90 protein-coding genes (2 of these 90 cut by a window edge) are annotated in these 115,343 nt (G+C 58.4%); 49 read left to right on the top strand and 41 right to left on the bottom strand.

The window, feature by feature from the left end; genetic code table 11:
* The 11 genes from murF to lpxC form a co-directional block, all read left to right on the top strand.
* Positions 1-479: the end of a UDP-N-acetylmuramoyl-tripeptide--D-alanyl-D-alanine ligase gene (gene murF / locus AABC73_RS23780; RefSeq protein ID WP_341521221.1), read on the top strand. The gene continues 892 nt to the left of window position 1, outside the view; only the last 479 of its 1,371 coding nucleotides appear in the window; its start codon lies beyond the left edge, outside the window; it ends in the stop codon at positions 477-479.
* On the top strand, positions 479-1,561 hold the full coding sequence (mraY, locus tag AABC73_RS23775; protein ID WP_065832927.1) for a phospho-N-acetylmuramoyl-pentapeptide-transferase: 1,083 nt from the start codon (positions 479-481) through the stop codon (positions 1,559-1,561). The genes murF and mraY overlap by 1 nt, the downstream gene beginning before the upstream one ends.
* 5 nt (positions 1,562-1,566) lie before the next feature.
* Positions 1,567-2,913: a UDP-N-acetylmuramoyl-L-alanine--D-glutamate ligase gene (murD, locus tag AABC73_RS23770; RefSeq protein ID WP_341521220.1), complete on the top strand. Its 1,347-nt coding sequence runs from the start codon at positions 1,567-1,569 to the stop codon at positions 2,911-2,913.
* Positions 2,913-4,124 carry a putative lipid II flippase FtsW gene (ftsW, locus tag AABC73_RS23765; RefSeq protein ID WP_170826307.1) on the top strand — a complete coding sequence of 404 codons (1,212 nt, stop codon included), beginning with the start codon at positions 2,913-2,915 and terminating at the stop codon, positions 4,122-4,124. The genes murD and ftsW overlap by 1 nt, the downstream gene beginning before the upstream one ends.
* Positions 4,114-5,184 (top strand): undecaprenyldiphospho-muramoylpentapeptide beta-N-acetylglucosaminyltransferase, encoded by a 1,071-nt coding sequence (gene murG / locus AABC73_RS23760; RefSeq protein WP_331149144.1) that lies wholly within the window; start codon positions 4,114-4,116, stop codon positions 5,182-5,184. Before ftsW ends, murG begins: the two co-directional genes overlap by 11 nt.
* On the top strand, positions 5,177-6,637 hold the full coding sequence (gene murC / locus AABC73_RS23755) for a UDP-N-acetylmuramate--L-alanine ligase (protein ID WP_341521219.1): 1,461 nt from the start codon (positions 5,177-5,179) through the stop codon (positions 6,635-6,637). Before murG ends, murC begins: the two co-directional genes overlap by 8 nt.
* On the top strand, positions 6,634-7,593 hold the full coding sequence (locus AABC73_RS23750; RefSeq protein ID WP_341521218.1) for a D-alanine--D-alanine ligase: 960 nt from the start codon (positions 6,634-6,636) through the stop codon (positions 7,591-7,593). The genes murC and AABC73_RS23750 overlap by 4 nt, the downstream gene beginning before the upstream one ends.
* 3 nt (positions 7,594-7,596) lie before the next feature.
* Positions 7,597-8,460 carry a cell division protein FtsQ/DivIB gene (locus AABC73_RS23745; protein ID WP_341521217.1) on the top strand — a complete coding sequence of 288 codons (864 nt, stop codon included), beginning with the start codon at positions 7,597-7,599 and terminating at the stop codon, positions 8,458-8,460.
* Positions 8,461-8,474: 14 nt separating this feature from the next.
* Positions 8,475-9,734, top strand: coding sequence for a cell division protein FtsA (gene ftsA / locus AABC73_RS23740; RefSeq protein ID WP_065832933.1), 1,260 nt, complete (start codon positions 8,475-8,477; stop codon positions 9,732-9,734).
* A 68-nt stretch (positions 9,735-9,802) separates the two neighbouring features.
* Positions 9,803-10,990: a cell division protein FtsZ gene (gene ftsZ, locus AABC73_RS23735; RefSeq protein ID WP_020292971.1), complete on the top strand. Its 1,188-nt coding sequence runs from the start codon at positions 9,803-9,805 to the stop codon at positions 10,988-10,990.
* A 112-nt stretch (positions 10,991-11,102) separates the two neighbouring features.
* A complete protein-coding gene (lpxC, locus tag AABC73_RS23730) occupies positions 11,103-12,014 on the top strand; it encodes a UDP-3-O-acyl-N-acetylglucosamine deacetylase (protein WP_065832934.1) in 912 nt (303 codons plus the stop codon).
* 228 nt (positions 12,015-12,242) lie between these two features.
* Here lpxC and AABC73_RS23725 read toward each other — a convergent pair whose 3' ends face one another.
* Complete coding sequence (locus AABC73_RS23725) at positions 12,243-12,698, bottom strand: DciA family protein (RefSeq protein ID WP_341521216.1); 456 nt, start codon at positions 12,696-12,698, stop codon at positions 12,243-12,245.
* 319 nt (positions 12,699-13,017) lie between these two features.
* Here AABC73_RS23725 and secA point away from each other — a divergent pair, with 319 nt between their 5' ends.
* From secA to AABC73_RS23705, 4 genes are all read left to right on the top strand, one after another.
* The gene (gene secA, locus AABC73_RS23720) at positions 13,018-15,756 is read left to right on the top strand and encodes a preprotein translocase subunit SecA (protein WP_341521215.1); all 2,739 of its coding nucleotides are present in this window, start codon (positions 13,018-13,020) and stop codon (positions 15,754-15,756) included.
* A gap of 117 nt (positions 15,757-15,873) precedes the next feature.
* On the top strand, positions 15,874-17,091 hold the full coding sequence (gene argJ, locus AABC73_RS23715; protein WP_341521214.1) for a bifunctional glutamate N-acetyltransferase/amino-acid acetyltransferase ArgJ: 1,218 nt from the start codon (positions 15,874-15,876) through the stop codon (positions 17,089-17,091).
* Between the two features lie 191 nt (positions 17,092-17,282).
* Positions 17,283-17,915 (top strand): glutathione S-transferase family protein, encoded by a 633-nt coding sequence (locus AABC73_RS23710; protein WP_341521213.1) that lies wholly within the window; start codon positions 17,283-17,285, stop codon positions 17,913-17,915.
* Positions 17,912-18,856, top strand: a complete 945-nt coding sequence (locus tag AABC73_RS23705) for a Nudix family hydrolase (RefSeq protein ID WP_341521212.1) — start codon at positions 17,912-17,914, stop codon at positions 18,854-18,856. Before AABC73_RS23710 ends, AABC73_RS23705 begins: the two co-directional genes overlap by 4 nt.
* A 123-nt stretch (positions 18,857-18,979) precedes the next feature.
* Here the strand turns inward: AABC73_RS23705 and AABC73_RS23700 are convergent, their stop codons facing one another.
* From AABC73_RS23700 to AABC73_RS23690, 3 genes are all read right to left on the bottom strand, one after another.
* On the bottom strand, positions 18,980-19,555 hold the full coding sequence (locus tag AABC73_RS23700; protein ID WP_341521211.1) for a cob(I)yrinic acid a,c-diamide adenosyltransferase: 576 nt from the start codon (positions 19,553-19,555) through the stop codon (positions 18,980-18,982).
* A gap of 13 nt (positions 19,556-19,568) precedes the next feature.
* Complete coding sequence (locus AABC73_RS23695; RefSeq protein ID WP_341524318.1) at positions 19,569-21,605, bottom strand: ATP-binding protein; 2,037 nt, start codon at positions 21,603-21,605, stop codon at positions 19,569-19,571.
* Between the two features lie 67 nt (positions 21,606-21,672).
* Positions 21,673-22,593 carry a putative 2-dehydropantoate 2-reductase gene (locus AABC73_RS23690; protein WP_341521210.1) on the bottom strand — a complete coding sequence of 307 codons (921 nt, stop codon included), beginning with the start codon at positions 22,591-22,593 and terminating at the stop codon, positions 21,673-21,675.
* A gap of 154 nt (positions 22,594-22,747) precedes the next feature.
* On the opposite strand from AABC73_RS23690, the gene AABC73_RS23685 reads away from it, so the two are divergent.
* Positions 22,748-23,233 (top strand): YajQ family cyclic di-GMP-binding protein, encoded by a 486-nt coding sequence (locus AABC73_RS23685; protein ID WP_020292981.1) that lies wholly within the window; start codon positions 22,748-22,750, stop codon positions 23,231-23,233.
* Positions 23,234-23,319: 86 nt separating this feature from the next.
* Positions 23,320-24,165, top strand: coding sequence for a mechanosensitive ion channel family protein (locus AABC73_RS23680; protein ID WP_341521209.1), 846 nt, complete (start codon positions 23,320-23,322; stop codon positions 24,163-24,165).
* Positions 24,166-24,305: 140 nt separating this feature from the next.
* Here the strand turns inward: AABC73_RS23680 and AABC73_RS23675 are convergent, their stop codons facing one another.
* Together AABC73_RS23675 and AABC73_RS23670 are read right to left on the bottom strand one after the other, a co-directional pair.
* A complete protein-coding gene (locus AABC73_RS23675; RefSeq protein WP_341521208.1) occupies positions 24,306-25,865 on the bottom strand; it encodes an AmpG family muropeptide MFS transporter in 1,560 nt (519 codons plus the stop codon).
* Positions 25,866-25,907: 42 nt separating this feature from the next.
* A complete protein-coding gene (locus AABC73_RS23670) occupies positions 25,908-26,276 on the bottom strand; it encodes an MGMT family protein (RefSeq protein ID WP_341521207.1) in 369 nt (122 codons plus the stop codon).
* A gap of 157 nt (positions 26,277-26,433) precedes the next feature.
* On the opposite strand from AABC73_RS23670, the gene AABC73_RS23665 reads away from it, so the two are divergent.
* The 5 genes from AABC73_RS23665 (at position 26,434) to groL (ending at position 31,198) form a co-directional block, all read left to right on the top strand.
* Positions 26,434-27,441: a DUF481 domain-containing protein gene (locus AABC73_RS23665; protein WP_341521206.1), complete on the top strand. Its 1,008-nt coding sequence runs from the start codon at positions 26,434-26,436 to the stop codon at positions 27,439-27,441.
* Between the two features lie 225 nt (positions 27,442-27,666).
* On the top strand, positions 27,667-28,398 hold the full coding sequence (locus AABC73_RS23660; protein WP_341521205.1) for a HugZ family protein: 732 nt from the start codon (positions 27,667-27,669) through the stop codon (positions 28,396-28,398).
* A 66-nt stretch (positions 28,399-28,464) separates the two neighbouring features.
* Positions 28,465-28,947 (top strand): FxsA family protein, encoded by a 483-nt coding sequence (locus tag AABC73_RS23655; protein WP_341521204.1) that lies wholly within the window; start codon positions 28,465-28,467, stop codon positions 28,945-28,947.
* Between the two features lie 261 nt (positions 28,948-29,208).
* Positions 29,209-29,502, top strand: coding sequence for a co-chaperone GroES (locus AABC73_RS23650; protein ID WP_020292988.1), 294 nt, complete (start codon positions 29,209-29,211; stop codon positions 29,500-29,502).
* A gap of 49 nt (positions 29,503-29,551) precedes the next feature.
* The gene (gene groL / locus AABC73_RS23645) at positions 29,552-31,198 is read left to right on the top strand and encodes a chaperonin GroEL (protein WP_065832644.1); all 1,647 of its coding nucleotides are present in this window, start codon (positions 29,552-29,554) and stop codon (positions 31,196-31,198) included.
* Between the two features lie 164 nt (positions 31,199-31,362).
* Here the strand turns inward: groL and AABC73_RS23640 are convergent, their stop codons facing one another.
* Positions 31,363-32,106, bottom strand: coding sequence for a phosphatase PAP2 family protein (locus AABC73_RS23640; protein WP_341521203.1), 744 nt, complete (start codon positions 32,104-32,106; stop codon positions 31,363-31,365).
* A gap of 183 nt (positions 32,107-32,289) precedes the next feature.
* Here AABC73_RS23640 and colR point away from each other — a divergent pair, with 183 nt between their 5' ends.
* The 5 genes from colR (at position 32,290) to AABC73_RS23615 (ending at position 36,092) form a co-directional block, all read left to right on the top strand.
* On the top strand, positions 32,290-32,973 hold the full coding sequence (colR, locus tag AABC73_RS23635) for a two-component system response regulator ColR (protein WP_020292991.1): 684 nt from the start codon (positions 32,290-32,292) through the stop codon (positions 32,971-32,973).
* Positions 32,963-34,246, top strand: coding sequence for a HAMP domain-containing sensor histidine kinase (locus AABC73_RS23630; protein WP_341521202.1), 1,284 nt, complete (start codon positions 32,963-32,965; stop codon positions 34,244-34,246). Before colR ends, AABC73_RS23630 begins: the two co-directional genes overlap by 11 nt.
* Positions 34,247-34,463: 217 nt before the next feature.
* Entirely contained in the window at positions 34,464-35,144 is a 681-nt protein-coding gene (locus AABC73_RS23625) for a class I SAM-dependent methyltransferase (protein ID WP_331151535.1), read from the top strand.
* A gap of 4 nt (positions 35,145-35,148) precedes the next feature.
* Complete coding sequence (locus AABC73_RS23620; protein ID WP_065832640.1) at positions 35,149-35,865, top strand: lipopolysaccharide kinase InaA family protein; 717 nt, start codon at positions 35,149-35,151, stop codon at positions 35,863-35,865.
* Positions 35,865-36,092, top strand: coding sequence for a hypothetical protein (locus tag AABC73_RS23615; RefSeq protein ID WP_020292995.1), 228 nt, complete (start codon positions 35,865-35,867; stop codon positions 36,090-36,092). The genes AABC73_RS23620 and AABC73_RS23615 overlap by 1 nt, the downstream gene beginning before the upstream one ends.
* Before the next feature lie 640 nt (positions 36,093-36,732).
* Here the strand turns inward: AABC73_RS23615 and AABC73_RS23610 are convergent.
* The 12 genes from AABC73_RS23610 to AABC73_RS23555 form a co-directional block, all read right to left on the bottom strand.
* Complete coding sequence (locus AABC73_RS23610; protein ID WP_341521201.1) at positions 36,733-39,795, bottom strand: multidrug efflux RND transporter permease subunit; 3,063 nt, start codon at positions 39,793-39,795, stop codon at positions 36,733-36,735.
* 14 nt (positions 39,796-39,809) lie between these two features.
* Entirely contained in the window at positions 39,810-40,961 is a 1,152-nt protein-coding gene (locus AABC73_RS23605) for an efflux RND transporter periplasmic adaptor subunit (protein ID WP_331151532.1), read from the bottom strand.
* Between the two features lie 147 nt (positions 40,962-41,108).
* A complete protein-coding gene (locus tag AABC73_RS23600; protein WP_341524317.1) occupies positions 41,109-42,206 on the bottom strand; it encodes a DUF1513 domain-containing protein in 1,098 nt (365 codons plus the stop codon).
* A gap of 17 nt (positions 42,207-42,223) precedes the next feature.
* Positions 42,224-43,288, bottom strand: coding sequence for an imelysin family protein (locus tag AABC73_RS23595; protein WP_341521200.1), 1,065 nt, complete (start codon positions 43,286-43,288; stop codon positions 42,224-42,226).
* A gap of 30 nt (positions 43,289-43,318) precedes the next feature.
* The gene (locus AABC73_RS23590; RefSeq protein ID WP_341521199.1) at positions 43,319-44,746 is read right to left on the bottom strand and encodes a di-heme oxidoredictase family protein; all 1,428 of its coding nucleotides are present in this window, start codon (positions 44,744-44,746) and stop codon (positions 43,319-43,321) included.
* Between the two features lie 104 nt (positions 44,747-44,850).
* Positions 44,851-45,930, bottom strand: coding sequence for a hypothetical protein (locus AABC73_RS23585; RefSeq protein ID WP_341521198.1), 1,080 nt, complete (start codon positions 45,928-45,930; stop codon positions 44,851-44,853).
* Positions 45,917-49,390, bottom strand: coding sequence for a toxin VasX (locus AABC73_RS23580; protein WP_341521197.1), 3,474 nt, complete (start codon positions 49,388-49,390; stop codon positions 45,917-45,919). Before AABC73_RS23580 ends, AABC73_RS23585 begins: the two co-directional genes overlap by 14 nt.
* The gene (locus tag AABC73_RS23575) at positions 49,387-50,271 is read right to left on the bottom strand and encodes a DUF4123 domain-containing protein (RefSeq protein ID WP_341521196.1); all 885 of its coding nucleotides are present in this window, start codon (positions 50,269-50,271) and stop codon (positions 49,387-49,389) included. The genes AABC73_RS23580 and AABC73_RS23575 overlap by 4 nt, the downstream gene beginning before the upstream one ends.
* Positions 50,272-50,506: 235 nt before the next feature.
* Positions 50,507-51,877 (bottom strand): imelysin family protein, encoded by a 1,371-nt coding sequence (locus AABC73_RS23570; protein WP_341521195.1) that lies wholly within the window; start codon positions 51,875-51,877, stop codon positions 50,507-50,509.
* A 298-nt stretch (positions 51,878-52,175) separates the two neighbouring features.
* The gene (locus AABC73_RS23565) at positions 52,176-54,227 is read right to left on the bottom strand and encodes an EAL domain-containing protein (protein ID WP_341521194.1); all 2,052 of its coding nucleotides are present in this window, start codon (positions 54,225-54,227) and stop codon (positions 52,176-52,178) included.
* Between the two features lie 310 nt (positions 54,228-54,537).
* On the bottom strand, positions 54,538-55,134 hold the full coding sequence (gene sodB, locus AABC73_RS23560; RefSeq protein WP_341521193.1) for a superoxide dismutase [Fe]: 597 nt from the start codon (positions 55,132-55,134) through the stop codon (positions 54,538-54,540).
* A 203-nt stretch (positions 55,135-55,337) separates the two neighbouring features.
* Positions 55,338-55,940: a LysE/ArgO family amino acid transporter gene (locus AABC73_RS23555; RefSeq protein ID WP_341521192.1), complete on the bottom strand. Its 603-nt coding sequence runs from the start codon at positions 55,938-55,940 to the stop codon at positions 55,338-55,340.
* Positions 55,941-56,034: 94 nt separating this feature from the next.
* On the opposite strand from AABC73_RS23555, the gene AABC73_RS23550 reads away from it, so the two are divergent.
* The 3 genes from AABC73_RS23550 (at position 56,035) to AABC73_RS23540 (ending at position 59,020) form a co-directional block, all read left to right on the top strand.
* Positions 56,035-56,934 (top strand): LysR family transcriptional regulator ArgP, encoded by a 900-nt coding sequence (locus AABC73_RS23550; protein WP_341521191.1) that lies wholly within the window; start codon positions 56,035-56,037, stop codon positions 56,932-56,934.
* A gap of 161 nt (positions 56,935-57,095) precedes the next feature.
* On the top strand, positions 57,096-58,088 hold the full coding sequence (locus AABC73_RS23545; protein WP_341521190.1) for an NAD(P)-dependent oxidoreductase: 993 nt from the start codon (positions 57,096-57,098) through the stop codon (positions 58,086-58,088).
* Between the two features lie 77 nt (positions 58,089-58,165).
* Positions 58,166-59,020 carry an ATPase gene (locus AABC73_RS23540; RefSeq protein ID WP_341521189.1) on the top strand — a complete coding sequence of 285 codons (855 nt, stop codon included), beginning with the start codon at positions 58,166-58,168 and terminating at the stop codon, positions 59,018-59,020.
* Between the two features lie 1,212 nt (positions 59,021-60,232).
* Here the strand turns inward: AABC73_RS23540 and AABC73_RS23535 are convergent.
* Genes AABC73_RS23535 through AABC73_RS23525 form a run of 3 tightly spaced genes read right to left on the bottom strand, consistent with a single transcriptional unit; the run spans position 60,233 to position 62,829 of the window.
* Positions 60,233-61,282 carry an alkene reductase gene (locus tag AABC73_RS23535; RefSeq protein WP_341521188.1) on the bottom strand — a complete coding sequence of 350 codons (1,050 nt, stop codon included), beginning with the start codon at positions 61,280-61,282 and terminating at the stop codon, positions 60,233-60,235.
* Positions 61,283-61,310: 28 nt separating this feature from the next.
* On the bottom strand, positions 61,311-62,477 hold the full coding sequence (locus AABC73_RS23530) for an MFS transporter (protein WP_341521187.1): 1,167 nt from the start codon (positions 62,475-62,477) through the stop codon (positions 61,311-61,313).
* A 37-nt stretch (positions 62,478-62,514) separates the two neighbouring features.
* Complete coding sequence (locus AABC73_RS23525; RefSeq protein ID WP_341521186.1) at positions 62,515-62,829, bottom strand: helix-turn-helix transcriptional regulator; 315 nt, start codon at positions 62,827-62,829, stop codon at positions 62,515-62,517.
* Positions 62,830-62,991: 162 nt separating this feature from the next.
* Here AABC73_RS23525 and AABC73_RS23520 point away from each other — a divergent pair, with 162 nt between their 5' ends.
* The gene (locus AABC73_RS23520) at positions 62,992-63,588 is read left to right on the top strand and encodes an ACP phosphodiesterase (protein ID WP_341521185.1); all 597 of its coding nucleotides are present in this window, start codon (positions 62,992-62,994) and stop codon (positions 63,586-63,588) included.
* On the opposite strand, the gene AABC73_RS23515 is transcribed toward AABC73_RS23520, so the two are convergent.
* Together AABC73_RS23515 and olsB are read right to left on the bottom strand one after the other, a co-directional pair.
* Positions 63,549-64,337 carry a lysophospholipid acyltransferase family protein gene (locus tag AABC73_RS23515; RefSeq protein ID WP_331151515.1) on the bottom strand — a complete coding sequence of 263 codons (789 nt, stop codon included), beginning with the start codon at positions 64,335-64,337 and terminating at the stop codon, positions 63,549-63,551. The two genes, AABC73_RS23520 and AABC73_RS23515, sit on opposite strands and share 40 nt — an antisense overlap.
* Positions 64,337-65,092, bottom strand: coding sequence for an L-ornithine N(alpha)-acyltransferase (gene olsB, locus AABC73_RS23510; RefSeq protein ID WP_065832094.1), 756 nt, complete (start codon positions 65,090-65,092; stop codon positions 64,337-64,339). Before olsB ends, AABC73_RS23515 begins: the two co-directional genes overlap by 1 nt.
* Positions 65,093-65,389: 297 nt before the next feature.
* Between olsB and AABC73_RS23505 the strand changes: the two genes are divergently transcribed.
* The 5 genes from AABC73_RS23505 to AABC73_RS23485 all read left to right on the top strand — a co-directional run bounded on the left by AABC73_RS23505 (position 65,390) and on the right by AABC73_RS23485 (position 69,346).
* Positions 65,390-66,496 carry a serine hydrolase gene (locus tag AABC73_RS23505; protein WP_341521184.1) on the top strand — a complete coding sequence of 369 codons (1,107 nt, stop codon included), beginning with the start codon at positions 65,390-65,392 and terminating at the stop codon, positions 66,494-66,496.
* Complete coding sequence (locus AABC73_RS23500; RefSeq protein WP_341521183.1) at positions 66,493-66,831, top strand: amidase; 339 nt, start codon at positions 66,493-66,495, stop codon at positions 66,829-66,831. Before AABC73_RS23505 ends, AABC73_RS23500 begins: the two co-directional genes overlap by 4 nt.
* Positions 66,832-66,913: 82 nt before the next feature.
* Complete coding sequence (locus AABC73_RS23495; protein ID WP_341521182.1) at positions 66,914-67,495, top strand: YceI family protein; 582 nt, start codon at positions 66,914-66,916, stop codon at positions 67,493-67,495.
* Complete coding sequence (locus AABC73_RS23490; protein WP_341521181.1) at positions 67,495-68,652, top strand: phosphatidylserine/phosphatidylglycerophosphate/cardiolipin synthase family protein; 1,158 nt, start codon at positions 67,495-67,497, stop codon at positions 68,650-68,652. Before AABC73_RS23495 ends, AABC73_RS23490 begins: the two co-directional genes overlap by 1 nt.
* A 109-nt stretch (positions 68,653-68,761) precedes the next feature.
* On the top strand, positions 68,762-69,346 hold the full coding sequence (locus tag AABC73_RS23485) for a DJ-1/PfpI family protein (RefSeq protein ID WP_341521180.1): 585 nt from the start codon (positions 68,762-68,764) through the stop codon (positions 69,344-69,346).
* Between the two features lie 116 nt (positions 69,347-69,462).
* Here AABC73_RS23485 and AABC73_RS23480 read toward each other — a convergent pair whose 3' ends face one another.
* Positions 69,463-72,183, bottom strand: coding sequence for an RHS repeat-associated core domain-containing protein (locus tag AABC73_RS23480; RefSeq protein WP_341521179.1), 2,721 nt, complete (start codon positions 72,181-72,183; stop codon positions 69,463-69,465).
* Positions 72,180-76,496: a SpvB/TcaC N-terminal domain-containing protein gene (locus tag AABC73_RS23475; RefSeq protein WP_341521178.1), complete on the bottom strand. Its 4,317-nt coding sequence runs from the start codon at positions 76,494-76,496 to the stop codon at positions 72,180-72,182. Before AABC73_RS23475 ends, AABC73_RS23480 begins: the two co-directional genes overlap by 4 nt.
* A 350-nt stretch (positions 76,497-76,846) precedes the next feature.
* Here AABC73_RS23475 and AABC73_RS23470 point away from each other — a divergent pair, with 350 nt between their 5' ends.
* Both AABC73_RS23470 and AABC73_RS23465 read left to right on the top strand, forming a co-directional pair.
* A complete protein-coding gene (locus tag AABC73_RS23470; protein WP_341521177.1) occupies positions 76,847-81,712 on the top strand; it encodes a Tc toxin subunit A in 4,866 nt (1,621 codons plus the stop codon).
* Positions 81,713-81,737: 25 nt separating this feature from the next.
* Complete coding sequence (locus AABC73_RS23465) at positions 81,738-86,345, top strand: neuraminidase-like domain-containing protein (protein ID WP_341521176.1); 4,608 nt, start codon at positions 81,738-81,740, stop codon at positions 86,343-86,345.
* Between the two features lie 148 nt (positions 86,346-86,493).
* Here the strand turns inward: AABC73_RS23465 and AABC73_RS23460 are convergent, their stop codons facing one another.
* Positions 86,494-88,017: a fumarate hydratase gene (locus AABC73_RS23460; RefSeq protein ID WP_341521175.1), complete on the bottom strand. Its 1,524-nt coding sequence runs from the start codon at positions 88,015-88,017 to the stop codon at positions 86,494-86,496.
* Between the two features lie 432 nt (positions 88,018-88,449).
* On the opposite strand from AABC73_RS23460, the gene AABC73_RS23455 reads away from it, so the two are divergent.
* Together AABC73_RS23455 and AABC73_RS23450 are read left to right on the top strand one after the other, a co-directional pair.
* Positions 88,450-89,511, top strand: a complete 1,062-nt coding sequence (locus AABC73_RS23455; protein ID WP_341521174.1) for a GGDEF domain-containing protein — start codon at positions 88,450-88,452, stop codon at positions 89,509-89,511.
* Complete coding sequence (locus AABC73_RS23450) at positions 89,504-90,442, top strand: iron-sulfur-binding ferredoxin reductase (RefSeq protein WP_341521173.1); 939 nt, start codon at positions 89,504-89,506, stop codon at positions 90,440-90,442. The genes AABC73_RS23455 and AABC73_RS23450 overlap by 8 nt, the downstream gene beginning before the upstream one ends.
* A gap of 39 nt (positions 90,443-90,481) precedes the next feature.
* On the opposite strand, the gene AABC73_RS23445 is transcribed toward AABC73_RS23450, so the two are convergent.
* Positions 90,482-91,753 (bottom strand): hypothetical protein, encoded by a 1,272-nt coding sequence (locus AABC73_RS23445; RefSeq protein WP_341521172.1) that lies wholly within the window; start codon positions 91,751-91,753, stop codon positions 90,482-90,484.
* Positions 91,754-92,008: 255 nt separating this feature from the next.
* Positions 92,009-93,460 (bottom strand): pyruvate kinase, encoded by a 1,452-nt coding sequence (gene pyk / locus AABC73_RS23440; RefSeq protein ID WP_341521171.1) that lies wholly within the window; start codon positions 93,458-93,460, stop codon positions 92,009-92,011.
* Positions 93,461-93,636: 176 nt separating this feature from the next.
* Here pyk and AABC73_RS23435 point away from each other — a divergent pair, with 176 nt between their 5' ends.
* Both AABC73_RS23435 and AABC73_RS23430 read left to right on the top strand, forming a co-directional pair.
* Positions 93,637-94,011, top strand: a complete 375-nt coding sequence (locus tag AABC73_RS23435) for a tetratricopeptide repeat protein (protein ID WP_341521170.1) — start codon at positions 93,637-93,639, stop codon at positions 94,009-94,011.
* Positions 94,012-94,267: 256 nt separating this feature from the next.
* Positions 94,268-94,627 (top strand): PilZ domain-containing protein, encoded by a 360-nt coding sequence (locus tag AABC73_RS23430; protein WP_020293030.1) that lies wholly within the window; start codon positions 94,268-94,270, stop codon positions 94,625-94,627.
* A 53-nt stretch (positions 94,628-94,680) separates the two neighbouring features.
* On the opposite strand, the gene AABC73_RS23425 is transcribed toward AABC73_RS23430, so the two are convergent.
* The 6 genes from AABC73_RS23425 to AABC73_RS23400 are packed head-to-tail and all read right to left on the bottom strand — an operon-like array spanning position 94,681 to position 101,571.
* Positions 94,681-96,012 carry a DUF58 domain-containing protein gene (locus AABC73_RS23425; RefSeq protein ID WP_341524316.1) on the bottom strand — a complete coding sequence of 444 codons (1,332 nt, stop codon included), beginning with the start codon at positions 96,010-96,012 and terminating at the stop codon, positions 94,681-94,683.
* A gap of 8 nt (positions 96,013-96,020) precedes the next feature.
* Positions 96,021-97,082: a MoxR family ATPase gene (locus AABC73_RS23420; RefSeq protein WP_341521169.1), complete on the bottom strand. Its 1,062-nt coding sequence runs from the start codon at positions 97,080-97,082 to the stop codon at positions 96,021-96,023.
* On the bottom strand, positions 97,079-98,296 hold the full coding sequence (locus tag AABC73_RS23415; RefSeq protein ID WP_341521168.1) for a DUF4350 domain-containing protein: 1,218 nt from the start codon (positions 98,294-98,296) through the stop codon (positions 97,079-97,081). The genes AABC73_RS23420 and AABC73_RS23415 overlap by 4 nt, the downstream gene beginning before the upstream one ends.
* Positions 98,293-99,882: a DUF4129 domain-containing protein gene (locus AABC73_RS23410; protein ID WP_341521167.1), complete on the bottom strand. Its 1,590-nt coding sequence runs from the start codon at positions 99,880-99,882 to the stop codon at positions 98,293-98,295. Before AABC73_RS23410 ends, AABC73_RS23415 begins: the two co-directional genes overlap by 4 nt.
* Positions 99,869-100,849, bottom strand: a complete 981-nt coding sequence (locus AABC73_RS23405) for a stage II sporulation protein M (RefSeq protein ID WP_341521166.1) — start codon at positions 100,847-100,849, stop codon at positions 99,869-99,871. The genes AABC73_RS23410 and AABC73_RS23405 overlap by 14 nt, the downstream gene beginning before the upstream one ends.
* Entirely contained in the window at positions 100,846-101,571 is a 726-nt protein-coding gene (locus tag AABC73_RS23400) for an RDD family protein (protein WP_341521165.1), read from the bottom strand. Before AABC73_RS23400 ends, AABC73_RS23405 begins: the two co-directional genes overlap by 4 nt.
* Positions 101,572-101,785: 214 nt before the next feature.
* Between AABC73_RS23400 and sbcB the strand changes: the two genes are divergently transcribed.
* Entirely contained in the window at positions 101,786-103,216 is a 1,431-nt protein-coding gene (gene sbcB, locus AABC73_RS23395) for an exodeoxyribonuclease I (RefSeq protein ID WP_341521164.1), read from the top strand.
* An 89-nt stretch (positions 103,217-103,305) separates the two neighbouring features.
* On the opposite strand, the gene mvaT is transcribed toward sbcB, so the two are convergent.
* Positions 103,306-103,686 carry a histone-like nucleoid-structuring protein MvaT gene (gene mvaT, locus AABC73_RS23390; RefSeq protein ID WP_020293038.1) on the bottom strand — a complete coding sequence of 127 codons (381 nt, stop codon included), beginning with the start codon at positions 103,684-103,686 and terminating at the stop codon, positions 103,306-103,308.
* A gap of 355 nt (positions 103,687-104,041) precedes the next feature.
* Between mvaT and purU the strand changes: the two genes are divergently transcribed.
* Positions 104,042-104,893: a formyltetrahydrofolate deformylase gene (gene purU, locus AABC73_RS23385; RefSeq protein WP_341521163.1), complete on the top strand. Its 852-nt coding sequence runs from the start codon at positions 104,042-104,044 to the stop codon at positions 104,891-104,893.
* 83 nt (positions 104,894-104,976) lie between these two features.
* Positions 104,977-105,153, top strand: coding sequence for a hypothetical protein (locus AABC73_RS23380; protein WP_341521162.1), 177 nt, complete (start codon positions 104,977-104,979; stop codon positions 105,151-105,153).
* Position 105,154: 1 nt separating this feature from the next.
* On the opposite strand, the gene AABC73_RS23375 is transcribed toward AABC73_RS23380, so the two are convergent.
* The 3 genes from AABC73_RS23375 to AABC73_RS23365 are packed head-to-tail and all read right to left on the bottom strand — an operon-like array spanning position 105,155 to position 108,010.
* Positions 105,155-106,150 (bottom strand): lysylphosphatidylglycerol synthase transmembrane domain-containing protein, encoded by a 996-nt coding sequence (locus tag AABC73_RS23375; protein ID WP_341521161.1) that lies wholly within the window; start codon positions 106,148-106,150, stop codon positions 105,155-105,157.
* The gene (locus AABC73_RS23370; protein ID WP_341521160.1) at positions 106,147-106,926 is read right to left on the bottom strand and encodes a DUF2334 domain-containing protein; all 780 of its coding nucleotides are present in this window, start codon (positions 106,924-106,926) and stop codon (positions 106,147-106,149) included. The genes AABC73_RS23375 and AABC73_RS23370 overlap by 4 nt, the downstream gene beginning before the upstream one ends.
* Positions 106,919-108,010: a glycosyltransferase family 1 protein gene (locus tag AABC73_RS23365; RefSeq protein WP_341524315.1), complete on the bottom strand. Its 1,092-nt coding sequence runs from the start codon at positions 108,008-108,010 to the stop codon at positions 106,919-106,921. The genes AABC73_RS23370 and AABC73_RS23365 overlap by 8 nt, the downstream gene beginning before the upstream one ends.
* Positions 108,011-108,496: 486 nt before the next feature.
* On the opposite strand from AABC73_RS23365, the gene AABC73_RS23360 reads away from it, so the two are divergent.
* A complete protein-coding gene (locus AABC73_RS23360; protein WP_341521159.1) occupies positions 108,497-109,987 on the top strand; it encodes a helicase HerA-like domain-containing protein in 1,491 nt (496 codons plus the stop codon).
* Between the two features lie 78 nt (positions 109,988-110,065).
* Here AABC73_RS23360 and AABC73_RS23355 read toward each other — a convergent pair whose 3' ends face one another.
* Together AABC73_RS23355 and AABC73_RS23350 are read right to left on the bottom strand one after the other, a co-directional pair.
* A complete protein-coding gene (locus AABC73_RS23355) occupies positions 110,066-111,538 on the bottom strand; it encodes an inorganic phosphate transporter (RefSeq protein ID WP_341521158.1) in 1,473 nt (490 codons plus the stop codon).
* Positions 111,539-111,774: 236 nt separating this feature from the next.
* The gene (locus AABC73_RS23350) at positions 111,775-111,972 is read right to left on the bottom strand and encodes a hypothetical protein (protein WP_020293046.1); all 198 of its coding nucleotides are present in this window, start codon (positions 111,970-111,972) and stop codon (positions 111,775-111,777) included.
* A gap of 859 nt (positions 111,973-112,831) precedes the next feature.
* Here AABC73_RS23350 and pcaR point away from each other — a divergent pair.
* The 3 genes from pcaR to AABC73_RS23335 form a co-directional block, all read left to right on the top strand.
* Positions 112,832-113,674: a pca regulon transcriptional regulator PcaR gene (pcaR, locus tag AABC73_RS23345; RefSeq protein ID WP_331151490.1), complete on the top strand. Its 843-nt coding sequence runs from the start codon at positions 112,832-112,834 to the stop codon at positions 113,672-113,674.
* Positions 113,675-113,817: 143 nt separating this feature from the next.
* Positions 113,818-114,672, top strand: coding sequence for a CoA transferase subunit A (locus AABC73_RS23340; protein ID WP_341521157.1), 855 nt, complete (start codon positions 113,818-113,820; stop codon positions 114,670-114,672).
* Positions 114,669-115,343, top strand: partial view of a CoA-transferase subunit beta gene (locus AABC73_RS23335; protein ID WP_341524314.1) — the 5' portion only. It continues 108 nt past the right edge of the window; 675 of the gene's 783 nt are visible here — the first part of the coding sequence; the start codon lies at positions 114,669-114,671; the stop codon falls past the right edge of the window. The genes AABC73_RS23340 and AABC73_RS23335 overlap by 4 nt, the downstream gene beginning before the upstream one ends.

Raw genomic sequence — 115,343 nt, 5'->3', positions numbered from 1 at the left:
ATGCCCTGGGCGTCACTCTGGACGGGATCGTCATCGGTCTCAATACCGTGCAGCCAGTCAAAGGTCGGACCGTTGCGCAAATTGCTCCAAATGGCGTGCGGGTCATTGATGACACCTACAACGCCAACCCGACGTCGGTGAACGCCGCCGTAGACATCCTCACCGGTTTTACCGGCCGTACCGTGCTGGTGCTAGGCGACATCGGTGAGCTGGGCGATTGGGCCGAACAAGGTCATCGCGATGTCGGCGCTTACGCTGCAGGCAAAGTGTCAGCACTTTATGCCGTTGGTCCGTTGATGGTTCACGCCGTCAACGCGTTCGGCGAGCATGCGCGCCATTTTGCCAATCAGACCGACCTGATCGCTGCGCTGGGCGCCGAGCAGGACACTCAAACCACTATCTTGATCAAAGGCTCGCGTAGCGCGGCGATGGAAAACGTCGTTGCCGCGCTGTGCGGTTCTAGCCTGGAGAAACATTAATGCTGCTGCTGCTGGCCGAGTATCTGCAACAGTTCCACAAAGGCTTCGCGGTCTTTCAATACCTGACCCTGCGCGGGATCCTCGGCGTGCTCACTGCATTGTCGCTTTCCCTGTGCCTCGGCCCCTGGATGATCCGTACCTTGCAGATGCGGCAGATCGGCCAGTCCGTGCGCAATGACGGCCCGCAGTCGCACCTGTCCAAATCCGGCACGCCGACCATGGGTGGCGCGCTGATTCTGTCGTCCATCGCCATCAGTACGCTGCTCTGGGCCGACTTGGCCAATCGGTATGTCTGGGTGGTGTTGATCGTTACGCTGTTGTTCGGCGGCATTGGCTGGATCGACGATTACCGCAAAGTCATCGAGAAGAACTCCAAAGGCTTGCCGAGCCGCTGGAAGTATTTCTGGCAGTCGGTGTTCGGCCTGTGCGCGGCGATCTTTCTTTATATGACCGCGCCGTCGGCAGTGGAAACCACGCTGATCATCCCGATGTTCAAGGACGCGAGTATCGCGCTGGGCATCGGCTTCGTGGTCCTGACCTATTTCGTCATCGTCGGCTCCAGCAACGCGGTCAACCTGACCGATGGCCTGGATGGTCTGGCGATTCTGCCGACCGTGCTGGTTGGCGGCGCGCTGGGCATCTTCTGCTACCTGTCCGGTAACGTGAAATTCGCTGAATACCTGCTGATCCCGTACGTACCGGGCGCCGGTGAGCTGATCGTGTTCTGCGGCGCACTGATTGGCGCCGGGCTTGGCTTCCTCTGGTTCAACACCTATCCGGCCCAGGTGTTCATGGGCGACGTCGGCGCGCTGGCGCTGGGTGCGGCATTGGGCACCATCGCGGTCATCGTCCGTCAGGAAATCGTGCTGTTCATCATGGGCGGTGTGTTCGTGATGGAAACGCTTTCAGTCGTCATTCAGGTTGCGTCCTTTAAGTTGACCGGTCGTCGCGTGTTCCGCATGGCGCCGATCCACCACCACTTTGAACTCAAGGGCTGGCCCGAGCCGCGCGTGATCGTCCGTTTCTGGATCATCACCGTGATTCTCGTGTTGGTCGGCCTTGCCACACTGAAACTGAGGTAGAACGAGTGTCTCTAATCGCTTCCGACCACTTCCGCATCATTGTCGGCCTCGGCAAGAGCGGCATGTCCCTGGTTCGCTTCCTCGCGAACCGGGGCGTGTCGTTTGCCGTGGCTGACACGCGGGAGAATCCGCCGGAACTGGCGACCTTGCGTCGGGACTATCCTCAGGTCGAAGTGCGCTGTGGCGAGCTGGACGTTGAATTTCTGTGCCGCGCCGACGAGCTTTACGTGAGCCCCGGTCTGGCCCTGGCGACTCCGGCGTTGCAGCAAGCCGCTGCCCGTGGCGTGAAGCTGTCTGGCGATATCGAGCTGTTCGCGCGTCACGCGAAAGCACCGATCATCGCGATTACCGGTTCCAACGCGAAAAGCACCGTCACCACCCTGGTCGGCGAGATGGCTGTGGCAGCAGGCAAACGCGTCGCCGTCGGCGGCAATCTCGGTACGCCAGCGCTGGATCTGCTCAGTGACGATATCGAGTTGTATGTCCTCGAACTGTCGAGTTTCCAGCTGGAAACCACTGATCAGCTCGGCGCAGAAGTGGCGACCGTGTTGAACATCAGCGAAGACCACATGGACCGCTACAGCGGCCTGCCGGCTTATCACCTCGCCAAGCACCGGGTATTCCGTGGCGCTCGGCAAGTGGTGGTCAATCGTCAGGACGTGTTGACCCGTCCGTTGATTGGCGAAGGCTTGCCATGCTGGACCTTCGGCCTGAACACCCCTGATTTCCATGGTTTCGGTCTGCGCGAAGAGAATGGCGAGAAATACCTCGCGTTTCAGTTCGAGAGCCTGATGCCGGTACGCGAGCTGAAAATTCGTGGCGCTCACAACCAGTCCAACGCTTTGGCGGCCTTGGCGTTGGGCCATGCGGTCGGCTTGCCGATGGACGCGATGCTCGCCAGCCTGCGCAGCTTCGGCGGCCTGGAGCATCGCTGCCAATGGGTTCGCGAGCGTGAAGGCGTCAACTATTACGATGATTCCAAGGCGACCAACGTCGGCGCCGCGCTGGCTGCAATCGAAGGCCTGGGTGCGGATATCAGCGGCAAGCTGGTGCTGATCGCCGGTGGCGATGGCAAAGGTGCTGATTTCAGCGGCCTTGCTGCGCCGATAGCAGCCCATTGCCGCGCTGTTGTTTTGCTGGGCCGTGATGCCGAACTGATCGCCCACGTGCTGGGCGATTCGGTGCCGCTGATTCGTGCCCCGTCGCTGGATGAAGCCGTGCAGCGCTGCGCAGAAACCGCACAGCCCGGCGATGCCGTGTTGCTGTCGCCGGCCTGCGCCAGCTTTGACATGTTCAAAAATTACGAAGAGCGCGGTCAGCTGTTCGCGCAAGCCGTGAGGGACTTGTCATGATCTTTGGCGTAATCAAGCCGTATCCGTCGCCACTGATCAGTGGCCGTGGCATCGATGTCGACTTCCCGATGCTGGCCGGTTGTCTGGCACTGCTGGGCCTCGGTCTGGTGATGATCACTTCCGCGTCGTCCGAAGTCGCTGCGGTGCAGTCCGGCAATACCCTGTACATGATGACCCGCCACTTGATCTACATGATCATCGGCATCGGTGCCTGCGGCGTGACCATGATGATTCCGGTCGCCACCTGGCAACGTCTGGGCTGGTTGATGCTGCTTGGCGCATTTGGCTTGCTGGTGATGGTGCTGATCCCCGGGGTCGGACGCGAGGTGAACGGTTCGATGCGCTGGATCGGTTTCGGTGCGTTCAACGTGCAGCCATCGGAAATCGCCAAGCTGTTCGTGGTGATCTTCCTCGCGGGCTATCTGATTCGTCGTCAGACCGAAGTGCGCGAAAGCTGGATGGGCTTCTTCAAGCCCTTCATCGTATTGCTGCCAATGGCCGGCCTGTTACTGATGGAACCCGACTTCGGCGCCACCGTGGTGATGATGGGCGCTGCGGCCGCGATGTTGTTCCTCGGCGGCGTCGGCCTGTTCCGTTTCAGTTTGATGGTGGCGCTGGCGGTGGGTGCGGTGTTCGTGCTGGTCCAGGCGCAGCCGTATCGCATGGCGCGTCTGATTACCTTTACTGACCCGTGGTCCGATCAGTTCGGCTCCGGCTACCAGTTGACCCAGGCGCTGATTGCCTTTGGTCGCGGTGAGTGGCTGGGTGTGGGGCTGGGCAACAGCGTGCAGAAGCAGTTCTATCTGCCGGAAGCGCATACTGACTTCGTATTTTCCGTGCTGGCAGAAGAGTTGGGCGTGGTTGGCTCGCTGCTGACCGTCGGCCTCTTCCTGTTCGTCAGCATCCGGGCGATGTACATCGGCATGTGGGCTGAGCGCGCCAAGCAGTTCTTCGGCGCCTACGTGGCTTACGGCCTGGCCTTCCTGTGGATCGGCCAGATCCTGATCAACATCGGCGTGAACGTCGGTCTGCTGCCAACCAAAGGTCTGACCTTGCCCTTCCTCAGCTATGGCGGCAGCTCGCTGGTGATCTGCTGTGCGAGCCTGGGCTTGTTGCTGCGCATCGAGTGGGAGTCGCGCAACAACATGGGCAGCGAAGAAGCCGAGTTCAACGAAAGCGACTTCGCCGAGGAGCCGCCCCATGGACGCTAACGTGCTGATCATGGCTGGCGGCACCGGCGGACACGTGTTCCCGGCGCTGGCTTGCGCCCGCGAGTTTCAGGCGCGCGGCTACAAAGTGCACTGGCTCGGCACGCCGCGCGGTATCGAGAACGAACTCGTGCCGCAGGCCGGTTTCGCCCTGCACCTGATCAACGTGACCGGCCTGCGCGGCAAAGGTCGTTTGTCCTTGCTCAAGGCGCCACTGATGCTGATCAAGGCCTTGTTGCAGGCGCGCAAGATCGTGCGTCAGCTCAAGCCGGTGTGCGTGGTGGGTTTCGGCGGTTATGTCACCGGTCCCGGCGGCCTCGCAGCTGCGCTGGCCAAGGTGCCGTTGATCGTTCACGAACAGAACGCCGTGGCCGGTACCGCCAATCGCAGTCTGGCGTCGTTTGCCAGCCGTTTGTGCGAGGCCTTTCCGAATACCTTTCCTGCGTCCAGCAAACGTCGCACCACCGGCAATCCGGTGCGCGTCGAACTGTTCCTGGAAACCCCGCGTCAGGCCTTGGCCGGACGTCGCGCGCGTCTGTTGGTGCTGGGCGGCAGCCTGGGCGCCGAGCCGCTGAACAAATTGTTGCCGGAGGCGCTGTCGCAAGTGCCTGCGGACGTGCGGCCTGAAGTGTTTCATCAGGCTGGCAAGAATCACGATGAAATTACCGCAGAGCGCTATCGCACTGCCGGTGTCGAGGCGCAAGTGGCGCCTTTCATTCAGGACATGGCTCAAGCGTATAGCTGGGCCGACCTGGTGGTCTGTCGCGCAGGCGCGCTGACCATCAGTGAACTGGCGGCGGCCGGACTGCCGTCGCTGCTGGTGCCGTTGCCCCATGCGATCGACGACCACCAGTCCCGTAACGCCGACTATTTGGCCCTCGAAGGCGCTGCCTTCGTGATGCCACAAGCGACAACTGGTGTAGCCGAGATGGCGGCGCGCCTGAAAGAGGTTCTGATGCAACCCGAACAACTGAACAACATGGCGCGTACCGCTCGCCGACTGGCCAAGCCTGACGCAACCAATACCGTGGTCGATATCTGTCTGGAGGTGGCTCATGGTTGAAAATCAACGCGCGATGCCACAACCGGAAATGCGCCGCATCCGTCGCATCCACTTCGTCGGTATCGGCGGCGTGGGCATGTGCGGGATCGCCGAGGTGTTGCTGAACCTGGGTTATGACGTCTCCGGCTCCGACCTCAAATCGTCCCCGGTTACCGAACGCCTTGAATCGTTCGGCGCGCACATCTTTATTGGCCACCGTGCCGAAAACTCCGTGGGCGCTGACGTGCTGGTGGTCTCCAGTGCCGTCAACACTTCCAACCCGGAAGTGGCGACCGCGCTTGAGCGCCGCATTCCTGTGGTGCCGCGCGCCGAGATGCTCGCCGAGCTGATGCGCTATCGCCATGGCATCGCAGTCGCCGGTACCCACGGCAAGACCACCACCACCAGCCTGATCGCTTCGGTGTTCGCGGCCGGTGGCCTGGATCCGACGTTCGTGATCGGCGGCCGGCTGAACGCTGCTGGCACCAACGCGCAACTGGGCACCAGCCGTTACCTGATCGCCGAAGCCGACGAAAGCGATGCGAGCTTCCTGCATCTGCAGCCTCTGGTTGCGGTGGTTACCAACATCGACGCCGATCACATGGCGACCTACGAAGGCGACTTCAACAAACTGAAGAAGACCTTCGTCGAGTTCCTGCACAACCTGCCGTTCTACGGTCTGGCGGTGGTGTGCATCGATGATCCGGTGGTGCGCGAAATCCTGCCGCTGGTCAAGCGTCCGACCCTGACTTACGGCTTCAGCGAAACCGCCGACGTGCGCGCCATCAATGTGCGCCAGGACGGCATGCTGACGTTCTTCACTGTGCTGCGTCGCGATCATGAGCCGCTGGATGTTTCGGTCAACATGCCGGGCAATCACAACGTGCTCAACTCGCTGGCAACCATTGCCATCGCCACCGACGAAGGCGTCAGCGACGAGGCCATCGTTCAGGGTTTGTCAGGATTCCAGGGCGTTGGTCGGCGCTTCCAGGTGTACGGCGAACTGCCGGTCGAGGGCGGCAACGTCATGCTGGTCGATGACTACGGCCACCATCCACGCGAAGTCGCCGCAGTGATCAATGCTGTGCGCGGCGGCTGGCCGGATCGTCGTCTGGTCATGGTTTACCAGCCGCATCGCTTCAGCCGTACCCGCGACCTGTACGACGATTTCGTCCAGGTACTGACTGAGGCCAACGTGCTGTTGCTGATGGAAGTCTATCCGGCCGGCGAAGAGCCGATTCCGGGTGCGGACAGCCGCAACCTGTGTCACAGCATCCGTCAGCGCGGCCAGCTGGACCCGATCTACATTGAGCGTGGCGTTGAACTGGCGCCACTGGTCAAGCCGCTGCTGCGTCCGGGCGACATCCTGCTCTGCCAGGGCGCCGGTGACATTGGCGGCCTTGCTCCGCAATTGCTGCGCAGCCCGCTGTTTGTCGGTGCTGTCGTTGCGTCCACTGAAGGGAAGCTGAAATGACTGCCCTGACGCAATCGACACTCTTCAGCACGCTGGAGCCGCAAGCTTTCGGCCGTGTCGCCGTGCTGTTCGGTGGCAAGAGCGCTGAGCGTGAGGTTTCGCTGAAGTCCGGTCAGGCGGTGCTGCATGCCCTGCAAAGCGCAGGCGTCGATGCGTTCGGTATCGATGTCGGCGACGATTTCCTGCAGCGCCTGGTCAGCGAGAAGATTGATCGCGCCTTCATTGTCCTGCACGGCCGTGGCGGTGAAGACGGCACCATGCAAGGTCTGCTGGAGTGCCTGGAGATCCCTTATACCGGCAGCGGTGTACTGGCTTCGGCACTGGCGATGGACAAGCTGCGCACCAAGCAGGTCTGGCAGAGCCTGGGCCTGCCGACGCCGCTGCACGCAGTACTGGGCAGCGAAGCGGATTGTATTTCGGCCGCGACGGAACTGGGCCTGCCTTTGATCGTCAAACCGGCTCATGAAGGTTCCAGTATCGGTATGGCCAAGGTGACCAGCGTCGACGAATTGATCGCCGCATGGAAATCCGCCAGCACCTACGATTCGCAAGTTTTGGTCGAGCAATGGATTCAAGGTCCGGAGTTCACCATCGCTACGCTGCGTGGCCAGGTTTTACCGCCGATTGGTCTGGGCACTCCGCACACTTTCTATGACTACGATGCCAAGTACATCGCGGACGATACGCAGTATCGGATCCCGTGCGGTCTCGAAGAAAGCAAGGAACAGGAACTCAAGCAGCTGACAGCGCGTGCTTGCGAAGCCGTGGGCATTGCCGGCTGGGCGCGCACCGATGTCATGCAGGACGTGAATGGCAAGTTCTGGCTGCTGGAAGTCAATACCGTGCCGGGCATGACCGATCACAGTCTGGTGCCGATGGCTGCACGCGCGGCAGGTCTGGATTTCCAGCAACTGGTGTTGGCGATTCTCGCTGACAGCGTCCAGGCGCGAGGTTAAGCCATGAACGCGACGGCACGTCATCAACCTCCAGCTCCCGGCCGCAAGCCGGTGCCGCGTGGTGCCAGTCGCATGGTGGCCAAGGAACCGCTGTCGGTGCGTCTGCCGAAAGCGAATTTCGGTTTTCTCAAGGTGCTGTTCTGGCCGGTGATGCTGGTGGTTCTGGGCTTTGGTACGTATGAGGCAGCGCAACGCTTGCTGCCTTATGCCGACCGGCCGATTACCAAGATCAACGTCCAGGGCGACCTGAGCTACATCAGTCAGCAGGCGGTGCAGCAGCGAATCGCGCCTTACGTGGCGGCCAGCTTCTTCACCATCGATCTGGCCGGCATGCGTTCGGAACTGGAACAGATGCCCTGGATCGCCCACGCGGAAGTGCGTCGCGTCTGGCCGGATCAGGTGGTGATCCGCCTTGAAGAACAGCTGCCGGTGGCGCGCTGGGGTGATGAAGCCTTGCTCAATAACCAGGGCCAGGCCTTTACCCCGCGCGAGCTGGCTAATTACGAACACCTTCCGCAGTTGTTTGGCCCGCAGCGGGCTCAACAGCAGGTGATGCAGCAGTACCAGGTTTTGAGTCAGATGTTGCGCCCGATGGGTTTCTCCATCGTCAGGCTGGAATTACGTGAACGTGGCAGCTGGTTTTTGACCACGGGCGCGGGCAGTGCCGGTCCGGGTATCGAGTTGTTGCTGGGACGCGACCACCTGGTGGAAAAAATGCGCCGCTTTATCGCCATTTACGAAAAAACGCTCAAAGAGCAGATCACGAACATTGCGCGCATCGACCTGCGCTACTCCAACGGCCTCGCCGTCGGATGGCGCGAGCCGGTGGCGACTACGACGGACAAACCCGCCGTCGCGAAGAATTGATAAGAGGCAGGACCATGGCAAACGTGCAAAGCGGCAAAATGATCGTCGGCTTGGATATCGGTACCTCCAAGGTGGTGGCACTGGTAGGCGAAGTCGCGGCCGATGGCACGCTGGAAATCGTCGGTATCGGCACCCATCCATCCCGCGGCCTGAAGAAAGGCGTGGTGGTGAATATCGAATCCACCGTGCAGTCGATCCAGCGCGCAGTGGAAGAGGCCCAGCTGATGGCCGGCTGCCGTATTCACTCGGCATTCGTCGGCGTGGCCGGCAGTCACATCCGCAGCCTGAACTCCCACGGCATCGTGGCGATTCGCGACCGTGAAGTCAGCTCCGCGGATCTGGAGCGGGTGCTCGACGCTGCCCAGGCCGTGGCGATTCCTGCCGACCAGCGCGTGCTGCACACCTTGCCCCAGGATTACGTGATCGATAACCAGGAAGGCGTTCGTGAGCCACTGGGCATGTCGGGTGTACGTCTGGAAGCCAAGGTTCACGTGGTGACCTGCGCGGTGAACGCTGCACAGAACATCGAAAAATGCGTGCGTCGCTGCGGTCTGGAAATCGACGACATCATTCTGGAGCAACTGGCTTCGGCGTACTCGGTACTTACCGATGACGAGAAAGAGCTGGGCGTATGCCTGGTCGACATCGGCGGCGGTACTTCCGATGTCGCGATCTTTACCGAAGGCGCGATTCGTCACACCGCCGTGATCCCGATTGCCGGTGATCAGGTGACCAACGACATCGCCATGGCGCTGCGTACACCGACGCAATACGCCGAAGAAATCAAGATTCGCTATGCCTGCGCCCTGGCCAAACTGGCCGGCGCCGGCGAGACCATCAAAGTGCCAAGCGTGGGCGATCGTCCACCGCGCGAACTGTCGCGTCAGGCTCTGGCTGAAGTGGTCGAACCACGCTACGACGAGCTGTTCACCCTGATTCAGGCTGAGCTGCGTCGCAGTGGCTACGAAGATCTGATCCCGGCTGGCATCGTGCTGACCGGTGGTACCTCGAAGATGGAAGGTGCGGTCGAACTGGCCGAGGAAATCTTCCACATGCCGGTGCGCCTCGGCGTTCCGCATAGCGTCAAAGGGCTCGCCGATGTTGTGCGAAACCCCATTTATTCCACTGGTGTCGGGTTGTTGCTGTACGGGCTGCAAAAGCAGTCTGACGGTATTTCGCTTTCCGGCATCAGTAGTAGCAGTAATGGCTACGGAGATGAACCTAAGGCTCCAGTGCTTGAACGTATCAAGCGCTGGGTGCAGGGCAATTTCTAGGTTTCAAAAGTAGTAATGGCAGGCAGTGGGCACCAGGCACAAAACTAGAGAATGAAAGGAGAGGGAAAATGTTCGAACTCGTAGACAACGTCCCACAAAGCCCGGTAATCAAAGTTATCGGCGTCGGTGGTGGTGGCGGCAACGCTGTCAATCACATGGTCAAGAGCAACATCGAAGGCGTGGAATTCATTTGCGCCAACACCGATGCTCAGGCACTGAAAAACATCGGTGCGCGTACCATCCTGCAACTGGGGACGGGCGTGACCAAGGGGCTCGGCGCTGGCGCCAACCCTGAAGTCGGCCGTCAGGCTGCACTCGAAGATCGTGAGCGCATTGCAGAAGTTCTGCAGGGCACCAACATGGTCTTCATCACCACGGGCATGGGCGGCGGTACCGGTACCGGTGCAGCGCCGATCATCGCTGAAGTGGCCAAGGAAATGGGCATCCTGACCGTTGCGGTCGTGACGCGTCCATTCCCGTTCGAAGGCCGAAAGCGCATGCAGATTGCCGATGAAGGCATCCGCATGTTGTCCGAAAGCGTCGACTCGTTGATCACCATTCCCAACGAGAAGCTGCTGACCATCCTCGGTAAGGACGCCAGCCTGCTGTCGGCTTTCGCCAAGGCTGACGATGTACTGGCCGGTGCCGTTCGCGGTATCTCCGACATCATCAAGCGTCCGGGCATGATCAACGTCGACTTTGCCGACGTACGTACCGTGATGAGCGAAATGGGCATGGCGATGATGGGCACTGGCTGCGCCAGCGGTCCGAACCGTGCACGTGAAGCAACCGAGGCAGCCATTCGCAACCCGCTGCTCGAAGACGTGAACCTGCAAGGCGCACGCGGCATCCTGGTTAACATCACTGCCGGTCCTGACCTGTCTCTGGGTGAGTACTCGGACGTGGGTAGCATCATCGAAGCGTTCGCTTCCGAGCACGCCATGGTCAAGGTCGGTACTGTTATCGATCCGGACATGCGTGACGAGTTGCACGTGACTGTGGTTGCCACCGGCCTGGGCGCGAAAATCGAGAAACCGATGAAGGTGATCGACAACACCCTGCAGACCACTCAGCAAGCCTCGGCTCAGCCTTCTGCCCGTCAGGAGTTGCCGTCGGTGAACTACCGTGATCTGGACCGTCCTACCGTGATGCGCAATCAGGCTCACGCAGGCGCAACCGCAGCGGCGAAGATGAATCCGAACGATGATCTGGATTACCTGGACATCCCGGCTTTCCTGCGTCGTCAGGCTGATTGATGAAATGTATCAGGGGTATTAGGGTGATTGGTGTTCAGCAAAGGCCGGGTCTGCTATTATCGCCAGCCTTTGTTGATACCAGTTCGCAACTTGCGCTGAAGCGGCCAATGCCATGATTAAACAACGCACCCTGAAAAATATCATCCGTGCCACAGGCGTCGGCCTGCACTCGGGGGAAAAGGTTTACCTGACTCTCAAGCCTGCTCCTGTGAATACCGGTATCGTGTTTTGCCGTGCTGACCTAGATCCCGTCGTGCAGATTGCTGCGCGCGCGGAAAATGTCGGTGACACCACCCTGTCGACCACGTTGGTCAAGGGTGATGTCAAAGTCGACACGGTAGAACATTTGCTCTCGGCCATGGCTGGCCTGGGCATCGATAACGCCTACGTCGAACTCTCTGCCTCCGAAGTTCCAATCATGGACGGCAGCGCGGGACCCTTCGTATTCCTGATTCAATCGGCTGGCCTGGAAGAACAGGACGCGCCGAAGAAATTCATCCGGATCCTGCGTGAAGTGTCAGTGGAAGAGGGCGGTAAACGCGCTACTTTCGTGCCTTTTGAAGGGTTCAAGGTCAGTTTCGAGATCGATTTTGATCACCCCGTCTTTCGCGACCGCACCCAAAGTGCAAGCGTGGACTTTTCCAGCACTTCTTTCGTGAAAGAAGTCAGCCGTGCCCGGACCTTCGGGTTCATGAGTGATATCGAGTACCTGCGCAAGCACAACCTCGCACTCGGCGGCAGTGTGGAAAATGCCATCGTGGTCGACAAGGATGGCGTACTGAACGAAGACGGCCTGCGGTACGAGGACGAATTCGTCAAACACAAGATTCTTGATGCAATCGGCGATCTCTACCTGCTGGGCAATAGCCTGATTGGTGAGTTCCGCGGCTTCAAATCGGGGCATGCTCTGAACAATCGTCTTTTACGCACGTTGATCGAGCAAAAAGATGCCTGGGAAGTCGTGACTTTCGAAGATGCCAGCACTGCACCTATTTCTTACATGCGCCCCGTAGCGGCCGTGTAAGGTCAGCTTTACTCTCTTTCCTTTTATTTTTTAAAGGCTGCCTTCGGTTGGCCTTTTTTTATGACATGAAGCGCGCCCAAAGACCATCGGTAGGAGGGGACTTGTCCCCGAATGCGATTGGATGGTCAGCGAGATTATCCAGGCGTTACAGTTGTCTGAGGCTCTGCCTTCGGAGACAAGTCCCCTCCTACGAATTTCTTGTTCAAGGCGCGAAGCACCGTGTGGGCGTTACTCTTTCGGCTTGGCATGCGCCGCCAACCGCTCCAGCGCTGCGCGCAGTTTTGGATCGGCGATGCCGTCGGCGGTGGCCTGGATGCTTTCGGCGGCGACGGTGGACAAATCCATGGTATGCCCCGCAGCACCCTGAGGGACGGTCGGTGGCTGGACCTTGAACAAGATGCGCGTGAGACTGGCGAACTCTTCGAATGCGACCAGTTGTCGCTGCAGGCGTTTCTGTTGATAGCGCAGACGAGTGGCCCAATGACCGTCGGTGACGATCAATAACAGGCTGCCTTCACGCCACGACGCAACATGGCAATGCTCGCGCGCGGCCGGTTGCAGCTGGCTTTCCAGCAGCCGTTGCAGGTGACCAAGACGCTGAGCGTGATGAAAAATGGCTTTGAGCGGTTTCGCTTCGCGCAGCAAGACAGCCGGTGCCCGAGCCGTGAGGGGACGAAATGCCATGGTGATGCAACCTTGGGTGACAAGGTCGCCATGTTAGCAGAAATGCTTCTTCCCACCGTGTTCAGGGCGCATTCGCAGCTTTTATATGCAAAATCAATAAGTAACTTCTTCTTAACTTCTTCCATCGACGGGTTGAAGTCCGGGGAAAAGACCCTATCTAGAAACAGCCCCGTCACAGCGCTGTGCCAGCATCGTGGAATAACGCCACTTTCCTCACCACCGTTTCCGGGTAGAATGCTCGTTCGCATGCGGCCATAAGGGCTGCACGGGCGACTCACGGGGCCGCCCTCCATCCCTATGTGTGGAAGATCCTGTCGATATGTTTGCGCCTTTGTTAAAAAAACTTTTTGGAAGCAAGAACGAGCGTGAAGTAAAACGCATGCTCAAGACGGTGCAACTCGTCAATGCCTTCGAAGAGCAAATGGTGGCCCTTTCGGACGAGCAATTGCGTGCCAAGACCGAACAGTTCAAGGCCCGCTTAGCCAAAGGTGAGACCCTCGATAATCTCCTTCCTGAAGCTTTCGCAGTGGCTCGTGAAGCCGGCAAGCGCGTCATGGGCATGCGTCACTTCGATGTGCAGCTCATCGGTGGCATGACCCTGCACGAAGGCATGATTGCCGAAATGCGTACCGGTGAAGGCAAGACCCTGGTGGGTACGCTGGCGGTATACCTCAATGCGCTGTCCGGCAAGGGCGTGCACGTTGTAACCGTGAACGACTATCTGGCACGTCGAGATGCCAACTGGATGCGTCCGCTGTACGAATTCCTCGGTCTGAGCGTAGGCATCGTCACGCCTTTCCAGCCGCCTGAAGAGAAACGCGCCGCTTACGCCGCCGACATCACTTATGGCACCAACAACGAATTCGGTTTCGATTACCTGCGCGACAACATGGCTTTCAGCATGGAAGACAAGTTCCAGCGCGAGCTGAACTTCTCGGTCATCGACGAAGTGGACTCGATCCTCATCGACGAAGCCCGTACGCCGCTGATCATCTCCGGCCAGGCCGAAGACAGCTCCAAGCTGTACACCGAAATCAACCGCCTGATCCCGCAGCTCGAACAACACATCGAGGAAGTGGAAGGCGAAGTCACCAAAGCCGGGCACTTCACTGTTGACGAGAAAACCCGTCAGGTCGAGCTTAACGAAGCCGGTCACCAGTTCATCGAAGAAATGCTTACCGAAGTCGGCTTGCTGGCCGTCGGTGAAAGCCTGTACTCGTCGCACAACCTGGGTCTGCTGACTCACGTTTACGCCGGTCTTCGTGCACACAAACTGTTCCATCGCAACGTGGAATACATCGTCCAGGACGGTCAGATCCTGCTGGTCGACGAACACACCGGTCGTACCATGCCGGGTCGTCGTTTGTCCGAAGGCCTGCACCAGGCCATCGAAGCCAAGGAAAACCTGAACATTCAGGCCGAAAGCCAGACCCTGGCGTCGACCACGTTCCAGAACTACTTCCGTCTGTACAACAAACTGTCCGGCATGACCGGTACAGCCGACACCGAAGCGTTCGAATTCCACCAGATCTACACCTTGTCCGTTGTGGTCATCCCGCCGAACAAGCCGCTGGCACGTAAAGACTTCAACGACCTGGTCTACCTGACTGCGGAAGAGAAGTACGCCGCTATCGTTACCGACATCAAGGCCTGCATGGCCGAAAATCGTCCGGTACTGGTGGGTACCGCGACCATCGAAACTTCCGAGCACATGTCGAGCCTGCTCAACAAGGAAGGCATCGAGCACAAGGTTCTGAACGCCAAGTTCCACGAAAAAGAAGCCGAGATCATTGCGCAAGCCGGTCGTCCGGGCGCGCTGACCATCGCCACCAACATGGCCGGTCGCGGTACCGACATCCTGTTGGGCGGTAACTGGGAAGTGGAAGTCGCTGCCCTGGAAAATCCAAGCCCGGAGCAGATCGCGCAGATCAAGGCCGATTGGCAGAAACGCCATCAGCAAGTGATCGAAGCGGGCGGTCTGCACGTGATTGCCTCCGAGCGTCACGAATCGCGTCGTATCGACAACCAGTTGCGTGGCCGTGCCGGTCGCCAGGGTGACACCGGTTCCAGCCGTTTCTACCTGTCTCTGGAAGACAGCCTGATGCGCATCTTCGCCTCTGATCGGGTGAAGAACTTCATGAAAGCTTTGGGCATGCAGTCCGGCGAAGCGATCGAGCACCGCATGGTGACCAACGCTATCGAAAAGGCGCAGCGCAAGGTTGAAGGTCGCAACTTCGATATTCGTAAGCAACTGCTTGAATTCGACGACGTTTCCAACGAGCAGCGTAAAGTGATCTACCACATGCGTAACAGCCTGCTGGCTGCGACGAACATTGGTGACACCATCGCCGACTTCCGTCAGGACGTCCTCAGCAGTCTGGTCAGCCAGCACATTCCGCCGCAATCCCTGCCGGAACAGTGGGATGTCGCGGCTCTGGAAGCTGCACTGGACACCGATTTCGGCGTGAAGCTGCCGATTCAGCAATGGCTCGACGAAGACGATCACCTGCACGAAGAAACCCTGCGCGAGAAGCTGCTCGAAGAGTTGCTTTCTGCGTACAACGAGAAAGAAGAGCAGGCCAGTGCCGAAGCGCTGCGCTCCTTCGAGAAGCAGATTCTCCTGCGCGTTGTAGACGACTTGTGGAAAGACCACCTGTCGACCATGGATCACCTGCGTCACGGCATCCACTTGCGCGGCTACGCCCAGAAGAATCCGAAGCAGGAATACAAGCGCGAGTCGTTTACCCTGTTCCAGGAACTGCTGGACTCGATCAAGCGCGACACCATTCGTGTGCTGTCCCACGTCCAGGTTCGTCGCGAAGATCCGGAAGAAGAAGAAGCCCGCCTGCGTCGCGATGCCGAAGAACTGGCGCAACGCATGCAGTTCGAACACGCCGAGGCACCTGGGCTGGATCAGCCGGATGCACTGGCTGAAGAGGGCGCAGATGTGGCCGTCGCCACCGTGCCGGTTCGCAACGATCAGAAACAGGGTCGTAACGAGTTGTGCTGGTGTGGTTCGGGCAAGAAGTTCAAACACTGTCACGGCCAGATCAACTGATTCCAGTGATCTGAACCCGTAATGCCAACGCCGCGACCGGCTCAGCCGTCGCGGCGTTTTTCAATCGATTGCCGTACCGATGCGGGCGGCGCAGAACTCTTTCAAGGAGTGCACCTCATGGCTGTTGGTCTTGGTCCTTTGCCGACATTGCACCCGGTTCCCGGTTTTGAACTGGGTATTTCCTCGGCCGGCATCAAGCGTCCTGGGCGCAAGGATGTCGTGGTCATGCGCTGTGCTGAAGGCTCCAGCGTTGCAGGCGTTTTTACCCTCAATGCATTTTGTGCAGCCCCCGTCATTCTCGCCAAACAGCGCGCTCAGGGCACTGTCCGTTATCTGTTGACCAACACCGGCAACGCCAACGCTGGTACTGGCGAGCCAGGCCTGGTCAATGCGGCGCGCACCTGCGCCAAGCTTGCCGAGCTGACCGGCGTTGATGCCAGTGCAGTATTGCCGTTCTCCACCGGTGTCATCGGTGAGCCGTTGCCAGTGGAAAAAATCGAAGGCGCGCTGCAAGCCGCCCTCGATGACCTGTCTGTGGATAACTGGGCCGCTGCGGCGACCGGCATCATGACCACCGACACGCTGCCCAAGGGCGCGAGCCGTCAGTTCCAGATCGACGGCGTGACCATTACAGTGACCGGCATCAGCAAAGGCGCGGGCATGATTCGGCCGAACATGGCGACCATGCTGGGCTACATCGCCACTGACGCCAAGGTTGCGCAAAGCGTATTGCAGGACCTGATCCGCGACGGCGCCAACAAGTCGTTCAACCGCATCACCATCGATGGCGATACCTCGACCAACGACTGCTGCATGTTGATCGCCACCGGTCAGGCAGATTTGCCCGAAGTCACCGAAGCCAAGGGCCCGCTGTTCGATGCGCTGAAAAAAGCCGTCTTCGACGTGTGCATGGAAGTCGCCCAGGCCATCGTGCGTGACGGCGAAGGCGCGACCAAGTTCGTCACGGTCGAAGTCAACGGCGGCGGCAATCATCAGGAGTGTCTGGATGTCGGTTACGCAGTGGCGCATTCGCCGCTGATCAAGACCGCGCTGTTCGCTTCCGACCCGAACTGGGGCCGCATTCTGGCTGCAGTGGGCCGTGCCGGCGTGCCGGATCTGGATGTCAGCAAGATCGACGTGTTCCTCGGTTCGGTGTGCATCGCCAGCAAAGGCTGCCGCGCCACCACCTACACCGAAGAACAAGGTTCGGCGGTGATGGCTGAGGCGGAAATTACCATTCGCATCGAGCTGGGCCGCGGTGAGTGCAGCGAAACCATCTGGACCACCGACCTGTCCCACGAATACGTGAAAATCAACGCGGAATACCGCACCTGATCTGACAGATTGTGGGCGCAAATTGTGGGAGCGAATTCATTCGGGAATGGCCAGTACATTCCCTGGGTTTCTGTGGTCAGGAACGCCGTCTTCCCGGATAAATCCGGTCCTACAGTTCCGCGTTTGCAGTGCGACAACGGATTTTCTTACAGAAAACTGATCAGATCGCTCCCCTATGGAGAACTCCGAACATGACTTTGCACCTGATCATCGGCGACAAACGCATCTCCTCCTGGTCGCTGCGGCCGGCATTGGCGCTGTACATGACCGGCGCGCCTTACACTGAACAGGTCATTCGGCTCGATCAGCCGAATACCCGGCAACTCATCCTTGAGCATTCGCCCACCGGCAAAGTGCCAATCCTGAAAACCGAACACGGTTCTATCGTCGATTCCCTGGCGATCATCGAATACCTCGCTGAACAATTTCCTGCTGCCGGGCTGTGGCCCGCTGACACCGCCGCGCGTGCGCAGGCGCGTTCGGCCTGTGCGCAAATGCACAGCGGTTTCCCGGCGCTGCGCTCGACCATGCCGATGGATCTGCGCCGCGATGAGGCGCTGGAGGTCATTCCGGTTGATACCCAGGCCGATATCGAGCGCATGTGTGCGCTGTGGGCCGAGTGCCGTGCGGCGGCGGTCGAAAGCGGACCGTTCCTGTTCGGCAAGGCCAGCGCGGCCGACGCGTTCTTCGCGCCCGTGGTGATCCGCATGCGTACCTATCAGGTGCAATTGCCAGCGCAAGCTCAGGCCTACATCGAGACGATCTACCAGTGGCCGGTTTTCCAGCGCTGGCAGCAGGCCGCTCTGGAGGAAGTTGAACCGTGAAACGTGTACATGTGGCTGCGGCGGTCATTCGTGGCGCCGACGGCAAGATCCTCATCGCGCGCCGTGCGGACACTCAGCATCAGGGCGGTTTGTGGGAGTTTCCTGGCGGCAAGGTCGAGCCCGATGAAACGGTGGAAACTGCGCTGGCTCGCGAGCTGCAGGAAGAGCTGGGCATTGTCGTCACGCAGGCACGTCCGCTGATCAAGATCCAGCACGACTACCCGGACAAGCAGGTGTTGCTGGATGTCTGGGAGGTTTCCGCGTTCCGCGGCGAGCCGCAGGGTGTCGAAGGTCAGCCATTGGCCTGGGTGTCGAATCGCGAATTGGCCCAGTATGAATTTCCTGCGGCCAATCAACCTATCGTCGCCGCCGCGCGCCTGCCGGGTGAATACTTGATCACGCCGGGCGAGCTGGAAACACCGGAGCTGCTGCGCGGCCTGCGCAAGGCTATTGCTGGCGGCATCCAGCTGGTTCAACTGCGCGCACCCAACGGTTACGACCCGCAGTATCGCGATCTCGCCGTAGACGCCGTGGGTTTGTGTGCCGGCAAGGCGCAACTGATGCTCAAAGGGCCGCTGGAGTGGCTGGGCGACTTTCCCTCCGCCGGCTGGCACCTGACGTCGGCGCAACTGCGCAAACTGGCCAGTCGCGGTCGTCCGTTCCCCAAAGAGCGCTGGCTGGCGGCTTCCTGCCATAACGCCGAGGAATTGAGCCTGGCCGAGCAGATGGACGTCGACTTCGTCACCCTGTCGCCGGTTCAAGCAACGCAGACGCACCCGGATGCCGTGCCGCTGGGCTGGGAACAGGCCAGTCAGTTGATTGCCGGTTTCAGCAAGCCGGTTTACCTGCTGGGCGGCGTCGGTCCCGATGAGCGGCAACGTGCGTGGGAAAGCGGCGCGCAAGGGGTGGCGGGGATCAGAGCGTTCTGGCCGGAGGAATGATCTGCGGTTTACCGTAGGACCGGCTTTAGCCGGGAGCGGGGCGCAAGGGCCTGTGCATTGCCAGCGTCGGACATGCCGCACTCCCGGCTGAAGCCGGTCCTACAGGTTCCCACGCAGGTTAGATCAAGGCTTCTTCGCCGCTTCCCACAATATCTCCGCAATCCCCTGACGTTTGGCGATCATTCGTGCCGCGACGAACAGCAGGTCCGACAGTCGGTTGATATACGCCAGCCCAACCCCCGCCAATGGTTCCACGGCATTGAGATGCTGACAGCGGCGTTCGGCACTGCGCGCCACGCTGCGGCAGACGTGGGCCTGAGCGATGAGCGCCGAGCCGCCGGGCAGGATAAAGTTTTCCAGCGGGCCAAGTTCTTCGTTCCAGAGATCAATGGCCGCCTCCAGCTTGTCGATCTCTGCCTGATTCAGCGCCTGATAAGCCGGCATGGCCAATTCGCCGCCGAGGTCGAACAGTCGGTGCTGGCAAGGTGTCAGCACTTCGATCACTTCATTCAAGTCCGGCTTTACCCGCGCTTCTTCGATCAGCCAGGCCAGCAGCAAGCCCAACTGGCTGTTGAGCGTGTCGACCTCGCCGATGGCCTCGATCCGTGGATGATCCTTCGGCACACGGCGGCCGTCGCCCAAGCCGGTTTCGCCTGCGTCGCCGGTGCGTGTGTAAATCTTCGATAAACGAAAGCCCATGCTTGTTACTCCTTTATAGCGGCGAAATCACCGCTTCCGGCACGCTGACCTGACTGCCCTGCAAGGGCAGCCGCAGGGTAAAACACGTGCCGTTGCCGACCGAGGAATGCACCTCCATCTGGCCTTTGTGATTGTTGGTGATGATGAAATACGACACCGACAGTCCGAGCCCGGTGCCCTGACCGATCTCCTTGGTGGTGAAGAATGGTTCGAAAGTGCGCTTGCGCACGTTCTCGGACATGCCGACGCCGTTGTCTTCCACCTGGATTTCCGCCCACGGTGGATTGAGTTTCGTGCGCAGGATTATCCGCCCCGGTTCGGCATCGTCCGGGCGCTGATGAATCGCCTGTGCGGCGTTCTTCAGCAGATTGAGCAGGACTTGTTCCAGTTCGTTCGGGATGGCTGGCACCGGCCCCAGGTAGGGATCGAATTGGCGAATGATCGCCTGGCCCTTGAAGTCGAAGCCGATGGTCAGATCAAAGTCGTTGCTGGCGATTTCCAGCGCTTGATCGATCAACGCCGGTAAATCGCATGGCGTCATCTGTCGGTTGCTGAGGCGGCTGAAACTGAGCATGTGGCTGACGATCTTCGCCGCACGGGCGCCGGCCTGCTGGATACCGTCGAGCAGTTGCGGCACTTCCCGGCTGTCGAGGTAACGATTGACCTTGTCCAGCTCGATGCCCTCGGCTTCGGCCTGTTCGAGGTTTTTCGGCAAGTCCGGAGAAAGCCTGCGACGAATGTTCTGCACGTTATGCAGGATCGCGCCCAGCGGATTGTTGATCTCGTGGGCCATGCCCGCTGCCAGGCCGCCCACGGACAGCATCTTCTCGGACTGCACCATCATTTCCTCCAGCGACAGGCGCTGGGTGATGTCATCGATGCGGATCACCACCCCACGACCGGCACCGCCGGTCAGCGGGTAAAACGTCAGGGCGTAGTGGCGCCGTTCTTCGTCCTTGATCCAGGTCACGCGCTCGATCTTGGTGACACTGTGACGCTCGACGGTCAACTTGAGCTGCGGCAGAAACGCTTTCATGGGCGGGAAGGCGAGGAAGATCGGCTGATTCAGCGCTTCGTCCAGTGGCGTGCCGGACAAGGCGCTGGCCTCTTGATTCCACTGCGTGACGTACAGCTGCTCATCCAGCGCAATCAGCGCCGACGGCATCGAGTCGATAATGCTGTTGAGGTAATTCTGAAAACCGGTGAGCTTCTTCTCGATCTTGCTGCGCACCTGGACCTCGAGTTCCAGCTTGCGGTTGGTATGACGGGTTTCTTCGGCCAGCCCTTGCGCCTGATCGTAGGCTTCCTGTGAGTCGTCGCGGGCGCGTTTGAGCTGCTGCTCGCGAGCCTCGATACGCGACAGCATGGTGTTGAACGCTTCGGCCAGGCTGCCGATTTCGTCTTTGTTGCCGGGCTCGGCGCGCAGTGCGTAGTTTTCCTGGCGGGTAACCTGGCGTGACAATTCTTCGAGCTGGTAAATGGGTTCGGTGATCAGCCGGCGGATCTGCCGCGCGATGACCAGCCAGAGCAGGATGCTGAACGCCAGGATGCCAAGGCTGGCGGTGAGCGTGCCGGTATAAAACGCCGCTGGCAGTTCGCTGCTGGCCACCAGCAACAAATGGCCGGGCGCCTGACCGGTCTTGGGTACGGGAATCACCTGGGTGCTGCGAAACTCCGTTATCCGCCAGTTTTCAACGTGATCGAAGCGTTCAGGCAGCTTGAGCTGGTCGCCCTGCTGCAATTGACCCAGGCGCTCGCCATTGTTGTCGTACAGCGCCGCAGCACGCAGCGGGCCATAATTTTTCAGTTCCCGGAGCAAGGCTTGGGCGTTGTCCGGTGAGCTGAGCGCCTGTTGCGCCAGATTCGGGTTGCTGATCAGCCGACCGATGGTTTGCAGCGCCTGTGGCGCCATGGCTTCCTGGGAGATGTAATAGGCCGCGCTGATGAACGTCAGGTTGGCGACCAACAATACGGTGGTCAGCAGAACCAGCAAGGCTGCGAGGATCTTTTGACCTACCGGTAGATTTTCCAGGCGCTGGCGCAATGGCATGAGGCGAGTCACAGGCTGATGAGGAAAGGGCAGGGTAGCGCGGCGCTTGGCCATTGCAAACCCTGGCCTAGTCGGTGCGCAAACCTCGTGCCGCCAGATGCTGAACCAGGCGCTCCTGTAACTGGCTCAAATGCGGCACTGCGCAGCGATGGCGTGTCGCAGCGGCGCACGCGTAACCCAGCAGATAGCTGATCTCGGTACGTCGGCCTTGCGTCACGTCCTGATGCATCGACGAATAATTGGCCGCCGTGGCTCGGATCACGCGCTCGACTTCGCTGTGCAGGTCCAGCGCCGCCGCTGGCTGGCCGCAGCAGGCGAGCAACTCGTCGAGTTCGCTGCACAGCGTCGCGACCTCACAAGGATGTTGCTGCAGCCCGCCGTTGCGGCAATCGTGCAGCACGGTCAGCGGGTTGATTGCGCAATTGAGTGCCAGCTTGCGCCAAAGGCGGGTGAGGATATCCGGGGTCCACTCATGGGGAATGCCGCTGTCGTGCAGGTCCGGCAACCATGACGGCGGCGCTGCGTTGCGCGGATCGCCCAGCCAGGTGAAGCCGTGGCCAGCGAAGACCACCCGCCAGTCTTGTTCGCGAAAGGCGCCTTCGGTGCTGGAGGCGAAGACACAACGAGCGTGGGGCGCCTTGGCGGCCACGGCATCCTGGCTGCCCATGCCGTTTTGCAGCAGGATCAACTCGGCGTTCGGACTCAGCCGGGGCAACAGATTCGCGACTGCCTGCTCGGCGTCATAAGCCTTGCAGGCCACCAGCAGACGCTCGATCGGTTCAAGGCTTTCGGCAATCTGCGCACTGACCGGCACGCGCTGCTCGATGCCATGCTCGACCAGCGCGATGACGGCACCGTTGGCCTCATACGCCGCCAGCCGCTCGGCGTTGCGCAGGACCAGTTTTACCGGCAATCCGGCTCGCGCCAGGCGCGCCGCCCACAGACTGCCGAGGCTGCCCGCGCCCAGAACATGCCAGGTAACCGCCATCAGCGGATCACTGAAAAGCAAATGAAGCGGAGTAACCTGGGAAAAACGACAGTCGACATGGAAGGCTCGCAGTGAACGCGGGGAAAGTCTCGTTATAATGATCCTGCTTTCATAACGTCAATATTTAGATAACACCTATTTCTGGAGAAATTACATGCCCTCGTTCGACGTAGTGTCCGAACTGGATAAACACGAAGTCACTAATGCCGTCGACAACGCCATCAAAGAGCTGGACCGTCGCTACGACTTGAAAGGTAAAGGCGAATTCGAATTCAAGGAAAAGGACCTGACGGTCAATCTGACCGCCGAGGCGGAGTTCCAGCTTGAAGCGATGATCGAAATCCTCAAGCTATGCCTGGTCAAGCGCAAGATCGATGTCAAGTGCCTTGAAGTCAAAGACGCATTTGCGTCCGGTAAGTTGATGAAGCAGGACGCCGTCCTCAAGGAAGGCATCGACAAAGAGCTGGCGAAGAAGATCGTCGCGCATATCAAGGACGCCAAACTCAAGGTTCAAGCCGCCATTCAAGGCGAACAAGTGCGTGTCACCGGCAAGAAACGCGATGACCTGCAAGAAGCCATGGCCGTGCTGCGCGCTCACGAGTTCGGCATGCCGCTGCAATTCAATAACTTCCGCGATTGATCTTGTGGCTTCGGGTTTCCGGGAGCCTACAGGGTTTTCGGGCGTCCGACGCCTGAGTTTTTTTCGCGACAAGTAAGGAGCAATTGATGGATTTGAATACCGAAGTCGGCCACTTGGTCAAAGCGTCCCAGGCGTGGATTCCGATGATCATGGAGTACGGCAGCCGCGTACTGCTGGCCCTGGTTACGCTGGCCATTGGCTGGTGGCTGATCAGTCGGCTGGCTGCAAAAGTGGGGGCATTGTTGGCTTTGCGCCATGCTGATCTGGCGTTGCAGGGCTTCGTCAGCAGCCTGGCGAACATCATTCTGAAGATCCTGCTGGTCGTCAGCGTTGCTTCAATGATTGGCGTAGAAACCACCTCGTTCGTGGCTGCCATCGGTGCTGCGGGTCTGGCAATCGGTCTGGCCTTGCAGGGCAGTCTGGCGAACTTCGCAGGCGGCGTGCTGATTTTGCTGTTTCGTCCGTTTCGCATCGGCGACTGGATTGAAGCGCAAGGCGTGTCCGGCACGGTCGACACCATCCAGATTTTCCATACGGTGCTGCGTACCGGCGACAACAAGACCGTGATCCTGCCCAACGGCAATCTGTCCAACGGCATCATCACCAACACCAACCGTCAGCCAACCCGCAAGGTGACTTTTGAGGTGGGTGTCGATTACGAGGCGGATCTGAAGCAGGCCATGCAAGTGTTGCTGGAAATGGCTGACGATCCTCGCGTACTGCAGGACCCGGCCCCGCAGGCCGTGGTGGCTGCGCTGGGTGACAGTTCGATCACTATATCGCTGCGGGTCTGGACCAAGACCGGTGATTTCGGCGACGTGTCGAACCGCTTCAATGCTGAAGCACGCGACCGCTTGCGTGCCGCCAACATCGACATTCCGTTCCCGCAGCGGGTGATTCGTGTGGTGCAGGAGAACGCGCCGCAAGCGTAAAAACCCCGCGAGCCGTGGGAGCGAGGCTTGCCCGCGAAAGCGTCATTTCATGCGATGGATATGTCGACTGGAATACCGATTCGCGGGCAAGCCTCGCTCCAGCGAAACGGATTCCAAGTCAGATTGTTATTGGCAGGAATTCAAAGTTGATCACTCGCAGGCTTTTCCGGCCCTTCAAGCGCTTCCGCCGCCTTGGCCTGACGCACCTCTTTGCTCCATTGCAAGATAATCATCAGCAGTGTCGGCACGCCCAGCAACGCCGTGATCAGGAAGAAGTTGTGATAGCCGAACTTCTCCACCATCACTCCTGAATAACCGCCAATCAAACGCGGCAACAGCAGCATGATCGAGCTGAGCAGCGCGTATTGCGTCGCCGAGAACTTGAGGTTGGTCAGGCTCGACAGGTAAGCCACGAACGCCGAAGTCGCGAGGCCAGAGCTGAAGTTATCCAGCGAGATGGTCAGGATCAGCATCTGCAGGTTCGGGCCCATGTCGGCGAGCATCAGGAACAGCAGGTTGGTCGCCGCTGACGTCATGCCGCCGATGAACAGGATCGGCAGGATCCCGAATCGCACAATCAATAGCCCGCCAAAACCCGCGCCGAGCAGGGTCATGATCAAGCCGAAGATCTTGCTGACGCTGGCGATCTGATCCTTGGTAAAGCCCTGGTCGATGTAGAACACGTTGGCCATTACGCCCATCACCGTGTCGGACATGCGGTACGTGGCGATCAGGCCCAGCAGCAGGAACGCCTGCCAGCGATAGCGCAGGATGAAATCGTTGATCGGCGTCAGCACCGGCGCCAGCCCCTTGCGGCCGAAGGACGACAGGCAGGCGGTGGTCAGGATGATGTAGAGAATGGAGCGCAGGAACGCCCGGTCTTCCAGCAGCAGGTCCATCCAGCTGGTGCCGTTGAACAGCACGCTGGCGAAATCGGTGTTGTAGAGCTGGGTGAACATCGCCGGCACAGAAACCAGCAGAATGATCAGCACGAACACCGACGCCAGTTGGTGAGCGAAACCGTAACGAGCGGCCGACAACTGGGTGCGCAGCGGCACGGGCGGTTCGCGCATTACCAGCGTGGTGATCAGCGCCGGCAGCATCAACAGCCCAAACAGCACGTAAGTGCCGGTCCAGGCCGAGTGCTTGTAAGCAAAACCGGTGGAGCCGAAACCTTCTGCGAAATACAGCGCACCCGCCGTGGCGAGCAGCGCCGCGACCCGATAGCCGGACATGTAGCTGGCGGCCAGTGCGGCTTGTTGGGTGTCGTCGGCGATCTCCAGGCGATAGGCATCGATGGCGATGTCCTGAGTCGCTGAAGAGAAGGCCACGACCACGGCAATCGCGATCAGCCAGGACAAATGCTGTTGCGGATCGCAGAAGCCCATGCCAATCAGGCCGAGTATCACCAGCGTTTGCGACAGCACCAGCCAGGAACGGCGGCGGCCCAGCTTGCCCAATAGCGGCAGGCGCCATTGATCGAGCAGCGGCGACCATACCCACTTAAAGGCATAGGCCAGGCCGATGAGGCTTGCATAACCGATGGTTTCGCGAGCGACGCCCGCTTCACGCAACCAGACCGATAAGGTAGAAAAGACCAGCATGTAAGGCATGCCCGCAGCGAAACCGAGCAACAGCAGTACTAATGTCGAGGGGCTGGCATATGCGGCGAGCGCGGCGCGCCAGGTTTTACGGGGCATGGGCTGGAATCTGCCTCAGGTTACGAAAACAAAGGGCGCACTCTAACCGCTGTGCTCTATCGGGCGCCAGCCATGACGCCGCATATCTACCCGATTGTTCTGAACGGTAATGCCTTCGGCGCGCAGACGGGCACGCTGTTCGTCGCCCGAAACACTGCCAACCGGCAGGCTGATGCGCCCGCCGGCGGCAATCACGCGATGCCAGGGCAGCGAACTGCCGTCAGGCAACTGGCTCAGCGTGCGCCCGACCCAGCGTGCGGCGCGGCCAAGTCCGGCCAGGTCGGCCAGTTGCCCGTAGCTGACGACTTTCCCCTCCGGCACCTGATTCAGGGTGATGTAGAGCGCCGTTCGTCGGGCCTCTGGCCCGGAAAGCCCGGAAGGGTCGTCATTTGCCGCCGGTCGCTCAGTCACGGCTTTATTCCTGTTTAATTGGGTGTATACACCGCACTGCGGAACTACGGAATAATCCGATGGTCTGTGATTGCTATGCCCGCGGCGGTCTTCGATTGCCTTGACGTCATCTACGGATGATGCCCGATTTTCCGCTTACTGAGCCTAGTCGTTGCTTATGTTGAACAGAACCCTGTTGTGCCTCGCTGTTGCCTGCATTTCCACGCCCTTGCTCGCTGATACCGTCTGGTTGAAGAACGGTGACAAGCTGACCGGGACCATCAAGGTTTTCGACGGCGGCAAGCTGCTGATCGAAACCACCTACGCCGGTGCGATCCCGCTCGACTGGAAACAGGTAAAGACCCTCGAGAGCGATCAGAAGCTGCTGGTCAAGCAGGATCAGTATCAGGGTGAAATCGCCAAGTCGCTGCAAGCGTCCGATGACGGCAAGGTCACGCTGCTCAATGGCGAAGCGCCGAAGACCGTCGAGTTGGCCAGCATCCAGCAGATCATGAAGCCCAAGCCGATCGTTACCGATCTGGTGTGGAAGGGCAACATCGACGCCGCCCTGGATTTCCAGCGGGCCGAGAACGACACCGACGACTACAACGTGGCCTTCAAGACTTCCGCGCGTCACGGTCAATGGCGGCATAACGCCAAAGGCGAGTACAACCGCGAAAGCACCGACGAGCGGACTACCACTGACAACTGGAGCGCCGAATACTCCATCGACCGTTTCCTGACCGAAAAATGGTTCTGGGACGGTCGCGTCAACTACAAGCGCGACAAGATCGAAGACCTCTCCCGTCAGCGCACGGTCGGTACCGGTCCTGGCTATCAGTTCTGGGACGATGAGCTGGGTGCTTTCAAACTGGGCGCACTGGTCAACCGTACTGACTTTGAATACTCCAACGGCGAGAAGGACAACTTCTATTCCGTGGCCGGCACCTGGGACTACAACCGCTTCCTGATCGGCAAAAAAGTCGAGTTCTTCACCAACGGCGAACTGGGCAAGCCAATCAGCGGCGTGGCGGATTACAGCCTGGAAGCCGAAGTCGGCTTGCGCTACAAAGTCACCGACTGGGCGTCGTTGAACCTCAAAGCCGAGAAAGACCTGATCAGCGGCTCCAGCGATGGCGATCTTGATAAAACCCGTTACACAGCAGGGTTTGGTGTGACCTGGTAAGCAATACGGTCGACGTTTTCGCGAATAAATTCGCTCCCATAATGGCATCCGATCAACCCGTGGGACCGGATTTATCCGGGAAGGCGTCGGCAAGGTCAACCTAGTCTCGCCGTGGGACATACAGCCCTCCCTCGCCGCAAAACGCCTTTCCCCGTGCCCATTGCGCAGCTCATTGTTATTCTGCTCGCAGAATTTACTGACGGAACTGTTCCTGGGAGTCAAACAATGAGCATCAAGGCCGCCAAGCAAGCACGAGAACTGCTGCTCAAGGAATACCGAGGGGTTTTGTCGACCCATTCCAAGTCCATGCCGGGTTTCCCGTTTGGCTCCTCCGTGCCTTATTGCCTGGACGGGCAGGGCCGGCCGCTGATCCTGATCAGTCGCATCGCGCAACACACTCACAATCTGGGCCTGGACCCGAAGTGCTCATTGCTGGTGGGCGAGCGCGAAGCGGTGGATGTTCAGGCAACCGGGCGCGTCACGGTCATGGCCGAAGCCGAGAAACTCAGCGATCCGGCTGCGGTGGAAGCGGCAGCCCAGCGTTATTACCGCTATTTCCCCGAATCGCGCAGCTATCACACCGCCCATGATTTCGATTTCTGGGTGCTGACTCCGGTGCGCTATCGCTTCATCGGCGGCTTCGGCGCGATTCACTGGCTCGATAACGTCGCGCTGGCGAATCCCTTCGCAGGCGCTGCGGAAACCAGCATGGTCGAACACATGAATGAAGATCACGCCAAGGCCATCGCCCACTACGTACAACTCACGGAATTGCCCCAGAGTGAACCGGCGCAAATGGCCGGCGTCGACAGTGAAGGAATGCACCTGCGTATCGGTCAGGGCCTATACTGGTTGCCCTTTGCGGAGCCCTGTAATACGCCGACACAAGTCCGCGAAGCCTTGGTTCAGCTGGCTCACGCGGAGAAATGGCCGGTCCGTGATGCGCAAGACGCTTGAATTCACGTATTTGCGACGTCACCTAAGGTCTACTGCAAGGCATTCTTGCGTTGAGGAAGTCATTTGATGCGTGTTTTTTTGCTGCTCTTTCTACTATTTCCGGTGCTCGAGCTGTTTGTTCTGGTTCGGGTAGCCATGTCCATCGGCTTTTTGCCGACGTTCCTGCTGGTCGTGGCGACGTCCATGCTCGGCATTTTTGTGATTCGCGTGGCCGGGTTCGCCACTGCACTGCGGGCGCGTGAAGCCCTGTCGCGCGGTGAGCTGCCTGCGCAGCAAATGATGGAAGGCCTGATGATTGCGGTCGGCGGCGGGCTGCTGCTGTTGCCGGGTTTCATCAGCGACATCCTGGGCGTGATCTGCCTGTTGCCGGTGACTCGTCGAGTGCTGGTCAACAAGCTGCGTCGACGCGCCGAGGAACAGGCCATTCGGCAACGCGCGTTCAGCGAAGACATGCCGACCAGCAACGGTCCGAGCCGTCCCGGTGCGATCCATCCGCCGACTCGCGAGCCGGACGTGATCGAAGGCGAGTTTGAGCATCGCGACAAGTAATAAGTCGCCTGCGACTCAATGAATGTGGCACCTGCGGGTGCCACATCGGTTTTGGCAGCTGTCGCACTCAAGCAAAAAAATTATCCCCCAAGCCTTGTAATCACCTTGCCCGCCCTTATGTATGGGTCACCGCAAGGTTTCTGGCTCGATTGCCAGACCGTATTCTGCGGTTCGCTCGCGAACCGTAACCGGCAACGCCGGATGTACTAGCCCGCTGGTGTCGTCACCGGCCGTTTAAAAACCATAATTAGGAGATCGACAATGAAGCTTCGTCCTCTGCATGACCGCGTCGTAATCCGTCGCAGCGAAGAAGAATCGAAAACTGCTGGCGGTATTGTTCTGCCGGGTTCGGCTGCTGAAAAGCCAAACCGTGGCGAGATCCTCGCTGTGGGTACCGGCCGCGTGCTGGACAACGGTGAAGTGCGTGCGCTGGCCGTGAAAGTGGGTGACAAAGTAGTGTTTGGCCCGTACTCCGGCAGCAACACTGTGAAAGTTGATGGCGAAGACCTGCTGGTGATGAGCGAGAACGAAATTCTCGCGGTCGTCGAAGCCTGAGTCCTCCCGCTACCTTCCGTTACTACTAAGTATTTAAGGAATATCGATCATGGCTGCTAAAGAAGTTAAATTCGGCGACGCTGGCCGGAAAAAAATGCTCGCCGGTGTAAACGTCCTGGCTGACGCAGTAAAAGCAACTCTGGGTCCAAAGGGCCGTAACGTCATCATCGAGAAGAGCTTCGGCGCTCCTCTGATCACCAAGGACGGCGTTTCGGTTGCTAAAGAAATCGAACTGAAAGACCGTTTCGAAAACATGGGCGCGCAGCTGGTCAAAGACGTTGCTTCCCGTGCCAACGATGACGCAGGTGACGGTACTACGACTGCAACCGTTCTGGCTCAAGCCATCGTTAACGAAGGCCTGAAAGCCGTCGCTGCCGGCATGAACCCGATGGACCTCAAGCGCGGCATCGACAAGGCGACCATCGCCATCGTTGCTCAGCTGAAACTGCTGTCCAAGCCATGCACCGACACCAAGGCAATTGCTCAGGTGGGTACTATCTCGGCCAACTCCGACAATTCCATCGGCGACATCATTGCTGAAGCCATGGAAAAAGTGACCAAAGACGGCGTTATCACCGTTGAAGAAGGTTCGGGTCTGGAAAACGAATTGTCTGTTGTAGAAGGCATGCAGTTCGACCGTGGCTACCTGTCCCCGTACTTCATCAACAAGCCGGACACCATGGTTGCCGAGCTTGACGGCCCGCTGATCCTGCTGGTCGACAAGAAAATCTCCAACATCCGCGAAATGCTGCCAGTTCTGGAAGCAGTGGCCAAAGCTGGCCGTCCGCTGTTGATCGTTGCCGAAGACGTTGAAGGCGAAGCCCTGGCGACTCTGGTTGTGAACAACATGCGCGGCATCGTGAAAGTTGCAGCCGTCAAAGCCCCAGGCTTCGGCGACCGTCGCAAAGCCATGCTGCAGGACATCGCTGTCCTGACCGGCGGCACCGTGATCTCCGAAGAAATCGGCCTGAGCCTGGAAACCACTACCCTGGAACATCTGGGTAATGCCAAACGCGTCGTGCTGAACAAAGAAAACACCACCATCATCGACGGCGCCGGCGTTAAAACCGACATCGACTCGCGTATCGCTCAGATCCGCCAGCAAATCGGTGACACCACTTCGGACTACGACAAAGAAAAACTGCAAGAGCGTCTGGCCAAGCTGTCCGGCGGCGTTGCAGTAATCAAAGTCGGCGCTGGTTCCGAAGTTGAAATGAAAGAGAAGAAAGCCCGCGTTGAAGACGCCCTGCACGCTACTCGCGCAGCCGTTGAAGAAGGCGTGGTACCTGGCGGTGGCGTGGCTCTGGTTCGCTCGCTGCAGGCAATCGAAGGTCTGAAAGGCGACAACGCCGATCAGGACGTCGGTATCGCTCTGCTGCGTCGCGCTGTAGAAGCTCCACTGCGCCAGATCGTTGCCAACTCCGGCGACGAGCCAAGCGTTGTTGTCGACAAGGTCAAGCAGGGTTCGGGTGACTTCGGTTACAACGCTGCGACTGGCCTGTACGGCGACATGATCGAAATGGGTATCCTTGACCCAACTAAAGTGACTCGCTCTGCTCTGCAGGCTGCGTCCTCGATCGCCAGCCTGATGATCACCACCGAAGCGATGATCGCTGAAGTGGCAGACGACGGTAAGTCGTCTGGCGGCGGCATGCCGGACATGGGCGGCATGGGTGGTATGGGCGGCATGATGTAAGCCAGCTTCACCCCCAAAGCAATATCCATAAAAAACCCCGCCTGGTGCGGGGTTTTTTTATGGGCTGCGGTAGAGGGTCTACATAGCAGCGAACTTGTTCGCGAAGCGATATCCCTCATTTCGCAGGACCGATGTCTCGCCAACAAGTTGGCTCCTACACAGGGTTAGCTTGCTGTCCGCTGCGCCCCAACCTCCCGCGCCAGTTTCGGCACCGGTCGGTACAACACCGCGTAATACGATCCCAGACAGATCAGCCAGCAGAACACCGCTGTCCAGACGTTATGCGAGAAGAAGTGTGCGCCTTGCAGCATGCGCCCGACGGAAAATGCGATCCCAAGGCCAAGAGCAAAGATCAGCCCTGCTTTTGCCAGGCGTGGGCGGCGGTCGCGGAACATGAAGAACAGTGCAAACAGCGTGAAGCCGGTTGCCGCGTGGCCGCCGGGCCAGCAACGCCCCGGCTTGTCGGTCTCAGGACGCGGGCTGAGCAGTTCGCTGTAGGTTTCCTTGCCGCCAAACTCGGTCAGGCTCCACGGGCATTGCACCGAGGTCACCACTTTTACCGGCGTGACGAAGCTGGTAGACAGCGCCATGGACAGCACCAGACACCCCAGCTCCCGGCGCCACGGCATCAAGCGCTTGACCTTGAACGAGGCGATGAACGCGACCAGCGAGAAAACGCCGCCCGCGATCACGGCATTCTTGGCCCAGTCATGCATGACGTTTTCGAGGAAATAACTATGTCTGCCAATGAACTCGCCCGCAGCCGGATCATAGACGAGCTTGGCGATGTTCATATCCAGGTCCGTCAGTTCCAGCAAAATCAGAACAACGGCGGTTATGGCAGGAATACCCAGGACTATCCATAAGTTGAGCGGGCGCGAGTAAGGCAGGACGGAAGCTCTCGACATGTCGGATCCAGATCAGCAGAAGGGAAACCTCGCGCGGTACGCCGAGGTGCGACTAGTCTGGTTTCTTGGCTGTCGTTAGCCCGTGAACTGCTGGTGAAAAAAACGTTAAGCCATTCGACACTGGTTCTATGGCTGACTTGGCCTTAAGCTGCGCCAGCCTTATTGCATACGGAGAGGTGCACCATGCGAATTCTGCTCGTTGAAGACAACCGCGACATCCTTGCCAACCTCGCGGACTACTTGGGCATGAAGGGCTATACCGTCGATTGTGCACAGGATGGGCTTTCCGGACTGCATCTGGCGGCAACCGAACATTACGACCTGATCGTGCTCGATATTATGTTGCCTGGCATCGACGGCTATACCTTGTGCAAGCGCCTGCGCGAAGACGCCCGCCGCGACACGCCGGTCATCATGCTGACGGCCCGTGATCAACTGGATGACCGTTTGCAAGGCTTCCGCTCCGGCGCCGACGATTACTTGCTCAAGCCGTTTGCCTTGTCCGAACTCGCCGCGCGTATCGAAGCGGTATTGCGCCGGGCGCAAGGCGGCGGTCGACGGACCTTGCAGGTGGCCGATCTGATCTACGACCTGGATACCCTGGAAGTCACCCGCGAAGGGCGGCTGCTCAAGCTCAACCCGGTGGGCCTGAAACTGCTCGCGGTACTGATGCAGAAAAGCCCGCACGTGTTGCGCCGCGAGATTCTCGAAGAGGCCCTGTGGGGCGATGATTGCCCGGACAGCGACAGCCTGCGCAGTCACGTTCACCAATTGCGTCAGGTGATCGACAAGCCGTTTGCCAAACCGCTGCTGCAAACCGTGCACGGCGTCGGATACCGCTTGGCCGAGGGCCGAGATGGAGTTTAAGCAAAGCCTTGCCCAGCGGATCATCATTGCCTTTGCTCTGATGAGTGCACTGGTGGCGGGATCATTCGCCATGGGCATCGTCGCCACGGTACACCTGGTCGAAGAAAAACTGATTTCCTCAGGTCTGGGCGGTGATCTTAATCGCCTGCTGCTGATGGACAGCGTCAGCGACTGGAGCCACCGTCCCGAACCCGACCAGCTGTTCTATTTCAGTGGCGGTCCGGGAGACTTCGACGTGCCCAAGGACCTGCGCCACCTTGAGCCGGGATTTCACGAGGTGTTTCGCGGGCCATTGTCTTACCACGCGATGGTCGAGGTGGTCGACGGTCGGCGTTATGTATTGCTGCAGGATCAAAGCGATTTCGAAGAGCGTGAGCGCGTCCTGTTCGCCGTGGTGCTGGTCGGGTTCGTGCTGGCGCTGGCGTTGGCTGTGTTTCTCGGCTGGGTCCTGGCTCGGCGGGTCATGGCTCCGGTGGTGCGCCTTGCCAGACAAGTCCGGCACCGCGATCAACTCCTCGGGCTGGCACCACCGCTGGCGCCGGATTACGCGGCAGACGAAGTGGGCGAGCTGGCCGTGGCTTTCGACGCCACGCTGGGCCGCTTGCGCAGCGCCCTGACCCGCGAGCGTATGTTCACCAGCGATGTGAGCCACGAGTTGCGCACGCCATTGATGGTGTTGGCCAGTTCCTGTGAGTTGCTGCTTGAGAACCCTGCACTGGATACCCGCGCCCGTGCTCAGGTGGAGCGTATTGCCCGCGCTTGCGAAGAAATGCGCGACCTCGTGCAAACCTTCCTGATGCTGGCCCGCACTCAGCGTGAAGACGCGACCATGACCCCGAAAGTAGGCCTGTGCAGCGTCGCTGAACAGCTGGTCGCGCTGTGGCGCGGCCCCATCGAGAGCAAGGGCCTGACGCTGAACTTTTATCCGGAAGCGGCCAACCAGTCGTCGGATACCTTGTACAACGCCACGTTTCTGCATGCCGTGATGGGCAACCTGCTGCGCAACGCGCTGCATTACACCGATAGCGGCTTCATTACTCTGACGTTACAGGCCGATGGCTTCCTGGTGGAGGACAGCGGGGTGGGCATTCCGGAAGAAAAGCGCGAGGCAATGTTCGAACCGTTCGTGCGCGGCAACGAGCAGCGCGGCGAAGGGCTCGGGCTGGGCCTGTCACTGGTGCAGCGGATATGCGAAAACCAGGGCTGGACGGTCAACCTGAGTCCAATGGAGCCTAATGGATGTCGCTTCAGCGTCAAGCTCAAACCCCGCTAATCCCTCCCCGAAACAAGGTGTTGCAGCAGCTTTACAGTTGCTGTTCCATCTTTGCAAAAACCGTCGTTTTTACAGATAGTGGCGACGGGCTATCGCTAAGTCATTGTAAAATCTAGAAACATTTGCCCAAGCCAAGTAACGCTTTTTTCACATGAATATGACCTGACGATGACGCTGGGCTGACTAAGTTGGCCCCATCAGAAGCAGGAGATCCACTATGAGCAAGCGAATCGAGCTCGAGTTTTCCCGTAAATACAATCAACAGCATGCCGAAAAATATTTACAGAAACATCAGGACAATCTGTCTCGACGGTTGTCTCACAGGCGCGACGAGCAACTGGCACGCAAAGCGTTGAAGCTGGCCGGTGATCCTGGACTGGTGCTTGATTTGCCTTGCGGTGCCGGTCGCTTCTGGCCATTACTGGCGGAAAAACCCAATCGTGTGATCATCGGCGCGGACAATTCTGCGGACATGCTCAGCACCGCTTGCAAGGCCCAGCCCGCCGAAGTGGTGAAACGGGTACAACCCTTGCAGACGTCAGCTTTCGCTATCAATCTGCCCGACAACGCCGTGGACAGTATTTTTTGTATGCGACTGCTGCACCACGTGGGCGACGCCGCCCACCGATTGGCGCTATTGCGTGAGTTTCAACGTGTTACCCGCGACAGCGTGATCATCTCGCTGTGGGTCGATGGCAATTTCAAAGCCTGGAAACGCAAGCGCAGCGAGCAGAAACGCAGCCGCGAAAACGGGCAGGAAGGTTACCAGAACCGCTTTGTGTTACCCGTGGCAACTGTAGAAGCCGAATTCGAACAGGCAGGTTTCCGAATCCAGGAGCGGATGGATTTCCTGCCGATGTACGCCATGTGGCGTGTCTATTTATTGCGCAAGAGGTAACAGGATGGTCGTGGAAGGTGTAGCAGAATCGACGGTTGGCCAAGGCGAGCGCTTTGCCTATTTCTGGAACCAGCGCGGTGAGTGGGTAGAAGAACCCAACATCCGCCGTGGCGGCGAAAGCGGCGTGCAGCGCGTCCTGACTGAAAATGGTCGGCTTATCTACATCAAGCGCCAGACGGGCCACATCTACCGCAGTTGGCTGCACCCGTTCGGGCGTCCCACCGTGCTGCGTGAGCGTGACGCGCTGGAAGGCCTGCGTCAGCTCAACGTGAACGTACCGAAAATGATTTTCTGTGGTGCCGAGCGTGACGAAAACAACGAGTGGCGTGCGCTGCTGGTGACCGCTGCGCTGGACGGTTTCGAAGAAATCGAGAACTGGTACGCGGCCGGTGGTCGCGAGCGCTACGGTGAAGCGCTGCACGAGCAAATGCTCCATGAACTGGCAGTCAATCTGGCACGCATGCACCGCGGCCGTTGGCAGCACAGCTGCATCTACATCAAGCACGTCTTCGTCCGGGTCGTCGGCGAGGGTTCCGAGGCCCGAGCTGAAGTCGCGCTGCTGGACCTCGAGAAGTGCCGCCGTCGCCTGACCCCATACGCTGCGGCCCAGCACGACATGAAACAACTGCGTCGCCATTCGTCATTCAGCCCTGCGGACTGGCAAAAACTCGTCTACTTTTACGAGGCAGCGTTTGGCAGCGCTATCAAAGGTTTAGGGTGATGAAGCTAGAACTGGCTCGAGGTCTTTTTGTAGTGGGTGCGTTGGCTGTTGCTTCTGTTGCTCTCGCCGCCTGGGAAGAGCCGGGTACGAAGATTTTGAGCGCTCAACATGGTGAAGGACATTGTCCTTTGCCCAGAGTCGCCAAGGTCGAGCAGACCGTAAAACCAGACCACGATTTACTGCTGTTGATGTTTGGCCTGGCCCAGGGTTCAGGGCCGCAACGTTAAGATTCAACGCAAAGATAACTGACCGATGAAGGCCCCGTTTTCGGGGCCTTGTTGTGTGCGTCTGACGCAGCGCCACCTGTCCGACCGTCTTCGGGGACAAGTCTCCTCCTACCGGTTGGTTTAGGGCTCGGTAGGACCGGACTTGTCCGGGAAGACGGTGGCGCAGACACCGGATCAGATCAGGCGAATGATGCTGGCCCATCCGCCGTCTTCGGGGACAAGTCTCCTCCTGCCGGTTGGTGTAGGGCTCGGTAGGACCGGACTTGTCCGGGAAGACGGTGGCGCAGACACCGGATCAGGTCAGGCGAATGATGCTGGCCCATCCGCCGTCTTCGGGGACAAGTCTCCTCCTACCGGTTTGTGTAGGGCTCGGTAGGACCGGACTTGTCCGGGAAGACAGTGGCGCAGACACCGGATCAGATCAGGCGAATGATGCTGGCCCATCCGCCGTCTTCGGGGACAAGTCTCCTCCTACCGGTTCGTGTAGGGCTCGGTAGGACCGGACTTGTCCGGGAAGACGGTGGCGCAGACACCGGATCAGATCAGGCGAATGATGCTGGCCCATCCGCCGTCTTCGGGTTCAAGTTTCCTCTTACCGGTCGAACGGGGGGTGGGGGGAGCGGCTTTTTTGTGGCATCTGTCAGTTCAAAGGGGCTGGCTGTGCCGCCGGTGCTGCGACTTTCTTGTCCGGCGCCGCCAGAAACGTATAGACGCAAGGCAGCACGAACAACGTAAACAACGTTCCGACCGACATCCCCGTGGCAATCACGGTACCAATATCAAACCGGCTGACTGCGCCTGCGCCAGTGGCCAGAATCAACGGCACCATGCCGAAGACCATCGCGGCCGTAGTCATCAATACCGGTCGCAGACGAATCGCCGCCGCTTCTTCCACCGCTTCCCTGGCCGACAGGCCCTTGTCGCGGCGCAGCTGATTGGCGAACTCCACAATCAGAATCCCGTGCTTGCTGATCAAGCCGATCAAGGTCACCAGCCCGACCTGGGTATAGATATTCATGCTCGAAAGCCCCAGGAACAGCGGGATCAAGGCACCGCAAATCGACAGCGGCACGGTCACCAGAATCACCAGCGGGTCACGGAAGCTTTCGAATTGCGCCGCCAACACCAGAAAGATAATCGCCAGCGCCAGGGCAAACGTCACCCATAACGCGCTGCCTTCCTGCACGTACTGCCGCGACGCGCCTGCATAGTCGTAGGCAAAACCTGCCGGCGCCTCTTCGCTGGCGATCTGGCGAATGGTTTCAATGGCTTCGCCCATGCTGACAATCGGGAAGCCCTGAATGATCGCCGAGTTGAGCTGCTGGAACTGATTGAGCTGGCGCGGCCGTGCGCGGTCGCTGACATTGATCACAGTGGACAGTGCGAGCAGTTTGCCGTCGCTGTTCTTCACGTAATAGTTGTTCAGCCAGCCTGGATTGTCCCGGTAAGGGCGCTCAACCTGAGCGATGACCTTGTAGCTGCGTCCTTCGATGGTGAAACGATTGATTTCCGCCTCGCCCAGCAGGGTGGCGAGCGTTCCGCCCAGATCCGCCATGGAAACCCCCATCTGCGCGGCCTTGGCCCGGTCGATATCAACCACCACTTCCGGTTTGTCGAAGGCCAGATCGATATCCAGAAAGGCAAACTTGCCTGACTCCGTGGCCCGCGCCTTGATGCGCTCGGCCACTTCCAGCAACGCCGAGTAATCGTTCGGCGTATTGATCACAAACTGAAACGGCAAGCCTTCACCGGTGCCCGGAAGCGATGGCAGGTTGAAGCCGAAAATCTGCAAACCGCTGATACCCGCCAGCTTCGCCTGAACCTCCGGCAGGATCTCCATTTGCGTGCGGCTACGTTCGTCCCACGGCTTGAGCAGGAAGCCGCCGACCCCGGTTTGCACGCCGTTGAAACCGTTGATCTGGAACGACGAGTAGTATTCGGGAAACCCTTTGAATATCTGGATGAACTGATCGGTGTAGCGATTGATGTAATCCAGGTTGGTGGGCTGCGGCGACGTCGCCATCATGAAAATGATGCCCTGATCTTCGTCCGGAGCCAGCTCCGACTTGGTGAATTTGAGCAGCACCGGAATCAGGCACAACACGATCACCGCAAACACCAGCACCACCGGCCGCGTATTCAGCGTGCCGTGCAGCATGCTGCGATAGCGCGCCTTGAGCCGGTCGAAAATCTGGTCGAGCTTGTGCGCCAGGCCGCTGGGATTCTCGTCGTGACGCAGGAGCAAGGCGCACATCATCGGCGACAGAGTCAGCGCGACCACGCCGGAAATCACCACCGCACCAGCCAGCGTCAAGGCGAACTCCTTGAACAGCGCGCCCGTCAGCCCCTCCAGGAAGCCAATGGGCGCGTAAACCGCTGCGAGGGTGATGGTCATGGAAACCACCGGCATAGCGATCTCTCGCGCGCCTTCAATGGCGGCGTCCAGTGGCGTCTTGCCTTCCTCGATATGGCGATGGATGTTCTCCACCACCACAATCGCATCGTCCACCACCAGCCCGATGGCCAGCACCATGGCCAGCAGTGTCAGCAGGTTGATCGAGTAGCCCATCAGTTGCATGAAGAACAGCACGCCGATCATCGACAGCGGAATGGTGATGACCGGGATCAGCACCGAGCGCAACGCGCCGAGGAACAGGAACACCACGACAATCACGATCAGCACCGCTTCGATCAGGGTTTTCACCACCTCGTTGATCGAGGCCTGAATGAACAGCGTGGCGTCGTAGGCGATGGACACTTTCAGGCTCGGCGGCAGCTGGCTTTCCAGCTCCGGCATGATGCGCCGCACTTCCTTGATCACATCCAGCGGGTTGGAACTGGGCGTGCCCTTGATGCCGATATACACCGACGGCGTGCCATCGAACGAGCTGACCGTGTCGTAGTTTTCCGCGCCCATCTCGACCCGCGCCACATCGCCCAGCAACACGCGACGGTCGCCCAATGTCTTGAGCGGGATGGCGGCGAAGGCTTCGGCGGATTTCAGTTCAGTGGTCGCGTTGATGCTGGTCACGACGTACTCGCCCTTGACCTCGCCGGCGGCTGACAGAAAGTTGTAGCGCCGCACCGCGTCGGTGACATCCGCCGCCGTGAGGCCGAAACCCGCCAGTCGCACAGGGTCGAGCCACAGCCGCATGGCGAACACCTGATTGCCGAGGATTTCCGCTTCGGCCATGCCCGGCAATGTCGCCAGCTTTGGCTGGATCACCCGGGACAGATAGTCGGTGATTTGCGGATTGCTCAGTTCCGAGCTGTAGAAACTGATGTACATCAGCGCCGAAGCATCCGCTGCTTCCTTGCTCAGCACCGGATCTTCGGCGTCTTGCGGCAGCTTGTTTTTTACTTCGTTGGCCTTGGCCAGCAACTCGGTGAACAGGCGGTCGCTGTCGGCGCCGATGCGCGCATAGATCGAAACGATCGAGAAATTCTGCCGGCTGACCGACGTCATGTAGTCGATGCCTTCCGCGCTTGCCAGACTTTGCTGCAAGGGTTGCGTGATATAGCCCTGAATGGTTTCGGCATTGGCGCCGGGGTACGCCGTGGTCACCGTGATCAGGGCGTTTTCCATCTGGGGATACTGGCGAATGGTCAGCTTGCTGAACGCCTGAAAACCCAGCAACACAATCAGCAGGCTGATCACGGTGGCGAGCACCGGACGACGGATGAACGGATCTGTAAAAGCCATGAAGAATTCCTTGATCAGTCTGCGCGAGGCTGACTGTTCTGTTCGGCTGGCAAAGTGGTGTCGGCACTGATCGCGACATGGGCACCGTTATCGAGTTTGAGCTGACCACCGCTGACCACTTGCTCGCCCGCCTTGATCCCTTTGCTGATGATCACCAGCCCGTCGCGGCGCTCGCCGGTTTCCACGAAACGCCGCTCCACGGCTAGCTGCGCTTCACCCTTGGCGTCTTTTTCCGGCTCACCTTTGTCGTTTTTCTTCGGCACCACGACATAAACCGAGTTGCCATAGAGCGTGTAGGTAATCGCGCTTTCCGGCAGCACGATTTGCGTCTTCGGCCCAGGCAGCAAGACGTGCAGATCAGCGAACATGCCAGGCAGCAATTTACTCTCGGGATTCGGCAGCGTGGCGCGTACCAACAGGTTACGAGTGGTTTCGTCGACCTTGGGGTTGATCGCGCTGAGCGTCGCTTCGAAACTCTGCTTGGGGTAAGCCGCGACGTTGACCAGTGCTTTCTGGCCAACGGCCAGATTGGGCAGCGCCTGTTCCGGCACATAGAAATCGAGATAAAGGCTGCTCAAGTCCTGCAAGGTGGCGATGACCGTGCCGCTGGCCAGATAGTCACCGACGTCGACCTGACGAATGCCGATGGTGCCGCTGAATGGCGCGAGAATGCGCTTCTTCGCCAGGGATGCATTCAACTGCGCAACGGTGGCACTGGCCTTTTTCAGCTGCGCCACAAGCTTGTCGAAGTCGCCTCGGGAAATCGCCTGATCGCCTACCAGTTTGCTGCCACGACCCTGTTCCACCTGGGCCAGGCCAAGGTCGGCTTCAGCCGTGCCGAGCAGGGCTTTTTCCACATCGCTGTCCAGTTGCAGCAACGGCTGGCCGACGCGAACTGTTTGCCCGGAGTCAAACATCAAGGCCTTGACCGTACCGGCGATTTCCAGGCTCAGGTCGACGCCCTGCAAGGCCTTGAGCGTGCCGATGGCCGGCAGACGGCTCTGCCAGGCACGTTCGCTGGCCGTCGCCACGGACACACTGATCGGCGGTTTCGGCGCGCTGAACTGTTGGATTTGTTGATAGACAGAAAAAGCCTTGTAGCCCGCCAGCAGTAACACCACGAGCAGCACCACACCCAGCATGATCAACATACGGCGACGCAGCATATTCACTTCCTTGCAAATACAGGTGAATCAGGCGAGCACGTTAATCCTTGCGGCTCATGAGGTGCCCGATAAAAATGTCACGCAATATTACTTCAAACCCGGACCTTTGCTCGGGTTATGTCATGGGCTTGGATTCGAGTCTCGGCATCAAACCAGATGCAGATGGTTGTCCCAAAAACCCGTTGGCAAATCCAGTGGCTTGGCCAGCAGTTCGGTCTGGCGGCAGTCGTAGAAACGGCAGCGGCCCTGGCCCGAGGTGACCACGAAACCATCGGCAACTGCGCCGACGCCGGCGCAATCGGGCAGTGGCGCGTCAAGGCGAACCGCGCCGCTGTCCAGATCCCAGATAAAGAAGCGGTTGCCCCGTGGAGCGGTGAGCGCCACCAGACGCAGGTCGCTGTGTACCGCGACGCTGGCGGTGTAGTGGCCCATCGCAGCGAGTTGTTGCTCAGCCACGGGAAACGCCTGGAATGGCTGGCCGGGGCGCTTGATCGCCAACAGCTCGGCGCTCTCGTGCGCATCGCCCATGAATTGCTGGCCAGCGACAATGGTGCCATCGCTGGCGATGCCCATGTGACGGACGCTGTTCATGGATTGCCTGAGGGTTTCCTTGCTCAGCAGGGTGCCGTCGCGCTGCATCAGCACCAGACTGGGCTGCATGGCGTTGAGGTTCATCTCGACCCGGCTTTCGGCCTCGGTGCGTATACCGCCGTTGGCGACCACCAGCGTTTCGCCATCGGGCATCCATGACACCTGATGCGGACCGACGCCATGGGTAGGAATTTCCCCAAAATGCACGAGGCGCTGACCTTCGAAACGGTACACGCCCAACAGGCCGCGACCCGGATCGGTGGTGTCATTTTCGGTGGCGTACAGCCATTCGCCGCTGCTGTGAATCACTGCATGGCCATAAAAATGTCGATTGGGCTGCGACGTAATCGTCTGTAGCAATCGACCATCGCGCAGGTCGATCAGGTAGCTTTCGGTACCGGGACGACGGGCCACGAACAACGCCAGATTCAGCGTCGGGTGATTGATGATGTCGTGGCAGCGCTGGCCCACCTTTGTCGCGAAGACTTGTTTGCCATCCAGCTGATAACCCACGGCGTAATGCTGCCCATCGGCATCGTCACGAGCTGACAGCAACAGCGGATCCTTGCCTTTTTGGCGAAACAGCGTCCAGCCGCCCAAGGTGCAAGCACTGAGCAGCAGACTTCCAAGGGCCAGAGCCTGGCGTCGCAACATCATCAAAATCCTCTCGTTCAATCGCCGTCGTTGGCGTTGAAGCCCAGTTGAATACCCAGCGCCTTGGCCAGCTCGCCTTCGTGCAAGCGATGAACCACGTTGAGGCTGTCGTAGAACGCGTTGAGCTGCTGACGGCCTTCTTCACTGGCCAGCAGATCGGCCAGCGGCGGCTTCAGTGCAGTCAGCAGTTTACGACTGGCAGCGTAGGCAGCGTCGATCTTGTCGGCCAGTGGTTTCTGCTCGGCGGGCAACAGACCGCGCAGACCGTGATTGTCAACGCCGGCCCATACCGTTTCAGCGCTGATCAGGCTGGCTTCCAGGCTGCTGAGTGACGACTTGCTGCGCCATGCATCCGCCTGAAAAGGTTGCGGCAAACCTTTGGTCTGGCGACCCAGCGGCGTACCAAGTTTTTTCTTCAGGCTGTCCAGGGCGGTGACTTGAACCCGCAGCAATTCGGCGATGGCTTCGTGGGAATCGGCATAGCGCTGGTTGGGGAATTTGCTCAGCTGGGCAAGCATGCCGTCGTTGCTGTTCCAGCGACTGAGGATTTCTTCCGCCAGGGTTTTCTGACGCTCGCCAATCGCCATCAACAGCGGGCAATAACGCGCTTTCTGTTCGGCGTTGGCCATGTCGATTTCGGCGTCGAACAGAATGTATTCGTAGGCCGACAGGCCTTGCACCACAACGCTGGATTTGGACAGGGCTTCGGCGCTGATTTGCGGCTGGGCGGTCACCAGTTGCTCGACCTGACGGCCGACCAGGTTTTTCTTGTCCGGCCAGAACTGCACCTGCCACGAGCGATTGCCCTCGGCCAGCGGACCGATCAGCAAGGGCTGCAATTCGGCCCAGGTCTTCTGCGCGTGCAGGAAGTCGGCGCGAGCGGTGGCCAGATCGGTCTTGCCCTGACAGAAGGCGAGGGCGCTGACCGCCAGTTGCCGGTCAGCATCTACCCAGCGACTGTAAGTCGGCAGGATCACTTGCTTGGCGATGGACGCCGAAGTGACAGCCTGTGGATCGGCCGGTGCGCAGGCACCCAAAGCAAGAGCGGCAAGGCTGGTGAAGAGCAACTTGGGACGGAACATGTCCGGCTCCTTATTTTTAAATGAAAGAAGTCATAACGAATTCAGGAATGCCAGCAGCGCGGCGCGTTGCTCGGCATCGAATGCCAATACTTGTCGTTGTGCCGCCTGGGCTTCGCCGCCGTGCCAGAGCACCGCCTCGAGCAGATTTCGGGCGCGGCCATCATGCAGAAACTGGGTGTGCCCGCTGACTGTTTGCGTCAGACCAATCCCCCATAACGGTGGGGTTCGCCACTCGCGGCTTGTAGCCTGAAACTCGGTGCGATTGTCAGCCAGTTCTTCGCCCATGTCGTGCAGCAGCAAATCGCTGTAGGGACGGATGACCTGATCAGCCTGCTCCGGCTCGGCGGCATCATGCGCGGTCTTGAACTGCGGCGTGTGGCATTGCTGGCAGCCAGCTTTATAGAACAGATTCTTGCCAGCCAACACCTGCGGATTTTCAACGTCTCGGCGGGCGGGCACGGCCAGATTTCGCGTGTAGAACAGCACCAGTCGCAAAATGTTGTCGCTGACCTCGGGCTCGCCATCCGGACCATTGCCGGTGGGCGCCGCAAGGCAGTCAGTTTGCGCGGGCGTGCAGTCATCAAACATTCTCAGGCTGGTGGTCAGGCCCATATCACCAGAGAACGCGTGAATGTTTTGTTGATTGATGTTGGGCTGACCGGCTTTCCAGCCGAACTTGCCCAGTGCGACTTGCTGCGCGGTGTCATCCCAGACCCAGTTTGGACGCCCGGAAATACCATCGCCGTCTGCATCGTCCGGGTCGGCATTGGCCAGAATTGCCGCATCGGGAATCGCCTCCAGCAGCCCGAGACCGATCATCGGCGGGGCAATACGCGCCGATGCGCGTGTTTCAGGGTGCATCGGGCCATATCCCAACTGAGTGATGCTCAAGGTCGGTTTGCGCAGCTCGACCTGCGTACCGTCCCGGAAATGCACCGGCAGCGGCTCATACTCGACGCGCACACGGCCTTCCGGCGCAACGCCGGGAATCGACATATCCTGCAACTGCCCGCCATAAGTCGGCTCGGGCAAAATGCCAGCGGTTTTGATCAGGTCTGCATGAGCCGGATCGTCGGCAATCGACAGGCGTACCAGCATCGACACAGCATTGCTGTCGCCGTTTTCGGGCGGATGGCCGCGACCGTCCTTGATGTGGCAATTCTGGCAGGCGTTGGTATTGAACAATGGCCCCAGACCGTCGCGAGCCGTGGTGGTCGAAGGTGCAATCACCCATGGGCTGCGAAAGAAGCTGTTGCCGACACTGAAATCCAGCCGCCGCACAGGCGAAAGGTTGGCCGAAGGCAGCGAAAACGCGTTGCGATCCGTCTTGTTCACCGTCGCCGCCCCACCCGCCAACGCTTCACCCGGCTCGGCCTGGGTAAAACGCGGGGCGTCATCGCACCCACTCAACGCCACGGCGACGAGCAGAGCAAGGATCGGACGAAGCGACGTAATCATAAACATCCTGCAACCAGCCCAAAATCGGGGCGTGCAAGCTTAACAGCCTCGTCCTTTTCGAATAAGAGGGATTATCGTTTACCTTGACCTGTCGCAACGTGTTGTTACGAATTTGCCCGCTTCGGGATTTCAACTCGCTGGACATCCATGGAGGATTTGTTCAGCTCGCGGAAGTGCTCAAACACACTCTTACCCTGCCGCAAACTCTTGCGCACCGCTTTGCTCTGCTCGATCAGTTCAGCACTGGGCTTCTGCCATTGCTCGGGCGGTAGAGGTTTGGACCAGTCCAGGACGCGTTTTGGGAAGCTGGTTTTCGGCAGGCGCTCGACCCAGGCAGCGATGTAGCAGGGCAGGGTCCAGCCGCTGCAGAACTGGATAAGGATGAAACCAAACAGATAGGTCAGGTACCAATGATTTTCCCGATAAGCCTGACGGCACAGGTGAAAATAGGCGACGGTGCCTTCTTCATATTCCTCGCTCATCGGCGGCGGCAGGGCGCTTAACCCTTCTTCCATGTAACTGCGAATGGCCTCCCATTCGCTGACCGCCAGCATGAGCGATGCCGTAGGCACGGTGATCCACACTACATCGCCACTTGCCGAGTCCCGCAGGCCGATCATCAGCGAGAAACCGTTGTGGCTGCCGTATTGCGTAACAACCTTGCCGCTGCTGACGCAGGCGATGACTTCTTCCCAAGGTACAAAGCGTGGCGGCTGGCCGCGTTTGGCGACATAGGCGACTTCGCGGCGTTGGCGGTTGAAGCGGATTGGGGGGTATTTTGTGTACTGGCTGGTTGAGTGAATGAAAAGGACGCCATTGACCGAGAATAAAAGCGCGATAAACGCCCAAAGGATCCAGTTAGGTAGTACTAAGGTTAGGACAATGTCAAAGATGGGATCCCCATATTCAATATATTCCCAAATGCCTAATCCGATGCCGATACATAGGAAAAGCAGGATGAAAAATGTCGTTATGCCGATCCAGCTGCGAACGCCAAATTCTATTGATGCTGAACTTAAAGAAAAATCAAGATATGTCGCGTTAGTCTCTCTATGCAAATTACGAGAGCTAAATTTCTTCACTCCTGTGGGTACAGGTTGAGGCGCAAGATAAAAAAGCTCGGTGCCTTTATCTTTTTCCAAATCGCCTGCTTGCGGCAAATGTCCATACTTACTGGATGTCATTAAGTATTTCCTCCGTAATGTAGATTTCTTTCAGCTGTTTGATGGGAGGTGGGGACGTTGCCGCTGCGGTAATAGGCCTAAGGGCTAAGGTGTCGAGCGACAGAGGAATGCGATAATTCAGATAATTTGTATCCATCTTCAGATAATTGACGGCTATAGCAGGTTTCACGGCCAATCGAAGATGTAATAGGGCCTGCAAGCCATGCCATTGTTCTGGTATTTTCAACGCGAGGGTCAGTGGTGCATCGGAAATAATTGTTGTCTGGGAGGCCAGTGCTTCACCGGCGTCCCACTCATCAGGAGATTTTTGCAGTAACGCGCTCCAACGTAGTGAGGTTGCGCTGAAAGTGGAGAGTGTTAATCCCGGTAAAATCAAATGAAGGGTGCGCACAGGTTCGCCATCCGCCTCGCGCCTCTGCAGCCCTTTATCTGTAATCTGCGGTAGCAGCGTCGCTTCAGCAAGCTTCTGAGAGTGTTCGCCCCAATTCCAGCCTTTCGGTGCAACGCCCCAGCAGCAACTTAAGATCCAGCGCTGCTGATCGTCGATGTTCATATAGTTAAATAGTGCCTCTCCCCCTAATTGCAGGGCTGTGAAAACGAGCCCCAAAGGAGTCAGGCGGATGGAGAATTGCAGGAATCTTGAGCCTCGTGTTGCCCACGCTTTGGCCAGCACATCTTTTCTCTCATTTGGAAGTGCTTTTAAATAATCTCGGCGCAGCCCCCATGCTTCAAATAATGATCTCCCGGTTGTGCCAGTACTAATGGCTGTTGTTCCGATATCTCCAGTAAGCCCAGCTAGAGCTCCAATTTTTTCACCAGCCGTACCGGTAATAAACGCATTACTCCACTTATTCCAATTATCCGATGTCGCACCTACTGCGCCAATCATGGCTGCTGGTGAGATTATTAAACCTAACCCTAGGCCCAGTTTTCCGAGTCTGGCGGCGAAGAGTTTGCCGGCTTGTCCTTTACTATTGTCACTGACAGCTTGAAGAGCCTTGTCGACCATAGCGATGTGTATAGTCTGGTAGACCGCTAATGTAGAGGAAACTACTCCAGTGATGGCTCCTGTGAATATGACGAACGTTTTAAGCGTCCGATTGCCTTTGGTGTTGTGCCAAGTATCAATAGCCTCCCCCAAATTCCCAACCTGCAACCCAACCGCCAACAACGGGATCCACCCGCTCTTAAACCCTGCCTTCCAGGCCCCTTCCGTTGCATAACCACCAGAGAGCCCGGCCCGGAATCGACGGGTTTCCTCATACAACGCACTCGATTGTTCCTGCGTGAGATTCAGTCGCACACCGATATAGCCGGTGTGGAATTTGCTGTTGGGGGAGATGCCGTCCTCCAGATCCCGGACTACTGCCGAACGCTGGTTTCGGGTTTGCAGGAGTTCTTCGTTGATGCGCTGTTTCTCGACCGCTGCCTGATAGCGTTGGTCTTCGCTGCGCATGCGACTTCGGGCGAGTTTGTCGTAGAGCTTGCGGTCGGTCTTGAGGTTTTCTTCGTGTTCGAGCAATGCGTTGAGGCGGGTGAAGTTGTCCTTGAATTTCTGCACATCGGCTTCGCTGGCGATGCTCAGCGTGGCGCCTTGCTGTTGCAGGGCGACCAGCGTTCCCAGGCGTTGGGCGCGGTTGGTGTACTGCTGGAACTTCTGTAGATGCTGGCTTAGCTCCGGAGTATCGAGTTTGGCCTGCATCTCGGCCAGCCATTGCTCCATGCGCAGGGCGATGGCCGGGATGTAGGTGGCGCTGACTGCCTGATGCAGGGAATGGGCCTCGCCTTCCAGGTGCAGGCTGCGCGTCCAGTGATTGCCCATGATCCGCTCGATCTCGGATATTCGGGCCTGGGCACCCGTCATATCGCCGGAGAAACCACGCGTATCGTTCAACAGCTTGATCAGCTCGCCGGATTTCTTGCGCAGGAACTCCAGATCAAGCTGTCCGTAGAACACCGGCAGCGCATAGAACGGGTACTCATGAAAGTACTCGCTCATTTTCTCCAGCGCTGCATCGGTGCGACACAGATCGCGGATGCAGTTGTGTTCCATCGCCAGCGCGTGGTTTTGCTGCTGGGGATCAAGCGGATCGAAATACCAGGCGCTGCGGTGGAATTCGCCTTGGGTAAACAGATGAAGTCGGTCGTCGGTGATGGCGTCCAGGCGCTCGCTCCAGCGCTTGAGGTGCAGGCGCTCGCGTTTCAGATAGCGCTGCATTTCCTCATGGCGAACCAGATCGAAGATACCTCGCGAACCCAGGCCGACGCCTTCCAGCGTGCCTTTGCTGCTGTCCTGCAGCGCATCGATTTCGTCTTTGAGGTCGGCATGCAGAGGGTCGCCCAGTTCATCGACCATTTGCGCGTGTTTGGCATCCATCTCGCGTTTGGCGATGACCGTTTCCGGGCGTTCGCGAAGCTCGGCACCCCGCCTCGCGGAGTAGCGGCCGTCTTCGCCCGCAGTAACGGCAAGCCCCTTGCTGTGCTCCCAGCGCCACTGATTACGGGCGTTGATGTAGTCGTAAATGGTGGTGCGCTGGGCAGGCGTGGTTTTGCTGAAAAAGTCTGAATTGTTTGCCGTTTTCGGGGCGTTCTGCTCGCCAATGGTCATCAGTGTGTCGATGTAGCTGCCCACCACGTAGCGCATTTCGTTGTTATGTTGCTGGGTCCACTGCTCGATCCAGTCAACGACGGTGTCCTGTTCCTCAGCAAGATCACGCATGATCCCGATACTGTCTTCCAGGACCAGATACAAATGATTGAACTGGTACTGCGCGTTCAGTGAGTCCTTGAGCTGGCCAATGTGCGCTTCACGAAACAGCGCTTGATGTTCCCAGACGTAATCCTGACTTTCCTCGGGATGAGCGTCGGGCGTCAGGCAGTGTTCGGCGGGCGGTTCGGCCAGTTCGGCGAGGAATTGGATGATCTGATTTTCGACCCGCAGATGCTTGCCGCCTTTTTCGCAGTCGGCAGCGACCAGATCCACGCGTTGCATGAAGTAGAGGCGATCAGGCTTGCTGCCAATTACCTTTGAGCATTTGGCGGCGGTCCATTGCAGTTCCGAGTAAGCCACATGCAAAACGCTGTTGCGGGCAAAAACCAGCGTCGCTTCGCCTACTGAGTGGCTGCGTACATCCCGGCCAACGTCGGCGCCTTGCCAGAGGAGTTTTACCGGAACGCCATTCTCCATCCGGTACTCGTGCAGATAACCGCTGGCCTCATCGATGACATACAAGTAGCCATCGCGAATCAGGCGCAGGCCGATGGGACGCTGCAAATGTTTGTAAGGTGTTGCCGCAACATCACTGACCAGCCGCTCGACGCGCCCGTAGCGCACGGGCAGCAACTGGATTTTTTTACCCATGAGCGGGCAAGTACCGAGGCTGTCACGGGCGTCTTTGTGGCCACCGCTTCGGGCTTCCCAATAAGCCCGGTCTTTGTCCGGCAAGCGTTTGTCTGTCATGGCCGAGCTCCTGATGAATGCGTGTCTCGCTCAAGGGCCAGCAGGTTGGCCTTTTGCACGCGCTGGGAGGGTGTCAGCGCTGAGGATGTGTTGAGCAGGGCGGTGATGTCGGGATGCGCAGCGGTTGGCTGACCGTCGAGAAATTCCATGACATTGGCGTAGTGCAGGATGTCGCTCTCACTGTGGAAACCCTGTTCATAGGCGGTGCTGGCCATTGCATGGAAGTAGGTGAAGCGTTCCCTGGGGTTGAGCCGAGCCTGAAAATCCGGGAAGTGTCGGGCCATGTGCTGGTCGAGCTTGACGACCGTGTTGCGGAAGTTGACTTCATTCAGCGCGTCGATTTGCGCAGCATTCAGGCGATAGAGGGCTTTGTGATCAGCAATTGCCGGTTTACCCAGGCATTGATGGTGGCGCCAGGCCTTGGCGTATGGGTCGACGGCGTAAACGTGCTCCATAGGGCCGAACAAGGCGTTCTCGGTTTGCCGCGGATAAAGCTCGAACAGGGCATTGGCAACGGGCGGGTCGGAGAGGTTGAGCAGTGTCGGTTTGCCGACCGGTTCATCGACCGTGACCAGCCAGCGCAGGTGATCGACGATGCATTGCGGTTCGGCGCTGCTGAAGAGCAGCAGCCCCCAGATGTGTTCCGCGTTGTGCAAGAAAGCTTGCAGCACCGGGTCATGGGGCCCTTCAAGGACGACCAGCACCGGCGAGACGTCCAGCAGTTGTTTAAAGCGTGTGCCGAGAAACAGCGGATGGCACTGGATGCCCGGATTCCACTGATACAGCCGGGGCAGGAGATTGCCGGTTCGTACGGCATTGAGCAGCAGGTAGCCGTCTTGCGACCAGGGCAGGTCATTGGGGCCGGATCGGAGCTCGGTCATCGAGGGGCGCCTTGCACGGGGCATGGGGGAAACGCGAATACTCAATGGCGATGCGGATGGCTTCAATACGGCAAAGCGTGTTTCGGAAAGGCCTTACAGCAGTTGCAGATGGTTCGCTGCTCCAAGGTAATTAACAGGAAATCCACGCATAAAAAAATGCCAGTCAGCAAGCCGACTGGCATTTTTTGATTCATCCGTTTGAAGCGTTCAACCTCGAACGCTCAAACAGCGCAAATCAGAACTCGTGATCGGCGTTGTCCGGGTTCAGGTCGGTGATGCCCAGTTTGCCAGCAGCCTGTTCGATAGCGCCGGTCTGCTTGACCAGTGAAGCGATGGCGTCGCGCACAACCTGATTGCCTTCGGTGTTGCCGGCGGCGATCAGTTGGTCGAAGTGCTCGCCCTTGTTGGCGTGATCAACGATGGCTTGCAGTTTCGCTTGAGTGGCGTCCAGGTCGGCGCGCAGGGTGGCGTCGGTGGCCGGGTCGGCTTTCGCTACCAGCGACGACAGGCTAGGGCCGCTGATTTTGGTGCCGTCTACGCGGGTGTATTCGCCCAGGTAAACGTTGCGGATGCCTTTGCCGTTGTAGAAGTGCGAGTTGTGGGTGTTGTCGCTGAAGCAGTCATGCTCGTCTTCGCTGGAGTTGGCTTCCAGTGCCACTTTCATGCGCTCGCCGGCCAGTTCGCCCAGAGACAGGCTGCCCATGCCGAACAGCATTTTGCGCAGGCCGCTTTCGCCGGACTCTGCTTCCAGGGTGGCGCGATAGTTGTCGGCAACACCGGCTTTCCAGTTGTTGGACATTTCGGTCAGGTCGCTGACCAAAAGCTCGGTAACGGCTTTGAGGTAAGCGCGACGACGGTCGTTGTGGCCACCGGTGCTGCCAGCGCCTTCGATGTAATCGGACGCAGGACGCTCGCCGGCACCCGGACCGTTCCCGTGCAGATCCTGGCCCCAGAGCAGGAATTCGATGGCGTGGTAGCCCGTGGCTACGTTGGCTTCGGAACCGCCCAGCTCATTGAGGCTGGCGAGTTTTTCAGCGGTGATGTCCTTGACGTCTACCTTGTCTTCGCCCACTTGCACTTCGGTGTTGGCGATGATGTTGGCGGTGGCGCCCGGGTTGCCCAGTGCGTGCTGGTAATCCTTGGCGACGTAATCGATCAGGCCTTCGTCCAGGGGCCATGCATTAACCTGTCCTTCCCAGTCGTCGATGATGGTGTTGCCGAAGCGGAAAACTTCGGTCTGCATGTAAGGCACGCGCGCGGCAACCCAGGCGTCGCGGGCAGTCTTGAGGGTTTTGTCATTTGGCGCAGCGAGGAAGTCGTTGACGGCCGTTCGCAGGGTTTTTGCAGTGGATTCAGCGTCGCTGAATGCGGCATAAACCATATTGGCGTAGTTGGCGACCACGGCTTTGGCAGCGGCGTCGGTAGATTGTGCAGGAGCGGCAGGCGCAGTGGTGGCCGCTGCCGGTGCAGGCGCCGCAGCCGGCGCGGGAGCTGCCGGAGTAGCAGCAGGGGCTGGCGCGGCAGCTTTATCCTTGCCTTCGCCACAACCGGCGAGGGAGATAGCGATGGCCAGCAGACTAGCGGTTGCCAAAGGCATACGAATCATGACGAAATCCTGCGTCTAGAGGGTTTAAGGCGCCCGGCGCCCAAAAAAAGCTGCGACATAATGCGAAAGATTTGCATTCGATGTAAAGGCAAATTGCCCGTTTCGGGAAATGTGGTCGATGGGAGCTGTAACAAGGGGTTTCAGGCTGGAGGGGATAAGGCGTACAGGATGTATGGGAACGAATTCATTCGCGAAGAATTTCTGCAGGCGCCGATGATATATCGACTGGTTTGGCCCCTTCCCGGATAAATCCGGTCCCACAAGACTCGCGCCGTCAAATGACTCACACGGCAACGCCCTACGATACCTCGACATTGCTGCGTTGCGACTGTTTCAGATAGGCCAGCAGTTCGCGGGCGGGCAGCGGTTTGCTGTACAGATAGCCCTGACCTTCGTGGCAACCTTCGGAAATGATGTACGCCTCTTGAGCGACAGTTTCCACCCCTTCGGCGATGACCTGCATGCCCAGGCTTTTACCCAACTGGATAATGGCGCGCACGATGGTGGCGTCATCGTCGTCGTCGATAAGGTCCTGCACGAAGCTCTTGTCGATCTTGATCTTGTCCAGCGGCAGGCTTTTCAGATAGCTGAGGGACGAATAACCGGTACCGAAGTCGTCGATGGCAATCAATGCCCCCGAGCGACGCAGGCTCAGCAGGTGCTGGGCGGCGGTACTGATGTCTTCCATCAGGCCGGTTTCGGTGACTTCCAGTTCCAGACTGCGTGGCGGTAAACGATAGATCTGCAGCAGATTGTTGACCACCCGGGGCAACTCGGAGTGGTGCAGTTGCACGGTGGACAGATTGACTGCCATGCGCAGGTCGGTGAAGCCCTGATCATGCCATTCGCGCAACTGGCGACAGGCTTGATCCAGAACCCATTCGCCAATGGCGATGATCGTCCCGTTCTGCTCGGCCAGCGGAATGAACAGGTCGGGCGGCACCAGACCGTGCTCCGGGTGTTGCCAACGGATCAGTGCTTCGACGCCGACCACACGGTGGTCGCGGTAGCTGATCTGCGGTTGGTAAACCAGATACAACTGATCACGGGGCAACGCTTCGCGCAGGTCTTTTTCCAGCTCCCGGCGACGGCGCATTTCGCTGTCGACACTGGCGATATAGAACTGATAGCGGTTGCGTGAGCGTGACTTGGCCAGGGTCATGGTCTGTTCGGCTTTTTGCAGCAGCTTCTCGGTGCTGTCGCCATCTTCCGGGAACAGCGTGATGCCGATGGTTGCGCGCAGGCGGATTTCCTGGTCATCCAGGGCAAACGGCGCCTCCAGGTCATCGAGGATGTTCTGCGCCAGCTCGGCGGCTTCGTAAGGTTGTTCGATGTCGGCCTGGACGAGGGCGAACTGGTCGCCACCCAGTCGAGCCAGCGCCCCAAGCCGCCCGCTGTGGCTGCGCAGTCGGTCAGCCAGCGCCAGCAGCAATTGGTCGCCGGTTTGATAGCTGAATTGTTCGTTGATGCCTTTGAAGTCGTCCAGGCCGACACAGATGACCGCGACCCGTCGCTGCAGACGGCCCGCGTCTACCAGGATCTTGTCCAGTTGTTGCTGCAATTGCTGGCGGTTGGGCAGTCCGGTGAGAAAGTCGTATTGAGCCATGCGCAGCAAGCTGTTTTCGGCTTCGTGGCGCAGGTGTGTATTGCGCTCAATGGAGGCCAGCAGCTGGTTGGCGGTGTTGACCCAGATGCCCAGTTCGTTTTTCTCGTGCCCTTTAAGGAGGGGCAGCTGATTTTCACTGGGGCGATCGGGGTTGATGCTGGTCAGGTGTTCGATGATTTTCGACAGCGGCTTGGTCAGCAGCCAGTGATAAACCAGATACAGCACCAGGCCCATGGTCAGCGCGCGCAGGACGCCGGAAATGAAGATGATCACCGAGTTGACGATGAAACCGTCGCCATAGGTCGCGGTATCAAGGGTGATGCGCAGATCGCCGTAATACTCGCTATACGGGCTTCGACCCACCAGTTGGGTGGTGAAGCTGCGTTCCTGGCCGAGAATCAGGTCGGTGAGCCAGCGCGTGGGCGAGGCCTTGAGCGGGCGCTCTTTTTCGGCCAGCAGGGTTTCGTTGGGATGGCCGATAGACGCCATGCGCACGGCATTATCCTGAAACAGGCCTTCGATGACCTGCATGCCCATTTCACGGTCCAGGCTATAGACCGCCTGGGTCGAAGGGTCGCGGAACATCCCCAGGATACGCTCGGCGTCGTTGGCGACGGCCTGACTGGTCTTGTACGCGTCATAAACGATCTGCGCACAGCTAAGCACGACGCCCACGATCAGCGCCGATAGCAGGACCACGCGCAGCAGTTTTACCGACAGGCTGTTTTTGAGTTCCAGCTTCAAATGGTCATTCCTTAATCCGTGCCGGGAGCGTGAACCCTTGCTAACCATCAAAAACACAGCCGACGAGCCCTGACGCTAGCATCATCCGCAGATGATGCGGTGCCACTTCCTGCTTCCGTGCGGCGACTCGACTTGCCGGGCAGGTCGAGCCATTCCCTGTGTCGGACGAAAACCTTTGAAACTTGAGCGGAGCTTCGAAGAACCCAAGGAAATGATATTAGTCCGCTATCGCTTTCTGACAATACATAACTATGTGTTACAGGCGAAAAAAAACCCGGCAATGCCGGGTTTTTTTCATCTGGAGCTGAAATCAGGCTTTAAACGGCCCGTTTTCAAACTGCTCAGCCACGAAACTCCAGTTGACCAGGTTCCAGAACGCTTCTACGTATTTCGGACGCAGGTTGCGGTAGTCGATGTAGTAGGCGTGTTCCCAAACGTCGCAGGTCAGCAGCGGAGTGTCGCCGCTGGTGAGCGGGTTGCCGGCGCCGATGGTGCTGGCCAGAGCCAGGGAGCCGTCAGCTTTCTTGACCAGCCAGCCCCAACCGGAACCGAAGGTGCCGATGGACGTTTTGCTGAACTCTTCCTTGAACTTGTCGAACGAACCGAACGCAGCATTGATTGCGTCAGCCAGTGCGCCAGTAGGTTCGCCGCCAGCGTTAGGCGCCAGGCAGTTCCAGTAAAAGGTGTGGTTCCAGACCTGGGCGGCGTTGTTGAAGATGCCACCCGAAGACGTCTTGATGATTTCTTCCAGGGTCTTGCCTTCGAACTCGGTGCCAGGCACCAGGTTGTTCAGGTTCACGACATAGGTGTTGTGGTGCTTGTCGTGGTGATATTCCAGTGTCTCTGCGGAAATGTGCGGCACCAGAGCATCTTTGGCGTAGGGCAGCGGCGGCAATTCAAAAGCCATGGTTTATCTCCTAATCAGGTCAGTTGCGGTGAGCGCAAGGCCGATCACGGGCGGCCAGACAGAACATACGCCGGGGAGTTTGTACTCTTTGCGGCGCAGGGTCTGGATCATAGCACCGGGTCCGTGCCTTAACCACGCAACAACTGTGTGGGATAGAGGTTCCAGAGGCTTTGCGTTGATCGCCCGATAAAATCGTCGGTGCCTCACACAGCCCTGATCAGCTGTGCCGCGACACTGAACATCATCACCGCCACCAGCAGGTCCAGCACCCGCCATGTGGCTGGTCGGGCCAGCCAGGGCGCGAGCCACGCAGCGCCGATTGCCAGGGTACTGAACCACAACAGCGAAGCGCTGGCGGCACCGACCACATACGCGCCGGGCACACTTTGCTGCGCGCCGAGGGAGCCGATGAGCAGGACCGTGTCGAGATAGACATGGGGATTGAGCAACGTTACCGCCAGCGCACTCAACAACACAGCTCGCCGTGAGCGCAGGCCGACCACTTCGTTTTGTTGCAGGCTTTGCCGTGAGCAGGCGCGTCGCAATGCCAGGGCGCCGTAGCAGAGCAGGAACAGCACGCCGCCCCAGCGCGCGACGGCCAGCACGGTCGGATTATGCGCCAGCACATTGGCCAGCCCGAAGACTCCCGCCGCAACCAGCAACGCATCGCAGGCAATGCACAGCATGGCAACGGGCAGGTGATGTTCCCGGCGCAGGCTTTGCGCCAGGACAAATGCATTTTGGGTACCGATGGCCATGATCAAGCCGGCGGCGACCAGCAAGCCATTCAAATAGCTTTGCCACATGGAACACGCTCTGAGGTCAGGTTTGTGTGGCGATTCTGCGGTTCGACGCTGTATAAGGAAAACCAATAATACTGATCGCTCATTAGGAAAACTGATGTTCGACTACAAATTGCTGTCGGCCCTCGCTGCGGTCATCGAGCAGGCGGGCTTTGAGCGGGCGGCGCAGGTGTTGAACCTGTCGCAGTCCGCAGTCTCACAGCGCATCAAACTGCTGGAGGCGCGCATTGGTCAGCCGGTGCTGATCCGCGCGACGCCGCCACGTCCGACGGAAATCGGCCGGCGCCTGCTCAACCATGTACAGCAGGTGCGTCTGCTTGAGCGGGATTTGCAAAGCCAGGTTCCGGCGCTGGATGAAGAAGGGATGCCCGAGCGACTGCGTATTGCGATTAATGCCGACAGTCTGGCGACATGGTGGGCCTCGGCGGTGGGGGATTTTTGTGCCGAACACCGTCTGTTGCTGGATCTGGTGGTGGAGGATCAGGACGTCGGCCTCAAGCGCATGCGAGCCGGAGAAGTGGCGGCGTGTATCTGCGGCAGCGAACGCCCGGTGGCCGGAGCCCGCAGCCAGGTGCTGGGCGCCATGCGCTATCGTGCACTGGCCAGCCCGGAGTTTATCGCTCGGCATTTTCCCGCAGGCGTCACACCGGCCGGGTTGGCGCGGGCACCGGCGCTGGTATTCGGCCCCGACGATTTTTTGCAGCACCGTTACCTGGCATCGCTTGGGGTCGAGGGCGGATTCGAGCATCATTTATGCCCATCGTCCGAAGGCTTTATTCGCATGACCGAAGTCGGCATGGGCTGGGGACTGGTGCCCGAGTTGCAGGTCCGCGAGCAGCTGCAACGTGGCGCACTGGTTGAACTGGTGGCGGACAAGCCGGTCGATGTGCCGCTGTATTGGCATCACTGGCGCAACGGTGGACAACTGTTGACGAAGTTGACCGGGCATCTGGCGCAACAGGCCGGGCAATGGCTGGTGCCGCTTGGGACTGATTGAGCGTCAGTGCGCAGTGAACAGCGCACTTGTGGGAGCAAGCTTGCTTGCGAAGGCACTGTCTCAAGGGCGTGTTTTCGCGAGCAAGCTCGCTCCCACAGCAAGCTCACTGCACAGGTAAATCGTTCATGAACCTTGTCACACGAAATTCGACGGAGCGGTAAATGAAGATTCTGATCACCGGCGCGAGCGGCTTCATTGGCGGGCGTTTTGCGCGTTTCGCCCTGGAGCAAGGGTTTGACGTACGGGTCAATGGTCGTCGCGCCGAAGGTGTCGAACACCTGGTAAGGCGTGGCGCGGAGTTTGTTCAGGGTGATTTGATCGATGCGCAACTGGTGCGCGAGCTGTGCCGGGACGTCGACGCGGTGGTGCATTGCGCCGGGGCGGTGGGCGTCTGGGGCCGCAAGCAGGATTTCGTCCAGGGCAATGTGCAAGTCACGGAAAACGTAGTTGAAGCCTGTTTGAAGCAGCGCGTGCGCCGCCTGGTGCATTTGTCGTCGCCTTCGATTTATTTCGATGGCCGCTCGCATCTGGGTATCAAGGAAGAACAGGTGCCCAAGCGCTTCAACAATCATTACGCGGCGACCAAGTACCTGGCCGAGCAAAAGGTCTTCGGCGCAGAAGAGTTCGGCCTTGAAGTTATCGCCTTGCGGCCGCGATTCGTGACCGGCGCCGGCGACAACAGTATTTTCCCGAGGCTGCTGAACATGCAGCGTAAAAACCGCTTGTCGATTATTGGCAACGGGCTGAATGTCGTTGACTTCACCAGCATGCAAAACCTCAATCAGGCCATGCTCAGCAGCCTGCTGGCGAACGGCTCAGCCTTGGGCAAGGCCTACAACATCAGCAACGGAACGCCGGTTCCAGTGTGGGATGCGGTGAATTACGTGATGCGCCGGATGCAATTGCCGCAGGTAACACGTTATCGTTCCTGCGGCCTGGCTTACGCCGCAGCTGCTATAAATGAGGGCGCATGCCTGCTTTGGCCCGGACGACCTGAACCCACGCTGTCGCGGGTGGCGATGCAGGCCATGAGCAAGGATTTCACCCTTGATATCAGTCGGGCCCGGCATTATCTGGACTATCAGCCGCAAGTCAGCCTTTGGGCAGCGCTGGACGAATTCTGCGACTGGTGGAAAGCGCAACAAAACATGTGAGCGCCGTAGTTGCGAATTGCAACGGTTATACTCCCCCGACTTTCAGGCTTAAAAAGCGGATTCATACAGGGTTCCTCATGCGTAACGATCCTTACGACGACGTCGATGACGTCCCGAACCTCAGCGCCAAGGACGATGATGACGACTTCGCGCCAACCACCCCCGGCGGGCGCAAACGAACCACGGTTTATTCCCGTGATACACCGGTGGTCAAGGTCAAGGCGCCGAGCACGGGTCCATTGTGGGCTCTGGTTGGCGCGCTGTTCATCGCCTTTTGCGGGTTGGGCTGGTGGAGTTTTCAACAGATTTCCCTGATGGAGCAGCAACTGGTTGCGACTCAGGAAAGCTTCGCGCGGATCAGCGAAGAAGCGGCAGGGCGCCTGCAGGATATTTCCGGCAAAGTGGTCGCTACCGAGTCTGTGGCGGTCGACGGCGTTGCGATCAAGCAGCGGATCAAGCTGCTTGAAGATCAACTGTCCGATCAGGACAAGCAGCAGGAAGGTGTAACGGGTCAGCAATCCGCATTGGAAAAGCGTCTGGAACAGATGACTGCACAGACCGCCCAGCAACAGAGCGCCAATGCTCAGCTGGCAGAACAACTCAAGGCCGTGACCACCGAGCTTGCTTCACTTAAGGCCGCGATACCTGACTCGAAAGCCACTCTGGGCGATCAGGAAAAAATCGACGCTCAGCTCAAGAGCCTGAACGCTGACGTGGCTGCGCTGAAGAAACAAGGCAATCCAGCGGCCGCCATCGAGCGCCTGGAACAGGACCTGATCGTGCTCAAGAGCGAACAGGAAAATCGTCCGGCTCCTTCAGTTGCTGGCAATACGGCCGAGTTCGACAGTTTCCGCGCGCAAGTCACCCGCAACATCAATACCCTGACGGCGCAGATTCAGACCTTGTCGCAGCAGTTGAATGCACGCAGGTAGTCAACGTATTTGATCCGTTGGAGGTTCGCCCGCGAATAGGTCTGTTGCGATCCTGTAGGACCGGATTCATCCGGGAAGACGTCGGTGCATTCAGCGAGAGAGTCAGAGCCTGTCCCGGTGTCCTCGCGAATGAATTCGCGCCTACAACCTCGAAATTGACGCGATCTGTAGGACCGGATTCATCCGGGAGGGCGTCGTAGCAGTCGGCGAGAGAGTCAGAGCCTGTCCCGGCGTCCTCGCGAATGAATTCGCGCCTACAATCTCGAAATTGACGCGATCTGTAGGACCGGCTTCAGCCGGGAGGGCGTCGGTGCAGTCGGCGAGAGAGTCAGAGCTTGTCCCGGCCTTCTCGCGGCTTAAGCCGCTCCTACGATTGCGAAATCGGCTCAATCTGTAGGACCGGATTCATCCGGGAGGGCGTCGGTGCAGTCGGCGAGAGAGTCAGAGCCTGTCCCGGCCTTCTCGCGGCTGAAGCCGCTCCTACGATTGCGAAATCGGCTCAATCTGTAGGACCGGATTCATCCGGGAGGGCGTCGGTGCATTCAGCGAGAGAGTCAGAGCCTGTCCCGGCCTCCTCGCGAATGAATTCGCGCCTACAATCTCGAAATTGACGCGATCTGTAGGACCGGATTCATCCGGGAAGACGTCGGGGCAGTCGGCTAGAGAGTCAGAGCCTGTCCCGGCCTTCTCGCGAATGAATTCGCTCCTGCAACCGCGAAATTGACGCGATCTGTAGGACCGGATTCATCCGGGAAGACGTCGGGGCAGTCGGCTAGAGAGTCAGAGCCTGTCCCGGCCTTCTCGCGAATGAATTCGCTCCTGCAACCGCGAAATTGACGCGATCTGTAGGACCGGATTTATCCGGGAGGGCGTCGGTGCAGTCAGCGAGAGGGTCAGAACCTGTCCCGGCCTTCTCGCGGCTGAAGCCGCTCCTACGATTGCGAAATCGGCTCAATCTGTAGGACCGGATTCATCCGGGAGGGCGTCGGTGCAGTCGGCGAGAGAGTCAGAGCCTGTCCCGGCCTTCTCGCGAATGAATTCGCGCCTACGATTTCGAAGTCGGCGCGGATGGCAGCTTTGAGTATAAGGACGGCAACTACGTCGGTATGCGGTCTGAATAATAACTAACGACAGTTACATCGTTGATAAAAGCAAAAAAAACCGGGCTATTAGATAAGCCCGGTTTTTATTCAACGCGTCAATCAATCACCGTCACAGCGCCGGATAGTCGATATAGCCCACTGGCCCTTTGGCGTAGAAGGTTTCCGGGTGCGGGGCGTTCAGCTCTGCATCCAGCTTCAGGCGCGCCGGCAAGTCCGGGTTGGCGATGAAGGGCACACCGAAGGCGACGGCATCTGCCGAGCCGTTGGCCAGCCAGGCGTTGGCGGTTTCCTTGGTGAATTTTTCGTTGGCGATGTACGCGCCGCCGAAGGCTTTTTTCAGCTGTGGACCAATGCTGTCGCCTGCTTCACGTTCGCGGGCACAGATAAAGGCGATGCCGCGTTTACCCATCTCGGTTGCCACGTAGTTGAAGGTTTCGCTCAGGTTGGCGTCGCCCATGTCGTGCAAGTCAGCGCGCGGCGAAAGGTGCAGGCCGACACGACCGGCGCCCCAGATTTCGATGGCCGCATCGACCACTTCAATCATCAGTCGCGCACGGTTTTCCACGGAGCCGCCATATTGGTCGGTACGCTGGTTGGTGCTGGTTTGCAGGAACTGATCGAGCAGGTAGCCGTTGGCGCCGTGAATTTCCACACCGTCAAAACCGGCGGCCTTGGCGTTTTCCGCACCGACCCGGTAGGCGTCTACGACGTCGGCTATTTCTTCCAGTTCAAGGGCGCGCGGTGTCACGTAATCCGCCAATGGGCGAACCAGGCTGACATGGCCTTCAGGTTTGACGGCGCTTGGCGCGACCGGGGCTTCGTCGTTGAGGTACGAAGGATGGGAAATCCGCCCTACGTGCCACAGTTGCAGCACGATCTTGCCGCCAGCGCCGTGCACGGCCTTGGTGATGTTGCTCCAGCCGCGAACCTGATCGTTGGACCAGATGCCCGGAGTGTCCGGATAACCGACGCCCATTGGCGTGATCGAAGTCGCTTCGCTGATGATCAGGCCGGCCGAAGCACGCTGAACGTAGTATTCGGCCATCATCGCGTTAGGCACACGGCCTTCGTCGGCGCGGCAGCGGGTCAGCGGTGCCATGATGATGCGGTTGGACAGTTGCAGCTCGCCCAGGGTGATCGGGTCAAAGATAGTCGTCATGGTGCAAACCTCTTGAATGATCAAATGATTAGTTGGTAGCTGGAGCCAGATCGGGATTGGCGGTCTGGCGGAAAGTAATCAGGGTGACGATCAGCGCCAGCACGGCCAGCAAAGCGGCGGCCAATGGCACGCTGGTCAGGCCAAGGCCGTGGGCGATGACACTGCCGCCGATCCACGCGCCCAGGGCGTTGCCGACGTTGAAGGCGCCGATGTTCAGGGTCGAGACCAGATTCGGTGCCGCCTTGCCGTAGGTCACCACGTTGATCTGCAGGGCAGGCACGGCGGCGAATGCGGCAGTGGCCCAGAGGAACAGGGTGATTTCGGTAGGGATCACCGCCACGCTGGTCCAGCTCAGCACAGTCGAGATCACGGCCATGGCAATGAACACGCCGATCAGGGTCGCGGCCAGGCGCTTGTCAGCCAGCTTTCCGCCGATGACATTGCCGACAGTCAGGCCCAGGCCGATCAGTAACAGGGTCCAGGTCACGCCTTTTGGCGAGATGCCGGTGACTTCGCCCAGCAGCGGCGCGATGTAGGTGAACAAAGTGAACATCGAGGCGGAGAACAGCGCCGTCATGCTCAGCGACAGCCAGATGCCAGCGCCTTTCAGGGCACCAAGCTCGGCGCGCATGTCGAGTTTTTCTTCGTCGCGTTTGGTCGGCAAGTAACGGATCAGGCCGATCAGCGCGATCACGCCGATGACGGTCACGGCCCAGAATGTCGAGCGCCAGCCTGAGTATTGACCCAATGCCGTGCCCAACGGAACGCCCAGCACGTTGGCCAGGGTCAAGCCGGTGAACATCAGCGCCACAGCAGAAGCGCGACGATTGGCCGGAACCAGCCCCGCAGCCACCACCGAACCGATACCGAAGAACGCACCGTGGCACAACGCCGTGATCACCCGGGCAAACATCAGCACGTTGTAGTCGCTGGCAATCGCGCAGAGCAGGTTGCCGATGATGAAGATGCCCATCAGCGTGACCAGTGCAGCCTTGCGCGGCAGTTTGGCGGTGGCCATGGCCATGAACGGCGCGCCAATCGCCACGCCCAGCGCATAACCGGTCACCAGCCAGCCGGCACCGGGGATCGAAACGCCCAGATCACTCGCCACATCAGGCAGCAAGCCCATGATGACGAACTCGGTGGTGCCGATGGCAAAGGCGCTCAAGGCCAGAATTAATAGTGAAAGAGGCACGAGGCGTCTCCTGATTGAATAGTGTTGGGGCGGCGGGTCAGGACGGCTTTTTCAGTTCCAGCAGCAGCGCGTCGACGAAGGCCTGGATGACCTCTTCGTTGCGTCTGAAGAAGTGCCATTGGCCAACTTTCTTGCTGCTGATCAGGCCGGCGCGTTGCAGCGTCGCCAGGTGGGCAGAAATCGTGGATTGCGAAAGGCCCGCACGTTGGTCGATCTGACCGGCGCAGACACCGTTCTCCGTGGAGTGCTCCTGATCGGGAAAGCAGGTGAGGGGATCTTTGAGCCACACCAGGATTTCACGGCGAACAGGGTGAGCCAGGGCTTTTATTATTTCGTCGAGGTCGATAGGCATTTCGTTCTCAATATGGGTATAGCGCTATATCGCGATGGAGCGAACTTTATATTGGTATTTCGCGATATACAAATATGATTTTCTGCTGAGGACTGGATAAAACGCTATATCGGGTTATAACGATATTTGTCTGCCGGGCGCTTCCGGGCGTACGCTGGCGGCATGAATTACCTCGCGCATCTGCACCTCGGCGGTCAACGTCCGCCGCAATTACTCGGCAGCCTGTATGGCGATTTCGTCAAAGGGCCTCTGGCTGGGCGTTTTCCGGACGAGCTGGCCGATGCCATCCAGTTGCATCGCAGCATTGATGCCTTCACCGACAGCCATCCGCTGGTCAAAGACGCGATTGCGCGTTTTCCTGCCGGACGACGGCGTTATGCGGGGATCATCCTTGATGTGTTTTTCGACCATTGCCTGGCCAGGGACTGGCTGCGCTACGCCGATATGCCGTTGGAGACATTCACGCGCAAGGTGTATGGCGTGCTCGCTGCCGAACCGGAATTACCCGGCAGCCTGGCGCTGATTGCGCCGCGCATGGCCGCTCAGGACTGGTTGAGTTCGTATCGGGATTTTGCCGTGGTGGAGCAAGTGCTGGCGGGGATTTCCCGGCGTTTGTCACGACCTCAAGGGCTGGCGGGCGCTATGCAGGAACTGCAGGCGCTGTACCAGCCGTTGAGCGCCGACTTCGCTGAGTTTTATCCCGTGCTGCAGGATTTTGCTCAGGCTGCTCTGGCGGGACGGGACAGTTCGGTCGGTTGAGCGATCTCGCCGAATAACGCTACTTGAACAGCCTGCTGGGCTTGAAAGGCTAGCGCGGCACGTTCCTGGCCCAGTGTCGCGATCGGCTTGAGCAACTGGATATGCACATCACCTTGCTCGTTGGCGAACAAGCGGCGCAGGTGGGAAAGCAGATCGTCATCGCCAATGAATGGCGCGATAGGGTCGGGTTTGCCATTGCGCGAATAGTGAATCGCCACCGGTTGCAACGGCACGCCCGTATCGATGGCGCTGGACATCAGGCGACCATGAAAGGTGCGCAGGCTGCGGCCGTCGGTGGTGGTGCCTTCCGGGAAGATCATCAGTGCATTGTTCTTTTGCAGATGATTGCTCATCTGCCGCTGGATCAAACGGCTGTCACCCGAACCGCGACGAATGAACAGCGTGCCGGCTTTCAGCGCCAGCCAACCGGCCACCGGCCAGGTGCGCACTTCGGCCTTGGACAGAAATGACAGCGGGGCGAGCATGCCGAGCAGCGGAATGTCGGTCCATGACACGTGATTGCTGACCCACAACATCGGCTGACGTGGCAACTCGCCGCTCACGGTGACGCGAAACGGCAGGGCGTTGGTCAGGCGCGCCATGAACCAGCGGCTCCAGCGTTGGCGGCGAGCCATGGAGTTACCGATCCGCAAGCGCTCCATCAAGGAGAACGCGCCGGCAATCGTCAGGCCCAGGGCAATCACCAGCAAGACTCTGGCAACTCGCGCGTATCCGCGCGTGCGGCTCATCACACTGCCGCCTTGAAGTGGCGTGCATAGCGCGGGCATAGCTCGTCGCGCTTGAGCAGGATGAACACGTCGGCCACCTGGAAATCTTCGTCCCAGCACGGCTCGCCGCAGATTTTTGCACCCAGGCGCATGTAGGCCTTGAGCAGCGGCGGCATTTCGCAGATCACGTTGCTCGGCAGATCCAGGGAAGGCAGTGGATTTTTCGGTTCGGCGCGCAGGTTTTCGGTACACAGATAACGTTCGCGCAGGCGCTGCATGATGGCGTGGGCCTGAATGCCGCCGTCCTGCATCGGGATGCTGGCGCAACCCATCAGGTAGCTGTAACCGCCTTCGTTGAGGATCTCGGCCAGTTCGCTCCACAGCACCGCGATGGTGCCGCCGTTGCGGTAGGCGGGATCGACGCAGGTGCGACCCAGTTCCAGGATCGGGCCTTGCAGATGGCTCAGGCCGTGCAGGCTGAACTCTTCTTCGCTGTAGAAACGGCCCAGGGTATTGGCCGCTTTGTGATCCAGCAGGCGGGTGGTTGCAACCAGCTTGCCGGTGCTCAAGTCACGCACGCCGATGTGCGAGCAATGCACGTCGTAGTCGTCCATATCCAGGCCCAATTCCGCGCCTTTGAGCTTGGCGTTGAATTCGCCGCTGAACACACTGAAACGCAGAGCCTGTGCTTCCTGCAAGGCTTTGCTGCCGATCAGGCGTTCGGCCTGAAGGCGGCGGTCGTTAGCGGTGTCGCGAATACGAGCGATCTGGGTCATGCGAAGTCTCCGTGAGCCAGCCCTGCAAGTGCGGGCGATGGGCTGAAATGGCCAAGCGCTTTGCTGTACTTATGCAGGCTAGGCAGACGCCGTGTCATGACCGTGACGCTTTGGTGATGGTTGTGTGACGGGGGCGGAGTACCGTTTTCCCCGTAGGAGCGACTTTAGTCGCGAAGGCATCAATTGCCCTCCCGGCTAAAGCCGGTCCTACAGCAAGCCTCCTATGAGGATTTTCCGCCTCCGCTCTCTGTCATGAACCGCTGCTAGAGTTCCCGGACTCTGCAAAAGGTCGGTCCCATGCCTCGTCGGCTTCTCTGTTTATTCATGCTGCTGTTCATCAGCATTCATGCGGTTTCAGCCAACGCCGAAAACTGGCCGGCGGAGCATTGGTCAGTCAATCCCGCTCCCGGAACTGCGGGGCTTGAAACGCTGGAAAACTATGCGTTCCCGGCCCGCGACGAGGCCGAGCGCAAAGGTGTCCGCACTGACGCGTTGCTGGTTATCCGTAACGGTCAGGTGATCTATGAACGTTACGCAGGCGAGACCACGGTTGCCACGCCGCACCTGACCTGGTCGATCAGCAAAAGCGTATTGGCAACTGTGGTGGGCGTGGCGTTCGGGGAAGGGCGCTTTCAGCTGGACGATCCGGTGGCGAAGTTTTATCCGCCCATGACGACCCATCCCGATATCAAACTGCGCGACTTGCTGCACTGGGCTTCCGGGCTGGACTGGCAGGAAGACTACGAATACGCGCCGCTTAATTCTTCGGTGGTGGCCATGCTCTACACCCGTGGCCGCAGCGATATGGCGCGCTTCGCCGCCGAGCACCGACGCGGGCAAGCGCCGGGCACTTCGTTTCTGTATTCCAGCGGCGACAGCAACCTGCTGTCAGCCGCCCTGAAAACCATGGTCGGCGCGCAGGCTTACGCTGATTACCCCTGGACCGCGCTGTTCGAGCCACTGGGCATTCGCAATGCTGTGTGGGAAACCGATGGCGTTGGCACTTTCGTGGGTTCGTCCTACGTCTACATGACCGCCCGCGACCTGGCGCGCATCGGCTTGCTGATGCAGCGCAACGGTCGCTGGAATGATCGACAGCTATTACCCGAAACCTGGGTGAAGTTCGTGCTGACGCCATTTGCCGGACTGAACATAACTCCCGGCGCTGAAATCCCCGGCGGGCAATGGTGGCTCAATCGCACATTGGAGGGTGCGAACGGACCATGGCCGGACGCGCCGCCCGATACATTCGCAGCACTGGGGCATTGGGGGCAGGCGTTGTATGTGATTCCCAGCGCAGGGTTGGTGATCGTGCGTTACGCCGATGATCGCGATGGCAGTTATGACCACGATCAACTGCTCAAGCTCGCCCTGGCGGCCTTCGGCGAAAAGGACGGCCAATGATGACGCGCCGACATTTCATCCGCCGCCGCCCCTTCAGCAGCCTGCTGCTGTTGATCCTGTTCGCCGTGGCGGCACTGGCCTGGCAAAACCGCGTCGCCCTGAACGCATTCCCCGGCATCATCAGCGCCTACACCGCCAAAGAGTATTGCTCCTGTCGCTACGTCGTGCTTAATTCCGCCGACTATTGCCGCGTCTACGTCAGACAGTACGTACCCAGTACCTTGACTGACGATGCAGGCGAAAAACGAGTGACCGCCAGCGGCCTGGGCCGCAGCAGCAGCGCCGTCTGGCAAGGCGAGCGGCAGGGCTGTCGGCTGGTGCCGCAGATACCTTGATGACCCGTGCGGCGAACATAGCGGTTTGCCAGCTGTCAGACAGGCGGTAAGGTTGCTTCCTCATTGCGCATCTGGAGTTTGCATGCACACCACCACCCGCCTGCTGCTGGCCTTTTTGGCCGTGCTCGCGCTTCCCGCTCAGGCGAACTGGTATCTGGATAACGAGTCGTCACGACTGTCGTTCACGTCCACGAAAAATGCCGACACCGCTGAAGTCCACCGCTTCCTCACGCTCCACGGCAAAGTCGATCCTCAAGGTGTGGCCGAGCTGGAAGTCGAGCTGGAATCGGTGAGTACTGGCATTGCCCTGCGCGATGAGCGTATTCGCGACGCGCTGTTTGAGGTGGAGAAATTCCCCGCCGCGCGCATCAACGCCCAGCTGAATTTGCAGCCGATCAACGACCTGGCGCCGGGCGCGCAGCTGGAATTGCGCTTGCCGCTGACCGTTCAGCTGCATGGCAAAACGCACAGTTACAACGCCGAGTTGCTCGCCACGCGCCTTGATCAACGCCGCTTTCAAGTGGTGACCCTTGAACCGCTGGTCATGCACGCCCAGGACTTCGATCTGGTGCCCGGCCTCAAGACCTTGCGCAGCGTGGCTGGATTATCCGCCATCAGCCTGTCGGTTCCCGTTGGCGCTGTTCTGATTTTCACGGCTCGCTGATGGCCGGGGCAATCTTTCCTTGGCGCAAGGACAACCAATTCAAGTTGCTGATCGACGGTCCGGCGTTCTTCCCGCGCATGATCGCCGCCATCGACGGCGCGCAGCAGCAAGTCGAGCTTGAGCTTTACCTCGTGGAGGCTGGCGCCTGTGCCGAAGCCGTGGTCCGCGCATTGATCGATGCGGCGCAGCGTGGCGTCATCGTGCGCTGCCTGTTCGATGACTTCGGCGCGCAGGCATTCACCTTGAGCCTGCGCAAACGGCTAACCGACGCCGGGGTCATCCTGCGCTTTTATAACCGCATCCATTGGCGACGCGGTGTGCGCAACTTCTATCGCGACCATCGCAAGCTGTTGTTGGTCGACAAGGAACTGGCAGTGGTCGGCGGGACCGGCGTCACCGATGAATTCTGGGACCCGAGCAAGGACGCCAGCGAATGGCATGAGGTGATGGTGGAGATCGTCGGGCCGCTGGTCATCGACTGGCAAGCGCTGTTCGACCGCCAGTTCCACGCCAACCCACACCGCACGGCCTGGCGTCCGGAGCAAAACTTCGGCCTGCCGCGTCTGCCCAAGGTGCCGGTGTCGGGAGAAGGGCTTGGCCGTGTGGCGTATGCCGATGCTCGACAGCATCGGGACATTCTGCAATCCCTGGTTCGCGCGTTGAACAGCGGCCACAAACGCATCTGGCTGGCGACGCCGTACTTCCTGCCGACCTGGAAAGTCCGGCGTTCGCTGCGCAAGGCGGCCGAGCGCGGTATCGATGTGCGCCTGTTGCTCACCGGGCCACGCACCGATCATCCGTCGGTGCGCTACGCCGGTCATCGCTATTACCCGCGCCTGCTGCGTGCCGGGGTGAAAATCTTCGAGTACCAGCCGTGCTTCCTGCACCTGAAAATGGTGCTGATTGATGATTGGGTCAGCATCGGTTCATGCAACTTCGATCACTGGAACCTGCGTTTCAACCTTGAAGCCAACCTTGAGGCGCTGGATTCCGGGTTGACCAACGATGTGGTCGCCAGCTTTGAAAAAGACTTTGCGGTGAGTACCGAAATCACCCTCGACGCCTGGAAAAGCCGACCGTTGTGGAGTCGGGTCAAGCAACGCATCTGGGGCTGGGTTGATCGGTTGGTGGTCAATGCGCTGGACCGGCGTAACTGAGGCAGGCCGTTGAGGTCAGCCAACATCGACTTCTGCTCTTGTAGTACTAGGCTGTTACCACGCCTTTCTACATTGGCCGATACTGGCTTCACTACCCAATAGGAGAACGATGATGGCTGCCAAGAAAATCCTGATGCTGGTCGGCGACTACGTCGAAGACTACGAAGTGATGGTGCCATTCCAGGCTCTGCAAATGGTCGGGCATGTCGTGCATGCGGTCTGCCCTGGCAAACGTTCCGGGCAGACGGTACGCACGGCGATTCATGACTTCGAGGGCGATCAGACTTACAGCGAAAAACCGGGGCATCATTTCGCCCTGAATCACGACTTCGACAAGGTCACGCTTCAGGACTACGACGCCTTGCTGATTCCCGGAGGCCGTGCGCCGGAATACCTGCGTTTGAATGACACCGTTCTTGAGTGGGTGCGAGCGTTCGACAAAGCGCATAAACCGATCGCAGCCGTTTGCCACGGCGCGCAGATTCTGGCGGCGGCCGGTATTCTCAAAGGTCGCGAATGCAGCGCCTATCCGGCCTGTGCGCCTGAAGTGCGTCTGAGCGGCGGTACGTTCATGGACATCGACGTCACCGCCGCGCACACCGAAGGCAACCTGGTGACCGCGCCGGCATGGCCTGCACATCCTGCGTGGCTGGCTGGATTTCTGGTGTTGCTGGGGACTGAAATCAAGCTTTGACTGAGTGTGTGGGAGCGAGCTTGCTCGCGAAGACAATATCCAGACCAAGAGAATGTGCTGGATCTATTTGCGTCTTCGCGAGCGTATTCGCTCCTCACCGGGTATGGGTTTGAGCTCTAGCTGACTTGTCTGTCTAAGTCTTTTCGCCAGAGTACACTGTAGGCGTATGAAAATATGAGCAAGGTTAACGTGTCTGCATTTTGAAGTAATGCATTGCTTCTAAGGGTTTTATCGGCTTGTAGTGCGTGTTCAATCTCTGCTGGCCGATGGCTGCCAAAAACAGCAGCTAGCGTTTGTTTTGGAACGTTCTTTCCTGATACTGCCGCCAGTTTACTGTCGTGGAGACCTTCGGCAACATCATATGCCTCTTCGCTGTCTCCGGGAGACTTGGGGTTTAAGGTGTATCCTTTTTGGTAATAATAAAAATCTTCAGTGTCTAGTGTGAGGTGTGTCAACTCATGAATGAATGCCATTGCGAGCGTCTTGGGTGATTGGCGCAGACCCGACTCTGTAAAGAATACTCTTTCATGAGGGTCATTTTTTACGATAAATGCAAGTTCGGTGGCTACGTTGCTTTGAATGGTCACCAGTTGCTCGGTTTTATCGTTTTTATATTTGAGTGCGGCAGCATTAAGAGTTTTAAATTTCTCTAGCAGTAGCTGGCTGTCTACAGACTTTCTACCTAATATACGGCTGGTAAGGGCCGCGTATTGACGGGCAGTTGAAGGGTTCTCCAGTATTTTTATTGCTTCATTTGTGGCGGTGGTTGCGTAGACCATTGCGACGAGTAATTGCTCCGCTGCTTTAGGGGAGCGGTTCTGAAGCTCTGTTAAGCCTCTGGAGTTAATGGTGCCCCTACGTAGTCGTACATTAAGCTCTGTAAAGTCAAATTTTGATTTGTATTTTGTAAGCCCCATAGCGTCTTTATAATTTATAGGTGAATTTGCATTGAACCGGAAAAAATTCAACCCATCCACATCCCCCGCCGGATCCGGATTAATCCACCGGTATAACCACGGCGCGTAATAGCGGAAACCGTAGTAATAAAGCCCGCTGGCGTCCCGCTCCTTGCCCGAATAGCGTACGGTTTTGTATTTCGCCTCAACTGAACTGCGCGCCGCCCACCAAGATGTGCCGCCAAATGGGTAATAACTTTCCTGGCTGAGCAATTGACCGAGATGATCCAGCTCCAGGGTGCTTGACCCCAAGTGGTCGGAGAGGCAGTAGCGCAGTTGATCGTTGCTGATTTCACTGGGTTTGCCAGCCTGCCAATGCAAGACCCGGACGCTGTTGCGGCCGGCCTGCACGGTGATCACGTGAAGGATTTCGCCGTCGGCCGTGGTCCGGATTTCCAGCCCCGGCAGATAGCGCACTTCATTGAGCAAAGTACGACTGGCGGCTTTGGCGCTGCTGACCTTGCGGCAGCGCTGGCCTTGGCCGTCGTAGACATAACGCTCCGTGTCATCGGGCTCTTCGGCACGCTGTACGGTGGTGATTTGCTGTAACTGATTGCGCGCGTTCCAGCTCAAGTTCTGCCCGCGCACCAGTTGCAGCAAATTGCCGTTGGCATCAAAACCGCTTTCGAAATCCACCTCGACTTCACCTTCGGGCAGGCTACGATTGCTGTCCGGGGCGATGTGCATGGTGCGGGAGGTTTGGCCGCCGACGTGGCGCATTTGCAGCAGATTACCGCCAGCGTCGTAGTCGTAATGTTGGGTGTAGTTAGCGATCTGATCAGGATCAGGCGGCAGGTTTTGCAAATCCGGCAGAGCGGGGCCGTGGCTGCTGCCGGTTTTGACCTCACGGCCGGTGGCTTCGATCAATTGATAAAGGGTGTCGTAGCGGTAGTGATTGATCGGCTCGATACGCTGGTTGGCAAAAAATCGTACGGGCTGGGCGGCGTCTTCGATCTGCAGAATATTGCCCACCGGGTCGTAGGCGTAGTTCAGGTGTTGCAGCGATGGCTGTCCGGGCAACGTTGCATGCAGTTCATTCAGACGGCCATCTTGTGGGTCATAAACGTACTGGCTGATGACGCCGTTGCCGGCGTGTTCCCGCTCTACCTGAGCGAAGGCGTTGTAGCGGATTTCATCGACCAAGGTAGCCGACTGGTCGTTTCCTGCCAAAACGAGCGAAACCGACTTCAATTCACCGGCCACGGTCTGCGCAAAATGCCGGGTATTGTCCATGGCATCGGTCTGGCTGAGGGATTCACCTAGAGCGTTGAAGGTCCAGGCTGCGTGCAGACCTTTGGTTTCCACCAGTGCATCCCGTTCAGCAAGGGAAAGCGGCCAATCCGGGAACTCCACGTTCAGCAGAAAGTGCCGGTCCTCGGTGAGCGTTGAGCCAAGCAGACCGTAGTCCGCAAATAAACGGGTGCCCGCCGTATCGTCATGACGGATCAACTGATTGCATTGGTTATGCTCCGCCGCATCCGGTCCGCCATAAGTGACGCGCTCGACTACTTGGCCCTGTTCGGTAACTGCCAGCGGCCGCAGCAACTCATCATGATCAACCTGCCGCTGGCTGCCGCGACCATCCCAGCTTGCGACGGCCTGACCCGCCTCGCCAAAAAGGGCCAGCCGCCAACCGGCATCGACGCTGTCGTTGAACAACACCTGGCCGCTCAGGTTGTAAATTGTCTGCAGGTTTGGCGATGTCAGACGTGGGTCCTGCGCTGCGATCAGGCGTCCGGCTGCGTCGAACCTTTGAAGGCTTGCACGTGGCAGCGCAATGCTATCGGCATCGTTGCGATAGAGCGCCACCCTTTGCAGGACCAGCGTTCGACTGTCAATGACCGTTATCGTCGGCGTCTGCGCGTGTAGCATCTGGCTCATGGCTTCAGCTCATCCAACTTTGCTGACAGTATTTCCTCGGCCGTATCGTTTTCATCCTCGCTGATGGTGTACCAAGTCCGATAGGTCTGACGCCGCATCCAGCCCTTGGCGGTCAATGTGATCGTCGGACGACCCAGTGGGTCGTAGAACTGCCGGTCGAAGTAGCCATGCTCGCGCAATGATTGGTCTTTGACGTAGACATGGCTGTTGGCGAAATACGGGCGATAGACCCGCACCACCAGGCCTTTGTTGTTGTATTCCACCCGTTCGCTGACTCGCCAGCGGGGTGAGGCATGCACGATTTTCGGCTGGCCGCCCTCCAGCTCGATGTTGCCGTTCTGATCGACTGCATAGGCGTCACCGTCCTCGACTTTCTGGCGGGTTTGCAGCGTGCGTCCGAAACCGTCCACGGAAACCAGACTAATGCGGATCTGCTGGTCAGGATCACCCGGATAGCGATCGGCCTGCAGGGCTGCGCTGGCAAACGGGATGCTTCCGGGATCGTAGGTGACATTGGCATCGTAGTAATAAACGCTGGCCCTTTCTTTTAATACCCCGGCTGGATTCTGGACAGCATGGGTTGTTCCGCCCCACGAGCGTTGCTTGGGATCGAGCGGAGCAAATCCCGTTTCGCTGCCCATTTCAGTGCCATAAAAGCTGGTCGCCCATAACCTGCCGAACGCGTCGTAGTCGGCCTCCTGGTTATTGTGATTGGGGTCGACGATCTGCCTCGGTTGCAGAACGCGATAGTCGTAGCTGGCGGTGGTGATACAGCCAGCCGGATCAGTGGTCTTTATCACGAAGAGGCTGTAGGGGTCATATTCGACGGTGCTCCAGCCATGACTGCGGGTCGGCCTGAAGGTCGTAATGCGATAGAAAGCTTCAAGCCTGGCATAGGTGGCAAAACCGCGCTTGACCGACCAGAGGTTCAAACCATCGTCCGGCAGGAAACTGGGCATTTGCTGATAGCCCACTTCCGTCAGCCGGGCGACCAATTGCTCCGTATTCATGACCCGCTCGTAGGCGCTGAGGGCATGGTCATCGAGTTCTGCGCTCTCAACGGCGTCGGTCAGCGCCTGAAAGGTTGCCTCGCCATCGCCGCAATCGATGTAGCGTTGGACTGACAGGCTGGTGAGGGTGCGAGGTAACGCGGCAAACGGTCCTTCTGCATCGATGAACTGCTCGTAGCTGATCTGCGCGGGTGCAAGTGCGCTGGTCGCAACCACCATGGCGTTGCTGCGGACACGGTAAGGCAGGCCGAGTCGCCAGCTTTGCGGGTGATCCAGATGGATGGCTTCGGCTCGCGCCTCGTTCAGGTAGAAAAACTGTTGCGCTTCGTCATGGGATGCCTGCCACCATTGTTGCTGATAGGGATCTTCGAAAGGCGGTGCGTCTCCCGATTGCTTGCGCCGCGCGTAATTCACCGTCACACCGTGGGTCAGGATGCCGTAACGATCCCAGGCCAGATTCAGGGTGTGTTCACACAAGGGGTCATCGAGCTGGTCGACCTCGTATTGGTAGGCAATAGACTGCAGAAGCAGCGGCATCATCAATGCGTAAGGCTGATGCGCGCTCAGCGGTTGAAGCTGACGGACCCGATAACGATGTTCCTGCACCGAATACAGCACGCTTGGCTGCTGGTCCGTGTCCAGGCCGAACACCTCTGTGCGCAGGGGCGAGCCGCCGAGCGCGCGCGCCATTTCCTGTCGGGTAGCGTCGTTCGGGGCCTCGACAGTCCGGTCATGCCCGGTGTCCGGGTCGTAAATTGACAGCAGATGCTCACCCAGCGGCACGGCCTGCGTATCGCGGGTGTCGTAGTCGTCGTGAGTGGCCTCGGGGTGGCGCCCGGTATGAAACCAGGTCTTGCTCAGCACGGGGGCGGTAAAACCGTCTTCGGGCTGCGAGGGTGTCTCGGTGTCGGTTTGTAGCACCAGGCCGAAGCCGCGGAACTCCCGTTCCCGAGGGTCATAAAAGCCCTGTCGATACTTGAGGAGCTGAGCCAGGACGTTCCCGGTAACGGTATCCTGCTGCGTCTGCCTGACCACGACATGGACGGGAAAGGGAAGGTAAGAGACAGCGGTTTTGCCTGCTGCTCGCAATTCCTGCTTTTCATCCAGCCATTCCTGGGCTGAGCTGCGATACGTCACCGCGCCAGTCGCACCCAGGTTGTTGTTCGTGGATTTCAACAGATAGGGTTTGTGCAAAGCGCCCGCACGACTTGCCGCGTAATGCAGCGTCCAGTGACGAGGCTTCATGTGTGGAACGGTCAGCACCAGGCTGGAAAATCCAAGGCCTTGCAGGTCGACGGCGCTGACCTGGCAAAAACGGTCATAGCGCACCCCTTCGGGCCAGGCTTGCTGCAATGGCGGTGCGAAGGAATTTCCGCCCTCATTCATGAAGATCCGGATGCAGCCCGGTTCGAGGTAAAGCAGATCGCTGGCCCCGGAGCCGTCCATGTCGGCCAGCCGAATCCGGCTTGAATCGAACGCCTCATAGCTGAACGGCAAGCTGGCGAACAACTGGCCCTTGCCGAATCGTCCACGTCCCAGATTCGGCCAGAACCTGACCTCGTTGTGTCGAATGCGGATGAGATGCTGTTGCCCGGTTCCCAGCAGATCACTGAATGCCACCAGCTCATTCGGGCTGTCGCTGAGCAACGGCAGCCGGTCGTCGTCATGGGGAACGTCCACTGGCACTGCGAAACCTTCAGCGCGCCGATTGGCATAGAGGCGAACACTGCGCGGTCCTATCAAGGCCAGGTCGGACAGCCCGCCACCGACCAGATCGGCCATTTGCCCCAACGGGTGAAAAAACTCCGCAGGGAAGGCTGAAAACGGCGCGAAGCGCGACCAGCTGCGGTCTGGGTTTAGCGTGAAAAATCCGGCCATGCCCGGTTGTGCGACGATCCAGTCCAGACGAGCGTCGCCAGTCAAGTCGGTCAGCGCCTGGCGCACCGGGGTGCCGGAGTCGGCTGTCGGAATGCTCGGCAGCGCCTGCAAAGGGCCATATGCGACGGCATCTGCGCCGCCTGACTCAGCGCGTACCGGCTCCCGATACAGCCAGCTCTGGTCGTTTTGATACAACACACCGGGCAAGCCATCGCCGTACAAATCGACCATTTGGTAACGCTGACCGTCGTTCAGCCCCACCAAGGATTCCAGCGGTGTGTAGATGTCGTTGTCGCTATTGAATTCGCTGTAGTCGAATTTCAGCGCCGGTCGCTGATCGAGTTTTTGCATGGCTGTACCATCCCAGGCCTGGGCATGCGCCGCGGCGAGGAGGTTGTATTTGAGAGCGGTCCCGCGATACTCCAGCAGCAGACGCCGGATCAGCAACGGCGCGTCCCCCGTTTCGTCCGGAAAATAATGAAACATCAGTACCTGCCGACACAGGCGCAGATTGCCCAGTTCAAAACCGTAGGCAAAACTCGAATGAGGATCGCTGCGCACCGGCCACGCGTTCTGCTCTGCATAGGTCGGTTTCGCCGTTTGCCCGGTGCTGCGCTCGCCATAGTCGAACAGCAGATCGAAGTGCCATTGCAGGCTTTCCAGTGAGTCTTCGTCCCACAGGTACAGCAGTGGATGCGCCAGGGCATTGCCATAACGAACCCGCCATAGGTAGCACTGGGCGATAAAGTCTCGGGGATGATCTTCAGGCAGGCCCACTTCATCCTCGGCTTTGTATTCGTAGAGGATGTGCTCGCCGAGGGCATTCATGCTTTCTTCCAACAGCCATTCGGCAACATGGTTGGAATCGGCCGGGTCGGTGCTGCGTGACGAAGGTTTCTTGCCGTAGAAGTGCAGGCTGCCGTCAGCGCCGTGAATCAGCCAGAAGCCGGGATCAACCGGGTCGATACGCCAGTGTTCGATTCGGTCGAATGCGCCTTCGATCCTGGCGAAATAGCGAACCACTTGATAGGTTGCGCCCAGATCGTGGCCGTTATAGCTGCTGACACTGGAAAACTGAATGCTGCCATTTGCGTCGCGCTCGGGTAGCCAGACTTCGCCGCTGGGGCCGAGGATCACATCGTCATCGGTATAGCTTGGCACGCCCTTGCTGGCGCGCCGCGCGACGCAGCCCAGGTTCAGGTTCCAGCCGATACCAAACAAGCCATTGCCGATGGTGCTTTGATAGTTGAGCGACAGCGCGGGCGCGTAACCCCGGCCGGGGCTGACGGGCAGGGCGATTTCCAGCGACGCCGCACCGCTGCTGCCGACCGCGCCCCAGCCCTTGCCGATGCTTTGAATCGCCCCGCCGCCCTTGGGCAGGGAAGGGGGGGTAACGGTTGGTTGTTGCTGGTCATGAATGATCATGGCTGTAGGAGGGTGAAAAAACTCACCTTGCCATCGGCGGTGGCCATGTCTGAGGTTGACGGCTTTTTGAGCGGAATGAGGTTGACGTCCATGTCGAAAACTCCCTGTGGTAACTCAGTGAAGAGTTGTAGGGCTTTTCCTTGTTGTCCAGTCTTCAGATTATTGTTTTCGCGTTGAAGTTAAAAATATCTAATATTTTCAAACGTTTGAATTGAAAGATCAAAAGACGATATTTTTTATTGCGGATGGTTCTAGGTGACCAATGACCATTGGTCTTCTGGTGCGCGTCAGATTTGCCAGCTTGTGCTTGGCTTGCATCAGGAGCAACTTTCTCAGGATGAGACATCGCCATGGCAAGCAAGACGCACAAAGCCGTCAAACCGGATTCGGCATTGACCGTACTGCTGCAAAATCTCAACCGACCCGAGGCCCTTCAGGCGGCGCTCAGCGAGCAGTTCCCGTCGGTGTTCAGTATTGCCAGAAGCAACATCGCGCAACTGCTGAAGTCTGATCCTCTACTGCACATCTCAGAAGCGCGTAGCCTGCACGCCAAGGCGATTGCCATGACCGCGATGGTCGCCCGGCAGTTTCGTGAGCAGCGACTGACCGCCTCAGTGCGGCGCGCAGTGCGTAGCGATAGCGGAATCAAAGGCCTGGTCGATGCGCCGACCTACACCGACATGTTTAACCCCGATTGGGCCAACCATTGCCCACCCGACGCCATCGAAGCCACCACGTCACCGATTGCCTATCTGGCTGACTTGTACCGGGAAGCTGCAGCCGTTGAAGAGGTCGCTGATCAGGATCGTGCCCTTAAGCTGGCTACCCGGCGTCCTGATCTGGCCAACCTGATGCTGGACGATACCGCGCTCAACCGCGTCGAGCCGACCTTGGTGCTGGTTAACGATATTCTGCACACCTCGATTCGCAGCTACCTCGATGGCATCAGCCTCAACGACAAGTCCGTCGACGATGTATTACTGGAGACGCGCTATCCCTTAGCGCTGCCGTACGAGCGTTATCAGAACCAGATCAACTACGTACTGAACCGCAAGCAGCGCCTGCCGGGGGATCCGATTCGTGCGGCGGACCCAGCGTATCCCTATTTCAAGGAACCTGGTGTGCATTCGCTGCTCTCGGACATTGCGCTGATCCAGGACACCGGTCTGGGGCCGGTGCAACAGGGGATGTTGGTGGAAGCACCGCATTCAGTCATGGAGGCCGAAGCTGGCGAGGTGGCGCTCAGGGTACGTCGTATCAATCCCCGAAGTGGCAGGATCGAAAGCGCACTGTCATCTTCGACGACGGACTTCTTCAAGGATAACTTTGGTATCGTCGACAGTTACGCACTGGGCGATACCCAGACATTTTGCCTGCGGACCGGGTTGACCACTGACCAGCTCGATTCATTGTTGTCGGTGGGCACCTACGCGCCGTCGCTCTCGGCCAACGTCCGAGGTGTGGAAACCGAGATCGACGGTTCGGCATTCGGTTCGGTGTATATTAATGCCGGGCAAAGCCCGGCAATCAGTATCGAATCGTCAGAGCAGAACGGCGTGCCGGTCCATCGTTTGATAAATTGCCCGGACGAACGCTTTGACCGCATGAACCGGATGATCCGTCTGGCGCGCTGGCTGGATCTGCCTTTCGATGAGCTGGACCAAGTGCTGACCGCCTCGCACCAAGCCGAGCAGCGCGCAGCCAGTGTGGTCCGGCGCACAGTGCAAGCCGATACGCCCGCATCGCATCTGATCAGCCAGGACACACTGCGTGCGCTGGGTTTGTTTCAAATCGTCCGTAGCCGCCACGACGTTCCGGTGCAAGACTTCTCGGTAATGCTCTACGGGCTGTCCGTGCATGCGCGGGGCAAGACGCAATCGCAGTTCGACCGGGTGTTCAATAGCCAGGCGATGTTCTCCATCCCGCTGATCCTCGACGATACGCCTTTCACCGTGACGCCCACGAATGAGACTGACCGTCAGAAGATAGACCATCTGTGCGCCGCGCTCGGTTTGACTTACGAGATATACCGCTTTGTTGCCCGGGTCGTCGAGCAGGCCTGGGCCGGTGAACCGTTGCGCTGGTCGCGGGAAGTCTGCTCGGCGTTTTATCGACTGGTCAAACTACCGCGTTATATCGGCCTGAGTACTATTGAGGCTTTGGCGCTGCTGGAGCTGTTAGATGGTGGCGGTAGTCAATTGGTATCGAAACTCGCCGGTGTGCCCCGGATCGTTTCGTATCATGCCTCCAGCAACACCGATACCCTGAGCGTAATCCATGCACTGGTGGATTGCGCGGCATGGTTACATGACTGCCAATGGAGCGTGGCCCAACTATGTCATCTGGTATTGCCAGCCTTGACTCAGCCCGTGGCTACCGATGCGGAACGCAATTTGTTGCTGCAGCTGCACTCGCGGCTGACCTCGGCACTGATTACCGACAGCAGCTTCGCTCAACTCGGCGCGCCGGACTCATCGGAAACTCTGCATACCGATGCCACTGGCAGGCAGGTTTACCTCAGCGAACCGATCAATTGGTTCGAAGCGTTGAGTCTTTTCATTGATAACGGGGCCTTGGCACCGGCCACCAAAGGGCTGGTCAAATATTTGAGCGGTGAAAATGAAGAGAGTTTTGAACAGGCGCTCGGCAATGAGGTGAGAGTCATACTGGATGGATATGGCCTTCCTGTCGAAGAGCTGCACCCGAAAATCACCAATATGATCATGCGTGCCAGAGGCGCCCAGGAAGCCTTGCTGATGGAGGGCCTCGGTGATTACTTGAACACTTCCGCCGACCTGGTCAAGGCCCTGCTGTTCTGGAGCGAAGGCAATCGCTATCAATTGTTACTGGAGGTGTTAGGGGCTTTTGGCTCCGGTGCCACAGCTACTGTGCCCATCGGCGACGAGGTGTTGTTGGTACTGGACGCGCTGTCTAGGCGGGCCGTGCTCTGTGATCACTTGGCGCTGAGCCCTGCTTTGATCACCCAGTATGTGCAACATCCCGAGTGGTTTGGCCTGACGGATACCGTGTTATCCCTGCAAACGCTGTACTTTCTGACGCAATACGCCAGGGCACTACGACTTAGCGAGCAGAGTGAAGATACGTTGCTCGACTATTTCCGTCTGATCAACACACTTTGGGCTGGCGCGACACCTGGAGACAAACGCCTGATACGTGACAGCGCCGCCAATAAGCTCGCGGGCTTTCTGCGTTGGGGAGTACGTGATGTGCTGGCGGTTGCGCTACGGCTTAACCCCAAAGACGGAGTTATCTTTACCCTAGTCGACTTCGATGTGTTGGCACGGGTGTGCCTGCTCAGTCGCCATACCGGTCTGGACGCCAACGCCCTGTTGGCACTGCATGAACTGACGCCGACTACTTCGACCGAGCGCTACCGCCAGGCGGCGGAGCTGGCACTCAGTTGCCTGACCGAAGTTCCGCCCGCCAGCGCGGTTGGCGAGGTCGGTCAAAGTCATTCCAGTGTGATCACCGTGACTCCGGATTATCTGGTGGCCCAGCGTGAGGGCGATGATGCGACGTACACTATTACCTTGCGAGACTTCATGGATGAGCCATTAGACGGTGTCACCGTCACCTGGACGACTGATCTGGGTGAGCTGGATCAGCGTACAACCATTACCGACGAGAACGGGCAAACCTCGAATACCCTGCAAAGCGGTAACGTCATGGGTATTGCCCATATGGTCGCGTATTACGGGCTGGGCGAGAAGTTGATGGCGCCAGTAGTGGTGATTGATTGTGATGAGGACTCTTTACACCTCATTGATGGTGAGTATGGGCCTTCGACAGCTCTTGCCAACAAGCTTGAACCGATTTATTTCTCGGTCACGGTGGTCGATGACTATGGCAATAGGGGAGTTGATCGTGCCATTGAGTGGGGTGCGACTCTCGGTGAATTCTTGCGTTATCAAACGTATACCGACCCCCAAGGGATGACCCGTGCAGAGCTGCGTAGTGGCCCGAAAGGTGTGTCCGAAGTCATCGCGCAGTACAAGAACGGTAGGACCTGGGAGTATGAAACTGTTGAGTTTCTGAGTATTCCGTATTTTCAGTATGTCCGATTTGTTGAAACGGTTGTTGTGGGTATTGAGACCGTTGTTAGTTGTCGTCTGGTGGAATTGAACGGCACGCCGGTAGTGGGTGCGGTCGTTACTTGGGAAGCTGATCATGATGGTTTAATTGATCAAGAAAGTGTTACGAATGAAGGCGGTGAGGCAAGCGCTAGATTTTTTTCAAACGAAGAGGGGAGGGTGACTGTCACCGTATATGCCGATGTGCTTATCGTTGCCAAGTCAACCGAAAATGTAACTATTTACCCTGAGGTAACTATCGTTAAAGGAGAGGCATCGAGCGAGATCTACTGGATTGGCAGTGCCGACCCAATAGAACTGTCGGTGTGGCTGCGCGCGGGTGAAGGTATACCTGTTGGTGTTCCAGTTGATTGGATCATCGAGGATGGGTCGAAAACTACTACTTTGTCTGATAGAGATGGCGTTGCTAGAGTAAATTACAGATTTGACCAAGGTGAGTATGTCGTAGCGGCTACTGTTTCAGGCACTTCCCATCGTTTCGAGTTTAACGTCATTGCAATTGCCAGGTTTACATTTAAGGTGGTTTGCGCTGGTTATAATTATGTGCCTGAGGTGCCGGAAGTATTAATGCCAGGGTCGTATACTTTAACTGTTTCGGCTGTCGATACTGGAGGTAATGACATTTCAGGCGTGCCGTTTAGTATTCACAATAATAATACTAATGTCATGAAGATCACGCCGGGCGGGGAGCACCTCTCAGCCGTGGGGGCGACTGAGTTTGAGATGGAAGTTACGCTGCCATGGTTTACCGATCACACTATATTTCTGAGGAGTAGATATGGAGTTGAGAGGGCCCTGACTTTCCATATAGGGCGTGTGTTTAGGGGAGGGGGCTCCTCCCAAGAAGGGCTATTTTTAGGCAGGTACTCTGTCAGTATAGGTGATGTCGATTCAATGGTGGATGTAAGAAATGCGCGGCCTGTTGCTAGAGTTGTTAGTCGAGATTTAACTTGCATGGGGCGGTTTGAGGAGCCTGTTCTATGGATGGCGGGGACGGTTGTGTTTGATTTCTCGGAGCCCCTGGGTGCTGGAGATATTGTGAGCGTAGAATTGTTACGTGTAAACGAGCGTATTGTGCTTTTGCCATTCGAACATGGGATTTAGCGAAGTAGGGATGGAGGCCTTGATCATGGATAATGGAATAATCCCCGAACTAGAGGAACAGCGCCGAGACGCACTCGTTGCGTATTATCTCGGCCAAATTGTTCCTTCGGACGCAACGGCAGCGCCGCTGAGTCTAACCACACCAGACGATCTCTACGAATACCTGCTGATCGATAATCAGGTCAGCGGCGCGGTCGAGACCAGTCGCGTCGCGCAGGGTATTGCCAGCATTCAGCAGTACATCAACGCGATCTACAACGGCATGGAGCCGGGGTATGCGCAGGGGTTTGATGAGGAACGTTTGCGGCTGTGGCGTGAAGGCATGAGTGAATACAGTGTCTGGGCCGGCTACCAGATGATCGAAGACTATCCGGAGAACTATATCGACCCGACGCTACGTCTGGGCAAGACCAGTCAGTTCCAGGCATTTGAAGCCGAACTAGGGCAAAGCCGGATCAGTGAAAATACCGTACAAATGGCGTTGAAGACCTATCTGGACAGTTTTGAGTTGGTTAGCAATCTGCAAGTGGTCGCCTGTTATATCGATGGTGCGGATTTTAGACAGGCTGATTATTATTTTTTCGGGCGACAGAGTGTCGAACCGTTTTCTTATTATTGGCGTAAGGCAAAAATCGACCTGCAGGAAGACAGTACTCAGGTCATGCCTTCGGCCTGGACGGAGTGGCAAAGCATCGACGTGGCTTTCGATGCCAAAGTGACCCATGTGCGCCCAGTCGTGATGGACGGAAGATTGCATATTATTTGGGTCGAGTTGGGGCCGACCGAAGTAGACGACAGCGGTGCGAAGACCGGCAAGCATTATTACCGGGCGAAAATGGCCTTTAAAAAAATATCGAACATGTGGTCATCCGCAACGCTTATTTACGAAGGTTTGACCGAAAGGCAGGATTTGGGCGATCAATATAATGAGCAAGGTGTGCTCACAGGCCGTTTTACTCTGGTGGCGTCCATGGATGCTCGTTTTTCCGGGGAGCCACGCTTGATAGTATGCTTTCAGTTCAGGCAGGAGCAGGCGGTGCAAGTGATTCCAGCCGAGCCTGAACAATTCCTGCTGGTGTTCGGCAGGATGTTTAACAAGATAACGTTACCCACCAGTGAGATGACGCAGTTATACGGTATTGCAGCGGCCATGTTGGGTGGGGATCCGGCGCGTGCGCAATTTCCGTTGCTGGGGAAGTACGGTAATGGGGATAATGAATGGATTTTGGATAATGTTATCTGGGACACTGGCGGAAGTGCTGATAATGACATTCCGGATGGGGGGTTGAATCAGTCTCTTGAGCTTACGGCTAAATTACACACTTCGGAAGAGGGATGTTCGTTAGAGGTTCGGGGTGTTTGCACGGCGTTACGGTATGAGCGCAGTGAGTTTTCCTTGTTTCTTGTAAGTTCCAGAGTTGTACAGGGGGGTTATTACACTACTGCCGTGAACGGCGATCACACCAGCTTTGTTCTGGAGGTATCGTTTCGCGGTCAGTACTCAAATTCTCTCCTGCCATCAAATGCGATAGGTGGATTATATTGGGATGGATCGTTGATTGCGAATTTCGATACTTCTGATTTCGAGACGCTATTTTTTGAGCCCGGCTATACGTCTTTATATCGAGCGTTTATAATTTTGCCGATTACTCCTGCTGATTTTCCATCATTGACTAATGATATGGCTAAAAAAGGGGCTGGTTTCGTGCTGGACATGCCCGGGGGGGATTTAGTGATGGCTGATGAGCTAAACTATTATCGGGAAACAGTACTTCCGTCTACTCGCTATTTTGGTATATGGGACTCGGATCCCGAGACGCCCTATAGGTTGACGCTCAATGGTGCCGCCAAAACACCATTGGTAAACACTAACTGGACGGACGAATCTATGGTTGCAGTCCGACGGTTCGGCGGAGCCAAAAATTCCGGATTGGGCTATAACCAATACAATATCACCAGAATACCAAAGCCAACTCCGGTTCCGCTTATTGTCAGCACATCTGAGGGGGGGCAATTTCTTGATGTTACCGCGCTCGGGTTGGGATCCTTGCGGTATGTTCGTTTGAACACCACCTTTGCCAAAGAATTGGTAAAAAGAGCTGAGCTTTCGCTGAAAAACATCTTGAGTTGGGAGGCTCAACACACATCAGAACCGCCAGTTCCCATACCTACGAATTCACCGTGGCTTCCCTTGGACTTCAAAGGTGCCAACGGCCGCTATTTCTGGGAGCTGTTCTTCCATGTGCCGCATCTGATTGCGCACCGGCTGCACACTGAGTTCGACTATTTGGGCGCGGAAACCTGGTTGCACTATCTGTTCAATCCTCTGGAACGCATAGCGCCGTTATACCCACCACCTGTGGCGAATCACCCCTACTGGGTCAGTCGCCCACTGACCTGCGATGATGACCCAACTTACGAATGGGGCGGGCTGGGCGATCCTGATGCCATTGCCTATGGTGCGCCGTCGCATTACCGCAAAGCAATTTTCGTCTTTTATCTGAATAACCTGATTGCCCACGGCGACATGCTCTATCGGCAGTTGACTCGCGACACCCTCACCCAGGCGCAATTGTTCTATATCCGTGCGGCCTCGTTGTTGGGGCCACTGTCCAAGGGTCGCAGCATTAGCCGTTGGACGCCGATGATGCTGGAGGATGCGGCCGCTTATGACGACGGCTTGTTTGCCAACTTTGAAGCTTCCGGGCTCAAGTGGCTGGAGCATGACATACCGAGCCGCGCCGAAGGTAGGCCCTGGCTACGCTTGCTCGATGCGCCATGGTTCCGCCTGTCGGTCAACGTCCAGTTGCTTGATCTCTGGGATCGTCTGGCATTGCGGCTGTATAACCTGCGCCACAATCTGACACTGGATGGCAAGACAATGTCGCTGCCGTTGTATGCCCCTGCGGCGAATCCTTTTGACCTCTTGCGAGCTCAGGCGGCGGGCGGCGGCAGTGGTCAGCGTCGTCTGGGCTCGCTGGCGATCATCCCACCGTATCGATTCCGGGCCATGCTGCCGCGGGTGCAGAATGCGGTTGAGACATTGATCCGCTATGGCGAGCAAGTACGCGGCTACATGGAGCTGCGGGATCGCGCCGACCAAGAGGAACTGCAGCAGTCTCACGTGCTGGAGTTATCCTCGTTCGCCGAGACCCTGCAGGTCCAGATGATCGAGCAGGCAGTGGCTTCGCGGGCGGCACTGGGGGGCAGTCAGGTCGCGATTGAGGCGCGTAAAGTGTATTACGATAAATTGGTGAATGAGGATGTCAGTTCGGCGGAAAAAAAGGCCCAGGATAAGCAGAGTGGTTCGAAGTATTTGGAATTAGCAGCGGATGTCATGACTGTAATTGCCCATGCCGTGGACGGCGCGGCTCCAACGATTTACGGGACTTCCAGCGGCGGTGCGCGGCCAGCGGGGTTTGTCTTTGCTGGCGCGGCCATAGCCCATGGGGCCGCCGCTCTCCTCATAAGGGAGGCAGAACAAACCTTGATCAGCGAGCAATACCGTCGTCGCCGTGTCGAGTGGCAATTCCTGGCCCGCCAGGCCGAGCAAGAGCTAGAGGCTATCAAACTGCAGCTTGAGGTGCAGGACATCGTCATCACTGCGGCTAAAACCAGCCTTGAACAAGCGGCCAAAGCGCAGGAGCAAGCCCAGGTTTATTACAGCTTCCTTAAAAATCGCGCCGTAGGGCCGGCTTTGTACCAGTGGCTGCTTAGTCAGATGTCGACCTTGTACTTCCAAGCCTACGATGTAGTGTTGTCCATGTGTCTGAGCACCGAAGCGTGTTGGCAATACGAAATCGGTGATCGTGATACGCGGTTCATTTCCACCACTGCCTGGGCCGACAATCGCCATGGGTTGACCGCTGGAGAAACCTTGAAGCTGGGGTTGATGCAGATGGAGTCGGCATTTCTCTCCCGCCACGAGCGCAGGCTGGAACTGACTAAAACCCTTTCCTTGAAAGCTCTGCTCAAGGATTACGACCCCGGCACGGACGCTCAAGACGGCGTTGCGCTTGCGACAGGCTGGGAAGGTGTACTAAATGAGCTGAAAGGCAAGGGTGAGATTGCCTTCGATCTGAAGTCCTCATTGTTCGACAAGGATTATCCCGGTCACTACCTCCGTCAGTTGGTACGGGTTTCGGTATCGATACCCGCCGTACTGGGACCGTATGAGGACATGCGCGTCATGCTGACTCAGCAATCGAGCAGCGCGCTGTTGAAACCACAGATCGCGGGTGTGCGTTACCTCTATAAAGAGGCCGGCGAGTTGCCACAGGAAGAAGACGAAATCGTAGACCCCACCCACATCGTATTTAATCCCAGGGCCAATCAGCAAATAGGTATTTCCGGCGGCATCGATGATGACGGTATGTTCATTCTGGATTTTGGTGACGAGCGTTACTTTCCGTTCGAAGGCACAGGTGCCGTTTCGCGCTGGACCTTAAGTTTTCCGCGTCACGCATCCGGGCGGCAGATGGCAATTCTCGACTCGCTGACTGACATCATTCTGCATGTGCGCTATTTCGCGGTGGATGGCGGTAAAGTATTCGCATCGGAAGTAGAAACGCTGGTAGCTACGGTGGAGGAGGGCGAAGAGACCGCAAGGCGCATTACGCTGCCTGAAGCCTGACGTTTTCCGGGGCGCGTCCGACAGTTATTTTTCTGGATGACTGCGGTTCCCCATTCGCAGGCGAGCCCGCTCCCATAAGAACTGCATGGAGCCCTGTGGGAGCGGGCTTGCAACTACGCGTCCCGCTGCGAACTGCGGTGTGACTGCCTTACTGCACTTCAACCGCCAGACTTTCGCTGATCTTCTTCTGCCAGATCTGCGGGCCGGTGATGTGCACGGATTCACCGTTGCTGTCCACGGCGACCGTGACCGGCATGTCCTTGACCTCGAACTCGTAGATCGCTTCCATGCCCAGTTCGGCGAAGGCGACGACGCGGGACTTCTTGATGGCCTGCGCCACCAGATAAGCCGCGCCGCCGACTGCCATGAGGTACACGGCCTTGTAGTCCTTGATCGCTTCGATCGCGGTCGGGCCGCGCTCGGATTTGCCGATCATGCCCAGCAAGCCGGTCTGATCTAGGATCTGCCGGGTGAATTTGTCCATCCGCGTTGCGGTGGTCGGTCCAGCCGGGCCAACCACTTCTTCGCGTACCGGATCAACCGGGCCGACGTAGTAGATGAAGCGACCTTTGAGGTCGACCGGCAGGGTTTCGCCCTTGTTGAGCATTTCGACCATGCGTTTGTGCGCAGCGTCACGACCGGTAAGCATCTTGCCGTTGAGCAAAACGGTTTCGCCCGGCTTCCAGCTCTGTACGTCTTCCGGGGTCAAGGTGTCGAGGTCGACGCGGCGTGCCGACGGGCCGGCTTCCCAGACTATTTCCGGGTAGGCGTCCAGCGGCGGTGCTTCCTGAGCGACCGGGCCGCTGCCGTCCAGCACGAAATGCGTGTGCCGGGTGGCGGCGCAGTTAGGGATCATGCACACCGGCAACGAAGCGGCGTGGGTCGGGTAATCCATTATCTTCACGTCGAGCACGGTGGTCAGGCCGCCAAGGCCTTGAGCGCCGATGCCCAGCTGGTTGACCTTCTCGAACAGCTCCAGGCGCATCTCTTCGATACGATTGGACGGGCCGCGCAGTTTCAGCTCGTGAATGTCGATGGATTCCATCAACACTTCCTTGGCCATCACCGCAGCCTTCTCGGCAGTGCCGCCGATGCCGATGCCGAGCATGCCCGGCGGGCACCAACCGGCACCCATGGTCGGTACGGTTTTCAATACCCAGTCGACGATCGAGTCGGACGGGTTGAGCATCGCCATCTTCGACTTGTTTTCCGAACCGCCGCCCTTGGCTGCGACGTCCACTTCCACGGTGTTACCCGGGACGATGGAGTAATGGATAACGGCCGGGGTGTTGTCCTTGGTGTTCTTGCGAGCGCCGGCCGGGTCGGCCAGGATCGAAGCGCGCAGGATGTTTTCCGGCAGGTTATAGGCGCGGCGCACGCCTTCGTTGATCATGTCATCCAGGCTCATGGTGGCGCCGGTCCAGCGCACATCCATGCCCACGCGAACGAACACGGTGACGATGCCGGTGTCCTGGCAGATCGGGCGATGACCGGTCGCGCACATGCGCGAATTGATCAGGATCTGAGCCATGGAGTCGCGAGCAGCTGGCGACTCTTCACGCAGATACGCTTCGTGCATGGCCTGAATGAAATCTACCGGGTGGTAGTAGGAAATGAATTGCAGGGCATCGGCGACACTTTGAATCAGGTCGTCTTGCTTGATCACGGTCATGGGGCGCGCTCCTCTGTTGGGACGGGAACATTCAAATGTGTACCGAATACTACAAAACGCGGCTGTTGTATCAGCGTTGTTACGGCTACTTCGGCTGGCGCAAAAAGGCGCGGCAGTATAACCCGCTGGTTGCGCAGGTCCATCCATCGGTTAACAAGAGTCTATTGTCATACTGCGGGCTTGTCTTGGCAGCAGCGAGCCCGCGGGCTGCAAGCGAATGCTTCGCAGTCGCCGGTTTTAGCGGCCTTGGGCTGATTTGTGGCGGTTGCAATTGAACATAATTGAACGTATTTAACTTTACAGCTAGTCAACTTTTGGATCCAAGGCTAAGGTTTGGGCTTGGTGCGACTATGGGAAGGAATCCTTTTGAGCACAATGAGCGGGAGAGTCATCTCTCCAACCACGCAGTCCCTCTTTTTAAAACGTTTTGGGATGGCCGCAGCGACCTATTTGATCGTCATGTCGCTTACCTGGCTGGCGATCTATGCTGGAGAGCTTCATCAACCGCTTCATGTAGCGATCATCGGCAGTGCTTTGGTGGTGTTGAGTCAGTTTGCGCTGTTCTGGGTTTTCCTCAGTCGGTTCAATCAGCGTTTTCAGGATGCAAGCCTGACCGAGTTCCAGGTGCTGATGGCCTTGGTTTGGCTGACCTGGTTGATTTCCTATCTGGATACGGCCCGAGGCGCGTTTTTGATTCTGTACGCCCCCATTCTGCTGTTCGGGCTGTTTCAGCTGACGCCGATTGTCTTTGCGCGCTGTGCGGCGCTGGTGCTGGTCAGCTTCTGTGCGATCAACGCCTGGGAGTTTTCCCAAGGGCAGATGGCCCACCCGGCCACTGCGCTGCTGCAATTGAGTGCCTTGTTCGTCATGCTGCTCTGGCTTAGCCTTTTTGCCAGCTACGTACACACCCAACGCATGCGCATGCGCCAACGTCGGTACGCCTTGCAGGCGCATCAGGACACCTTGCGCGGCATGATGCTGCAACTTGAAGAACTGGCCGCGACTGATGAACTGACCAACCTGTACAATCGTCGTCACTTCTTGCGTATGGCCACTCGCGAGCTTGCTCTGCTTGATGGCTATGCATTTCACGGGCTGGCGCTGATCGATCTTGACCATTTCAAACGCATTAATGACAGCTACGGGCATGCCGCAGGTGACCAGGTGCTACAGGCTTTCGCCGCCCATGCCGAAGACTGCCTGCGAGACACTGACGTGCTGGCGCGCTATGGCGGAGAAGAATTCGTGCTGTTGATTCCTCACTGCACCGAGCAACAACTGATCGACTGCTGCGAGCGCGTGCGCGAGGCCTTTGCGCGGGTTCAGCTCAATGATTTGCCCGATGCCAGCCTAAGTTTGTCTGTTGGCATGACCCTGCTGCGCTGGGGCGACAACATTGACGACGGCCTGCATCGCGCGGACCAGGCGTTGTATCTGGCCAAGCGCAGTGGCCGTAACCGCTGCGTGGCGGCCTGGGAATCCGTTGATGCCTGACTTGCGCGTCGGCGACCGGCAATGGCCGGTCGCAGCGGGCAGCAATCTGCTCGATGCCCTTAATCAGGCCGGAATGCGCGTTCCCTATAGCTGTCGGGCGGGCAGCTGCCATGCCTGTCTGGTGCGCTGCTCCGAAGGCGAACCACTGGATGCGCTTCCCGAAGCACTGGATGCGGGCAAGCGTCAGCAAGGCTGGCGTCTGGCGTGTCAGTGTCGGGTCGTGGAAAACCTGACGGTCCAGGCTTTCGATCCACTGCGCGACGGGGTTCCTGCTCGCGTGGCGGGCTGTGACTGGCTCAGTCCTTCAGTACTACGTTTGCGTCTGGAACCTGAGCGGCCTTTGCGCTATCGCGCCGGTCAGCATCTGGTGCTCTGGACGGCCAGCGGTGTCGCCCGGCCTTACTCATTGGCGAGTGTGCCGGGCGAAGATCCTTTTCTGGAATTTCACCTCGATTGCCACCAGTCAGGCGCGTTCATTGATGTCGCCCGGCAACTGAAGGCAGGCGATACCGTCGGCCTCGGCGAACTGCGCGGCGGGGCGTTGCAATACGATCCAGACTGGCAGGACCGGCCGCTTTTGCTGCTGGCGGCGGGCACCGGGCTCGGTCCGTTGTGGGGTGTATTGCGCGAGGCATTGCGGCAAGAGCATCAAGGGCCGATCCGCCTGGTGCATCTGGCCCGCGACGACAGTGAACATTATCTGGTCGGGCCGCTTGCCGAGCTGGCGGCGCAGCATTCCAGTCTGCGCGTACAACTCACAACGCCTCACGACTTGCCTGAAGCGCTGGCTGATTTACGCCTGCTGTCCCGGCGGACCATGGCCTTGGTATGCGGCAGCCCGGCCAGCGTCGAAGGGTTTTCCAAGCGCTTGTATCTGGCGGGCTTGCCGCGCAATCAGGTGTTGGCAGATGTGTTTCTGGGGCGCGAATAAGCCCCGTTGAGCAGTTCGGGCCTTGGTTGATGGCTGTTTTCAGTTCAAAAGGCGCATCACGACAACTTCTTTAATGGGGCCGGGTAAGCGCAATATGCAACAGATAAGCACGTTGCTCTCGTCTTGCACTATCAGGCGCGGTTCCTGGCCTGGATCGAGAAAGACACACCCTTTGCCTCTGCCGAAGTTCTTGTCCAGTTGGCCCGTTTTCAGGTAACGGCCGACGATTACCCCTTGGTTGACGTAAGTTTCGTCAAAGGTAATACCGGTCATGAGAACCGTATTGGCAAGCGGCGACATAGCTGCCGAATACCATTCACTCCACACAGGTAAGTCAAGCTCGGTTATTTCACCATTGTTGAAAACCGGGTCCGGGCTGCCATCGGCCATTCTGCCAAAGGTAATGGCTGCTTGTTGTCCGCCCAATAGGCCGAGAGTGCCGACGCATACAATGCTGCCACTTGCGTCGACAACCAGGTCATCCACTCTTAACACACGCCCTGCAGGCTCTAGCCCAATAAAACCTGAGTCTTGCGAACCAAAGCTTCGATCTGGCCGGCCATCTGCGCCATAACGGGCCAACATCCCCAAGAACCGATTGTTTGCCAGTTGTGCCTGCCCGCACACAATGACTTCACCCGTGGCAGTGACCCTGAAAGAGCTCACGTGCGTAATCAACGTCTCGCCATGAGGGTAACGGACGGTTGCATAGCCTGTGCCATTAAAACTGGTATCCAGAACGCCGTCTGCCGTCAGCCGAATCAACAGGCCGTAGTCGTCCAGAGAGTGACCGATGAGGATTTTACCGTCGGGGAGAATGACACTTTGGGTACTCGCACTGCCGCCGGTTTTGACGCGATGGGTGACAGCGATATCAGTGGACTTGGCAGGCGGTGGAAAAACAAAGCTGCCACCTTCCCCGAACGTTGGATCAAAGTTCCCGTCGGACAGCAAGCGGCTCGCCGCCGGTAAAATCTGGTCGCTGGCGATATGCGTACCGGTAACCAATAGTTTGCCGTCGTTCAGGCTATGGATGGATCTTCCTACTGACGAGAAACCCAGAAACTGCCCTGTCAGCGCACCGCCGTTGCCAAAGGCAGTGTCAATTGCCCCATCTTCGGTCAGGCGACCGATGATAAAGCTGTTGGTATTCGTCGAACCGACGGCCAGTATTTTTCCGTCCGGGGTCAACGCCATGCCCCAGACCGAAACAAAGTTGCCGCCAGGAAAAGACAGGATCTTTTTTCCTCCGTCCCCGAAGCTGATGTCGACGTCACCCGGCGCAACTCTGTGCTCTGTGTTGATAACCATTTCATATCTCCTGATAGTTAAAAGCTTCCTTATCCATAATCAGATCCCGGCGGAGCTTTCAAGGCGTGCACGCCAAAGTTCATAGGCCTTACGAAATGAAAAGGCCTGGTGGCAGTGCCGTAGATACTCTGCACCCAAAACCAGTGCTCAATAAGCTGTCAAAAGTGACAGGAGGCTAATGGCTATCTCTAACGGACAGCTACAAAAAAGCCCCGACTCTCGCGAGCCGGGGCTTTGGGTGTTGCGTGTGCAGTCTTAGACCAATGGGTCGCCAACGTGCAGCAGTTTCATGCCGTTGGTGCCGCCAATGGTGTGATAGCTGTCACCTTTGGTCAGGATCACCCAATCGCCTTTCTCGACCAGACCGCGTTTGAGCAGTTCGTCGACCGCGGCCTGGCTGACCTGGCCCGGTGGCAGGGCTGCCGGGTCGAAAGGCACGGTGTAGACGCCACGGAACATGGCAGCGCGGGCCTGGGTTTCGCGGTGCGGGGAGAACGCGTAGATCGGCACAGAGGAACGGATACGCGACATGATCAGCGGCGTGTAGCCACTTTCGGTCAGCGCGATGATCGCTTTCACATCCGGGAAGTGGTTGGCCGTGTACATGGCCGCCAGCGCGATGCTTTCGTCACAACGGGTGAATTTATGTCCGATGCGGTGGCTGGAGGTCTTGCCGGTCGGGTGCTTTTCAGCGCCGACGCAGATGCGCGCCATGGCCTGTACGGCTTCGATCGGGTACGAGCCAGCGGCGCTTTCAGCGGACAGCATCACGGCGTCGGTGTAGTCGAGCACGGCGTTGGCCACGTCGGACACTTCGGCGCGCGTCGGCATCGGGCTGGAGATCATCGATTCCATCATTTGCGTGGCAACGATGACCGCCTTGTTATGGCGACGTGCGTGCAAGATGATTTTCTTCTGGATACCGACCAGTTCCGCGTCGCCGATTTCTACACCCAGGTCGCCACGGGCAACCATGACTGCATCGCTGGCGCGGATCAGGGCATCGAGTACTTCGTCGTTGGCCACGGCTTCAGCGCGTTCGATCTTCGCGACCAACCAGGCAGTACCGCCGGATTCGTCACGCAGCTTGCGGGCGTATTCCATGTCAGCGGCGTCGCGCGGGAAGGAAACAGCCAGGTAATCCAGCTCCATTTCTGCCGCGAGCTTGATGTCCAGCTTGTCTTTTTCAGTCAGGGCCGGCGCCGTCAGGCCACCGCCGCGACGGTTGATACCTTTGTGATCCGAGAGCGGACCACCGATCAACACGGTGCAATGCAGCTCGTTGGCTGTCTGGGTATCGACGCGCATGACCACGCGTCCGTCGTCGAGCAACAGCTCGTCGCCAACGCCGCAATCCTTGACCAGGTCGGGGTAATCGATACCGACGATTTCCTGGGTGCCGTCCGTCAGCGGGTGAGCGGTGGAGAAGGTGAACTTGTCACCGACCTTCAGCTCGATTCGCTTGTTGGTGAACTTGGCGATACGAATTTTCGGACCTTGCAGGTCCCCCAGCAGTGCGACGAAGCGCCCGTGCTTGGCAGCGATTTCGCGAATCAGCTTGGCGCGAGCCTTGTGCTCATCCGGGGTACCGTGGGAAAAGTTCAGACGAGCAACGTCCAGACCCGAGAGGATCAGTTGTTCGATGATTTCCGGCGAGTTACTGGCAGGGCCAAGGGTGGCGACGATTTTGGTACGGCGTACGGTCATGCACAAACTCCTTAAATGAAGCGCAGCGAGAGGCTACTACTGTCTTGCTCTGTAGTCATTGTTCCTTTGCACTACCTCGTTGCCGGCGGACAGGGCAATCAGTAGACAATCGGTTGTCTCAAGGCTTGAAGAAATCCGTGATCAGGTCGATACATTGCAGAGCACAGGAGACTCCCATGCGAATCGTGATGATTTTAGTATTGATGGCTGCAATCAGCGGCTGCACCCGTTGGTCAATGAATTCCAATCTGAACAGCGCTTACCGTGCTTATGATCGCGGCGATTGCGAAAGCGTAATGCTCGACCTGTCCAAGGTTGATCGGCAGAGCCGGGCCCGGCGATATGTACAACCGGAGGTTTCCATGCTGCGCGGACAGTGCCTCGAACGGCAGAAACTGTTTGTCGATGCGGCCCAGACTTACCGCTTTATCATCAGCCAGTACCCCAATAACGAATATGCTTTCCGCGCCCAGGCGCGTCTGGATACGCTGCAACAGCTAGGGCATTACCCGGTTCGGGTGCAGGTCAAAACGTACCCTGCTTCACGGTAGATACACCCGATTGGATGGACGGTATCGTTTTTGGGTGGCCGATCGGCGTGTTTGCGCTAGGCTCTTCGTAGTGGGCGCTCAGGTAGAGTGGTTAATGCTTGAGTGACGTGACTTCTGTGACTGCCGGTCAGTCACAGGCACGTTCCCCGCAGATAACACCTTGAAGCATTTGACCGTAGTCAGGCTCAGGTCAGGGATGCAACACCATAAAGGCATTAGCGTGGCCATGCTAAATGGTCTATGACGGCGACTGACCATGTTAAAAGAACGACGAATCGAACGGCATCAATTGCCTTATTACCTGCAAGTGGTCAATCGGTACACGAAAAAGCCGATCGGTTGCCTGGGTAATGTTTCCGAGCAAGGACTGATGCTGATCAGCGATCTGCCGGTGCTGGTGGGCGCCGATTTCCATCTGCGTCTGGCAGTACCCGGTGAGCGAGGCCTTCAAAAGACCCTGGACGTTGTAGCGACGTGTCTCTGGTGTCATGAAGATGAAACCCCAGGGAGTTACGACTCGGGATTCAAGGTGCAGGACGCGCCGGATGAATACATTGAACTGATTGGTGCGCTGCGCCAGTACTTCAGTTTTTATCCGCTGGAAGCTTCAGCCTGAGACCCACCAACGAGCTGGCGTTCTTCGCCAGCTCGCGCGACTTTGCTGTGCAATTAAAGCGTCCCGGCTTTTTTCCAGCTTAAATAGCGGCTGACCAGTTCCGCCCCCAGTTGTCCCGGACGTGAATCCAGGACCTGCACGCCGTGGGCGCTCAAGCGGTCAAGCAAGCCCGCACGGGCATTCAGGAAGTCGACGGTTCCACAGTAGGTCAGCGCTTCTTCCAGCGTCTGGACCGGCGCTTGTCGCAAGTTATCCAGAGCCTCCTCACGCAAGCTGACCACCAGAACCCGATGACGCTGCCCAAGCTGTTTGACCGCTGTCAGCAATTCGTCGTCTTCTTCATCACGCAGATTGGTCATCAGGACCACCAGTGCCCGACGCTTTTGTCTGGCCAGCAACTGGCGTGCGCCAGCGCTGTAGTCGGCTGGACGCTGGGTGCTGGCAAGGTCGTAGACGGTATTGAGCAGCACGTTCAGCTGGTCAGGACCTTTGACCGGTGCCAGATAGCGGTTCTGCTCGCTTGCGAACGTCGAGAAACCCACGGCATCGCCCTGGCGCAGAGCGACATAACTGAGCAGCAAGGCGGCATTGAGGGCGTGATCGAAGTGGGAAAGGTCACCATCCTGGCTGCGCATGCGGCGTCCGCAATCGAGCATGAACATGATCTGCTGGTCGCGCTCGTCCTGATATTCCCGGGCAATCGGCGTGCGCTGCCGGGCGGTGGCTTTCCAGTCAATCTGGCGCAAGCTGTCGCCTTCACGAAACTCGCGCAGTTGATTGAATTCCAGGCCCAGCCCTCGACGCTGCCGCTGACGCACACCGAGCTGGCTGAGCCAGTTGTCCACAGCCAATAATTGCCCGCCATACAGACGGGCGAAGTCCGGATAGACCCGAGTCGTGCCCGGTAACGTCAGGCAGCGACGCACGGTCCAGAACCCTATCGGGCTGGGCAGGCTGATCTCGCAGCGTTCAAAGTTGAATAGCCCGCGTTGCAAGGGACGCAGGCGGTAACCGATCTGGTTGTTCACGCCGGGTTGCAACGTCACGGACTGCGGCTGATGTTCGAAGTCCAGGCCAGCGGGAGGGTGATCGAAAACAGCGATGGCCAAGGCTGAAGGGTAATTGTGACTCAGGTCCAGGCGTACCTCGCTCCAACGGCCCAGGGCCAGACTGCCAGGCAGATGGCGTTGCACGTCCGGCGACGGCAAACGTTTCAGGCGCCAGGCATCCAGCAGCGCCAGCAACAGCATGGCCGCGAGCAATGCCCAGTACAGCGTGCCGATTTGCTGGGGCACGTCGAGACTCAATGCCGAAAGAATCCCCAGCACCACGGCTACGGCTGACAGACCCGCCAGCCAGAAGAGCAAGGTGACAGACGGTTTCAGCATCTGCTTCACAGGCGCGGCGCCGGGACCTGATCGAGCATTTGCCGCAACACCTGATCCACGGAAAGGCCTTCGATATCCAGGTCTGGGGACAGTCGCACCCGGTGACGTAATACCGCCAGGGCGCAGCCTTTTATGTCGTCGGGAATCACGAACTCGCCGCCGCGCAGCAAAGCCCGGGCGCGACCGCCGCGCACCAGTGCGATGGAAGCTCGTGGACCTGCGCCCAGCGTCAGGCCGGGCCATGTGCGAGTGGCGCGTGCCAGACGCACGGCATAATCGAGCACCTGTTCATCCAGTGGCAATTCGCTGGCGATGCGCTGCAGAACCTGAACTTCCTTGGCCTGCAGGATCACCCGCAGTGGCTGCACGTCGAGCATGTCGGCGCGGGTCGAACGGGTGACCTGCCGGACCATGTTCAGCTCTTCGGCAATATCGGGGTAGTCCATGCGCAGCTTGAGCATGAAGCGATCCAGCTCGGCTTCGGGCAGTGGATAAGTGCCTTCCTGTTCAATCGGGTTCTGGGTCGCCAGCACCATGAATGGCTGGGCGATGGGCAACGCCCGACCTTCGAGCGTGACCTGACGTTCCTGCATGGCTTCGAGCAGCGCGGCCTGGGTCTTGGCCGGAGCCCGGTTGATTTCGTCGGCCAGCAGCAGATTGGTGAACAGCGGTCCCTTGCGCAGCTTGAACTGTTCGGTCTGCATGTCGTACACGGCATGGCCGGTGACATCGCTGGGCATCAGGTCGGGGGTGAACTGGATACGCGCGAAGTCGGCGCCAATGCAGCGGGCCAGGGCGCGCACCAGCAAGGTCTTGCCAAGTCCCGGCACACCCTCGATCAGCACATGGCCTGCGCCAATCAGGGCGGTCAATACATCGTCGACGACTGCGCTCTGGCCGATCACGGCTTTTTGCAGTTCATTGCGCAGGGCCTGGGCGAGATGACTGGCGCGTTGTCGCTGCTGCGTCTGGTTGCTGACGGCGGCCGCAGGTTCGATCACCGGATCAAGAGTGAAATCGACAACAGGTTCGCTGTGGTTCGACGGATGGGTCGGTTGATCGCTCATAAGGCATTCCTGAGGATTTGCAGGTGGGCCACCTGACGGGTGAAATCAGCATTCGACATTCGCTGCACGGGCCGTGGGCGCAAGGCCTGGCTGATGGCGCTGGTCGGTTGGCGGGTGAGACGCGACAGCACTTGCCACTGATCGGTCACTCCCAGGGTTTCGAAGCCTGGATGACGTTGCCTTGCACGGCGCAGGATATCCAGCTGCAAACTTCGCAATAGCGCTTGCTGGCCGCTGCGCCGACGAAGGAAATCGGCGCTGGCCCGCAAGTGCTCGGTCAACTGTCGACGCGCCCGTCCCGCTGGAACCTGCAGTGGGCCATAACGTGTCCCGGCATGCCACAACGCGAAGCCGGTCAACAGCGCCAAAGTGGTCAGCGCCAGAGGGAAATGCCGCAGCAGCAGGCTGAACAGATTGTCGTGCTGCGTGCGAACCACCATGGTGACCTCGCTACCCTGGGTCAGATACCAGAGCAGCCACGCATTGTCGTACTTGGCGATGGCGCGGTTTTTCCACAGGTCGGCATCGGTGACCACGGTAATCAGCCCTTCGCCATAAGCCATTTGCAGCATGTGTGTGGCGGCAGCGCTGTTGGCCCAAGACTGCGCCTGATCAAGCGGGTCCTCGAGGTGGAAGCTGGTATCAAAACTCATGTACGCCGGAGCTTCATCGTTTTCGACATACAAACGCGTGAGTTCGGGCCAGGGTATGGCGGGCGCCTTGTGAGTCGGGGCGAGCAACGGGATGACTGGTTTGAACCGCTCATCATCCTGTTGCCGTTCCTGTTCGTGCAGCTCCGTAGTCAGCAATTGATGGATTTGCAGACGGTCCAGCAACGCGTCGCCGCTGCGGCCTTTCTTCTCGTTCCACAGCTGTTCGGCAACAAACAGCAGCCGCCCGCCAGCACGAACCCAGCGCAGCAGCTTGTCGACCTGACCGGGCGTCATGTTTTCCCGGCTGTCGAGGAGCATCAGCGTCTGTGGCAGCTGAGCCGGCGCCGGCAGATTGCCGGGTGTGTCGCTGAGCTGCACGGGAATCGCGCGCTGTTTCAGGAAGTTTTCGGCAGCCAGATAAGGATTGGCGCGCACTTCCGGGGACGGCCCTTGGTCAACGGTTTCTTCGTAGCGCTCAAGGTGTTTGACGAGGTACAGGCCGACAAGTCCCAAGGCCAGCAGCGCCAGCAGCGCGATCAGCAGGGTTCTGTTACGGCTCATCGATGCGCCCCGGTCTTGAACAGCTCGCGCCAGCTGTCGCAGAGTTCCTGCCCGACATGGGCGGGTGGGAGCTGATGGCCGTAAGCGAGGTTCTGCCAGTGCCGGGTCAGGTTGAGGCTGAAGTCATGCAACGGTTGTTGATTCAGCTGCGCCACATGTTCCAGCACCTCACCTTCGGTATCGGCGCTTTTCAGCGGCAGCCGATAGTCAGTGAGCAAGCGGCTGAGCAGCGCCCGATACAGCAGGCCGAGCGCTTCGCGGGGTTGGTTCGGCCACAGTTTTTCGGCGCTGCCCGCGACATCGTCGGGCAGGCTTTGCGCCCCGACCTTGAGCCCGAACATCTGCTGCGGAGTGCTGCGAATCACGTGCGCTTTGGGTGCCTTGCGATTGACCAGCGTGCTGAACCAGCTTCTATAGCGCCAGATCACCAGACCGATCAAGGCAATGACCGCGCCCCATAGCAGCACTTTGATAATTTCGGACGCAACGCTGGCGGCATTGAACAACCAGGCCAGCCATTTGAGCTGCGGGTTGGTTCTGTGCTCGGCCTTGGTTGTGTTGGGTGCCGGCTTGTCTTCGGCAAATCGCCAACCCGAGACAGCTTTGGGGTTCTTGAACGGCGGCTGCTCCAGCAGCGCCTTGATTTGCTGGCGCGCAGCTTCGCTGGACAAAGGCTGGTGGGTCAGGCGCGCCATATTGGGCCCGGCTTCATGCTTGCGAAAGGCGTGTTCTTCCTGGAGCGGAACAGGGCAGCTCAAATCCGCTTGCGCCGCCCAAGCCGGGGGCGCCAGCGTCGTCAGGATTACCCCGGCACCGATGATCAGCACATAAGCGCTGCCGATCAGTCGCTGGCGCAGGCGCCGCAGGACCAACTCGATGTCCCATGCTTCCAGGGCGGTGCGGCGGTTCAGATAAAGCGTGAAGCCGCAGGCAACGTAGATCGGCCCCCAGACAATCAAGACCAGCGCATAAAAAGCGTTGGTCAGGTGCTCCAGCCAATTCCAGCTGCCTTCGATATCCACAAGGGTGCGCCAGCTCCAATCGATTTCGATCTGTTGCGGGATCAGCGCGTAAAACAGGATGCCCATTGCGATCCACAGGCACAGCTCCAGCGCACTGCCCACCAGGGTCAGGCAGCGCGCGGCACGCAGGTCTTTCTGGTTGAGCAGGCCGATACGCAAACTGCGTTGCGCGCCCGCCAGGTTTTCCAGTTGTTGCACGGGCAGGGTGAAGCTGCGGGCGAGACTGAATCGGCGCCAGGTGATGCTGGCCAGCAGTTGCGGTTTCAGCAGGCGCAGCCACGCCTGCAAAGCGCCTTTCAGGGTCGGTGCCGGGCCGAACAATGCCTGGGACAGAATCAGCAGAGGCAAGGGTTCGAAGACCGGCTTCAACCACCAGAACAGCACGATTGCCAGGGTTGGATAGTCCCAGAACACCAGACTCAGCAGGGCGAAAACCGGCAAGGTCACAATGGCCCAGCTGGCCATCAACAGGTTGCGGTGCTCCTGAGCCAGCAGTACGCCCAGATCAATGGCTTCCCAGGGATTACGTGGCCGAATCGCCACGCTGGCGTCAGTCAGGCGCATGGGCAATTCGTCCGGCGAAAACCAGATAGCTGATCACCAGCGCCCAGAGGGCCGCGCCGACCGCGTATTTAACCGCCGGACCGGGCCAGACCATCGACGACCAATAAGCTTCTATGAATGCGGCGATCAGCAGAAACAGAATCACGCCATACACCAGTTGCAGGCTTTTTTGCGCCGCACGTCGCAGCGCTTCGCCACGGGTCAGGCGGCCGGGAGCCAGTAATGACCAGCCCAGCTTCAAGCCCGCAGCGCCCGCCAGGGCAATGGCCGTCAGCTCAAAGGCGCCATGGCCGACAACGAACGACCAGAACGTCTGGCCGTAGCCGATGCCGGTCAGATGCCCGGCAACGGCGCCGATCATCAGGCCGTTGAAAAACAGGAAGAACAGACTGCCGAGCCCGAACAGCAATCCGGTTGCATAGGTCTGAAAGGCGATGCCGATGTTATGCATGATGTAGTAGCCGAACATCATCCAGTCGTCGCTGGATTCACGTTCCAGTACCTGGCCGATCCGCCGTGCCGTGGGGTCGTACATGCTTTCCATTTCGGCGACCTGCTGGGCATCGATCACGCTGTACACCAGATCGGGAAAACCATGCACCAGCAGGGCCATGCCGATCAGGCTGCCGAAAAACAGTACCCCGGCAATCCACACGAATCGCCATTCGGCACGCACCAGGCGGGGAAAGCCGGCCAATATGAAACTCAGAACCTGCATGCCGACAGCGCTGCGATGGCGATAGAGCTGCTGATGGCCACGCATGGCCAGTTGCTGCAGCGGATCGATCAGGTGACTGCTGTAGCCGCGTTCCTGGGCAAGGGCCAGTTGATGACAGATGCGCCGGTAATCGCTGGGAAAACTACGGCTCGTGGCCGCATCGGCTTTGCCATTTTCAAGGGCGTCCAGCTGTTCGCTGAACAGCTGCCAGTCAGGCTGGTGACGGCTTTCGAAGAGGCTCTGTTTCATGTCGGACCCAGCAGGCCGCGTGCGATCCCGTTGAGATGAACCACCGCTTGCTCGGGGTGCACATGCAGCGGCTGGGCAAGAATCGAAGCCAGTTCGCGGGCGCGCTCGGGTGACAGATCCGCCTGTCGTTCCGCGAAACCGAGAAGCGCGCGCTGCTCTTCCAGGCTCAACACGAATGGTGCGATCACCGGTTCAGCTAAAGGCAGGTCAGGGCGTAGCAGCGGCATGTCGCGATAGACCACCAATGTTCCGGCGGCAAGATCGCCGAGTCGCTTGAATTGCGGGTGTTGCAGGCAACTTATGGCGCCGATGCTGTAGCCGACAGGCAGCATGTCGACGAAGCGCAGCAGGTTGCGGATCAGCGAGGAAGTCCAGCCGATGGGCGTGCCGTCATCATGAATGACCCGCAGGCCCATGAGGTGCTTGCCGGGCGTGCGGCCCTGATTCAGCACTTCGAACAGCACCATGTACCACCAGGTGACGAGGAACAGCGCCATGGCGCTCAGGCCCATGCCGAACTTGTCGAAGAAGCTGAACAGCACGAACAGGATTGCCATGACCAGGGCGCGGATGGCGAAGTCGATGGTAAAAGCAATCGCCCGCGGCACCAGACCGGCCGGGCGCATGATCAAATCGATACCTTCCGGGGTTTCGATTCGGGTGCGGGTATCCAGTGGCGCGGGTGGCGGTGCGTTCCTTGGCAAAACGTGCGGGGTTGGCATTGTCGGGGACGAGGCACCTGAGTGTGATGCTGGAGTTATTGCCGGTTCGGCGCGAGCTAGCCAGCAAGACTAGCCACGGCAGGGATGCTAAGCAACTGAACTCTGAGAGCGGCGGTTGTAAGAAATGGTTTCGATGTGCAACGAATTATCTCTAATTCGCGTTTTGCCTATGGGAAGTCCTACACTTTGCCGATCTATAGTTCAGGATCAGCCCGTGACCTCCAGCATATTCTGGTACGACTACGAAACCACCGGCATCAATCCGCGCAATGACCGCGCACTTCAGGTGGCGGGTATCCGAACGGATGCCGATCTCAATGAAATTGCCGGGCCGGTCAATCTTTATTGTCAGCCCAGTGACGATATCCTGCCTCATCCTGCGGCGTGCATGATTACCGGAATCACGCCGGCCCGACTGGCTGAAAGTGGTCTGGGAGAGGCCGATTTCATGACGCGGGTGCATGCCGAGCTGTCCGCCCCCGGCACCTGCGGCGCGGGTTACAACACCTTGCGTTTCGATGATGAAATCACCCGCTACAGCCTGTATCGCAACTTCTTCGACCCTTACGCCCGTGAATGGCAGGGCGGTAACAGCCGCTGGGATCTTATTGATGTGGTGCGTGCTGCTTACGCATTGCGTCCGGACGGCATTGTCTGGCCCGAGGAAGATGGCCGTGTGACGCTCAAACTTGAGCGTCTGACCGCCGCCAACGGCATTGACCACGGACATGCCCACGATGCGTTATCCGATGTGCGCGCCACTATTGGTCTGGCCCGCTTGATTCGGGAAAAACAACCTCGGCTTTATGACTATCTTTTCCAGTTGCGCAGTAAGCAGAAAGTCCAGGAGCAGATTCGCCTGCTGGAGCCGCTGGTTCACATTTCCGGAAGATTTTCCGCTGCCCGGCATTATTTGGGTGTGGTGATTCCGCTGGCGTGGCATCCGCAGAATCGCAATGCACTGATTGTCTGCGATTTACATCTGGACCCTTCACCGTTACTGGAGCAAGACCCGGAAATATTGCGTCAGCGGTTATATACCCGGCGCGAAGATCTGGCCGATGGCGAGCTGCCGGTACCGCTCAAATTGCTGCATATAAATCGTTGCCCGGTAGTCGCACCTTTAAAGGTGCTGCGTGCCGAAGATCAGCAGCGCTTACAATTGGATATGCCCGCTTTGCATGCGCGAGCCCGCGAGCTTCAAGACACGAAGAATGTCTGGCAGGAAAAACTCAAGGCGGTTTACGGGCGTGATGATTTTGCTGCAAGCCAGGATCCCGAGCAGCAACTGTATGACGGTTTTATTGGTGATCGGGATCGCCGGCTTTGCGAACAAGTACGCACCGCCGAGCCGGAACAGTTGGCGGCCGAGTCGTGGCCTTTCGATGACCTGCGGTTGCCTGAGTTGTTATTCCGCTACCGAGCCCGTAACTTCCCGCACACCCTGAGCAGCGAGGAGCAACAGCGCTGGCGTAAATTTTGTCAGGATCGCTTGCAGGCAGCGGAATACGGGGCTCCTAATACCTTACAAGGTTTTACAACGTCACTCGCCGAATTGACCCTTAGTGCCACACCTGAACAGCTCAAGGTATTGAGCCAATGGCAGGATTATGTAGCGCAGTTACGCCAGCGGCTGGACCTTTGATAAATCGAAACACTTTATTACAGGCAATAAAAAACGCCAGATGACTGGCGTTTTTGAAGGGTCGCGAAACAAGGCGACCTGCTTTGGGCTTAGCCCAGCAGGGTTGCCCAGCTCTCAACCTCGTCACCGCCCCACTTGGCTTTCCACTCTTTCAGAGTTTTGTGGTTGCCACCTTTGGTTTCAATGACTTCGCCATTGTGCGGGTTTTTATATTGCTTGACCTTGCGAGCACGCTTGGTGCCGGTAGTTTTTACCGCTGCGCCGCGTGGGGACTTGCCAACTTTGGCATCCGGATCCAGCAGAGCAATGATGTCACGCAGCGATTTTTGATATTCGCCCATCAGCGTGCGCAGTTTGCCTTCGAATTCCAGCTCGGTTTGCAGTTTGTCGTCTTGGGACAGATTCTTCAAACGGGCTTGCAGTTCTTTGATGGCTTCTTCTGTGGCGCGGTATTCGTTGATCAAGGACATGAGGGATACCTTATGTTGTCAGGTGGCAGGGAGACAGTGACGCAATAATAGTCACGCGCTTTGATCAAGTAAACATTAAAGAAAAGTTTTATTTGAATTATTTAGAAATATACACGTTTCCTACAGCGTCATAAAACTAGAGGGGAGCTGCCGCCGCAGTAAAGATGCTCGCTATAACGCTGTTAACGCAGCCAATGATCAGCCGGGCATCATGTCCGGCGGCGGGATTGAGTAAGGCGGATGCTGACGGGACGCGAACGCGCAGCCAGGCCACGAATCAGTCAACAGGAATACTGCAGTTTTGTCGCGCAGTCGCTAGAATGGCGACCTTTGCGAAGTTCTGGAGTTTTTTCAAATGCGCACTTTTCGTCTGGTGATAGCTTGTCCGGACCGTGTCGGCATCGTTGCCAAAGTCAGTAACTTTCTGGCGTCCTATAACGGCTGGATCACCGAAGCGAGTCATCACTCGGACAACCTCAATGGCTGGTTCTTCATGCGTCACGAGATTCGGGCCGATACCTTGCCGTTCGAGCTGGAAGCTTTCCGCGAGGCTTTCACGCCCATCGCCGAAGAGTTTTCCATGGACTGGCGTATCACCGATTCAGCGCAGAAGAAGCGTGTGGTGTTGATGGCAAGCCGCGAGTCGCACTGTCTGGCGGATTTGCTGCACCGCTGGCACAGCGATGAACTCGACTGCGAAATATCGGCGGTGATCTCCAATCACCAGGATTTGCGCAGCATGGTCGAGTGGCACGACATTCCTTATTACCATGTGCCGGTTGATCCGGCAGACAAGGAACCGGCGTTCGCCGAGGTGTCGCGTCTGGTGGCTCATCATCAGGCCGATGTCGTCGTCCTGGCGCGTTACATGCAAATCCTTCCGCCTCAGCTGTGCCGCGAATACGCGCATCAGGTGATCAACATTCACCACAGCTTCCTGCCTTCGTTCGTCGGCGCCAAGCCTTATCACCAGGCTTCGCTGCGGGGCGTGAAGCTGATTGGCGCAACTTGCCACTATGTGACTGAAGAGCTGGATGCCGGGCCGATCATCGAACAGGACGTGGTTCGTGTCAGCCACAGCGACAGCATTGAAAACATGGTGCGTTACGGCCGCGATGTGGAAAAGATGGTTCTGGCCCGTGGCCTGCGCTATCACCTGGAAGACCGCGTGCTGGTGCACAACAACAAGACTGTCGTCTTCGACTAATCTGTACGCCAACGATCCGGCTGGCTGTATGCAGACAGGCAGGCAGCAGTCGGACGCTGACGTGACAGCGAGGTATGAAGCGCGTGACTGATCCTCTTGATAAAGCCACTTCAACAGCGCCCCCGACCCTGGGCGAGGGCTGCCTGAGCCGCTACGACCCGGATGCGTTGTCGCCAGAAGACGGCACCGACTTCGAAGGTGCCGCCGAACTTTGGCAGGATTTGCAGAAAATTTCGGATGAAGCTGACCAGAACAGCTGAATTACGCTTCCCGCAGGCGCATCAGCTTGTTCAGCAATGGCCGGCCAACCATCAATAAAAAGACCGGGCCGCCCACCACCAGATAGAAGTAATAGGTCACGGCGCGCCAGATCAGAATCGCCGCGGCTGCCGTGGACTTGCCCACGATTGGCGCCAGCAATGCCGCCGAGGTCAACTCGGCTGCGCCCGCGCCACCAGGCAGCAGGCTGAACTGTCCGGCGCTCAGGGAAAGCATCTGGATCAGAAAACTCCATGCCCATTCCACATCTACGCCAAGTCCGCGCAACGCCAGATACAGCACGCTGTAGCGCAGCCCCCAATGCATGCAGGTCAGCAGGAAAACGCCCGCCAGCCTTTTACCCGGCATTTTCAGGGTGTCGGCCAGCGCATTCCGGAAATGCAGGAGTTTGCGCGCCCATCGTCGGCGGGTGGTGGCTTTGGTATTGAGCCGCTTGAGCAATCGCCCGTTGAATCGGATGACCTGCCGATGAAAGTGGCCGAAGCCCGCGCACAGGCATAAGCCACCGACAACCAGAATGCCGCTGACCGTCAGCATCCACTCCATGCGCTCGCCCAGGTGATGAAACACGGCGTAAAACATGATGGCCACCAGTGCCAGCAGGAAGAACAGCAGGTCGCTGAGCTGATCGGTGGCAAACACCGCGCTGCTTTTCGCCGCGCCGACGCCATTGCGCGAAAGTACCGCCATCAGGGTCAAAGGTCCGCCGCTGCCGCCGGGTGTGGCGCAATAGGCAAATTCGGCGGCCATTACCACGCCCAGGCTTCGCGGCACGCTAACCGCACTGCTGCTTTCGCCCAACAGCAAGCGCAGGCGCATGGTGTTCAGGCACCAGCACACGATGATCATGCCGAACATGCCCAGCAGGAGGGCGAAGGGAAAACTGCCCAGGCGGTGAAACATGTCTGCGCCGCCGAGCACGAAGGGAATCACGATTGCTACCAGCAAACCCGCGCCAAGCCAGAGGATTCGCTTCATGCTGCCGACCTCAGCACGTGCGCCTGTTTCCTCAACCAGTTTGCTTTGGTCATGGGTTGTCTGCCGCTTTCGATAAGTCGTTTCAATAGTTGCAGCCAATAGTTGCGTGAATAGTCGTGACGCATGTCCACAGGGTGCAGGCCCAGGCGAATCGTCGCAGCATCCTGCAATTGCGCTTCACGATGATCGCTGATGAGTTTCGACAGGCCGCGTCGCCAGGGGCTGCGAGCGCTCCAGACGATACCCGGTGCGTCGATCCGGGAAAAATCCGGTAGACGATACAGATGTTGCGGATCGCTCGTGTAGTCCAGCGGTAGTTGTGACAGCGCGCGGCGAGTGCCGTCACTGATCAGCCAGGCCGGCGCGACAAACCCATGCAGCGGCCAGCCGTGGCGTTGGAACAGTTCGATACCCGATTCGATTCGGCCCATGGCCTGGGCTTGATCAAGTGCATAAAACTCGCCTTCCCAGGTGTAGATGCGCCGCATGAAATAGTCCCGTGGCGTACGCGCCGGTGGGCCGTCGTCGCAATGATAGTAACCGTGCAAGGCCAATTCGTCGCCCCGGCTCAGTCGTTGCTGCAGCAGGTTCTGAAACTTCAGGTCATCAATAATCGGGTTACGCTTGTGGAAATCCGGCACCACCAGCAAGGTCATGGGGATTGTGCCCAAGGCGTCCACCGCTGCAACAAAGGACCGATAATCCGGCCAGGTTTCTGGCGCTACGTCATGTAGAACCAAGAGCACACTGCGCTCGTCTGCATTGAAGTCAACCATGAGCAAGCGCCGGAGTGCGGCAGTCAAGCACCGCTTGATAGTGTTCGAGCAGGCCGCTGACGACGATATCCCAGCTGTAGCGCTCACTCACATGTTGCCGGGCTGCCTGGCCTTTTTTTGCAGGATTTGTGGCGAACAACTCACGCACTGCGCTGGCCATCGCCTGCGGATTGTTGGGTTGGCAGAGCAAGCCGCATTCCCGGGGCAGAATCTCGGTGAATGCCCCGGCTGCCACGGCCACCACGGGAATGCCGCTGGCCATCGCTTCGAGGACCACCAGGCCGAAGGTTTCCTGATCACCTGCATGAATGAGCGCGTCAGCGCTGGCCAACAGCCGCGCGACTTCTGAGGCGGCGCAGAAATGGCCGATCACGGAAACGTTATCCGGCACCTGGGTGGGCATGTGCGACCCGACCAGCAACAGGTGATAACCCGCGCCCAGCCGCTTCATGCAGTCGAGCAGTACCGGCAGATTTTTCTCTTTGGAGCCACGTCCGGCAAAGATCAGCAGGCGCGTCTCTTCGCTGAGGCCAAGTTCTGCCTTTAACGCGGGATCGCGCAACCCTGGATTGAATGTGACCAGATCCACGCCGAGCGGCTGCACGTAGACATTCTCGACACCCAGGCTGACCAGCTTGTCGGCCATGACTTTGCTGGGTGCCAGCACCCGATCAAAATTGCCATACAGCTTGCTGACATAAGCTTCGACGTTGGTCCCCAGCCAACTGCCGACGCGATTGCTCACCAATAGCGGCAGGTCGGAATGATAGAAGCCGATTACCGGCACATCCAGTTGACGGCGTGCGTCCAGTGCCGCCCAGGCAGTGAGATAGGGATCACCGACTTCGATCAGATCCGGCTTCAAGGCTTGCAGGACATTTCGCCAGGGTGCGACCCGTAATGGAAAACGGTAGCCGTTGCCGAAGGGCAGGGCGGGAGCGGGTACTTTATAGATGCCGTCTCGGTGACTGAAACCGGGGCCGGGCACCAGCAGGCTGTGCCGAACGCCAGGCCGCAGGCCCAGACGACGATGCTTGGCGTCAAGGTAGGTGCGAACGCCACCGCTGGCTGGGGCGTAGAACATGGTCATGTCAGCGATATGCACGTGAACATTCCTCCGGTGTGTCGTCGTCCTAAACGTTGACCACTGACAAGAATAGTTGTTCGGCGCAACGTGGCGGCTGGCATCGTGGCAACAGACGCGGCAAAGCTTAGGGGAGGGCGCCGTGCCTCAGGTGGACGCGGCGGTAACAGCGGGGGCTGTTCGGATTAGATACGGAAGCTGCCGACCAGATGCTTCAGGCGAGCGGCCTGTTGTCCGGCAGTGCTGTTGCTCATTTCCTGAAGAAAATTGTTCGGGTCATCTCGAATCGCATAACGTTGCAGGCAGGTCCGCTAAGGTTTATTCCGTACCGGGCGCGTGTCGGGCGACTGCCTGGACGGGAGTATCACGAAAAATGGTCAATACTTTCTCTCACTCCTTTAAGAAAAATCCGACAAATTTCCAGGTCTTTGGGTGTTATCAAACCTATCGATCCCTCAGATACAAAGTTTAAAGACAGGTGACGAAATGCCCGAATCTCAGCAGTTTGTTATTGGCGCCAATCTCGATGGGCAACCGGTAACCCAGGATATACGTCTGGCGAACCGACATGGCCTGGTGGCTGGCGCGACCGGTACCGGTAAAACGGTAACTTTGCAGCGTCTGGCGGAAGCCTTCAGTGATGCGGGCATTGCCGTGTTTGCCGCAGACATAAAAGGTGATCTTTGCGGGTTGGGCGCAACCGGAGAGCCGCAGGGCAAGATTGCCGAGCGAATCGCCGGCATGCCCTGGTTGAATCACACGCCGCAGGCTTATCCCGTCACGTTGTGGGATATCCACGGCCAGAGCGGTCATCCGTTGCGCACCACCTTGACGGAAATGGGGCCGCTGCTGTTGGGCAGTCTTCTGGAACTGACCGACAGCCAGCAGTCGGCGTTGTACGCGGCGTTCAAGGTGGCCGACCAGGAAGGGCTGTTGCTGCTCGACATCAAGGACCTCAAGGCGCTGCTCAATCATCTGCGCGACAACCCGCAGTTGCTCGGCGAAGACAGCTCACTGATGACTACCGGATCGAGCCAGGCCTTGCAGCGGCGTCTGGCCATTCTGGAGCAGCAAGGTGCCGAAGCCTTGTTCGGCGAGCCCGCGCTGCAACTGGAAGATATTCTGCAACCGGCCCGAGACGGGCGCGGGCGCATTCATCTGCTGGACGCCAGCCGTCTGGTGCACGAAGCGCCGAAGGTATATGCGACGTTCCTGCTGTGGTTGCTGGCCGAGCTGTTCGAACAATTGCCGGAGCGCGGCGATGCCGACAAACCGCTGTTGGCGCTGTTCTTCGATGAGGCGCATCTGCTGTTCGCCGACACGCCCAAGGCGTTGCAGGAACGGCTCGAGCAAGTGGTGCGGCTGATTCGTTCCAAGGGTGTCGGCGTGTACTTTGTCACGCAGTCTCCGGGCGACCTGCCGGATGATGTGCTGGCACAACTGGGCCTGCGTATCCAGCACGGCTTGCGCGCGTTCACTGCCAAAGAACAAAAGTCCCTGCGCGCGGTGGCCGACGGCTTCAGGCCCAATCCCGATATCGACACCCTGGCGGTGCTGACCGAACTGGGCATCGGTGAGGCGCTGGTTGGCACTTTGCAGGCCAAAGGTACGCCCGCCATGGTCCAGCGGGTGCTGGTCGCGCCGCCCCAATCGCGCATCGGGCCGCTGAGCGCAGGCGAGCGGGCGAGCCTGATCGCTCAGTCACCCTTCGTCGGTCGTTATGACAAGCCTGTGGATCGTGAGTCCGCTTATGAAATGTTGATCGCCCGCAAGATTGCGACGCTTGACGAAACCCAGGTGCCTGAAAAAAGCGCGAAGGAGCAGGATAGCTTCGGCGACATGGCGGGCGAATGGCTGGGCGGCGTGGCAGGGCAGGCCATGAAAAGCGCGGTGCGCCAAGCCGCCAATCAGCTGGGCCGGCAGTTGGTGCGTGGTTTGATGGGGTCGTTGCTGGGCGGGGCAAAAAAACGCCGTTGAATCAGCAAGCGGCTTTGAGTCAGGAGTAGCGCCATCGCGGATTGCCCGCGCTGGCGCTGCTCACTTACTCAATAGAGGTCAAGCCAGAACTTTGGAGGCGAGCCAGAATAAACCGGCCGACAGTCCGACCGTCGCCGGCAGGGTCAGCACCCAGGCCAGCAGGATATTGCGTACCGTGCCGCCTTGCAGGCCACTTTTGTTCGCGACCATGGTCCCGGCCACGCCCGACGACAGAATATGCGTCGTGGAAACCGGCAGGCTGAACACGTTAGCCAGGGCGATCGCGCTGGCGGTGGTGATCTGCGCCGACATGCCTTGAGCGTAAGTCATGCCTTGTTTGCCGATCTTCTCGCCAATAGTCAGAACCACACGCTTCCAGCCGACCATGGTGCCGAGACCCAGTGCCAGCGCGACCGCCAGAATCACCCAGAACGGCGCGTACTCGGTGGTGACCGTCAGGTCTTTACGCAGCTTGTCCAGATCGGATTTTTCACGTGCGCCCAGAGTTGGCAGTTTGGCAACCTTGCGAGCAGTGTCGTCCAGGCAAAGCAGGTAACGACGCACTTCGATGCGGCGTTCGGCCGGCAGCGCGTGATAATCGGAAACACCTTTCAATGTATCGAGCAGGGCGTCGATGGTCGGTTCGGTCTGATCCGGGTTGCAGCTTGAACTGGCCGGCAGATCACCTTTCTCTGCTTTACCCAAGGCCAGGAACTCGCCTAGGGTCTCGCTATTGCGGTTATAGAACTGACTCAGGTGCAGGGTCGCATCGCGAGTACGTTCGATCTGGTACGTGGTGGTGCTCAAGTCCAAGACGAACTGGCTAGGCACGATACCAATCAGCACCAGCATGATCAGGCCGATGCCTTTCTGGCCATCGTTGGAGCCATGCACGAAGCTCACCGCCATGGCGGAAATCACCAGTACCAGGCGATTCCAGAAGGGCGGATGTTTTTTGTCATCGAGCTTGCGGCGCTGGTCCGGCGTCTTGTGCATCTTCGATTGCGGACGCCACCATTTCAGTCCGATCAGCACCAATGCGGCGACGAGGAAGCCGGCCAGCGGCGAGAACACCAGCGAAGCGCCGATATCGATTGCTTTCTGCCAGTTCACGCCATCGGCCAACGGGATGTCGTTGATCAACGCGTTCGCCAGGCCCACACCGAGGATGGAACCGATCAGTGTGTGCGAACTGGACGCCGGAATACCGAAGTACCAGGTGCCGAGATTCCACGTGATGGCCGCTGCCAGCAGTGAGAACACCATGGCAAGGCCATGGCCGGTGTTCACGTTGATCAACAACTCGACCGGCAACAGGTGAACGATGGCATACGCCACGCCGACCCCTCCCAGCAACACGCCGAGAAAGTTGAACACACCGGAGAAGAACACTGCCAGATGAGGCGGCATGGCTTTGGTGTAAATGACTGTCGCCACCGCGTTGGCGGTGTCATGAAAGCCATTGATGAACTCGAAGGTGAGGACGAAAGCCAGGGCGAGCAGCAAGCTCACAAGTACCCAAGCATCTAGCCCGCTGAATAAATCGATCATGAAGGTTTTCTGACCCGGTCTGAAGGGGGCGGGATTATGACAGAAAAAATACTGATCGATGTGTCAGCCGCTCACTGGTATCGCCAGACACTGAAAATCAGTGCATAAATACCCCGCCCCTGAGTTGGTCGGGGAAGCAGTAATGCACTTGTTTCATGAATGCAACCCTGAGACACAATTGCCTTGAAGAGGTCGACCGAGTCCGCCAAACGCCACACGCCGGGGAATCGAAGGTGTCAGAGCTCTTCTTTCAGGTCGCTTTCCATCTTCTGTAATTCTTGCTTGAACGCCTGATCCAGCAGACTGGCTTTTTTGCGCCAAGGCTTGCGTTCTGGCTCTGGTTGCGCGGCGTAGGTGGTGATTTCCCCGCCGTAAACATCCTTGAAGCGTTGTTCCTTGCGCTCAAGTTCCGCGCGCAGTTCATCTTTCGTCACTGTATTACCTGATTAAGTTGAGTTAACTCTGGTGATATCGCGAGCGAAGAAGTGTTCGAACATGATCATCCCAACGTACGAGGCTGCAATGGCCGACCGGCCAGACAGATACCTTGGGACCTGGAACATGAAGCTGAACGTCTTCTTGCCGCTCGCGGCTACGGACACCAGAAACAGCACTGTCGTAGCGACAAGGTCAAGTTGTAAACGCGATAGCTGTATTGGCGGCAGTTTTCATTTCGCATGATAAGAAGCGATGCACCGCTGCAGTGCAGTGGTTCAGGTATGAGAACCGTGCACGGCGGTGCGCCTTGCATTCACTGCGAATCGTTATTGCCAGCCAATTGACTGACACTATCTCCAAGAACTTCAGTCTCGTCAACTATATGTGAGGGTTGAGTTACCGACGACTTCATTAAAGGCGAATTTTCTGTACGACTGTTCCGAAGTTTCGGTGGGTGATGAATATGACGAAACTTTCATACACGTGATATTGACGCAATCGGCCAAAATTCTGACGCATTCTTCTTTGCCAAAGCATGAACTGCATTGCCTGTTTTGCTGTGTGAAGGGATGGCGTGACGGAGGGAAATGGCCTTGAGCTATCAATACGCAGAAATAAAAACGGCCTTGCTTAGTGGGCAAGGCCGCGCCTAGGACTTCTCAGTGGGTACCTGACCAGTATTTCCAAGAAGCCACTTATTGGCAGGTGAAAGGTATAAGTATCTTCGCAGCGGGTCAATTGCGATTATCGGCCAGTTGTTCGATAATCGCCCAAAGTGTTAAGGGCTGCGGGTCCCAAAACCCTTGAAAGTGGCGGTATATAAGGCCTGAAAGGCTATGGGTGAAGGTAACGACGATGAACGACGAACTGCGTAATTCTTTCGCCTCGCTGGCGCCACCGATCGTGGCATCGCCCGCCAAGCGCATTCAGGCTTTTACCGGCGATCCGGATTTCATGACTTCGCTGGCGCGTGGGCTGGCGGTGATCCATGCATTTCAGGAGCGTAAACGCCATTTGACCATCGCCCAGATCAGCCACCGCACGGAAATTCCCCGCGCTGCCGTACGCCGCTGTTTATTAACCCTGATCAAACTCGGCTACGCGACAACGGACGGGCGTACCTATTCATTGCTGCCCAAGGTGCTGACTCTGGGTCATGCCTACTTGTCGTCGACGCCGCTGGCGGTTTCTTCCCAGCCGTATCTGGATCGCATGAGCGATCTGCTGCACGAGGCGTGCAACATGGCGACCCTTGAAGGCGACGACATTCTTTACATCGCGCGCTCGGCAACTACCCAGCGGTTGATTTCTGTGGACCTGGCGGTGGGCGGTCGGCTGCCGGCGTATTGCACTTCCATGGGCCGGATCCTGCTGGCAGCGCTGGATGATGTTTCCCTGCACGAGTACCTGGATCATGTGGATATGCAGCCCAAGACCAGCCGCACCATTCGCACGCAACAGGAATTGCTCGAATGCCTGCAGCAAGTTCGCCAGCAAGGTTGGTGCATTGTCGATCAGGAGCTGGAACAAGGCCTGCGTTCCATTGCCGTGCCGGTTTACGACGCGTCGGGTCAGGTATTGGCCGCGCTCAATGTCAGCACCAGCGCCGGGCGGGTCGCACGCAGCGATCTGGAACAGCGTTTCCTGCCAATCATGCTGGACGCCAGTCGGGATCTGAGCACCCAGCTGTTTACCTGAGCTGAATCTGATTTTGTGCGATTAACGAACACTTAGTCGATTATCGGATTGTTTGCCTGGGTAGCCCGGCATAACCTCACTTCCATTCCAGCGCAGAAGTCTTGCGCTGTCCAATGACAAGATTTGAGTTCGGGAGCACCCTCATGGCTGAAATACTTTCTCTACGCGACGCCGTGAAGCAATTCGTCAACGATGGCGACACCGTTGCGCTGGAAGGCTTCACCCATCTGATCCCAACCGCGGCTGGCCACGAAATCATCCGTCAGGGCAAAAAAGACCTGACCCTGGTACGCATGACGCCGGACCTGATCTACGACCAGTTGATCGGCGCCGGTTGCGCCAAGCGCCTGATCTTTTCCTGGGGCGGCAATCCTGGTGTTGGCTCGCTGCACCGCCTGCGTGATGCCGTCGAAAAGCAGTGGCCGCATTCGCTCGAGATCGAAGAACACAGCCACGCCGACCTGGCCAATGCTTACGTCGCCGGTGCGTCCGGGTTGCCGTTTGCCGTGCTGCGCGCCTACGCCGGCTCCGATCTGCCCAAGGTCAACCCGCTGATCAAGACCGTCACCTGCCCATTCACCGGCGAAGTGCTCGCTGCGGTGCCTGCTGTGCGTCCCGATGTAACTGTGATTCACGCGCAGAAAGCCGACCGCAAAGGCAACGTGCTGCTGTGGGGCATTCTTGGTGTGCAGAAAGAAGCCGCATTGGCTGCCAAGCGTTGCATCGTGACCGTCGAAGAAATCGTCGATGACTTGCAAGCACCGATGAATGCCTGCGTCCTGCCGACCTGGGCCTTGAGCGCGGTATGCCTGGTGCCGGGCGGCGCACATCCGTCTTATGCCCACGGTTACTACGAGCGCGACAACCGTTTCTACCAGGCCTGGGACGCGATTGCCCGCGACCGCGCGAGCTTCACGGCCTGGATCGACGAATACATCCTGGGCACCGCTGAATTCAGCGAATTTCAGCAAAAGCTGGCCGCACCGGAGGCAAAATAATGAACTACTCCACCAATGAAATGATGACCATTGCCGCCGCACGTCGCTTGCGCAACGGCGCGGTCTGCTTCGTCGGCATCGGCCTGCCTTCCAAGGCGGCCAACCTGGCACGCCTGACGTCCTCGCCGGACGTGGTGCTGATTTACGAATCCGGCCCGATTGGCGCCAAACCTTCGGTATTGCCACTGTCGATTGGCGATGGCGAGCTGGCCGAAACCGCCGACACGGTAGTTTCCACCAGCGAAATATTCCGCTACTGGCTGCAAGGCGGCCGGGTCGACGTCGGCTTCCTCGGCGCCGCGCAAGTCGACCGTTTCGGCAATATCAACACCACGGTCGTCGGCGATTATCACCATCCCAAAGTGCGTTTGCCGGGTGCCGGTGGCGCGCCGGAAATCGCCGGTTCCGCCAAACAGGTGTTGATCATCCTCAAGCAGTCGGCCCGGGCGTTCGTCAATAAGCTCGACTTCATGACCTCGGTCGGCCACGGCGAAGGCGGCGACTCGCGCAAACGGCTGGGCTTGCCGGGCGCCGGGCCGGTGGGGATCATCACCGATCTGTGCATCATGGAACCTGAAGCGGACACCAACGAATTTGTCGTCACCACGCTGCATCCGGGCGTGACCCGCGAACAGGTGATTGCCGCCACGGGTTGGGAAGTGCGCTTTGCC

This window comes from Pseudomonas sp. G.S.17 (genome assembly GCF_038096165.1).
Classification (GTDB): Bacteria; Pseudomonadota; Gammaproteobacteria; order Pseudomonadales; family Pseudomonadaceae; genus Aquipseudomonas.
Note: the sequence above shows the minus strand (reverse complement) of the source record. Positions and strands in the feature narration are given on the sequence as shown.

Coding starts and splice junctions, on each gene's coding strand:
- AABC73_RS23745 (WP_341521217.1), top strand. CDS start 7,597: ATGAACGCGACGGCACGTCATCAACCTCCAGCTCCCGGCCGCAAGCCG.
- AABC73_RS23355 (WP_341521158.1), bottom strand. CDS start 111,538: ATGATCGATTTATTCAGCGGGCTAGATGCTTGGGTACTTGTGAGCTTG.
- AABC73_RS23545 (WP_341521190.1), top strand. CDS start 57,096: ATGAAGATTCTGATCACCGGCGCGAGCGGCTTCATTGGCGGGCGTTTT.
- AABC73_RS23470 (WP_341521177.1), top strand. CDS start 76,847: ATGGCAAGCAAGACGCACAAAGCCGTCAAACCGGATTCGGCATTGACC.
- AABC73_RS23650 (WP_020292988.1), top strand. CDS start 29,209: ATGAAGCTTCGTCCTCTGCATGACCGCGTCGTAATCCGTCGCAGCGAA.
- AABC73_RS23410 (WP_341521167.1), bottom strand. CDS start 99,882: ATGCGCCTGACTGACGCCAGCGTGGCGATTCGGCCACGTAATCCCTGG.
- argJ (WP_341521214.1), top strand. CDS start 15,874: ATGGCTGTTGGTCTTGGTCCTTTGCCGACATTGCACCCGGTTCCCGGT.
- AABC73_RS23610 (WP_341521201.1), bottom strand. CDS start 39,795: ATGGCTTTTACAGATCCGTTCATCCGTCGTCCGGTGCTCGCCACCGTG.
- AABC73_RS23435 (WP_341521170.1), top strand. CDS start 93,637: ATGCGAATCGTGATGATTTTAGTATTGATGGCTGCAATCAGCGGCTGC.
- AABC73_RS23490 (WP_341521181.1), top strand. CDS start 67,495: ATGGCCGGGGCAATCTTTCCTTGGCGCAAGGACAACCAATTCAAGTTG.
- AABC73_RS23575 (WP_341521196.1), bottom strand. CDS start 50,271: ATGACCGAGCTCCGATCCGGCCCCAATGACCTGCCCTGGTCGCAAGAC.
- AABC73_RS23665 (WP_341521206.1), top strand. CDS start 26,434: ATGTTGAACAGAACCCTGTTGTGCCTCGCTGTTGCCTGCATTTCCACG.
- AABC73_RS23685 (WP_020292981.1), top strand. CDS start 22,748: ATGCCCTCGTTCGACGTAGTGTCCGAACTGGATAAACACGAAGTCACT.
- AABC73_RS23375 (WP_341521161.1), bottom strand. CDS start 106,150: ATGAAGCGAATCCTCTGGCTTGGCGCGGGTTTGCTGGTAGCAATCGTG.
- AABC73_RS23570 (WP_341521195.1), bottom strand. CDS start 51,877: ATGATTCGTATGCCTTTGGCAACCGCTAGTCTGCTGGCCATCGCTATC.
- AABC73_RS23615 (WP_020292995.1), top strand. CDS start 35,865: ATGAAGCTAGAACTGGCTCGAGGTCTTTTTGTAGTGGGTGCGTTGGCT.
- AABC73_RS23680 (WP_341521209.1), top strand. CDS start 23,320: ATGGATTTGAATACCGAAGTCGGCCACTTGGTCAAAGCGTCCCAGGCG.
- AABC73_RS23595 (WP_341521200.1), bottom strand. CDS start 43,288: ATGTTCCGTCCCAAGTTGCTCTTCACCAGCCTTGCCGCTCTTGCTTTG.
- AABC73_RS23500 (WP_341521183.1), top strand. CDS start 66,493: ATGATGACGCGCCGACATTTCATCCGCCGCCGCCCCTTCAGCAGCCTG.
- AABC73_RS23690 (WP_341521210.1), bottom strand. CDS start 22,593: ATGGCGGTTACCTGGCATGTTCTGGGCGCGGGCAGCCTCGGCAGTCTG.
- secA (WP_341521215.1), top strand. CDS start 13,018: ATGTTTGCGCCTTTGTTAAAAAAACTTTTTGGAAGCAAGAACGAGCGT.
- AABC73_RS23340 (WP_341521157.1), top strand. CDS start 113,818: ATGGCTGAAATACTTTCTCTACGCGACGCCGTGAAGCAATTCGTCAAC.
- ftsA (WP_065832933.1), top strand. CDS start 8,475: ATGGCAAACGTGCAAAGCGGCAAAATGATCGTCGGCTTGGATATCGGT.
- AABC73_RS23655 (WP_341521204.1), top strand. CDS start 28,465: ATGCGTGTTTTTTTGCTGCTCTTTCTACTATTTCCGGTGCTCGAGCTG.
- colR (WP_020292991.1), top strand. CDS start 32,290: ATGCGAATTCTGCTCGTTGAAGACAACCGCGACATCCTTGCCAACCTC.
- AABC73_RS23550 (WP_341521191.1), top strand. CDS start 56,035: ATGTTCGACTACAAATTGCTGTCGGCCCTCGCTGCGGTCATCGAGCAG.
- AABC73_RS23460 (WP_341521175.1), bottom strand. CDS start 88,017: ATGACCGTGATCAAGCAAGACGACCTGATTCAAAGTGTCGCCGATGCC.
- AABC73_RS23725 (WP_341521216.1), bottom strand. CDS start 12,698: ATGGCATTTCGTCCCCTCACGGCTCGGGCACCGGCTGTCTTGCTGCGC.
- AABC73_RS23365 (WP_341524315.1), bottom strand. CDS start 108,010: ATGTTCTACGCCCCAGCCAGCGGTGGCGTTCGCACCTACCTTGACGCC.
- lpxC (WP_065832934.1), top strand. CDS start 11,103: ATGATTAAACAACGCACCCTGAAAAATATCATCCGTGCCACAGGCGTC.
- AABC73_RS23495 (WP_341521182.1), top strand. CDS start 66,914: ATGCACACCACCACCCGCCTGCTGCTGGCCTTTTTGGCCGTGCTCGCG.
- AABC73_RS23430 (WP_020293030.1), top strand. CDS start 94,268: ATGTTAAAAGAACGACGAATCGAACGGCATCAATTGCCTTATTACCTG.
- AABC73_RS23555 (WP_341521192.1), bottom strand. CDS start 55,940: ATGTGGCAAAGCTATTTGAATGGCTTGCTGGTCGCCGCCGGCTTGATC.
- AABC73_RS23505 (WP_341521184.1), top strand. CDS start 65,390: ATGCCTCGTCGGCTTCTCTGTTTATTCATGCTGCTGTTCATCAGCATT.
- AABC73_RS23695 (WP_341524318.1), bottom strand. CDS start 21,605: ATGCCATTGCGCCAGCGCCTGGAAAATCTACCGGTAGGTCAAAAGATC.
- mraY (WP_065832927.1), top strand. CDS start 479: ATGCTGCTGCTGCTGGCCGAGTATCTGCAACAGTTCCACAAAGGCTTC.
- AABC73_RS23700 (WP_341521211.1), bottom strand. CDS start 19,555: ATGGGCTTTCGTTTATCGAAGATTTACACACGCACCGGCGACGCAGGC.
- AABC73_RS23580 (WP_341521197.1), bottom strand. CDS start 49,390: ATGACAGACAAACGCTTGCCGGACAAAGACCGGGCTTATTGGGAAGCC.
- AABC73_RS23420 (WP_341521169.1), bottom strand. CDS start 97,082: ATGAGCGATCAACCGACCCATCCGTCGAACCACAGCGAACCTGTTGTC.
- AABC73_RS23620 (WP_065832640.1), top strand. CDS start 35,149: ATGGTCGTGGAAGGTGTAGCAGAATCGACGGTTGGCCAAGGCGAGCGC.
- AABC73_RS23625 (WP_331151535.1), top strand. CDS start 34,464: ATGAGCAAGCGAATCGAGCTCGAGTTTTCCCGTAAATACAATCAACAG.
- AABC73_RS23450 (WP_341521173.1), top strand. CDS start 89,504: ATGCCTGACTTGCGCGTCGGCGACCGGCAATGGCCGGTCGCAGCGGGC.
- murG (WP_331149144.1), top strand. CDS start 4,114: ATGGACGCTAACGTGCTGATCATGGCTGGCGGCACCGGCGGACACGTG.
- AABC73_RS23640 (WP_341521203.1), bottom strand. CDS start 32,106: ATGTCGAGAGCTTCCGTCCTGCCTTACTCGCGCCCGCTCAACTTATGG.
- AABC73_RS23525 (WP_341521186.1), bottom strand. CDS start 62,829: ATGCCTATCGACCTCGACGAAATAATAAAAGCCCTGGCTCACCCTGTT.
- AABC73_RS23360 (WP_341521159.1), top strand. CDS start 108,497: ATGCCCGAATCTCAGCAGTTTGTTATTGGCGCCAATCTCGATGGGCAA.
- AABC73_RS23485 (WP_341521180.1), top strand. CDS start 68,762: ATGATGGCTGCCAAGAAAATCCTGATGCTGGTCGGCGACTACGTCGAA.
- AABC73_RS23600 (WP_341524317.1), bottom strand. CDS start 42,206: ATGTTGCGACGCCAGGCTCTGGCCCTTGGAAGTCTGCTGCTCAGTGCT.
- AABC73_RS23445 (WP_341521172.1), bottom strand. CDS start 91,753: ATGGTTATCAACACAGAGCACAGAGTTGCGCCGGGTGACGTCGACATC.
- groL (WP_065832644.1), top strand. CDS start 29,552: ATGGCTGCTAAAGAAGTTAAATTCGGCGACGCTGGCCGGAAAAAAATG.
- AABC73_RS23515 (WP_331151515.1), bottom strand. CDS start 64,337: ATGAGCCGCACGCGCGGATACGCGCGAGTTGCCAGAGTCTTGCTGGTG.
- AABC73_RS23480 (WP_341521179.1), bottom strand. CDS start 72,183: ATGAGCCAGATGCTACACGCGCAGACGCCGACGATAACGGTCATTGAC.
- AABC73_RS23415 (WP_341521168.1), bottom strand. CDS start 98,296: ATGAGCCGTAACAGAACCCTGCTGATCGCGCTGCTGGCGCTGCTGGCC.
- pyk (WP_341521171.1), bottom strand. CDS start 93,460: ATGACCGTACGCCGTACCAAAATCGTCGCCACCCTTGGCCCTGCCAGT.
- AABC73_RS23630 (WP_341521202.1), top strand. CDS start 32,963: ATGGAGTTTAAGCAAAGCCTTGCCCAGCGGATCATCATTGCCTTTGCT.
- olsB (WP_065832094.1), bottom strand. CDS start 65,092: ATGACCCAGATCGCTCGTATTCGCGACACCGCTAACGACCGCCGCCTT.
- AABC73_RS23370 (WP_341521160.1), bottom strand. CDS start 106,926: ATGGTTGACTTCAATGCAGACGAGCGCAGTGTGCTCTTGGTTCTACAT.
- AABC73_RS23455 (WP_341521174.1), top strand. CDS start 88,450: ATGGCCGCAGCGACCTATTTGATCGTCATGTCGCTTACCTGGCTGGCG.
- murC (WP_341521219.1), top strand. CDS start 5,177: ATGGTTGAAAATCAACGCGCGATGCCACAACCGGAAATGCGCCGCATC.
- sodB (WP_341521193.1), bottom strand. CDS start 55,134: ATGGCTTTTGAATTGCCGCCGCTGCCCTACGCCAAAGATGCTCTGGTG.
- AABC73_RS23750 (WP_341521218.1), top strand. CDS start 6,634: ATGACTGCCCTGACGCAATCGACACTCTTCAGCACGCTGGAGCCGCAA.
- AABC73_RS23520 (WP_341521185.1), top strand. CDS start 62,992: ATGAATTACCTCGCGCATCTGCACCTCGGCGGTCAACGTCCGCCGCAA.
- mvaT (WP_020293038.1), bottom strand. CDS start 103,686: ATGTCCTTGATCAACGAATACCGCGCCACAGAAGAAGCCATCAAAGAA.
- AABC73_RS23405 (WP_341521166.1), bottom strand. CDS start 100,849: ATGAAACAGAGCCTCTTCGAAAGCCGTCACCAGCCTGACTGGCAGCTG.
- AABC73_RS23660 (WP_341521205.1), top strand. CDS start 27,667: ATGAGCATCAAGGCCGCCAAGCAAGCACGAGAACTGCTGCTCAAGGAA.
- AABC73_RS23590 (WP_341521199.1), bottom strand. CDS start 44,746: ATGATTACGTCGCTTCGTCCGATCCTTGCTCTGCTCGTCGCCGTGGCG.
- AABC73_RS23475 (WP_341521178.1), bottom strand. CDS start 76,496: ATGATCATTCATGACCAGCAACAACCAACCGTTACCCCCCCTTCCCTG.
- AABC73_RS23585 (WP_341521198.1), bottom strand. CDS start 45,930: ATGACATCCAGTAAGTATGGACATTTGCCGCAAGCAGGCGATTTGGAA.
- AABC73_RS23535 (WP_341521188.1), bottom strand. CDS start 61,282: ATGACGACTATCTTTGACCCGATCACCCTGGGCGAGCTGCAACTGTCC.
- AABC73_RS23540 (WP_341521189.1), top strand. CDS start 58,166: ATGCGTAACGATCCTTACGACGACGTCGATGACGTCCCGAACCTCAGC.
- AABC73_RS23675 (WP_341521208.1), bottom strand. CDS start 25,865: ATGCCCCGTAAAACCTGGCGCGCCGCGCTCGCCGCATATGCCAGCCCC.
- pcaR (WP_331151490.1), top strand. CDS start 112,832: ATGAACGACGAACTGCGTAATTCTTTCGCCTCGCTGGCGCCACCGATC.
- purU (WP_341521163.1), top strand. CDS start 104,042: ATGCGCACTTTTCGTCTGGTGATAGCTTGTCCGGACCGTGTCGGCATC.
- AABC73_RS23605 (WP_331151532.1), bottom strand. CDS start 40,961: ATGCTGCGTCGCCGTATGTTGATCATGCTGGGTGTGGTGCTGCTCGTG.
- ftsZ (WP_020292971.1), top strand. CDS start 9,803: ATGTTCGAACTCGTAGACAACGTCCCACAAAGCCCGGTAATCAAAGTT.
- AABC73_RS23710 (WP_341521213.1), top strand. CDS start 17,283: ATGACTTTGCACCTGATCATCGGCGACAAACGCATCTCCTCCTGGTCG.
- AABC73_RS23400 (WP_341521165.1), bottom strand. CDS start 101,571: ATGCCAACCCCGCACGTTTTGCCAAGGAACGCACCGCCACCCGCGCCA.
- AABC73_RS23465 (WP_341521176.1), top strand. CDS start 81,738: ATGGATAATGGAATAATCCCCGAACTAGAGGAACAGCGCCGAGACGCA.